We start from the raw sequence: 112951 nt of genomic DNA on the forward strand, positions 1-112951 counted from the left end.
GGGGGAAAACTGTAACCCATGTATCCGGTTCAAAGTGTTACCCATCTATCAACTGGACACCGGCAGGCGGATGAGGGGCAGCGCAAACTTAGACAAGACCCGCCCTACATCCTGCCGTCATTCACTAAACCAGCACCAGGCCTTGCCGCATGGCGATGGCGATGGCGTCGGTGCGGTTGGCCGCACCTAGCTTGATCAGGATCGCCGCGACGTGAAACTTCGCCGTATGCACGGAAATGTTCAGGCGCCGCGCGATCACCTTGTTGGGCGCGCCCTCGGCCAAAAGCGCCAGCACTTCGCTCTCGCGCGGCGACAGCACCGGCCGGCCGGCGCTGTCGCCGACCGGCTCCTCGTCGGAGAGATCGTCGTCATGGAAGGCGAAATCGTCATGTCGATCGGACAAGGGGCGGCCCTCGCCCGAGATCCGATAGCCAGCCGCCGCCAGTCGCGCGGCGGCAGCGATCAGCAGATCGTCCACTGCCGGCGGCAGCACGGCAAACACGGTATCGGCCGGCCGCTGCCGGCTCGCTCGTTGCGACAGGAGCACCCGAGGTATCGCGGGATCGCTGGGCCCGCCTTCCACGCCGCCTCTTTCCAGGTAAACGCCATCGACGATCGCGACATCCGCTCTGTCGGCGCTATTGCTGCTACCGGCCACAATCGGCAGCAGATCGCCGGTCGCGGCAAGAGCGGTGGACAGGTGCTCGGCGCGCACGACGTCATCGAGCGCGATCAGCACCGTCAGCCGCCGCCCCGTGATCCTGTGACTTGCCATCGATCTTCTCAGTTTAGCGGCTTTTCGCCGATGGTCAGCACGACGTCGCGCCGTTCGCCGCCGCGCACCACGCCGAGCGTCACCGACGCGCCGGCGCTGTCCGGCCCGAGCCTGCGGATCAGCTCGCGCGGGCCGTGCACGGCCTCGCCGTTCCACGACGCGATGATGTCGCCAAGATGCAGGCCGGCCGCCTTCGCCGGGCCATTGTCGTCGAGGCTCATCACCATCGCGCCATGCGTGTCGCCGTTGCGGATCGGGTGCAGGCCGGCGCCGAGATAGCCGCGCGCGACATGGCCCTTCTCGCGCAGCGTCGCCACCGCCCGTTCGATCGTCTCGTAAGGCATAACCAGCGCCCGCCGGCGCGGCCCGAACAGCAGCATGCCGATCAGTGCGCCCTTGGCGTCGAGCACCGGGCCGCCCTCGAAACGGCCACCGGCATTGACGGCCAGATTGATGCTCCGGTCGATCGTGCCGCCGCGCATAGAGCGCCAGGCCGGACCGACCTCACCAACCGTTCCGAATGCAGCGAGCGACGCACCGTCGCTATTGCCGACGGCAATGGCCAGATGGCCCGGCCGCGCCGTGCCTGCCTCGGCCAGCGGCGGCACGTCCGGTGCGCCGGTCGGCTTCAGAAGGGCGGTCCCGGTGGATGGATCGCGGCCGACCAGCTCAGCCTTCACCTTGTCGCCCGAAGAAAGCGTCAGCTCGATCTCCTCGCCGGCCTCAACCGCCTCCTCGGCAGCGACAAAATAGCCGTCGCGCCAATGGAAGGCGGTCGCGGTGCGATGCTGATGCGTGGCGAAACTCGCCGTCGCCGGCGCCGCTGCGGCGGCGATATCGGCTATGGCGTCGGAAAATGCGCTCAGATTGAAGTCGCTCATGTCGGTCTCCTGGGTCTTTTTCGCATCGGCCCGAAAATCGGCATCGATTTGTCGGAAAGCACGATGCGAGAACTCAAAGTCTTAGAGCGCACTTTGAGCGTCCAATGGACGCTCATCGCTCTACCCCAGATATCGCTCGGCAGCGCGTTGGCGGGTACTCGCCTGACGGCTAGTTGGGCGTTGGACTGGCCATCTGGTCAGGTCGCGGCCGATCCGGCCGTTCCGCACATATAGGCATCCTTCATCTTGCTCTAAAGACACGGAGCCCTGCCATGTCCCTCCCCGCCCAGCAATTGCAGTTCGACGATGCGCTGCTCGACGATTATTCGGCAACGGTCGCCGATGCCGTGGACCGCATCGGTCCCGCCGTCTGCCGCATCGAGCGCATCGGTGGCGCCGGCGGCCGAGGCTCCGGCTTCGTCATCACGCCGGATGGGCTGGTCGTCACCAATTTCCACGTCGTCGGCGATGCCCGCAGCGTCCGCGTCACCATGCCGGACGGCGTGTCCAGAGAAGGCCGCGTTCTCGGCCGCGACCCCGACACCGACATCGCGCTGGTGCGTGCCGACGGCAGCTTTGGCGATATCGCGCCACTCGGCGATTCCAAGCGCCTGCGGCGCGGCCAGATCGCCATTGCCATCGGCAACCCGCTCGGCTTCGAATGGACCGTCACATCAGGTGTCGTCTCGGCGCTCGGCCGCTCGATGCGTGCTTCCACCGGCCGGCTGATCGACGATGTCATCCAGACCGACGCAGCGCTCAACCCCGGCAATTCCGGCGGACCACTGGTGTCGTCGGCGGGCGAGGTTATCGGCGTCAACACAGCCATGATCCATGGCGCGCAAGGCATTGCCTTCGCGGTTGCCTCCAACACCGCCAATTTCGTCATTTCGGAGATCATCCGCTTCGGCCGCGTCCGCCGCGCCTTCATCGGTGTCTCGGCCGACACGACAACCCTGCCGCGTCGCGCCGCCCTTTTGTCGCAAGTGTCGAGCAGCACGGCGGTGCGCCTGCGCAGTGTCGAGGCGAACAGCCCGGCCGCCAGAGCCGGCCTGAAAGAGGGCGACATCATCGCCGCCATCGACGGCCGCCCGGTCACCGGCGTCGACGATCTGGTGCGCATGCTCGACGCCGAGCGCATCGGCCGCGAAACGCTGTGCACAGTGGTGCGCCGCTCCGGCATTTCTCAGGTCCCGCTGATGCCGGTGGCGCGGACGTAATAACTATCGCGGCGCAAACAGTTGGCCAAGCAGCGAAACCAACAGCACTGCCAACTCGCCGGTCGGATCGAGGTCCGGATCGAAAATCGTCATGTCCATTCCGATACAGCGCGGATCCGCCACCAGCGCCGCGAGGACGGCGATGAGATCGTCGGGATCGATACCGGGGCTGCCTGGTGAATCCACCGCAGGCATCACCGTCTGATCGAGCGCATCGACATCGAAATGCACCCAATAGGGCCAGCCGGTTCGCGCCAGCGTGGTCAAGGTCTTTTCCAGGACCTCTGCCGCGCCGAGCTCCCGCGCGGCAAAGACATCGATCAGCGTCATCGCGGTCGAAGTGATGTCGGGCCAGGCGAAGTCGGGGTTGCGGTTCTCGCGTTCGCCGATCTGAACCACCTGTTCGTCCGCAACAAGTGGGCTCGCGATCTCAGGCCAGTCGGTCAGCAACGGCTCACCACGTCCGGTGGCGAGCGCAAGGTCCATGCCGGCGGCCGAGCCGAGCGAAGCATCGACGTCGTAGTTGCCCGGATGGCGGAAATCGCTATGGCCATCGACATGGACCAGTGCCAGCGGACCGGATCGCCGTGCACCAGCCAGCGCGCCAAGCAGGACCGCGCAGTCGCCGCCGACGACCAGCGGGAACTCGCCTCGTCTCAGCGCGCCGGCAACCACTTCGGCGAGTCCGAGATTGAAGCTGCGTATCGCATTGCCGTTGCGCAGCCGGGTGCCCGGCTGCGGCTCCGTGTTATAGGCGGGCCGATCAAGATCAACCACTTTGAGGGGCGAAAGCGTCTCGATCAGGCCGGCTTCGGTCAACGCCTGCGGCGCACGCCACGTGCCCGGAATATGACCTGGCCTCAGCGGACGCAGGCCAAGGTTGGAGGGTGCGCGGACAAGGCAGATTTCACGCATGGAATGGGCCCAGGCTGATGAGCTCAGCATAGACCGCAAAGACATGACCGGCCACGCGGCTGAAGGCTTCAGCTGATATCTACAGACAATTCCTGCCAGCCCCTGTCTCGCTCAGCCCGCCGCGCCTTCGACAAACTGCTCCAGAAACTCGGCGCTCGGCGGGATCGGCTTGATCACGTCGATCAGCACGCCATTGGGGTCTTTGGTGATGAAATGACGCTGGCCGAAGGCTTCGTCGCGGAGCGTTCGCAGGATCGGCAGGCCGGCGGCGATGACCCGCTCATAGATAGCATCCGGGTTCTTGACTTCGAAATTGATCAGCAGGCCGGAGGTCCGGCCGCGCCCTTCCTCAGGAATGGTTTCATGATCGCCCTGGACGATGCCGAGATTGACGCGGCGATCCTCGGTTGATTGCAGATGCACGTACCAGTCGCTCTCGAACAGCGGCTTGAAGCCGAAGTGCGCGACATAGAAGGCCTTCGTGCCGGCAACGTCGCCGGTCATCAGCACCGGGTAATAGCTTGTCGTCTTCATCTTTCCTTCTCCCGTCAAATAACATACAGTCTGCATGTAAATGCGTATTAACATACAGGCTGCATGTATGCAACAGGAATCCGCGCGCCGCTCCAACCGCGATCGCACCGAAGCGACGCGGGCCGACCTGATCGCTGCGGCGCGAAAACTGTTCACCGAGAAGTCCTATGCGGAGACCGGCACGCCCGAGATCGTGGCTGCGGCCGGCGTCACCCGCGGCGCGCTCTATCATCACTTTGCCGACAAGCAGGCGCTGTTCGCCGCAGTGGTCGAGCAGGAGGCGGCGGCTGTGGCGGAAGAGATCGAGCGCGCCTCGCCGCCCTCGCTGTTTGCCCGCGACGCACTGATCGCCGGCTCGGATGCCTATCTTGCCGCCATGCGCGCACCCGGCCGCACCCGGCTGCTGCTGCTCGACGGGCCGGCCGTGCTCGGCCGCGCCGCCATGGACGAGATCGACAACCGCCACGGCAACCGCTCGTTGCGCGAAGGCCTGGTTGCCGCGATGCGCTCGCAGTCCATGATGAGATTGCCGGTGGAAGCGCTGACCGCGCTGCTTGCCGCCGCCTTCGACCGCGCGGCGCTCGCCATCGAAGCAGGCGCTTCGACCGAGGACTACCGTGCCGTTCTCATGGCGCTGATTGATGGTCTGTCGCCCCAGGCCCCTGGTTCGGCTCGAACTCGTTGAAACAGCCAAGCTGGCGCTTGAACTGGTCGATCAGCCAGGCCGCAGCCGGCTTCGGGCTGCGGTCGGCGCGGTGCATGGCATAAAGCGGCGCGCGGACTTCGCGATACGGCTCCAGATCGAGTTCCACCAGCCGGCCGTTGGCCACATCGTCAGCAATCAACCATCGCGGCAGTCCGCCCCAGCCCAACCCTTCGCGCATCAGCGCATGCTTGGTTCGCATATCCGTAAGTCGCCAGGTGCGGTAGGCATAGACGCCGTAGTCGCGCCCTTTGGTGCGCTCGGACTGGTCGCTGACGACAAGTTGGATGTGTTCGCGCACCTCCTCCAGCGGCACCGGCTTGGGAAGCAGCGCCAGCGGATGGCTTGGCGCGGCCGCCGGCACCATCGACATGAAGCCAATGCGCACAAGATGCGCGTCGACCTCGCCCAGCAGGCCGCCAATACCGAGATCGGCATGTCCATTGACGACATGATCGGGGATCAGCCCGAGCGTGCCGATATGCAGGCGCAGCATCACGGTTGGAAATTGCGCCTCGAACGCCTTCAACACGCGCACCAGCACGGTGGAAGGCAGCGTCGCATCGACTGACAGCGCGACTTCAGCCTCCAGGCCCTGCTTGTGGCTGTCGATGCGAGAGCGGATGCGCTGCAATACGCCGACCATGCGCCGCGCATCTTCCAGCGTCGCCCGGCCGACATCGGTCAGATGCGGCTCGCGCGTGCCCTCGCGCTCGAACAGTTTCAGCCCAAGCTGCGCCTCGAGATTGGCGATGGCGTAGCTGATGACCGACTGCGCTCGGTTGAGCTTGCGGCCGGCGGCGGAGAAGCTGCCGGTGTCGGCGACGGTGACAAGGATCTGAAGCTGATCGAGCGTCGGGTTTGGCTGCATCGTTCTATCCACTATTTGGATGGAACATACATAAAATATACCGGTTTTTCAAATGGGTCAGCTCGCCCATATAGGTCGGGACAGTTCAGCCAACCCTGGAGACCCGCCATGTCCATCCTTCTCGTCACATCCAGTCCGCGCGGCAATGCCTCGCATTCGACCCGCATCGCCACTGAACTTGCGGAAAAGCTGCTCGCCGCCGATCCTTCGGCCAAGCTGGTCGCACGCGATCTCGTGGCAAACCCGCTGCCGCACATCGATCCGGACTATTCGACCGGCATCTATACGCCCGCCGAGGCCCGCACCCAGCGCCAGGCCGAGGTCGTCGGCGTTTCCGACGGCGTGCTCGACGAACTGTTTGCGGCCGACACCATCATCCTCGCCACCGGATTCATCAATTTCGGCATCTCGTCGACGCTGAAATCCTGGGTCGACCACGTCTCCCGCACCGGCAAGACTTTCTCTTATGGCGAGAATGGCCCGAAGGGCCTCGTCACCGGCAAGAAGGTCTACATCGTCCTCGCCTCGGGCGGCATCTATTCGGAAGGCGCTGCCGTGCAGATGGACCACGCCATCCCTTACCTGCGCAGCGTGCTTGGCTTCATCGGCATGACCGACGTCGAAGTCATCCGCATCGAAGGCGTCGGCATGGGGCCGGATGCGGTCACTGCCGCTCTGGCCAAGGCATCAGCCAAGGTGGATGCCTTGGTGACATCGACCGTAAGCAAACAGGCTGCGGCGGCGTAGGCCGCCAGCCGTCGGCAACTTGAAATCAAAGGCAGGCGCCTGACAGGGCGCTTGCCTTGTTCGTTTCAAGATGCGCCGGAGACCGATCGGGTCTCACCCGAACATCTTCTCGCCCTGTTCGTCGACCAGCTGAATGCCCTTTTTGATCGAGATGTCGACAGCGTCGTCGAGCCCGGCAAAACGATCGGCGCGGATGAATTTGTGCTCCTTCATCACGCCGTCGATCTCCTTGGAAACCACGCCGCAGGTCTGGTATTGGCCTTCCGCCTTGTACGGCGTGGCGCTGATCAAAAATCCCTTGTGCTCGATCTGCTTTGCCGGTGCAGCACTCTTTGGCTCGCCCGCGTCGCCGCCGCCGCCGAAAAGACGTTTCAGAAAAGACATGAGCGCGCCCTCCAACGGCAATCATCCTGTATCACATAGCGTGGTGCAGGATGATTTCACTAGCGGTCCTTAGGCAAACGGGCAAGGCCCGCATCCGGCCTGGAAGTCAGTCGCGCGACAGCGCTTCGAGGGCTTCGGCCGCCCCTTTCAATATCGCGATCGCCTCGGCCTGTTTTTCAGCGGGCGCGTCGACAATGTCGCCGAGGGCTGCGCGTAGCCGGTGGCGCACGGCGCGGAATTCGTCGCGCTTTTCCGAACCGCCGCGGCCGCGACGTCCGCTATCCTCGCCATCGTCGTTCCAGCCGAACCAGTCACGCGCCTTTGCCATCTTGCGGCCGAAACGCTCGAGATGATCGAGCACATGGTCGATCATCTCGCGATTGTCATTGAGATGCGCCTGCCCTGCCTCGGTAATCGAAAACACCTTCTTGTTGCCTTCCGCCGACGAGACGGCATAGCCGGCCTCTTCCAGGAAGGTCAGCGTCGGATAGACCACGCCGGGGCTCGGGCTGTAGACGCCGCTGGTGCGTTCCTCCAGCGCCTTGATGATGTCATAGCCGTGGCGCGGCGCCTCGGCCAGCAGCGACAGCGTGATCAGCTTGAGATCGCCGTCGGCCAGCATACGCCCGGCGCGGAACATGTCGCCCGGCCCGCCGCGCCCGCCGCCCCTCATGCCGTGGCCGAATGGGCCGAAGCCGCCGCCACGACCGCCGAACTTGCCGGCCATATGCACGAAAACGCGCTCGGCATGCTCGCCGAAATGATGATGTCCGTGCATTGTCTGCTCCTTGAGTTATGTCTTACGATATATCTCAATTATGCGAATGAGGCCGTTGAGTCAAGATATATCTTACGATGTATCTGAGAACGGTGCCACCAGATTGAGTTCGTCACCGAGCTTGGCTAATATCGGTTACCAGCGGCCCTTGCGCCGGTTCCAGGCATAGAGAAGATCGGCGAAGCGATCATAGGCATAGCGCGTCAGCGGCAGCACGGCGCGATTGCCGAACAGCGCTGCCAGCCAGCCCTCGCCCGGCGTTCTCAGCCAGACGGCAATTGCGACGTCGGCGCCGACCAGCAGCCTGCCGTCCGCATCGGTTGCGTGCAGCCGGCGGCGGATGTCCTCCAGCGACACGCCGTATCCGGCCAGCGCCGCCGGTTCGGCATTGATGTCGCGAAACGCGATCCGCCCGGCCTTGATCGCCTCGACCAGCCGCCGCTTCTGCCTGATGATGCCGGCATCGCAAACCGGACAACGGGTATTGTACCAGACGGTCAGCAGAGGCTTGGGCATGTGTCTCGATACGCGCGTTGAAGTGCTGCGCTGACTATCCAGGAAACACCTTCGCCCCGCAACATTTCGGGCAAGCCACTTCGGCCAGCCACCTTCGAGATTGGCCGGGCGCCGTCAAGCGGCGCCTGACCGGCAGCTTGCGCGGGTCTATAGCCGCGCACGCCTCAGCCGAGCGAGGCGATGATCTCGCGATACGCCAATTCCGGGAAGGCCTTGAGCGTCCGCGTCCTCACATTACCGCCTGTCGCCAGCATCAGCGAGAATCGAGCGAGCACCGCATCGTCGGGCGCTTCGACGACCGCCACCATATCGCATTCGCCCATGGTGAGATAAAACGCCTTGAACGAGCCGCCCATGTCTCCCAGCAGCTTCTTGGCGGCATCGAGCCGCTTCGGCGACTCGCGCACATTTCTGGCGCCCTGCTCAGTCCAGTTGATCAGCACGATATAGGTTGTCATGCACACCTCCCTCCGGAGGCCTCGGAGCGCGGCGTCACCGCCGGGGCGGGCATCGGGGTTTGTCGCCCAGAAAAAGCATCCGACACGCGATTATCCTCCCACAGCCAGTATGCTGCAAGAACAACCGCACCGTCCGGCGAGACAATCCCTGATCGGGTAGGAGGGAGCCTTGCGGCATCCCCCCTCCCACACCACCGTGCGTACGGTCCCGTACACGGCGGTTCGTGTCGCGCTCGGCTTGAGGTCCTCAATGCCCGCCGCCCTATTGGCGCCCAGCCTTATCTTGCGGGTTCCGCCCGCTACTTCCGACTAAGGCCCTCTCGCGAGGTATCTGCCCAAGGCGCTCGGAAATGAAGTCCGACCTCCATCGACACGTTCAGCCCTTCACCGGTTGGTCCGGCTACTACGGCCTCTGCTGACTCCTGCCGACCCTTCCCGGCGCCTCTCGGCGGCGGTAGCACACCCGTTTCCGGGGGCAGGCCGGCAGGCCTCCCAGGGTAAGACGCGTGACCTTCGTGCCAAATACCTGTCGCATCTACGGCCACACCCTCCGGGTGATATCGGGCTTCGGACTTCATTGCTCCCTCGCCCGGATGCGGACGCCTCATATGCGCTTCCTGTTCGTCAGGCCGGCACTTTGCTTGCAGCTTCCTTCAGACCCCGCCTCGCGACGACGCCCTTGCTGTTCGGCTAGCGGTTCCCATCACCAGGGTCCGCAGAGGACTTTCACCTCCAAGTCATCGACCGGATACCACCCCGGCCAAACGGTGCTTGCGCACCACGCGCCATGCCTGGCGCACAACAAAAAGGGCGCCGCAGCGCCCTTTAAATTGTTATTCGTTGCCCGGCATCAGCTGTCGAGGAAGCTCCGCAGCTTGCGCGAGCGGCTCGGGTGCTTGAGCTTGCGCAGCGCCTTGGCTTCGATCTGGCGGATGCGCTCTCGGGTGACCGAGAACTGCTGGCCGACTTCCTCCAGCGTGTGGTCGGTGTTCATGCCGATGCCGAAGCGCATTCTGAGCACGCGCTCTTCACGCGGGGTGAGCGAAGCAAGCACCCGCGTCGTCGTCTCGCGCAGATTGGCCTGGATCGCCGCGTCGATCGGCAGGATCGCCATCTTGTCCTCGATGAAATCGCCGAGATGCGAATCCTCCTCGTCGCCGACCGGCGTTTCGAGCGAGATCGGTTCCTTGGCGATCTTCAGCACCTTGCGCACTTTTTCCAGCGGCATGGCGAGCTTTTCCGCCAGTTCCTCCGGCGTCGGCTCGCGGCCGATCTCGTGCAGCATCTGGCGCGAGGTGCGCACGATCTTGTTGATCGTCTCGATCATATGCACCGGAATGCGGATGGTGCGCGCCTGGTCGGCGATCGAGCGGGTGATCGCTTGCCGGATCCACCACGTAGCATAGGTCGAGAACTTGTAGCCGCGGCGATATTCAAACTTGTCGACCGCCTTCATCAGGCCGATATTGCCTTCCTGGATCAGATCGAGGAACTGCAGGCCGCGATTGGTGTATTTCTTGGCGATGGAAATGACGAGGCGCAGATTGGCCTCGACCATTTCCTTCTTGGCGATCGCGGCTTCGCGCTCGCCCTTCTGCACCTGGTTGACGATCCTGCGGAATTCCAGGATCGAGATCGCCGTTTCGGTGGCGAGGTTCTGGATCTCGGCGCGCAGGTCGCGGATCGCGTCCTTCTCGTTCTTGGTGAATTCCTTCCAGCCGCGCGAGGTCAGATTGCCGATCGAGCGCGTCCAGTTGGGATCGAGTTCCGAGCCCTGATACTCCTTCAGGAATTCCTCGCGGCGCACGCCATAGCTTTCGGCCAGCCGCAACAGCTTGCCTTCGTTCTGCACCAGGCGCTTGTTGATGTCGTAGAGTTGCTCGACCAATGCCTCGATGCGCGCCGTGTTCAGGGATAGCGACTTCACCGCCTTGATCAGCTGGTCCTTCAGCTCCTTCAGCCGGCGGTCCTGGCTGGGCGACAGCGTGCCGGCGGCAGCGAGCCGGTTCTCGACCTGCTGGTCCTGCAGCTTGCGCAACTTCTTGTAGGTGTCGGCGATGACGTCGAGCGTCTCCATCACCTGCGGGCGCAGCTCCGCTTCCATCGCCGCCAGCGACAGGCTGGCTTCGTCCTCGTCTTCCTCGTCGTCATCAGTCAGACCGCGCGTGTCGCCGCCGACATTGGTGATGTCGTCCTCGTCCTCGCGCGAACGGCGCGGCTTGTCGTCGGTCTTGGCTTCCTCGATCCGCTCGACCACCGGCGCCTGCTTGGCCTCCGGTCCGGCATAGGTCGCTTCGAGGTCGATGATCTCACGCAAGAGGATCTTCGATTCGTTGAGCTCGTCACGCCAGATGATGATGGCCTGGAAGGTCAGCGGGCTTTCGCACAGGCCCGCGATCATCGTCTCGCGGCCAGCCTCGATGCGCTTGGCAATCGCGATTTCGCCCTCGCGCGACAGAAGCTCGACCGAGCCCATCTCGCGCAGATACATGCGAACCGGATCGTCGGTGCGATCGGTCGGCTCTTTCTTGGTGGTCGTCGCAGCAACGGCGGTGCCGGTCTGCTCGGCCAGTTCGTTGGCGTCTTCCTCGGCGTCGGCAGCCGCGTCGGCGGCTTCGGGCTCCTCGCCCTGCTCGTCGTCCTCGACCACGTTGATGCCCATGTCGGAGAGCATGGCCATCGTGTCCTCGATCTGCTCGGAGGTGACTTCCTCCGAGGGCAGCACCGAATTCAGTTCGTCCATGGTGACATAGCCGCGCTTCTTGGCGGCCTTGATCATCTTCTTGACAGCATCGTCGGAAAGGTCGAGCAGAGGGCCATCGGTGGCGCCTTCACGTTCGGTCTCGACCTCTTCCTTTTCTTTTGTCGCCATTCTTTATTTTCTCCAAGCGGCCAGGTATCTAGCCGCATAAGTATCAAGCCGCGTAAGCTGCCGTACCGGTTTATCAGATGCGCTCGCGCTAGAACGCGTTTCCCCGGGCCAGTAACTGCATCTCTCGTTAAGTCCAGATTAACCCTGGTATCTGTGGCAGGCTGACTGCCTGTCCAGTGACCGGTACCTCACATCGCTGCATTTCCGTCGACGCCGGCGCGGGTTAACGTTTCGAATCGTCCTGATTCCGTCATTCTGCCAGAAGGTCAAGCGCCTCTCGCATGATTCGCATGAAAAAAGCGAATCAATTACCCGACTTAAAGCGCCGCGGCTGATTCGGCGCACAAGCACGGTCTGCACTTTCACTCTTTCGTAAGCTTCGACCTACACCCGCCCGGCCCTGCCCGAAGACACGCCGAACCCTTCGATCAGCGCCTCCGTTGCCTGCACATCACGAAATTGCGCCTGGATCTCGACGAGATGCCGGTAATTTTCGTCCGTGGGATCGCTGGCGAGCGCCGCTTCTGCCTGTTTCAGCTCCTTATGTAATGTGCGCGCGCTGCGCTGCAAGTGGAGCGCCTGGCTGAAGGCGTCGCGGGCATCGTCAAGTCCGGCTGTTTCCAGCGCCGGCCATTGCCGCGCCCGTTTGATCAGCGCCACCACGCGCGCCCAGATCTCGCCGCAGCCGGCACGTTCGATCGTCGCGATCACCGCGTTGCGGTCGTTGGCCATGTCATGCGCCATCGCATCGAGGATCGCCGCGTGCAATCGCTTCAGATCGGTGTTGGCGAGGTCGAGGAACTCGACATGCGCGAAATTCTCGTCGATCAGCGCCGGATGATTGACAAGAGCTGCGATGATCGTCGCCTCGCGCACCGACATCCCCTCGCTGCCGCGCTTGACCAGCGCCGAGCGGCCAAGGCTTTCGGTGATCGCGGTGCGTCCACCGGCATTGCCGCCGCGTGCGAACTGCCCGCCAGCAGCTGAGCCCTTGCCCTGAAAGCGCCCGCCGGACCGCCCATCTTGGCGCCCCCCTTGATAGGTTTGGCGCGCGCCGCGCTGGGCACCGAAAAAGCTTAGCACTCGCTCGCGCATTTCCTGTTGGTAGTGATAGCGCAAGCTCTCGTCGCGGATGCGGCTGGTCAGTTCGCGCAGCGTTTTTTCCAGTTCCGCCCGTCGTTCCGGCGTGTCGAAGATGCCGCCGGCCGTTTCGCGCATCCACAAAAGGTCGGCCAGCGGCCGCGCCTCGGAAAGCACGGCGCCAAACGCGTCCGGCCCTTCGGCCTTGACCAGATCGTCGGGATCCTTGCCTTCGGGCAGAAGCGCAAAACGCACCGAGCGGCCTGCCTGGACCGCCGGCAGCGCCATGTCGGCGGCGCGCCATGCCGCCTTCAGTCCGGCCTGGTCGCCATCGAAGCACAGCACCGGCTCGCCGGCCATACGCCACAGCAGTTCAAGCTGGTTTTCGGTCAGCGCGGTGCCGAGCGGCGCCACGACATTTTCGAAACCGGCCTGCGCCAGCGCGATCACGTCCATATAGCCCTCGACGGCAATCACCGTGCCGCCCTTGGCCAGCGCCCCCTTTCCCAGCGCTTGGCGCGCTCGGGCGAAATTATAGAGCACGTTGCCCTTGTGGAAGAGCTCGGTGTCGGGCGAATTCATGTATTTGGCGAGCGCATCGGCCGCCAGCGCCCGCCCGCCAAAGGCGATTATCTTGCCTCTGGAGTCCGGGATCGGGAACATGATGCGGTCGCGGAACCAATCGTAGGAAACCGGAACGTCGTCGCCATGGCGCACCAGCCCGCATGCCTCGATATCGGCCTTGGGCACGCCCTTGGCGGCAAGATGCTCCTTCAGCGCATTGCGGCTATCGGGTGCATAGCCGAGCCGGAACGATTGCTGCGTCGCCGGCGTCAGCCCGCGGTCGCGCAGATAGGCGCGGGCTTTTGCGCCTTCCGGCCCCTGCAGCCGCTCCTGGAAGAAGACGGTCGCCATTTCCATGACTTCGGTCAGGCTGGCGCGTTCCTTTTCGCGCCGTTCCTCCTGGGCATCGCGCACCGGCATCGGCACCCCGGCCATGACGGCGATCTTCTCGACCGCTTCGGGAAAGCTCATTCCGTCAAGTTCGGTGAGGAATTTGAAGTGGTCGCCCGAAACCGAGCAGCCGAAGCAATGATAGCGTCCCTTCTTGTCCTCGCAGTGGAAGGACGGGCTCTTCTCGCCATGGAAGGGACAGCACGCCCAATAATCGCCGCGTGGCGCATTGGTCTTCTTCCTGTCCCACGCCACGCGCTGGCCGATCACCGAGGAAATCGGCACGCGGTCGCGTATCTCGTCGAGGAAGGCAGGTGGAAAGCGCATCGGGAACGGCTCGTTTGCCTCCATATAATCACGCCGGCGAAACCCGACGACTCCTAATGCGAACCATACCCGGTTTTCACAGGGCAAAAAGAAGGCGGCCGTTGCAAGCCGCCTTCCTTCCTATCCGGCATTGTGCCGGTCGACGTTTTTGACGGTCAGTGCGCGGCAATCGCGCCGAAGATGATGCCGGAGACGACGCTGACCAAGAGATAGTCGTTGCCGACGCGGATCCATTCCTGGCCACGGCCCGGACGACGCAGGCCATAGTGGCGATAGTCGCGGACCGGCTGGTGGCGCCTCCAACTCGAATATCTCTGGCCGTTGCGCCAATGGTTCCTCTTGACGACGACTTTCTTCTTCACCACGACGCGCGTCTTGACGTGCCTGTCCGGCTTCTTCCAGTCGACCTGGCTGTAGGTCGACTGCGGTGCATTCGGCGCGTTCAGCGGCGCTGCCTGACCCTGCAGGGACGTCGCAGCCAGCATCGATACGGCGACTGCGGAAAGAATGATGCGTTTCATGACGGGGTACTCCTTGGTTGTCGATGCCAAAGCAATAGAGCCCGAAGAATGAACCGAAACTGAACACGCGGATTACGTTTTTGTAATGATTTCATGTATTTATAACATCTAACTCAACACTCGGCTCAAACCTGATCTGAAGCGGTCGTCGGCACTTTAGCGCGCGACCATCAAGAAGCCGGCCGGCGATGCAACCATTTTGCGATCCATCCATTTCCGACACGCCCTGTCGCGCAACAGCCGGCCGAATTGGGCAAAATTTATTATCCGGCTAAAAGTAATCGGAGTAGTATCGACCTTTGCAATGTCCTTGATTCGCCCCCTCTTTTGCGCCTTTGCCATCACGGCTCCCATATTGCTGGTGGCTGTCGGAATGCGAGCCTGACATGAGCGGTTCGGTCGTTTTGCTGCATCTTGCCGGCGCGGTGGCGCTGATGCTGTTTGCCACCCGCTTGGTGAAGACAGGTGTCGAGCGCGCCTATGGCGATGTGCTGCGCCACAAGCTGCGCGCCACCATGCGCAATCCTTTCATGGCGGTTCTGGCCGGCTGCGGCCTGGCGATCGCCCTGCAAAGCTCCACTGCCGTCACCTTGCTGGTCGGGTCCTTCGCCGGCGCCGGCATCGTCAGCGGTATATCGGGCCAGCTTGCCGTGCGCGGCGCCGAGATCGGCTCGGCGCTGGTGGTCAAGCTGCTCACCTTCGACCTGTCGCTGCTGGTGCCGGTCTGTCTTGTCGCCGGCACCGTCATGTTCATGGCCACCGAGCGGCGCGACTGGCGCCAGTTCGGCCGCATCCTGGTCGGCATCGGCCTGCTGGTGTTGTCGCTGGAAATGATCGGCCAGGCCTCGGAGCCGCTGCGCCAGAGCACGCTGATGCCGGTCGTCGTCGATTACTTCTCCGGCGACCCGGTCACCGCCTATCTCCTGGCGGCGCTGGTCACCTGGCTGTTCCATTCCTCGATCGCCGCGGTCCTTTTGATGGTGACGCTCGCCGGCCGCGGCTTCATCCCGCCCGAACTCGGCATCGTGCTGGTGCTCGGCGTCAATCTGGGTTCGTCGATCATCGCGCCGCTGCTCACCCGCAATGCGGAGCCGGGCGTGCGTGTCGTACCGATCGGCAATCTCCTGATGCGCGGCATGGGCTCGCTGGCCATGCTGATCCTGTTCCTGTGGTTGAAGCCGCCGGTCGCCTTTCTCGGCGCCACCGTGCCCGACCAGATCGTCAACGCCCACATCCTCTTCAACATCCTGATCCTGGTTGCCGGCCTGCCGCTGGCCGGCCTTGTCTACCGCGTTTCGGAAAAGATCGTGGCGCTCGGCACCAAACCGGCGCCGGCAGAAGCGCTCGACGTCGTCGAGTTGTCCGCGCTCAACGACAGCGCCCTTGATGTGCCGAGCCAGGCGCTGGCCAACGCCACCCGTGAGGTGGTGCGGGTCTGCGAGACGGTCGAGATCATGCTGAAGCGCATCATCGAGCTCTATGAAAGCGCCGACGCCGACAAGATCAAGGCGCTGGCCGCGCTCGACGACCGCGTCGACAAGAAACATGCGTCGATAAAGCTCTATCTGGCCAAGGTCACCAGGAACCCGCTGAGCGAGGACGAGGCGCTGCGCTGCCAGGAGTTGATCGGCGCCTGCGTCAAGCTCGAACAGGTCGGCGACATCATCGTGCGCAACATGCTGGTGCATGTCAGGAAAAAGCTTGAGCGCGGGCTGGAGTTCACGCCCGAGGGTTGGCGCGAGCTTAGCGGCTTCCACGCTTCGGTGCTCGCCAACGCGCGGCTTGCCTTCAACGTGCTGGTCTCGCGCGATCCGGAGACCGCCCGCCAGCTGGTGCTGGAAAAGGATCGGCTGCGCGACCGCGAGAAGGAGACCAGCGCCAGCCATTTCGTGCGGCTGCGCGACGGCACCGCCAAGAGCGTCGAGACCAGTTCCATCCATCTCGACACTATCCGCGACCTGAAGCAGATCAATTCGCTGCTTGCCTCGATAGCCTACCCCGTGCTCGAGGAACGCGGCCTGCTCACCGGCTCGCGGCTGAAGGCCGGATAAATTGGGCCCAGCGCGGGAATTGCCTGGAGCCGGCGCGCGAAAATTAGTCTTTGCTAACCCTTCCGTCTGTCGGCTAGAGCATTTTTCAGCCAACCGTCTTCGCTTGGCGTCGGACAACACGCGTCAAGCAAAGACCTGGAGCGCGGTTTTGGTTCCACCAGAACGCAAGGCGCTCTAAGGATCGCTTAAAATCCGCCGGGAGAAAGTCTATGGATACCCATTCGCGCAGTTTCGCCAAGGCGCTTTCCTGGCGCGTCACCGGCACGGTCGACACGATAATCATTTCGCTCATCGTGACGGGCAGCATCAAGCTCGCTGCGGCCATCGGCGTGACCGAGGTCATCACCAAATCGCTGCTCTACTATTTTCACGAGCGGGCGTGGTTGAAAATCCCCTACGGAAGGAAGACGACGACCGTCTAGCCTTGTGCGGCCGGAGCTTGGCTGAACCGATGAAGAAAACCTAAAGCGGCGTCGAGAACTTCTGGATTGCCCGCCGCTCTCGTCCGTGATTTGAGCCATCTCGTTCAAGGATCGCCTTCCCGCGCCATGCTTCCCCTCATCGCCCTGTTCATCGCTGCGTTCGCATTCGGCACCACCGAGTTCGTCATCGCCGGCGTGCTGCCGCAGGTGGCGGACGGCCTTGGCGTCTCCATCCCAACCGCCGGCTACCTCGTCTCCGGCTACGCCGGCGGCATCGCGATCGGCGGACCGCTGTTGACGCTCGCCACCAAGACGCTTTCCCGCAAGGCGTTGCTGCTTGGCCTTGCCGCAGCCTTCACCATCGGCCAGGCCGCCTGCGCCCTTGCGCCCGACTTCGCCTCCATGTTGCTGTTGCGGATTGCAGTGGCCGTCGCGCACGGCGCCTACTTCGGCGTCGCGATGGTGGTTGCGGTCGGCTTGGTCCGCCAGGATCAGCGTGGAATGGCCGTGGCGCTCATCCTGTCGGGCCTCACGGTCTCCAATGTCATCGGCGTGCCGGCCGGCACGGCGATCGGCAATATTTGGGGGTGGCGCGCGACGTTCTGGGTGATGTGCGCGCTTGGTGTGGTTTCCATCGCCGCCATGGCCGCCCTCCTACCGCGCCGGACGGGATCGTCGCGCCGGCCCGTCAGTTTCGGCAGCGAGGTCCGCGTGCTCGCACGCCAGCAGGTTTGGACGTCGCTAATCCTCATGCTGATGCTGATGATCGGCCAGTTCGGCCTGTTCACCTACATCACGCCGACGCTGCTTGAAGTCACCGGCCTCGGCGAGGGCCTGGTGCCCTGGGTGCTGCTACTCAACGGTGTCGGCGCGACGATCGGCGTCTTTCTTGGCGGGCGGCTCGCCGACTGGAAACTGATGCCGTCGCTCATCACCATGCTTTTCATGCAGGCGGTGACACTTGCCGTCATTTACGCCGCCAGCCCGTACCCGGTGCCGATGGTCGTTGCGATCACTATCTGGGGTGGTCTCAGCTTTGCCATCGGCACCCCGATCCAGACCCGTATCCTGACCTGGACGGCGGACGCCTCCAATCTCGCCTCATCGCTTATCCCGGCCGGCTTCAATGTCGGCATCGCGCTGGCCGCCTCGCTCGGCGCCGCCATGCTCAATGCCGGTTATGGCTATCGCAGCCTGCCGGTGGTTGGCGCTATGGCCATGCTGGTCGCCGTGGCGGTAGCGCTCGCCTCGCATATCTGGGAGTGGCGCCGAAACACGATGCCGCCGCTGCCGGCCGCTGCCGAATAGTCGGCAGGCGCTACAGGTCGATGCGATAGCGCAGGCTTTCGGCGCCGCCATAGGCAGCGTCCTCGAAGAATCGCCCGACGAGCCGTCCGCCATTGGCCAGGACCACCTTCTGCGAGGCGAGATTACCCGCTTGGCGGTGATCTCGACGAAGGGCAGGCCGAGCGCCCTCGCCTCGCCGAGCATCAGCCTCACTGCCTCTGTCGCATGGCCGCGCCGCCGCTTCCATGGCACTACGGCATAGCCGATGTGGCCGAGCACATGTGGCGGCAGCTCGGCGGTGCCGCGCTGCCAGCGAAGGCCGATCGAGCCGGCGACTTCGCCGTCCCAGATCCAGCGCCGGAATCCCGGCAGGCGCGGCACGTTCGTCCCATCAGGCAAGGTGACCGGACCACCCTTGGCATCGGGGTCGTCGAGATCGGCGAGGAAGGCCGTTGGATTCTTTTCGATGGCCGCAAGCTGCTCGCGCGTCGCCTCCATCAGCCGCACATTGTCCGGCGACCAGCCGCGCTCAAGGGCGGCCTTATACGACGGCAGATGTTCAAGCGCCGGTTTGACGAGTTCAACCATGACGTACGATCGCTCCGCTGCCGCCCTCGGATTCTGAAGTTGATCTTCAGGGGCGGCTTTCTAAAATCAAATGTCATCGATTGGGTCCACCTACTTTGGAGTGAACACAATGCCCGACCACAGGTCCGAGAAGTCGGCGAAGGCCGCCGCCGAGCGGGGCGCGGCAACCAAACCGCGCAAGGCGACGCCGAAGCCGCAGTCCGGCAAGGAAGCGAAGCCGGCACTCCTCGCAGGCGGCAACCCCCAGATCGCCAAGGCCGAAGGCGACGCTCCCGTGCAGGCCTACATCGCGGCCATGCCGGGCTGGAAAAGCGACGTCGGGCGCCGTCTCGACGCAATCATCGCGCGCACCGTCCCCGGCGTGCACAAGGCCGTCAAATGGAACTCGCCGTTTTACGGCATCGAGGGGCAGGGCTGGTTCCTGTCGTTTCATGTCTTCACCCGCTACATCAAAGTGACCTTCTTCCGGGGCACGTCGCTGCGTCCTGTTCCTCCCGGCGAGTCCAGGCACAAGGACGTGCGCTACCTCGACATTTATGAGGACCAGCTCGACGAAGCCCAGTTCGCCGCCTGGGTGAAGCAAGCCAGCCAATTGCCAGGCGAGCGACTGTGAGATGCATCACGAATTAGCCAAATGCGTCTGCAAGCACCTCATTCAGGCGTGCGAACGCGGTGGGCTCGTCTGGCGCATGGGCCGGATTAACTTCTGTGACGGTCAGGCCGCGCCATTGCTGCAGGGCAGTCAACTGCTTTAGCACGAAGGCGGCTTGCTCCAGTTTGAGACCGTCGCAACGGCGCACATTCTCAGCAATCGGGAAATCGATAAAGGAGAGCACATCGGCATCGAAGTGAATAAGCACACAGTCAAAGCGCGCCGCCCATTCGGCCGCGCGCGCCGCCGCCGCCTCGATATCAATCAAAGCTTCCTCACGCGAAATGACCTTGATCGCGTGATCTCTGATCGCGGCGGCTTCAGGCGGAGTGATATTCTCGACGCCGAAATAGAGAAGTTGCTGAGGCACGAGCATCGGACGCGTTGGGCCGAGCCCCGCGAGCGAAGGCTCGCATCCCGGGATGTTGAGCAGATGGGCGACACCAGTCCAGTCCAAGGCGCCGTCGCTCGTGTCAGGTGTGTTGAGATCGGCGTCAAAGTCCATGTAGACGAGTCCGATCCGCGCGCCGGCCGTGTTCGCCCCGGCGACCGTGCCCAACTCCACGGTACAATCGCCGCCCAAAACAAGCACGTCTTCCTGCGCCGAAATCGCCGTCGCCACGTGGCTTGCGACCAAGTCACAGGCCCCGCGCACGGCCTCCAGGTTCATGGCCTGCGGCCGCGAAGAGTCCGGTCGCCACCGGAACGATGCAACATCGCTATGATCCCTGATGGTTCTGCCTCGGCTCGCGAGCGCCTGTGCGAGCCCATGGCGCCGAAACACCGCGGGGGCTTGTTCCTGCCCTGGCGAATAGGCGCCGGCGCTGGTGGCGGCGCCGAAAATGTTCAACAAACGCGCCGCCAAATCGAAGCTCCATTTTTCGTATGATCCTGGTTGCAAAACGGGTCTGGAGCGACGAAGGTTCCTCTTCGACGTCGAGAGTTTGTTGCTCGCGCCTGAACGGAAAACGGCTCGCCGCATGGATGCGTACGCCAGACGCCGGACGTCGAACGTTCACAAAGCCACTGGGACCAATCATGACCAAAGCGACAACAGCCATGAAGAAGGGCGGCTCGACGGAGGGAGCAGGAGGAGACACCCCCTCTCAATTGATAGATGCGAGAATCAAAGAGCTGAGCGATTGGCGGGGCGAGATGCTCGCTCGGATCCGAACCCTCATCAAGCAGGTCGATCCCGAAGTGGTCGAGGAGTGGAAGTGGAGAGGGGTTCCGGTGTGGGAACACGCCGGAATTATCTGCACCGGTGAGACCTACAAGAATGTCGTGAAAATGACTTTCGCCAGGGGCGCCACGCTGGAGGACCCATCTGGCCTCTTCAACTCCAGCCTCGAAGGCAACACCAGGCGCGCCATCGACATCCATGAGGGCGACAAGATCGATGAAGAGGCGTTGAAGGCGCTCATTCGCGCCGCCGTGGCACTGAACCTGTCGGTGCGAGCTGCCGCCCGCCCCGCCCGCTCTCAGAAACCGAAGAGCGCCTGAGAATCAATCATATGCGGCCAGGGCTGGCTCCTCGCTGTCGCCTCCTCCAATGCCTTACGAGCTCGCTGCAGCGGCAAAATCCTACTGCAGCAGTCCCTTGACGATCCCGCTCGCCTTGGAGAAATCCATCTGGCCGGCGTATTTCTCCTTGAGCACGGCCATAACCTTGCCCATGTCCTTGACGCTGCTGGCGCCGGTCTCGGCGATGGCGGCGCGGATCGCCGTTTCGGTCTCTGCCTGGCCCAGTTGCGTCGGCAGGAAATCGCGGATGATGGCCATCTCGTCGCGCTCCTGCGCGGCAAGCTCCGGCCGCTTGCCGTCGTCGAAAGCCTTGGCCGACTCTTCGCGCTGCTTCACCATCTTGGCCAGTATCTGCAGGATCTCGTCGTCGCTGGCCGGCTCCTTGCCGGCGCCGCGATTGGCGATGTCGCGATCGTGAATGGCCGCCTGGATCAGCCGCAATGTCGGCAGCCGGCGCTTGTCCTGCGCCTTCATCGCGCTCTTCAGGGATTCGGCGATTTTGCCGCGCATGATGCTTTCTCCTTCGAATGCGACGGACAATAGCCGTGCCGAAAGCCCAAGGCAAATTCGACGCCGCCCGGCAAACCGCTGATATTGTTCGACGAAATAAATCGCGCCTGCGGGCGTAGCGTCATTGACCGCTCTGGCGCCTTCCCCTATGTACTGGGCCTTGCATGAACTGAGTTTTTGTTGCGCGCGCTGGCTGCGAAATCGCCGCTGCGCGCGGTTTGCTGCGCAGAATGGTTCGCCGGACCGATTGAAGGGCGCAGCCTTTAGGAGTGCCGCCATGGCAACGATGACCGCCGCGTCGACCCCCACTTGGGCCACCGAGAAGCCGACCGCCTCGCTGGTGCTGGCCGACGGCACCGTCATCGAGGGCCGCGGCCTTGGCGCCACTGGCTCCGCCGTCGCCGAAGTCTGCTTCAACACCGCGCTGACAGGCTATCAGGAAATCCTCACCGACCCGTCCTATGCCGGCCAGATCGTCACCTTCACCTTTCCGCATATCGGCAATATCGGCACCAATGACGAGGACATCGAGGATCTCAACCCGGTTGCCCGCGCCGGCGCCGTCGGCGCCGTGTTCAAGGCCGACGTCACCAATCCATCCAGCTATCGCGCCGCTTCTGGTCTTGACCAATGGCTGAAGAAACGCGGCATCGTGGCGCTTTCGGGCATCGACACCCGTGCGCTGACCGCGCTGATCCGCGAAAAGGGCATGCCCAACGCCGTCATCGCGCACGCGCCCGACGGCATTTTTGACATCGACGATCTGAAGCGCCGCGCCGCCGCCTGGTCCGGTCTGATCGGGCTTGACCTGGCCAAGGACGTCACGTCCGGCCAATCCTCGGTCTGGCGCGAGACGCCCTGGGTCTGGGACGAGGGCTTTGGCGAACAGACCGATCCGTCCATGCATGTCGTCGCCATCGACTACGGCGTCAAGCGCAACATACTGCGCCTGCTCGCCGGGTTGGGCGCCAAGGTCACCGTGGTGCCGGCCAACACCGGCGCCGAGGATATCCTCGCCATGCGGCCCGACGGCATCTTTCTCTCCAACGGTCCCGGCGACCCGGAAGCCACTGGCGACTATGCCGTTCCGGTCATCCAGGACTTGCTGAAGACCGACATCCCGGTCTTCGGCATCTGCCTCGGCCACCAGATGCTGGCGCTGGCGCTTGGCGGCAGGACCGCCAAAATGCATCAAGGCCATCACGGCGCCAATCATCCGGTCAAGGATCACACCACCGGCAAGGTTGAGATCGTCTCGATGAACCACGGCTTTGCCGTCGATGCCGGCTCGTTGCCCACGGGCGTCGAAGAAACCCATGTCTCGCTGTTCGACGGCTCGAACTGCGGCATCACCCTGACCGGCAGGCCGGTGTTTTCGGTCCAGCATCATCCCGAAGCCTCGCCGGGCCCGCAGGACTCGCATTATCTGTTCCGCCGCTTCGTCAATCTCATCCGCGAAAAGCGCGGCGAGCCGGCGCTGGCGGAGCGCGCCTGATTCAGGTTCGCACCGTCGCCGTCGTGACGTCCCTCACCGCGCTCGGCTTCTCGACCCTGAGCACAAACGCGATCAGCGACAGAGCGAGAAAGATGCCGCCGAGCACAAAGGGCGCGCCGCCGAACGTCATCGGCGCGCTTGGCCCGGTGAACCAGGCGAAGATTCCCGTATAAAGCAGCGGCGTGATGATGCTGGTGATCGAAAACACGCTCGTCATCGCACCTTGCAATTCGCCTTGCGCGGAGGGCGGCACCTTGGCCGCCGCCAGGCTCCGCAGCGGCGGGTCGGCCAGCGCCTCGAGGCAGGTCGCCACGATCACCGCATAGATCATCCAGCCCTTCCACGCCGCGGCATAGCCGAAGGCGGCGAGCGCGGTAAAAGCAAGACCGATGGCGGCGGTCCGCCATTCGCCGAGCCGTGGGATGACGCGCGGCAGGACAAAACCCATCACCAATGCCCCGCCAAGGCCGAAGACGCCGAGTGAGAAGCCGATCTGCTGCTCGCTCCAGCCGTAGCGGTAACTGCCGACGAACGACCACACGGCAGGGTACATCATGTGACCGAGCGTCATCAGGAAGAACACCAGCCCGATCCAGCCGATCCCTTTGTAATTGCGCATCTGCTTCAGGGCGCCTAGAGGATTGGCGCGGCGCCATTCGAAGCGGCGCCGGTGATGCTGCTCCAGCGTTTCCGGCAGGAAGAACCAGCCGACGATGAAGTTGATCAGAGCAAGCACCGCCGCGCCCCAGAACGGCACGCGCGGCCCGAATTCGCCGAGCAACCCGCCCAGCACCGGACCGATGACGAAACCGACGCCGAAGGCGATGCCAAGCAGGCCGAAATTCTTCGCCCTGTTCTCGTCGGTGCTGACATCGGCGATGAAGGCGGAGGCGGTCGAGTAGCTGGCGCCGCTGATGCCGGCCAGCACCCGGCCGATGAACAGGACCCAATACGACCAGGCCACCGCACAGATCAGATTGTCGACGGCGAAGGTCAGCACCGAGGCCAGCAGGATCGGACGGCGGCCGAAGCGGTCGCTGAGATTGCCGACCAGCGGCGCGAACAGGAACTGCATGGCCGCATAGACGAAGAACAGCCAGCCGCCTTCGATCGCCGCTTCGCTGACCCCGACGCCGGTCAGTTCCTGCAGATAGGCCGGCAGCACCGGCATGATGATGCCGATGCCGGTGATGTCGAGCAGCAGCGTGGTGAAAACAAGCGCAAGGCCCCGCCTGGCGGTTTTGGCTTCGATCATGACGGTATCGACTCCTGGAGCCGCCTCGCAGCGAAGGCGGAAGGGCCTTGTATAGGCGAGTCAGCCACACAGAACAATAAGGGAACAGGCCAGGAATTTTCATCCTGACATCAACTGTCGACATGAGCGCGGCTGCATCGCCGCCGCTTTCAACGCCATTTCAACGAGAGCCCAAACACCTCAGATCGGGGTGTTGAACGTATCGCAGTCCGACAGCTTGCCGCTCTTGTAGCCGCGTGCCAGCCAGGTTTGACGCTGCTGCGAGGTGCCATGGTTGAAGCTTTCCGGCACGACATAGCCCTGCATCTTCTTCTGCATCGTGTCGTCGCCGATCTGCTGGGCGGCGTTCAGCGCCTCGTCCATGTCGCCCTGTTCCAGAATGCCTTTCTGCCCGGTGAAATGCGCCCAGACGCCGGCGAAGCAATCCGCCTGGAGCTCGACCTGCACCGACATGTGGTTGGCCTCGGCCTCGCCCATCTGCTGCCGCATCTGGTTGAACTTGGGCAGGATGCCGGTGAGGTTCTGGACATGGTGGCCGACCTCATGCGCGATCACATAGGCTTGGGCAAAATCGCCCGAAGCGCCGAATTGCTGATCGAGCTGCTGGAAGAAGGTGGTGTCGAGATAGACCTTGCGGTCGCCGGGGCAGTAGAACGGGCCGGCCGCGGACGAGGCGAAGCCGCAAGCCGAACGGATCTGCCCGCTGAACAGGACCAGCTTGGGGTCCTCGTAGGTCAGGCCCTCGGCCCGGAAAATGCCGGTCCAGGTGTCCTCGGTCTCGGCCAGGACAGTCGAAACGAACTGCTTCATCTCGTCGGAGGCGGGTGCCCCGGTGCCACCGCCCTGTTCTCCGCTGTTGTCGGTGATCTGACCGCCGCCACCCGGCACCAAGCCGCCACCGGCCAGGATCTGAAGCGGGTCGATGCCGATGGCCTTCAGCCCGAAATAGAGGACCACGAGAATGATGATGGTCGACAGCGACATTCCGCCGCCGGAGCGGCCGCCGATCGGGATGCGGAGACGGCCGGGGCCGCCGCGCGGCAGGTTGAGCCCGCCGCCCTGGCCGCGTTGGTCCTCGACATTGTCACTTTGACGACGACCTTTCCAGAGCATGGCAACTCCCCGCGATGCACGTATCGGTACCTTGCCGATCTCATGGCCCGATCCGACCCAACAAACAATTATCCCAATGGTTGCGCCAAGTCACAGTATTTTTCGCATGACGGGGCCGCCGGCTCTGGGGTCAGTCCGTGCACGACACCCGCGGCTGAGAGCCCTGCCGGCGCTTTTTTTGGTCTTGGACTTGGTCAGTCACGCTCAGATCTTCTGCTTGGTGCCCGCGCTCTTGCCGTCCGAGCTTTTCGAGCGCTCCTCGAAGCGGGCCCCGCCCTTCTTGAGCGGGCGTCCAGTATCCGCTTCGGTCTTGCGTTCGTCCTTCGCCGCAGCCTGCTTCAATCCCTTGGCCGCTTGCTTGCCCTTCGCTGTCGGTGCCTGTTCAACGCCCATCGTATCCTCCTCGGTCTCGCGCCAATTGCTGGCACGATCTCAAACGCCGCGGCAGCGCGGCGGTTCCGGCAGGACTGTCGGCCGCGTCAGCATCTGGGCCACCGCCGGCTGGGCGACGCCGAGCCGCGCCGCGATGTCGACCGGGCCTCGTTGCCGTTCTCGATCAGGTCGGCGACAAGCTGCATATAATCTTTGAGCAGCGCACGGCGCCGCGCTTCGCCGCGTCGGCTGAGGGTTTTCTCGACCATGCATTGAGTGAGCTCGTGGGGCTGCGCGACAATTCGGTCAATCGCGCTATCTTCTCACGCGACATGACCAGAATTGCCGAAGCCAGAAGATTCTACGCGCGACTGATGGCTGCCAATGCAGGTTCGACCGATCCGCGTCTCGAGGACGTGTTCGCCGCGGTGCCGCGCGAAGCTTTTCTCGGGCCCGGGCCGTGGACGGTCGTCGCCGGCAACGGCAAGGTAGAAACGCCGAGCGCCGATCCTGTTCACATCTATCAGAACGTGCTGGTGTCGCTCGACGCCGAAAAGGGCATCAACAATGGCGAGCCGTTCCTGCATGCCATGTGGATCGGCAAGGTGGCGCCAAAACCCGGCGAGGCCGTCACTCATGTGGGCGCCGGCACCGGCTATTACACAGCTCTGCTGGCAAAACTGGTTTCGCCGGGCGGCGCAGTCACCGCTTTCGAACTGGATTCCAGTCTCGCCGAACGTGCGATCAAGAATCTCGAAGCCTACGGCAATGTGACCGCCATCCATGGCGATGCGGTCGTCGGCGGCCTGCCACCGTCCGACATCATCTATGTCAATGCCGGCGTTGCGGCACCCCCAGCCGAATGGCTGAAGGCGCTGAAGCCCGGCGGCCGCATGGTCTTTCCGTGGCGTCCGGCCGAGCGCATTGGCCTCGCGGTGATGGTGACACGCACGGATAAGGGGTTTGCCTGCGATCCGTTCATGCGATCATGGTTTATCCCTTGCATCGGCGCCTCGGCGGCCTCGACAAAAATCGACCGCGACAAGGCGGCACGCAGCCGAAAGATCTGGCTGACGGCCGACAAGGCACCGGACCGCACCGCCACCGCCGTCATCGGCGACGTCTGGTTCTCGTCGCAAAGTGTTGGCGGCAGGCGGTCGCAATGACGTCGCCGCGTCGAGGCGTCCCGTGCTTGCCGCTCGACATGCGCCGGAGCCCAGAAATTTTCCGGCCCTGTCGGACAGGCGTCCGCTCGCACGTCCTTTGGCCGAAATCCGGCGGCAACGGCTCGGATGATTAAAGGGAGAATCCAATGAGGAAGATCACCACTGCGACATTCGTCAGCCTCGACGGCGTCATGCAGGCGCCCGGTGGGCCGCAAGAAGACCCGGTCGGCGGCTTCGAATTCGGTGGCTGGACGTTCCATTACTGGGACGACGTCGGGGGCGCCTTTATTGGCGAGACCTTCGCAAAACCCTTCGCGCTGCTCCTCGGCCGCAAGACCTACGACATCTTCGCCGCGCATTGGCCGTACCAGAAAGACGATCCGATCGCCGACCGTTTCAACGCCGTCACCAAATATGTGGCCACCCACCGGCCCGACACGCTGTCGTGGCAAAACAGCCAGTCGCTTGGCGACGACGTCGTGGCTACCCTGCTCCAGCTCAAGCAGGAGGACGGGCCGGACCTGCTCATCCAGGGATCGAGCGAACTCGTCCAGACCTTGCTCGCCAACGACCTGATCGACGAGATCAGCCTGCTGACCTTCCCGCTGGTGCTGGGCAAGGGCAAGCGGCTGTTTGGCAGCGGCGCAATCCCGGCGGCTTTCAAGCTGAACCGCTCACAGGCATCGACCACTGGCGTCATCATAGCGAGCTATGAACGCGCCGGTGAGATCAAGACTGGATCCTTCGCCCAGCAACAGCCGTCCGAAGCCGAGATCGAGAGGCGCCGGACCTGGAAGTAGTGTGGGGTTACAGGACCTGAGTTCCTTGCTCGGAACCCAAATTCTGCCCGGCAGCGCGATGAGGACAGCGCCACGCTTCCGCGATCTTCCTTTACTCCGCCGGCATGGCCACCGCCCGGGCGGCCCGGTGGCCGGCCAGCATGACGCCAAGACCCAGGATCGGGAACACCGCTGCGATCAGGCCGAGATCAGCCGGCGCGCCATAGCGCAGCACCGCGCCGCCGACGACGGCGCCCAGCGCCACGCCGAGATAGAGCGCCGAAGCGTTGAGTGACAGCACGATGGGCGCTGCGTCGGGCGCCAGCCTGATGATGCGGCTGGCCTGCGCCGGCGGGAAGGCCCAGCCGACGATGCCCCACGGCACCATCATGGCCATCAGCGCCGGCCCGGCGATGCTGTGCGGCAGGAAGGCCGGGATGACCGAAAGCATCACCAGCATGACCGCACTCAGCGCCAGCGACCAGCTGACGGTGCGCGTCGCACCGAAGCGGTCGGCCGCCTGCCCGCCGGCGATGTTGCCGATGACGGCGCCGACACCGAACGCAAGCAGCATGCCGGGCAGCGCGATCGGGCTCAAGCCGCCGCCTTCGATGGCTAGCGGCGCGACAAAGGCAAAGACCGTGAAAGCGCCGGTGAGCGCCAGCAGCGTGGTCAGCAGGATCGACGGCACGCCGGGGCGAAGCGTTGCGGCCAGCCGCTGCCTGAGCGGCAGCTTGGTGCCGACGATGCCGCGCGGCAGCCGGTACCACAGGATTGCGCCGGCCAGTGCGCCGAGCCCGGCGATGGCAAAGAACGTGCCGCGCCAGCCGGCAACCGTCGCGACAAGCGCGCCGAGCGGCGCGCCGACCGCCACCGCCACCGTAGTGCCGCCGACAACGACGGCAATGGCGCGGGCGCGGTGATGATCATCGACAAGCGCCACGGCCGTACCCTGCGCCGTCGCCGCAAACAGGCCGGACGACAGCGCCATGACGATGCGCGCGATCAGCAGCAGTTCGAAGGAGGAACTCAGCGCCGCCGCCAGATTGCCCAGAACGAAAAACACCAGCGTCCACAAGATGACGCGCCGCCGGTCCCATTCGCCGGTCAGCGTCGCCAGGATCGGCGTGCCGAGGGCATAGGCGAGCGCGAAGGCGGTGATCAGCGTGCCGGCGAGTGGAACGGAGATGCCGGCATCCCCCGCGATGTCGGGCAGCAGGCTGGAGATGACGAAGCCTTCGGTCGCGATCGTGAATGATCCGAGCGCAAGCCAGATGAGGCGCTTGTCCATGAACTCTTCCTTAGTTCAAAAGTTATTGAACAATTGTACATAATGGCACATGTTGTCAATGAGCCGCCCGAGAATAGCCGAACCCTGCTGACAGCTCCATGTCAGGACTAAGGTAGCGGGAGGTGGAAACTGAGGGCATCCACCAGGAGGAGAGGCGTTGAAATCGGCCCTGATTGCGCTTAGTTCTCCGGCATGACGCTGCCCCACCCCACCGCCGACCAGATCAGCCTGCCGAACGTGCTTGCCGTGCTCGGCGATCCCACCCGGCTGGCCATCGTGCGCTATCTCGCCAGCAAGGAGGGCGTGCCGCTGAATTGCAGCCAGTTCCTCGATCTCGGCTCAAAGACCAATCTCAGTTACCACCTGGCCAAATTGCGCGAGGCCGGCGTCACCCGCACCGAGGTCGTCGGCACCAGCCGGCTGATCACGCTGCGCCGCGACGATCTCAATGCCCGCTTTCCCGGCCTGCTCGATAGCGTCATTACCGCAGCCGTCGACGACCCAGCTCTGCCCGCGGTCGGCGCCTCCGAGATCGAAGTCCGCGCCTGAGGCCGTAACTCGCCCCCGTGTAGCAGGCAGGGCAATCGCATTTTGGATTCTTGCGAAGGTGGACCCCCACCCTAACCCTCCCCACAAGGGGGAGGGAACGCCGCGCGGCGGACACGCCAACGTCACCGCTGAATGCCACGCCAAATTTTTGCAGAACTTGACGCACACAACCAACTATCAGCGCCAGCGGAAGTCTCCCTCCCCCTTATGGGGAGGGTTAGGGGTGGGGGTACATCGTAGAGCGAAAGCCTCGGCTATCCAGCTGCGATAGCCCTGGTGTAACAGAGGAGAGCAACCAAAGTCCTGCCAGGTCCGCCCTTCCCGACGTGTCATTCGTCGACCCAACGGAGCTTCCCATGCGCATTGCCGTTCTCGCCGATATCCACGGCAACATCCTCGCCCTGGACGCCGTGCTCGACGATCTGCGGCAGCGCGGTGGTGCTGACCTCATCGTCAATCTCGGCGATTGCGTCTCCGGCCCGCTCTGGCCGCGCGAAACCATGGAACGGCTTGAAGCGCTCGCCCTGCCGACAGTTCGCGGCAACCACGACCGCCGCGTCGCCCGCGATGCCGCGGATGAAGCCATGTGGCCGTCCGACCGCTATGCGCAGGGACGGCTGACATCGGTCCAGCGCGAGGCACTGTTGGCCTTGCCGCTCACGCTGGAGATCGCCCCAGCCGTGACCGCCTTTCATGCCCGACCCGACCATGACGAAAAATACCTGACCGATACGATGGCCGACGGCCGGCTGGTGCGCGCGCCGCTGGCCGCCATCAAGCGGCGGCTGGCCGCGCTCGATCCCGCTTGCCGCATCGTGCTGTGTGGCCACAGCCACCGCAGCGAACTGGTCCGTATCCCTGACGGCCCGGTGGTCTTCAATCCGGGCAGCATCGGCTGCCCCGCTTATGGCGACGACACGCCACCGGCGCATGTCTCCGAGCAAGGCTCTCCGCATGCACGCTACGGCATCGTCGAATTGGGTGGGCCGGGCCGCTCCGACCGCTTCGAAGCCATCGCCGTCGACTATGACCATGAGGCGGCAGCGCGGCAGGCCGAACAGGCGGGACGGCCGGAATGGGCCTACGCGCTGCGCACCGGATTTATGTCCGGCTGAACGCAACGCGTTCATGTCCGGCTGAACGCGGGACGCGTTCATGTCCGGCTGAACGCGGGACGCGTTCATGCCGCTAGGCTGAACGCAACGCGTTCATGCCGCACGCTGAGCTTGCGCATGCCGCGGACCGAACACCATTCCCCGGCCGCATTTTCCGGCTTACATAGCGCCATGTCGTCGCCTATAAAATCGTTCTGGAATGCGGCGGCGATTCTGTGCCCGGCCGCGCCTCGGAAATGCTTCTATCGCCCACGGCCAAAATGATGAGGCGCACAGTTACGCTCCGAACGACGCTGCTGATTGCCGCCCCTCTCCTGCTGACGGCACTGCTGCCGGCCAGGGCCGAGGAGGCGCCTTTCGTCTCCATCGTGACCGACCTCGCTCCGGGCGATCTCCTGAACGTCCGCGCCACGGCATCGGCGATGGGCAAGATCAAGGCTCGGCTGCCGAACGGCACGAGCGTCAACAATCTCGGCTGCAACGACATCAATGGCTATCGTTGGTGCAAGGTCGCAGAAATTGACAACCCGCAACTGGCGGGATGGGCTCCCGCGCGCTACCTGAACCCCGAGAATCCGGCGGCCGTTACGGATGCGGACATCGAAACGACCGGCGAAAGCACGGCCGCTGCAGCCGGCGACTCGAACCCGGCAACTGCAGATCAGCCACCGCCGGACCTGACGGCGCGCCTGGATGCGACCGGTCGCGAACCCACGATGACTGCCGTTGAGGCAATCGGCAGGGTGGCCATCGAGGATGCTTACCGCCTGGCGCTTTTTGCCAGCGAAAATCCTTCGGCCGGCGAGACGCAGGCGCCCGCGGCAGCGGACAAGCCCATCCGCAATCGCGCCGCCAATGCGGCGCCTCCGGCCAACGCGCAAACCGTTGCGCGGCTGCAGCCGCCAGGCAGGCCCGCGCCGGCCCTGGGTGCCCGCAACGAGATTCCTTGCGCGCGCCATGTCGGCCAGCCGATGACCAGTTGCAAGGCAGGCGTTGTCCACACGGGCGACAAAGCCGAGGTCACCGTGACCTGGCCCGATGGCGGCACCCGCGTCATCAGATTCCAGGCCGGTCGGCCCGCCGGCTCGAATGCATCAGGTGAATTCCGCTACACCCGTGAGGGCAGCCTGAACATCATCCGTGTCGGCGTTGCCGAACGCTTCGAGATTACCGACGCCCTGGCGCTGGGGAATGAGTGGCTAAGGGGAATAAGGCAGTAGGGCAGTAGGGCTATATGTTTAAGGGCGCTCGAACCCCTGCCCTACTGCCCTACTGCCCTACTGCCCTACTGCCCTACTGCCCTACTGCCCTACTGCCCTACTGCCCTACNCTGCCCTACTGCCCTACTGCCCTACTGCCCTACTGCCCTACTGCCCTACTGCCCTACTGCCCTACTGCCCTACTCGCATTTTAGGGGGTTACATCCGGCAAAACTCTTCCCTATAAGGCCCTCCTAGCCTGATACCAGAATCGCGAGCACAACCGGCCGGGTCTTCCCGTCCGGTTTTTCGTGCAAGCCGCCTGCCGAACGGACCCTCGATATGCCAAGACGCACCGACATCAAGTCGATCCTGATCATCGGGGCCGGCCCCATTGTCATCGGTCAGGCCTGCGAATTCGACTATTCCGGCACCCAGGCCTGCAAGGCGCTCAAGGAAGAGGGTTTTCGCGTCATCCTGGTCAATTCCAACCCGGCCACCATCATGACCGACCCGGAACTGGCCGACGCCACCTATATCGAGCCGATCACGCCGGAAGTGGTGGCCAAGATCATCGCCAAGGAGCGGCCGGACGCGCTGCTGCCGACCATGGGCGGCCAGACCGCGCTCAACACCGCCCTGTCGCTGCGCCGCATGGGTGTGCTCGAACGCTACAATGTCGAGATGATCGGTGCCGACGCCACGGCAATAGACAAGGCCGAGGACCGGGCGCTGTTTCGCGAGGCGATGAAGAAGATCGGCCTGGAAACGCCGAAATCGATGCTGGCCAACGCCACCGACGTCAAGAATGCCGACCGCAAGACGCACGAGGCCGAACGCGCCGCGCTGAAGGCCGAGAAGCCCGAAAACCTCGACGCCGCGCTCGACGCGCTCGAAACGCGCTGGAACCTCGGCGAGGGCGACCGCAAGCAGCGCTACATCAGCCATGGCATGGCGATCGCCGCACAGGCGCTCGACCATGTCGGCCTGCCCGCCATCATCCGCCCGTCCTTCACCATGGGCGGCACCGGCGGCGGCATCGCTTACAACCGCGCCGAATTCTACGAGATCGTCCAGTCCGGCCTCGACGCCTCGCCGACCACCGAAGTGCTGATCGAGGAAAGCGTGCTCGGCTGGAAGGAGTACGAGATGGAGGTTGTCCGCGACAAGGCCGACAACTGCATCATCGTCTGCTCGATCGAGAACATCGACCCGATGGGCGTGCACACCGGCGACTCGATCACCGTCGCCCCTGCCCTGACCTTGACCGACAAGGAGTACCAGATGATGCGCAACGCCTCGATCGCGGTGCTGCGCGAGATCGGCGTCGAGACCGGCGGTTCCAACGTGCAGTTCGCCGTCAACCCGGCCGACGGCCGCCTGGTGGTGATCGAGATGAACCCGCGCGTCTCGCGCTCGTCGGCTCTCGCCTCCAAGGCGACCGGCTTTCCGATTGCCAAGATCGCGGCAAAGCTCGCCGTCGGCTACACGCTGGACGAGCTGGAGAACGACATCACCGGCGGCGCAACGCCCGCCTCGTTCGAGCCGTCGATCGATTACGTCGTCACAAAAATCCCGCGCTTTGCCTTCGAGAAATTCCCCGGCGCCGAGCCGGTGCTGACCACCGCGATGAAGTCGGTCGGCGAGGTCATGGCCATCGGCCGCACTTTTCAGGAATCGCTGCAGAAGGCGCTGCGCGGACTGGAAACCGGCCTCACCGGCCTCGACGAGATCGAGATCCCCGGCATCGCGCACGGCGCAGCCAGCCACGCCGACGACCGCAACGCCATTCGCGCTGCCCTCGGCACGCCGACGCCCGACCGGCTGCGCATGGTGGCGCAGGCGATCCGCATGGGCACCTCTCTGGAAGACGTGCACGCCATGTGCAAGATCGACCCGTGGTTCCTCGAACAGATCGCCGGCATCCTCAACATGGAAGCCCGCATTCGCGAGCACGGCATTCCCGAAGACGCCGCCAATCTGCGCATGCTGAAGGCGATGGGTTTCTCCGATGCCCGCCTCGCGTCCCTAGTCAGGAAAGACGTCGAAGAGGTTCAAAAGATACGCGAAAAGCTCGACGTTCATCCGGTTTACAAGCGCATCGATACTTGCGCCGCCGAGTTCGCCTCGCCGACCGCCTACATGTACTCGACCTATGAGGTGCCCTTCGCCGGCGCGCTCGCCAACGAGGCGCAAGTCTCGTCGCGAAAAAAAGTCGTCATCCTCGGCGGCGGCCCGAACCGAATCGGCCAGGGCATCGAGTTCGACTATTGCTGCTGCCACGCCGCCTTTGCGCTGCGCGACGCCGGCTTCGAGGCGATCATGGTCAACTGCAACCCGGAGACCGTGTCGACCGACTACGACACCTCGGACCGGCTCTATTTCGAGCCGCTGACGCCGGAGGACGTTTTGGAGATCCTGCGCGCCGAGCAGGCGTCGGGCGAGCTGGTCGGCGTCATCGTCCAATTCGGCGGCCAGACGCCGCTGAAGCTGGCGGATGCGTTGGAGAAGGCCGGCATCCCGATCCTCGGCACTTCGCCCGACATGATCGATCTCGCCGAAGACCGCGACCGCTTCCAGAAGTTGTTGCACAAGCTCGGCCTCAGCCAGCCGAAGAACGGCATCGCCTATTCGGTCGAGCAGGCCCGCCTCGTCGCCGGCGAGCTCGGCTTCCCGCTGGTGGTGCGCCCGTCCTATGTGCTCGGCGGCCGCGCCATGCAGATCATCCACGACGAGAGCATGCTGCAATCCTATCTGCTCGACACCGTGCCCGGCCTGGTGCCGGAGGACATCAAGCAGAAATACCCCAACGACAAGACAGGCCAGATCAACACACTGCTGGGCAAGAACCCGCTGCTGTTCGACACCTATCTCTCGGGCGCCATCGAGGTTGATGTCGACTGCCTGTGCGACGGCAAGTCGACCTTCGTCTCCGGCATATTGGAACACATCGAGGAGGCCGGCATCCATTCGGGCGACAGCGCCTGCTCGCTGCCGGTGCATTCGCTGCCGTCGGAGCTCGTCGACGAATTGGAGCGCCAGACGGCCGCACTTGCCCGCGCGCTCAATGTCGGCGGCCTGATGAACGTGCAGTACGCGATCAAGGACGGCACCGTCTATGTGCTCGAGGTCAACCCGCGCGCGTCGCGCACCGTGCCCTTCGTCGCCAAGACCATCGGCCGGCCCATCGCGAAAATTGCCGCCCGCATCATGGCCGGCGAGAGCCTGGAAGACGCCTTCGCCCATTACGGCGCCATGCCCGACCCCAGAAATCCCGGCCATATCGCGGTCAAGGAAGCAGTGTTCCCCTTCGCCCGCTTCCCCGGCGTCGACATATTGCTCGGCCCGGAAATGCGCTCGACCGGCGAGGTCATGGGCCTCGACCGCGACTTTGCGCTGGCTTTTGCCAAGAGCCAGTTGGGAGCGGGTGTTGATCTCCCCCGCGCCGGCACGCTGTTCGTCTCGGTGCGCGACGAGGACAAGAAAGGCATCCTGCCGGCGGTCAAGCGCCTCGCCGGCCAGGGTTTCAAGGTAATGGCCACCTCGGGCACCGCCCGCTTCCTCGCCGAGAACGGCGTCGCTGCCGAGAAAATAAACAAGGTGCTGGAAGGCCGCCCGCACATCGAGGACGCCATCCGCAACCGCCAGGTGCAGATCGTCTTCAACACCACGGACGGCCAGAAGGCGGTGTCGGATTCAAAATCGCTGCGCCGCGCCACGCTGATGCAGAAGGTGCCGTATTACACGACGCTCTCGGGGGCTGCGGCAGTGGCGGAGGCAATCGCAGCGCTGCGCGCGGGGAGTTTGGAGGTTAGGCCGCTCCAGGAGTATTTTGCCTGAAGCAATTAGCTGATCTCCCCCCAAGTGGGGGAGATGGCCGGCAGGCCAGAGGGGGGCGCGTCCCGCCAACGCTGCGCACCGTGATCCGTCCAAGGCACGCTGTGCCGACGCCGCTCAGTTCAGAAATCCAATAAACCGCCCCGCGAACAGCACCGACGTCCAGAGCACCAGCGACAGCAAAGCCAGGATGGTGACGGTCCCGCCGGCCGGCTCGTCGCCGCCTTTTGCGTGGCGCATGAAAATGAGAAAATTGGTGCCGGCGAGGAGTATGAGCGTCATCTTGGTGAGGAAAATCGGCATCGCCGCATACTCGCTCGCCCTGATTGAAAAGAGCAGCGATCCCGTGATTAGTGCGCCGGCGAACGCGGCCAATGCGGTGCGGCGCAGCAGCGCGATGAACGCCGCCTGCGGCAGCGAGCGGAAGGCGCCCAAGATCCGGAGGTCCATGAGCCAGACGCTGGTCAGCAGCGCGCCGATCGACATGATGTGCAGCGCATTGACTATGGGATAGGCGATGAAGGAGGCCTTCAGCCCCCTTACGATGGCGAGTTGCTCGATGCCGGCGAGGAACTCGTCCATTCAAGCCGGCGGCACGCGGTCGGGATAGACGTCATAAGCCTTGCCGTTGACGATGACGCGGGCTGCTTTCATCCACTTCTCGGTCTCGTCGCGCGAGCGGTGGCCGATCGCGGTCACCTCGTCGCCGACCTTGGCGACCTCCTCGGTGAAGCCGGCGGCCATGGTGCGGGACGGCGGCGCCAAATCCACCCGCCAGGCCTCTCCGTCGGCGTCGACATCCAGTGTGGCGTGCGGATTGCCGATATAAATGGCTGTGATCTTGCCCCGGAGCTCAAAAAACCCATCCTGGGTCCACGACCAGCCGTGATGGGCGTAAGCTGCGGTGCCAGCAGCAAGGATCACTGCCGCTGCCAGCGTGACGCTCCGAATCCCGTTGAAAGGTGACTGCATCGCTCGCCTCCTCGGCTCATCCCGCCAATCGAGAGTAGGTCACGGCGCGGCAACGTCAAATCACATCGGTGCGAAGGCTCTGGGCGAAGCTATCGGTTGTCGATGTCGGCGCCGCCCCTCATCTGCCTGCCGGCATCTTCTCCCCGGCAAGAACGGGGAGAAGGGACCCAGCCGCAACNGTCGGCGCCGCCCCTCATCTGCCTGCCGGCATCTTCTCCCCGGCAAGAACGGGGAGAAGGGACCCAGCCGCAACGCTGGCACCCCCTCTCCCCGTCCTTCACGGGGAGAGGGTGAGGGTGAGGGGCAGCGCCAACCAGAAGCGATTGCCCTGCGGAATGAACGGTCCGGTCTTGCTTATGACATCCATGCACGCCATGTTCGGCCCCTACCGCCGCTCTTCTTCTCCATCGGATGAAGGTCGGAGACTCACACCTGAACGAGGCAAATTATGAGCAGTATGAGAGACCGTCAGGAAGGCTTCGAAAAGAAGTTTGCGATGGACGAGGACACGAAGTTCAGGGCCATGGCGCGCCGCAACAAGCTGCTCGGCCTATGGGCCGCCGAAAAGCTCGGCAAGTCAGGTGAGGACGCCGACGCCTATGCGAAAGAGGTGGTGCGCGCAGACTTCGAAGAGGCCGGGGACGACGACGTGTTGCGCAAAATACGCGCCGATTTCGACGCTGCGGGCGTCGCCCAGTCGGATGTTCAGATTCGCGGCGTCATGAACGACCTGCTGGCGACGGCGGTCGAGCAGATCAAAAACAGCTGAGAGAGCGCCAACTTAAAGCGCGACGCGACGCGCTTTAAGTTCTCTTTTATGCGTTTCCCAAAACCGCTGCGCATCTCGGGTCAGGCCCAGGGTCAGGCCCGAGGGCATGCGTTTGGGTGACACGCTTAGCTGTGGGCTGCCACCAGATCCTTTAGGCGCTCTTCGTGCATCCGCAGCGTCGGTAGTGTCTTCTTGGCGAATTCCTTCAGCGCCGGGTCTTCACCCGACTGCGCATAGGTTGAAAACAGCGCTAGCGCCTGCTTGTGCGCCTCGGTCTGCAGGAGGATGTATTTCGCCTGGAATTCATCGCCATCGAGGTTCTTGAGCTGGTCCAGCATCGCCTGGTCTTTCGGCAGCAAAGCCGGGCCGCTCGCTGTCACCGAGGCCGTGATCTGGCTCTGTTCGAGAGCTGCCTTGAAATCCTCGCCAGCCTTGGTGTGATCCCTGACCATCAGCGAGGCGAAATCCTTCACATCGGCGGCGACATTCTTTTGTTCGGCCAGCTTGCTGCTTTCAATCTCGAACCGGTTGGCGCTGGGGACGGATCTGGAGAAGGTCTCGGTGTCGATCTTGGTTTGGCCGACAGCAGGTATATCGGCCGGCGTGGCGGATTGGGCTAGGGCCGCCGGCGCGCCGGCAAGCATGGCGACCATGGCAAGCGTGAGATTTGTTTTCACAGGAAATCTCCGGGTTTGTGATCCTCGGAGAGTCCAACGCGACACCAGCGGCGAAGTTGCGCGACTGGACAGGAATGAGGTGTCGGCGATCCTGCCAACACCCCCGCTCGGCGCCGATACGCCGGAAATATGCTTGGCAAAGCTCAGTGGCAGCAGGCGCCGGCATATTGCAGCTGTTCATTCCAGTCCGGCCGGCCCTCCGGCGTGAAATCCATCAGGTTCCACAAGGGCTCGCAAGTGCCGATGGCACGCGGGTCCTGACCGGGTTCGGACGGCGCGAAGCCAAGCTCCGAGCTCCAGAAATGCCGGATGCCATCGGCGTCGCGATGGAACACCGACAGCGTCGGCAACTGCGCGCCGTCGTCGGCCTCGGCGTGGTAGTCGCGCTTGAAGCTGTTGCCTGCCGAGGAGAGCAGCCGCATGTTCGTCCAGCCGCGATCGCGGCCAAGCGTGATCAGGTTTTCAAGCGCGGTCTTGCCCACAACCGCGAAATTGAAGCCGGCGGCCTCGAGATGGCCGATGGCGCCGTCGAACTGGTCGAGCAGCGCCGTGCAGGACGGGCATGGCTGGTCGGCCCGCGCGAGCTTGGCCGTGCCGCCGCTTGTCGCCACGTCGCGCGTCTCCTGCGGGTGGCGCGGAAACATCATCGAGTAGACGATCAGCGTGTCCTTGCCGGGTGAAAACAGCTCCGACAGTTTTATGCGGGCCGGCTTGCCGTCGGCGCCAAGCCCGTCGAACACATAATCCTGAGGCACCAGCCCGCCCGGCGGCAGTGCACGGCGGGCGACGGCCACATCCTCCATAGCGCGGCGCAGCTCGATTTCCTTTTGCAGCAGCGTTTCGCGGGCGGCGCGATATTCAGCGGATTCGTTGGGAAAGGTGATCATCGTCATCTCCATCAGCCGTGCTTGTGGCGGCGCGCGCCCTATGCGGCAGCGCACCTTGCCTCTCAAGGACGCATCGCGAAGCAGGGTTCCGACATTTTGCACGCCTAACTCGGCGATAAGGCCTTAACGGCTCCGCCTTAGCCAGCGACAGAGGCTACTGCGGCGGCACTGGGCAGCTCGTATCGCCCTCCTGGCAGTTGAGATAGCCCAGAAAATCCTTCAGCCTGATGTTGGTGAGGCTCGCCTTGCAGCCGGCTATGACCATCGGATACATGCTGCCTGCCATATCGGTCGGGCCGCCCTGGAAAGCGCATTCGGCATCGCGAAAGGCGACCCAGGCGCGCTGCGCGCCGACCAGCAGCTTCTTCGTCGCAGCGTCGTCCTTCAGCCTGCCCTCGATCTGCCTGTAGGCGTGGTTGAGCTTCTTGTCGGCTTCGGTGAACGACTTGCCGGCGCATTCGTTCATGGTCGCCTGGTCCTGTGCGTCGGCGCAATCGTCGGCGCGCGCGACGCCCGCAAGAAGCGGAAGGGCGAGGATCACCAGACCGGTTTTGGCCAGACCCGGTTTGAAAAGTAAAAGCCGCATCGTGTTTCTCCGGTTTCGGTCGAGACCCCGCCCGCGGCACGAAAGCCGCAGGATCGCAGCTTAACTTCTGAACGGTTGCCGGCAAGATGCAGCCTGCCGCCTTGGTGGACACTTCGTTTCCGCACAATGCTCGCTGATCGGCTTCGCCAACCGCAGCTCACCCCGCCCAGTCGACTTCGAACATTCCCAGCCGCTCGTAAAGCCTGACCGCGGCAGCATTCTCAAACGTGTTGGTTTTGAGATCGACATGCGCAGCGCCGCGTGCGTGAAAGGTGGTGAAGACGTGCCACATCAGCGCTTCGGCGATGCCTCGGGCGCGCGCCTCGGGGTGGACGGCAAGGTCTTTGACGAACGCCCTCGTCCAGCACAATCCCGCGCCTGCCAGCCGACCCTTGCTGTCGATGACCAGGAAACACAAGGCAGGGTCGAATTCCGCGTCGCTTGAAATACGCGGCCACCATTCGTCGAACGGCCCGTCGGCGCCATCGTCGAAGACGGTGGTCAGCAGCGTATGCAAAGCCAGCGCGTCGGCGGCCTCAAAACCGCGCATGACGAAACCTTCCGGCCAGCGCGGCGGGGCAAGCGTGTCGTCGAGGATCTTGCGCAGCCTTATGTCGTTCGGCGCCGGCGGGCGCGGCTCAGGCATGGCGTTCAGGCGTCGGGCTGCAGGCGACGCCGACTGCGGTCGCGGCCCAGGCCGGTTTGTTCCAGCATGCCCTTGCGCTTGGCGTCGTAATAATAGCCGCTCTGGTAGAGCCGGTCGGCGCGCTTGGCGTTGCCACCGGCCACCAGCCAGGCGCCACGCAGATATTTCACCGCATATTTCAGATTGGTCTCGGCGTCGAACAACCCGCTCGCCGGCCCGTCATAGCCCATGCCGCGCGCCGTCGCATGCTTGATCTGCATCAGCCCCCAGTGGCCGCGATTGTAGGCCTTGGGATTGAAGGTGCTCTCGCGCTTGACGACGCGGCGCACCAGATCGACCGGAACCTGATAGAGGACGGCATATTTCTCGATCAGCCGCTCGATCTCGCCGCGCGGTCCCGCGGAATACTGTTTGGCAGGGCTGGTCGAAAGCAGGGCGGACGGATTCTCAGGCAGGGTGTAGGCGACCTGCTGGACGCCGGGCATCGTCTTGCCTGTCTCGCCGGTGACCGGCATCGCAACGGCGGCGGTAGCATAGACAGGCGCTGTGCCGGCTGGCGCGGCATCGGCCGTCATGGCTGCAGGCGCAGTTGCGGCCAACGGGGTCGGGCCGGCAAAGGCCGCTGGCTGGACAGGCGTCGCGGCGGGATCGACGGCCAGCGCCGCGGTCTGGACGGGCGTGACGCCGGACGATTCCGGCAGCACCGAAACCGTGTCGGGCAGCGCCAGCGCATAGCCGGCATCGCTACCAGCTGCGGCGGTTTCAGTCAGGGAAGGCACGGCCTTGGTCTGCGCGGTCGAAGTGCAGCCGCTGAGACCGGCCGCAGCGAGGATCACGCCGATCGCGGGAAAGATGATTTTTGCTGGCAAGCCGCGCTCGGGTCCGGTTCGTCTGTTAAGAAGTCCTTACACCACGGCCTTTCCCCCGGCAATCCGCAGCCAGTTGGGATTTCCAATGGTTTTCGGGTGGCAACAGACCCCTGAAAATGCGATATCCGTTCTCGATATGTACTGGATTGCCATTCGTTCCTTCGGAAAGGAGCACATCATGGAAGGCACCTCTCAAGCCATCGCCGGCCACGCGGTCTTCGAAACCGCGATCGGCTTCATCGGCATCGCATGGAGCGAGGCCGGGCTGACGAGGCTTTGCCTGCCCCAGCGCAGCCGCGACGCCGTGGAACGGCGGCTGCTGCGCCATGCCGGCAACGCCGCTTCGAGCGCCCGACCGCAATGGGTTGCCGAGCTGATCGCGTCGATAAAGGCCTATGCCGCCGGCGAGGACGTGGATTTCTCCGGTGTGCCGGTCGATCTCACCGGTGTCGACGATTTCCGCCTCGCCATCTACGACGCGGCGCGCCAGCTCGCCTTCGGCGAGACCACTACCTATGGCGAACTGGCCAAGCGCGCCGGCCATGCCGGGCTGGCGCGAGAGACGGGCGCCGCACTCGGCGCCAACCCGGTGCCGCTGGTCATCCCTTGCCACCGCATTCTTGCCGCCGGCGGCAAGATCGGCGGTTTTTCAGCGCCGGGCGGCTCGACCACCAAGGAGAAGATGCTGGCGATCGAAGGCGTGCGCGTCGGTCCGCCGCCCCCGGCGCAGGTCTCTTTTGGATTTTGAGGCCGGCATTGCTAGTCCGGAAAGATGCGCCGGCGGAAATGCCGGTCTGTTTCCACGCGCTTGCACTTGTAGACGATGCAGGAGTTGGTATCGGCGCTCGGCACCGAAGCGCGTGCCCTGACCTCGCCCATGTTGCAGAAACTCTGGCTCCGCACATAACGGTCGTAGAGCGGCAGCCCCGGCGTGCGCGTCGACTGATAACGCAGGATGACGGCGCCTTCCCGTGCGATTGTCGCGCGCATCGTGCCGCAGGTAATGCGGCTCGGGTCATAGCGCGAGATCGCCTGCGCCTCGGCGGCGACCAGCGTCAGGCAGGCGGCAAACAGGACAGTTTTCATGGTCCTCTCCCCAAACAGAACCGACGCCCGGAGGCGGCACGATCCTTCCCCGCAGCGTGCGCGATAGGCCATGCGACCCGGCGCAACGCCCGACGTTCAACGCTTTCACGCGATTGGGGCGGCCATTGGGCAGCGCCGCATCAGCGCCTTTTTTCGTGCAGTCTTGTTTTTTGCGGAGAAGCGGACTATATGAGGTCCATTGATATTTCGGCCGATCGATCCGGGCCTCGCGATATTCGCGTTTGCTGACGTCTATCTCCAAAATCTCGATACAAACCGGCTGGACTTCGGTTCAGTCAAGCTAAAGCAAACGTATAAGGACTATCGAAATGGCAACAGGTACGGTCAAGTGGTTTAATTCCACCAAGGGTTTCGGCTTCATCCAGCCTGACAGCGGCGGCGCGGACGTTTTCGTCCACATCTCCGCAGTCGAGCGCGCTGGGCTGTCGACCCTGGTCGAAGGCCAGAAGATCAACTTCGAGATCGAGCAGGACCGCCGCACTGGCAAGTCGTCCGCTGGATCTCTGAGCAAGGCAGCCTGATTTTGCGAATGGCGCGCGCCGGGCGATAGCTCGGGGCGCGCGGCAAGTCACGGATGTACTGACGGTCGCGCGAGAAGCGCGCCGGAGCGGAAAGAACCCGACAAGCCGAAGCAGCAGATTGCTGCCGGCCCGGCCAAGGCGCTCCCGATCAGGCTACCAAGCATGGGAAGGCGGGATTTTGTCCCGCCTTTTTGCTGTCCGGATTTCCGGATGAAACAGCTACCTTGGCCTTATTGTGCCAATCATGGTATTTTTAGCCGATGAGCAAGCTTGAACAGATTGAGAAATCCGTCGCCGAACTGAGCCCTGAGGAACTGAAGGCATTTGCCGCCTGGTTCGAGGCACTGAAAGCGGAGATGTGGGATCGGCAGATCGAAGCCGACGCCAAGGCTGGCAGGCTGGATAAACTTGCCGAGCAGGCCTTGGCCGACCATCGCGCCGGCCGGACCCGGTCTTTGTGAATCATGTCGCCACTCCCTTATTCTGGGAGGCTTATGCAAAACTGCCCTCGTCGATCAGAGCAAAGGCGGACAAACGTTTCGCCAAGCTGCGTTCTGATCCGTTTCACCCGTCGCTGCATTTCAAACAGGTCGGACGCTATTGGTCGGCGCGGGTTGATCTCAACTACCGCGCCGTAGCTGTCCGTGACCACGATGACGTTGTCTGGTTTTGGATCGGCACCCACTCCGAATATGACCGCCTCCTGAAGTAGCCGTAGGGACAGAACTACCCCAGCCACTCCATCGGCACATGCCCAGGATCAGTCTCGACCCGTTTCAGCCAGGCCGCCACCGCCGGGTAGGCGTCGAGCTGAAAACCGCCCATCTCGGCCGTATGCGTATAGGCGTAGAGCGCGATGTCGGCGACGCTCAAGGCCTCGCCGGCAAAGAACGCACTGCCCGCCAGATGCTTGTTCATCACGCCGAGCGCCTTGTTGCCGCGCTCCAGCGTCAGCGCCAGCCGTTCCGGTGTCGCGTCCTTGGCCCGTTCGGGAAAGGTCAGCAGCGCCTTGCGCACCGCGACATAGGGTTCGTGGCTGTATTGCTCGAAGAACAGCCATTGGTAGGCCAATGCCCGCTCGTATTTGTCGGCCGGCAGCAACCGCGTGCCTTCGGCGAGATAGAGCAGAATGGCGTTGGATTCGGCAAGCCGCCGGCCGTCGTCGAGCTCGAGCAGCGGCACCATGGCGTTCGGGTTCTTGGCGACATAGTCTGGCTTGCGCGTGTCGCCGGTGTGCGAGCTGACCTCGACATTGGTGAAAGCGATGCCGAGCTTGGCCATCAACAGGCGCGGCTTGTAGCAATTGCCGCTGTCGATCATTCCATAGAGTATGGTCATTCTTGCTCCCATCGCCGCTCCCCTCGGCGGAGCCGCCTTTACCGGCAATTATCCTGGCAGCGACGGCTTCATCCAGTGATTTGTTTTGGCGCAACCATCAGCGCCGGTGATAGATCACCCAAACAACGGCACGACGTTGTTGGCCATGCCAAGCAGCCTGTCGATAGGCAGCGGCTCCTCGTCGAAGACCGTGCCGGCCAGCGCCGGCCGGGCAAGGTAAAATCCTTGCATCAGGTCAACGCCGCCGTCCAGCGCGACGCGCAAATGCGTGGCTTGCTCGATGCCTTCGACCAGCACTTTGGCGCCGCGGTCATGCAGCGCGGAGACCAGCGGCCGGAAAAACCGTTCGGCGGCGGCATGGCGGCAGAATTCCGCGAACCAGGTGCCGTCGATCTTGACGATGTCGGGCTGGACAAGAGCGACCCGTTCTTCCGTCGAATGCCCGGTGCCGAAATCGTCGATGGCGATGCGGATGCCGTCACGCCGCATCTCGCGCGCCAGGCTGACGAGCACCTTGTCTTCAGCCGCCTGCTCGGTGATCTCGCAGACCAGCATGCCGGGGTGCAGGTCGAACTCGGCGAGACGCCTGGTCATCAGCCTGATTTCTGCCAGCGCTCGCCCGGGGTCATCGTTGATCAGCGGATTGTAGTTGAAGAACAGGTCGAGCCCGCCGACGCCGATGTTGCGGAAATTCCGCAGATGCAGTACCCGGCACATCGTCTCGACGAACAGGCGATCCGCCACGGGGATGCCCTCGAAGAATACGCGCGGCGCGACCGGCCTGCCGGCGCGGTGCGGCTCGATCAGGCCTTCGACGGCGACGGCCTTCAAAAACCTGCCGCGCGGCGCAAAGATCGGCTGGTAGGCGCTCCTCAGCCGGAACGCGCCATAGACGCCATATTCGATCCCGACTTCGTCGGCAAAGATTGCCTCGCCGACATTGCGCCGCCTGTCGGGCCGCCTGGTCATGGCACCACCTTGCGCCCGAAAGCCCGTTTCGGCCGTGGCGAAGGCGAGACGGTCGCAGGCGCCGCGCCGGCGTCAGGCGCCGTCACCGGCATCTGCCTTTCCTTGCCGAAGACTTGGCTTTCGTTGCCGAAGACGTGAAAGCTGGTCGGTGCAAGCTCCGGGCGCGCCAGCGCAAATCCCTGCACCATCGAGGCTCCCGATTTCTCGGCCAGTTCAAGCTGCCAGCCCTCCTCGATGCCCTCGAACACGGTGCGGATGCCTTGCTGTTCGAAACTTGCCACCATGGCGGTCAGCAGCGCGAAGCCGGCGCCGGACTCCATCAGTTGCATGATCCAGTTGGCGTCGAATTTGACGATGTCAGGCCTGAGCTCCTTGATCCGGTTGATGTCGGACTCTTCGGCGCCGTAGTCGTCGACCGCGATGCGAAACCCGTTGGCCCTGAGCGCCTCGACGAAATTGTAGAGCGTTTCCTGCGACGCCGACTTTTGCTCGGTCACCTCGCAGACGACGCGGTTCGCATCGATCCCGGCCTCATGCAGCACCAGCCGCATGTCGCGCAGCGCACTGTCGGCGATGCTGCGATCGGTGAACACCGACGGATCGAAGTTGATGAAAATGAATGCCTCCTGCGGCAGGCAGGCGCCGGCGTTCAAAAGGTGCAGCGTCCTTGTCAGCGCCTCGATATGCAGGCGGTCGACCGTCGGACAGGCGTTGAAAAAACTCACCGGCGTCTGCGGCTCGGCGTCGCGGAACGGCCGGATCAGGCCCTCGAATCCGGTGATGGACAATTTGCCGTTGCTGAAGGCAAAAATCGGCTGGAAGGCGCTTTGCAGCGTATAATTGCCCCAGACACCGATGGCGGTGCCGTCATCGTGGCGGACGATATGGGCAAGCCCGATGCTGCGCGACACGGTTCCTCCCGTTGCGAGACTGGTGGAATGGGTCGTGATCCAGCCAACCGGAGTTTTACCGCGTGTAAGTGAATTTATTGTTGCCGGATTTGCCGGGGATTTGAGGTCTGGCTCATCCGACAATGCTTGCGCTTGGCGGGATGATGCGACATGAGAGACGCCGCGGTCGGATGGACCGCCTGGCCCTACAGGAGACAACGCCGTCATGGCCTTTCTTGCCGACGCCCTTTCCCGCGTAAAGCCTTCCGCGACCATCGCAGTGACGCAGAAAGCGCGCGAGCTGAAAAACGCCGGCCGTGACGTGATCGGGCTGGGTGCCGGCGAACCGGACTTCGACACGCCGGACAATATCAAGAACGCTGCGATCGAGGCCATCCGCCGCGGCGAAACGAAATATCCTCCAGTTTCCGGCATCGTGCCGCTGCGCGAGGCAATCGCCCAAAAATTCAAGCGAGAGAACAATCTCGATTACCGGCCGGAGCAGACCATCGTCGGCACCGGCGGCAAGCAGATCCTGTTCAATGCCTTCATGGCGACGCTGAACCCCGGCGACGAGGTCATCATTCCGAGGCCGTACTGGGTCAGCTATCCCGAGATGGTAGCGATCTGCGGCGGCACCCCGGCATTTGCCGACACCTCCATCGACAACGGCTTCAAGCTGACGGCGGCGGCGTTGCAAAAGGCGATCACGCCGCGCACCAAATGGTTGTTGATGAACTCACCGTCGAACCCGTCGGGCGCCGCCTACAGCGAGGCTGAGTTGCGCGCTCTGGCCGACGTGCTGCTCGAACACCCCAATGTCTGGGTGCTGACCGACGACATGTACGAGCATCTGATCTACGGCGATTTCGTCTTCACGACCATCGCCGAGGTCGAGCCGAAGCTTTATGAGCGCACCCTGACCATGAACGGCGTGTCGAAGGCCTATGCGATGACTGGCTGGCGCATCGGCTATGCGGCCGGGCCGGTGGCGCTGATCAAGGCGATGGACATGATCCAGGGCCAGCAGACCTCCGGCGCCTGCACCATTGCCCAGTGGGCATCGGTCGAGGCGCTGAACGGTCCGCAGGATTTCATTGCGAAAAACAAGGCGATTTTCCAGGCTCGGCGCGATCTCGTCGTGTCGATGCTCAATCAGGCGCGCGGCATCACATGTCCGTCTCCCGAAGGGGCTTTCTACGTCTATCCGTCCTGTTCCCAGTTGATCGGCAAGAAGACCAAAGCCGGCAAGCTGATCGACAGCGACGAAGCCTTCTGCTCGGAACTGCTCGAGGCCGAGGGCGTGGCGGTCGTGTTCGGTTCGGCATTCGGCCTCGGCCCGAACTTCCGCATCTCCTATGCCACGTCGGAGGCGTTGCTCGAGGAGGCCTGCGCCCGCATCCAGCGCTTCACCGCCTCGCTGACCTGATCAAGCGCATCTCGAACACCAAAACCCGGCTCGCAATCGGGTTTTGGCGGTCGGCGCCAGCCTCACCCCTGGCGACTGTGATTGGTTTCGCGCGCCGAACGAGCCTCGGCCGGCGCCAGAATGGCGGCCAGAAGCCCGGCCGTGACGAACGAAACGATGGCAGCCGTCAGCATCGCCGCATGGAAGCCCCCGGCATAGGCGGCTGCGAACAGATCGCGCAGGCCGTCCTTGCCCATCGCCGCATCGGCTGCGAAATCGTGCCTTGAAACCGCGGCGCGGGCCACCGCTCCGGCATTGGCGACACCGGCATTTTCAAGACGCGCCGTCAGCAGGGCTGTTGCCCGCATGCTCATCAAGGCGCCGAGCAGGGCGATGCCGATGGCGGTGCCGCCCTGGCGGGTTGCGTTGATCACCGCCGACACCATGCCCGAACGCTCGCGCGGCGCAAACGACATCGCGGCAGCGCTGCCGGTCGGGATGGACAGCGCATTGCCGAGGCCGCCGACGGCAAACAGCAGGCCGATCGTCACATAGGGTGTCGAGGGTCCAACCCAGCACATGCCCAGCATGGAAAGACCGCTCGCAAGATAACCCGATGTCATCAGCGCCGAGTGTCCGTAGCGCTGACTGAGCCTGCCGATCGCCGGCGACACGACCATTTGGACGAGGAACAGCGGTGCCATGCGCAGGCCGGTCTGTGTCGGCGACCAGCCCTGTGCCTGCTGCAGGAACATCGAATAGAGGAAGACGCCGGTGTAGGAGGTGAGGCCGAGCGCGAACGAGGCGACATTGGCGACGGCGAAGCGAACGTCGCGAAACAGGCCAAGCGGCAGCATCGGCCGCGGCGTACGCGCCTCGAAGACAAGGAAGGCTGCCAGGCCGGCGAAGCCGACGACAAGGGCGATAACAGCCTCTCGATCGCCCCAACCTTTTTCGCCTGCCGATATCAGGCCGAAGGTCAAGGCGCCCAGCCACAGAATGCTGAGCGCCAGGCCGACAAGGTCGAGATGGGCATGCTCGGGGTGTGAAGTCTCTACGATCGAAGCCGCACCGAGCGCGATCGTGGCCAGGCCGAGCGGCAGGTTGATCAGGAAAATGCTCTGCCATCCGGCGGTTTCGACCAGGATGCCGCCGACGACCGGGCCAGTGAGCAGCGAGACAGCTGCGAACGACGCCCAGCCTCCGATAACGCCGGCACGCTCGCGACCGTCGGGAAACGCCTGCGTCAGAATCGACAGCGCACCCGGAATGATCAGCGATCCGGCTATCCCTTGCACCACCCGGCCCACCAGCAGCACCGACAGGTTGGGCGCGATTGCACATATGGCAGAGCCAGCCACGAAGATGCCGATGCCTGCCAGCCAAGAGCGCTTGCGCCCGTAGCGGTCGCCGATCAGGCCTGCCGACAGCATGAAGGCCGACAGGCAAAGCGTGTAGGCGTCGATCACCCATTGCAGCCCGGCGAAATCGATGCCGAGCGCAATCTGGATCGTCGGCAGGGCGACGTTGACGATGCTGATGTCGAGCAGTGCGACGAATGTGCCGAGATAGACTGCGGCAACAAGAGGCAAGCGACGGTTCGACATGAAACCCAAACCTGAGCGTGGAAATCACCTACAATGATCAGACGCGACCAATGATCAGACGAGACGCGCTTTTAGGTCCGATCAACGCCGCCATACTGCTCGTCGGTCACCTTCTCCAGCCAGTCGGCATGGACGCCGTCGAGCGCCTCCTGCATGGCGATATGGGCCATCGCCGATTTTGGACCGGCGCCGTGCCAATGCTTTTCGTCAGGCGCAAACGAGATGACGTCGCCGGCCCTGATTGCCTGTATCGGCTCGCCCCAGCTTTGCGCCAGGCCGGCGCCTGACACGACATAGAGCGTCTGGCCCAGCGGATGCGTATGCCAGTGGGTACGCGCGCCGGGCTCGAAACCGACCATGATAGCGCGTAGCCGCGCCGGCGCTTCCTTCTCGATGATCGGCGTCTGCCACACGCGGCCGGTGAAGTACTTTTCCGGCGCAATGACGGTCGGCACGCTGCCGCAAGCAATGATCTTCATCGTCGCAAAGTCCTCAAGCTGATGGCGGATCGGTCGGCGACGATCCGCTCCTTTTTGTCGCAGGGAGCGGCACTTTCATCCGATAACCATCATGGCGCAACCGCTTTTGCTGCCGTTCGGCGACGGACCCTGTCACGGCATTGACGGAAAGGCCAGGCCCGCATTCGACGGCTTCGCCGATCATGGCTCAACATCCGCGACATCAGGCGATCCCCCGATTCTCAAATCACCCGATTCTCAAATCACTTGCCCTCCCGCCTAACCCGTGGGACGATGCCTTTGGGTAGGCGGCAAACTGAAAAAAGCCCCGCCCGCGACGGTCGACAGGCCGGCCGCCGCTCCCAGGGAAACGCCTGAGTGGAGGTCAGTCATGGGAACTCGCGCCGGAGGACGACGCACGGGACCGAAATGCATTGCCATCGTCGGTCCCTTTGCAAGCGGTAAGACGACACTTCTCGAAGCCATATTGGCCCGCACGGGCGCCATCCCCCGCCAGAATCCGGTCTCCTTGGGAAACACAGTTTCCGATCATTCGCCCGAGGCACGCGCCCACGCCATGAGCGTTGAGGCGACGTTTGCCACCACCGATTTCATGGGCGAGCAACTCACCTTCGTCGATTGTCCCGGCTCCATCGAATTCTCCTTCGAGGCAGAGCCGGTTCTGGCCGCCTGCGACATCGCCGTGGTCGTCGCCGAAGCCGATGCGAAGAAGATTCCTGCCCTGCAGCTGATCATGCGCAAGCTCGACGATCTCGGCGTGCCGCGCATCATGTTCCTCAACAAGGTCGACAAGGCGATATCAGGCGTGCGCGACACGCTGAAGATGCTGCAGCCGGCGAGCTCGGTGCCTTTGCTGCTGCGCCAGATTCCGCTGCGCAAGGACGGCGTGGTGATCGGCTCGATCGATCTGGCGCTGGAGCGCGCCTACATCTATCGCGAATATGCCGAAAGCGAGGTCGCCCAGATTCCCAGCGACGACAAGGCGCGCGAGCTCGAAGCGCGCTTTTCCATGCTGGAGACGCTCGCCGACCATGATGATCAACTGATGGAGCAGTTGCTCGACGAAATCGAGCCGCCCAAGGACGCCATCTTCGACGACCTGGCCGCCGATTTGCGCGATGGTGCCGTGACGCCGGTGCTGATCGGCACCGCCGAGAAGGGCAATGGTGTGCTGCGGCTGCTAAAGACGATCCGCCACGACGCGCCTGATGTTGAAGCAACACGCAAGCGCATCGGCGCACCTGACGGCAATGCGACCGTGGTCCAGGTGATGAAGACCATCCACACCGCGCATGGCGGCAAGCTGTCGATCTCGCGCATCCTGTCCGGCCAGCTTGCCGACGCTTCCGAACTGTTCCTTTCGAACGGCGCGACGGCCAAGGTCTCCGGCATCTACAGAATGCTCGGCAAGGACCAGACCAAGCTCACCTCGGCTCCGGCTGGCGACACGGTCGCGCTCGGCAAGATGGACGAGGTCACGACCGGTCAGACCTTGAGCTCGATCAAGGGCGGTATCAATCCCTTGGTCACGCTGACGCCGCCGCAACCGGTCTTTGCTTTTGCGTTGCGACCGAAGGAACGCAAGGACGAGGTCAAGATGTCGGCGGCCATCCAGCGCCTTGCCGAAGAAGATCCCTCGCTCAGTGTGCGCCACAATCAGGATTCGGCTGAAACCGTGCTGTCGGGCCATGGCGAAATGCATCTGCGTGTCGTGCGCGAGCGGCTGGAGGGCAAGAACCAGATTCCGGTCGAAGGCCATCCGCCGGCCGTGCCTTACCGCGAGACGATCCGCAAAGCGGCGCAGCAGCGTGGCCGTCACAAGAAGCAGTCGGGCGGCCATGGCCAGTTCGGCGACGTGGTGATCGAGATCAAGCCGCTGCCGCGCGGCTCCGGTTTCCAGTTCACCGACACCATCACCGGCGGTGCCGTGCCGAAAACCTATATCCAGTCGGTCGAGGCCGGCGTGCGCGATTATCTGAAATCGGGCCCGCTCGGCTTTCCAGTGGTCGACGTCGCCGTCAACCTGTCCGACGGCTCCTATCATTCTGTCGATTCGTCGGACATGGCCTTCCAGATGGCAGCAAAGCTGGCGATGAAGGAAGGCATGGCCGCCTGCTCACCGGTGCTGCTTGAACCGATCATGAAGGTGGAAATCGTCACGCCGTCCGACGCGACATCGAAAATCATCGCCCTGATCCCGCAGCGGCGTGGCCAAATCCTCGGCTACGATGCGCGGCCCGGCTGGCCGGGATGGGACGTCGTCGAGGCGACCATGCCGCAGGCCGAGATCGGCGATCTGATCATCGAGCTGCGTTCGGCCACCGCGGGCGTGGCCAGCTACCGTGCCAGCTTCGACCATATGGCCGAACTCACCGGCCGCCTGGCCGACGAGGCGTTGAACGCCAATGGCAAGGCCGCCTGACACTGGAACCTGGCGACAGTCAGGCTGCAGAACACAAGGAAACGGCGTCCGGAATGATCCGGACGCCGTTCTCTTGCGGACCGTCTTCGTGGGAGGCGAAATGCCAGGTCCGCCGCACATGCCGCCAACGCTTGACAGCCTCAGCGGAAGAATAGTTCGGACGCGGTAGCCGCCTGAGCCCGGATCGTCCGAGTGATGCCCCCATCTCCCGCACGAACCACACCGCGTCCTATGATCTGCTTAGTCGATGCTGCGCGCCTGCGACATGTTACCTGAGGTTACATGTCACTGTTACATGACAATTTCGGTCGGCTTTGCGTCAGCGCCGGCAGGGGTTCGGGATACAAAAAAGCCGGATCAACGAAGATCCGGCTGAGTTTGATTGGAAGTGCCTGTTAAGGCTAACCTCCAGAGGGGAACACTCGAGGGCGCTAATGGGAGGAGAACGCGCCCAGGAGATGATCCATATATGTGCTCATCATGCCCAAGAAACAAGCATCTATTTTGCAACACTCGCATGCAAAATGACACAGGCTGTGGTCTAACCCGTTGCTTGGCCTCGTAGGACCAGAAGAATCGCGAAATGCGGTGCGCAGCCAGTCAAGAATCACTGCCAAATAGCGAACCAGCGCCGATTTTCGGTCCAGAACGCAGAAAACAACGAATGATGGCGAATCAGGCAGCGCGCGTTTATTTTTGCGGCAGCCATGCATCGGCCCGAAAATCGCGACCAAGGAAGCCCCGATGAGGACCCGTCAGGCGATCGCCGGCAGCGCGCTGTTCTTCATCGCAGCGCCCGGTGTGGTCGCGGGATTGCTGCCCTGGCTGTTGACCGATCGCTATCGTCTGCCATGGTCGACCCTGCCCGGCCTGGTCCCGGTCGGCTGGGTCCTGATTGTCGTCGCAACGGCCTTGCTGCTTCATGCCTTCGCCCGTTTTGCTCTCGAGGGCCTCGGCACGCCGGCTCCGGTCGCCCCAACCGAGCGACTGGTTGTCGGCGGCATCTACCGCCATGTCCGCAACCCGATGTATGTGGCCGTGCTGGCGATCATCCTTGGCCAGGCGCTGCTGTTTTCGAGCGCGGCTCTCGTCGCCTATGCCGCTATCGCCGCCGTCGCCATGGTCTCGTTCGTGAAGTTCCATGAGGAACCGACGCTTGCCCGCCGCTATGGCGCCGAGTACGAGGCCTACCGCCATGCCGTTCCAGGCTGGCTCCCCCGCCTGACGCCATGGCGCGTCCAGTAGGAGAGGATCGTCCGCAATGCATGGTGGTAAGGGATGTGCAGAGGTTTAGAATGACCAACTACGCGCCTTGGCGATGATGAAATCGCGGAAGACGTGCAGCTTCGCCTGGTTCTTCATCGCATCGGGATAGGCGAAATAGGTGTCGAAGGACGGCACTTCGGTCTCCGGCAGCAACTGCACCAGCCCTGAGTCCTTGCTGACCACATAGTCGGGCAGCATGGCGATGCCGGCGCCACCCTGGACCGCGCGCTTGATCGACAATATGTCGTTGATCTGCAGCGTCGGCACCCTTTGCCCGCCTTCGAAATCGCCGACCGTTTCCAGCCAGTTCAATTCCGACAGATGCGCCGGCACCGGCACGCCGAAGGTGACGATGCGATGGCTCTTCAGCTCGGCGATCGACGCCGGCTTGCCATATTTGTTGACGTAAGAGGGGGCGGCGTAGAGATGGAAATGCACCGTGAACAGGCGGCGCTGGATGAGATCGGGCTGCTGCGGCTGGCGCAGCCGGATCGCGCAGTCCGCCCGCCGCATGGTGAGGTCGAGTTCCTCGTTCGCCAGGATCAGCTGCAGGCTGATCTCGGGATAGAGCTCGATGAATTCCTGCACGCGCTCGGTCAGCCAGCCGGCACCGAGCCCCACCGTGGTCGTCACCCTGAGCACGCCGGAAGGCCGATCCTTGGCCTCGGTCAGCCGCGACTTGATCGTCTCCAGCTTCATCAGCACGTCATGCGCCGTGCGGAACAGCATCTCACCCTGCTCGGTCAGCACCAGGCCGCGGGCATGGCGATTGAACAGCGGCACGCCGACATCATGTTCGAGCGCGCTGACCTGCCGCGAGATCGCCGATTGCGACAGATGCAGTGTCTCGGCGGCATGGGTGAACGACCCAGCTTCCGCCGCAGCGTGAAACACGCGTAGCTTGTCCCAGTCCAACGCCATGATGCCCCCGTTCTGTTTTCTGGCGTCTGAATGAAAAATCAGGCTTTTGCGCGGCTTTTCTCGGCCGCTTGTCTACTCCGCAGCTTCGCGGTGAACTTCGATCCCGGCGAGGTACTTTTCCGCCTCGAGCGCGGCCATGCAGCCGAGCCCCGCCGCCGTCACCGCCTGGCGGTAGATGTCGTCGGTCACGTCGCCGGCGGCGAACACGCCCGGCACGTCGGTGCAGGTCGAATCCGGCGCCGTCCACAGATAGCCGTTCGGCTTCTGCTTCAGCTTGCCGGCGAACAGCTCGACCGCCGGCGCATGGCCGATCGCCACGAACACACCGTCGACCGTCAGATGCATCTCCTGGCCGGTCACCAGATTGCGCAGCTTCAGTCCTTCCACCGACGGCGGCAGCGGCATCTTGCCGGACTGACCGGTGATCTCGTCGACGACGGTGTCCCAGATGACGCGGACATTGTCCTTCTTGAAAAGCCGCTCGCTGAGGATGCGCTCGGCGCGGAAGTCGCTGCGCCGGTGGACGACCGTCACGCTCTTGGCCAGGTTGGAAAGGTAGAGCGCCTCCTCCACCGCCGAATTGCCGCCGCCGATCACCGCGACATCCTTGCCGCGATAGAAGAAGCCGTCGCAGGTGGCGCAGGCCGATACGCCGAAGCCCATAAAAGTCTGTTCGCTCGGGATGCCCAGCCATTTCGCCTGCGCACCGGTGGCGATAATCAGCGCGTCGGCGGTATAGGTAGCACCGGAATCGCCCTTGGCACGGAACGGCCGCACGTTGAGATCGACCTCGGTGATGATGTCGTTGATGACGTCGGTGCCGACATGCTCGGCCTGTTTCAGCATTTGCTCCATAAGCCACGGACCCTGGATCGGATCGGCGAAGCCGGGATAGTTTTCAACATCGGTGGTGATCATCAACTGGCCGCCCTGCTGCAGGCCGGCGACCAGCATCGGCTTCAGCATGGCGCGGGCGGCGTAGATTGCCGCCGTATAGCCGGCGGGACCGGAGCCGATGATGAGAACGGGTGCGTGCTTGGACGTCATGTCAGGGCTTTCACAACAACCGGACGCGAATGAAGCGTCCGGCACAGGGATCGATTTCGGCCCTAATCTAGGTGTTGCAGGCGACGCCAGCAAGACGACCTGGCCTTCGTCCCCGGAAAGCTTCCCCGCAAACAGACGATCCATGAACATCTTGCGCGGGCGACTGTCCCAAAATCAGCGACTGAAGGGATGGAATGGACACCGAAGTCGTTTAATTACAAAATCACGAAAGATTCTTGCGCGAAGCGCCGAAGGTATCCATGACGCTGAAAGCCGATCTCGACGCCATCGACTGGAAAATCCTGCGCGAGCTTCAGCACGACGGGCGCATGACCAATGTCGAATTGTCCGGCCGCGTCGGCATTTCGGCGCCGCCATGCCTGCGTCGCGTCAGGCGGCTGGAAGAGACCGGCATCATCCGCGGCTATCGCGCCTTGCTCAATGCGCCGGCGCTCGGCCTGGACGTCGTCGCCTTTTGCCTCATCGGCCTGCATCACCAGGCCGATGCGGAGCTGAAAAGCTTCGCCGAACGCACCCGCGGCTGGCCGATCGTTCGCGACGCCTGGATGGTGTCGGGCGAATCCGACTTTTTGCTGCATTGCGTGGCGAGCGACCTCGGCGCCTTTCAGACCTTCGTCATCGAGGAACTGGCCTCGGCGCCGAATGTCGACACGGTGCGGACGGCACTGACCATCCGTCGCGTCAAGGACGAGGGCTTGGTGGCCTTCCCGGCTTGAACTGGGGTGGCAGGGCAATCGCCAATCTCGGCGGCCGCCCCTCATCCGCCTGCAGTCTCGACGCCAATTTTGCAGCGTTGCTGATTGGCGAAACCGTTGATGACAGCATCTTTCCCCCCGTCACTATACGGGGAGAAATGTCCGGCAGGACAATGAGGGGCGGCGCCGAGACCGGCAATTGGCCTGAAGCGACTACCCTGACCTGGACGGATTAAGGCCAAAGCGCCTCGACCGCCGCCAGCAGCACCCTCAGGTCGCTATGGTCGCGCAGCGGCAGAACCGAAAATCCTCGCTCGCTGGACGCCTCGCCGTCGATCAGCCAGCCGCGCGACAGGCCGGCGCGTCGCCCCGCCTCCATGTCGGGCGGCTTGTCGCCGACGATGAGTGAACGCTGGAGATCGAGGCGGAGGCGCCCGGCCGCCTCGATCAGCATGCCCGGATTGGGCTTGCGCATCGGATGCTCGGCAATGGCAAGCGGCCCACTGCCTGCCTCGTGATACGCGCAGGCAAGCACCATGTCCACGAACGCGCCGTGATCGCGCAGCAGTTCCAAAACCCGGCCGTTCACGTTGGCGAAAACACTCCAGTCAAAATACCCGCGCGCGATGCCGGACTGGTTGGTCACCACGACGACAGGGATTCCGGCCCGGTTGGCGGCAGCGATCACTGGCGCGATATCTTCGCGAAGCACGATGTCAGCCGGATCGCTGGGGTAGTCGGTGTCGACATTGATGGTGCCGTCGCGGTCGAGGAACAGCGCCGGCATACACTCGGGAAAAACCTGATCGCCGATCCTCTCCACCCACAGACCCGGCTCCACCAGCGGGTGCGGATTCACCGCCCTGTCAGCCATCACAGAGGCGCGCTTCGACCATTTCGCACAGATGATGATAGAGGCACAGATGCCCCTGCTGGATGATCGGCGTCGAGGTCGAGGGCACGTTGAGCAGGATATCGGAGAGCGGCTTGAGCTTGCCGCCGCTGTCGCCGGTCAGGCTGATCACCGTCATGTCCATCATGCGCGCCTGTTCGGCGGCGGCGAGGATGCTGGGCGAGTTGCCGCTGGTCGAGATGGCGAGCAGCACGGCGCCCGCGGCGCCATGCGCCTCGACCTGGCGTGAAAACACCGTGTCGAAGCCGTAATCATTGCCCCAGGCGGTCAGCACCGCCGCATTGGCCGGCAGCGCGATGACGTTGTAGGCCTTGCGCTCCTTCAGGAAGCGGCCGACCAGTTCGCCGGCGATGTGAATGGCGTCGCTGGCCGAGCCGCCATTGCCGCAGATCAGCAGCGCCTTGCCCTGCGAAAGCGCGGTGACGACGGCGGCAACCGCCCGCTCCATCTCGCTGGTGAGGTCGCGCTCGACCATCGCGGTGATCGCGGCCGCCGAGCGGACCAGATAGTCGTTCAGTTCGGACATGAAAACCTCAGTTTGTGCTGCCGGAGCGCAACTTGCCGATGGTGCCGGTGGTGCTCTTGCCGGCGACGAGATCGACCAGCACGACGCGGCCGCCCGCCTTTTGCACGATTTCGGCGCCGACCACCTGATCGATCGTATAGTCGGCGCCCTTGACCAGTATGTCGGGCTTCAGCGCCTCGATCAGCGCGAGCGGCGTGTCGTCCTCGAAGACGACGACGGCATCGACCGAGGCAAGCGCCGCCAGCACGCAGGCGCGATCATGCTCGTCGTTGACCGGGCGCCCCGGCCCTTTCAGCCGGCGCACCGAGGCATCGCTGTTGAGGCCGAGAACCAGCCGGTCGCACTGGCTGCGCGCCGCGTGCAAAAGGCTGACATGGCCGGCATGAAGGATATCGAAGCAGCCATTGGTGAAGCCGACGCTCAGGCCTTCGTCCTTCCACGTCGCCACCAGCCGTGCGGCGGCAGTGGCATCGAGAATTGCATCCTTGTGGGCAACCGGTCCATGCGAGCGAAACAGCGCGCCGGTGAGTTCCTCGACAGTCAGCCGTGCGGTGCCGCGTTTTCCCACCACCACGCCAGCCGCCGCGTTGGCGATGGCCGCGGCAATGACGCGGTCGGCGCCCGCAGCCAGAGCCAACGCAAACGTAGCGATGACAGTGTCGCCGGCGCCGGAAACGTCGAACACCTCCCGCGCCTGCGTGGCAATGTGGCGGGCATCGTCCGCGTCGACGACGCTCATGCCTTTTTCGCTGCGAGTCGCGACGACGAAATCGAAGCCATGTGCCGAGATCAGCTCACGCGCCGCGGCGACGATCTCGTCATCGGCAAACACCGCGCGTCCGACCGCCTCGCCAAGTTCCTTGCGATTGGGCGTGATCGCCGTCGCCCCGGAATAGCAAGCATAGTCGCGGCCCTTGGGATCGACCAGCACCGGCTTTCCCGCCTCGCGGCAGATCGAGATCAGCTCGCCGGCGACGCCGTCGAGCAACATGCCCTTGCCGTAGTCGGACAGGATGACGATGTCGGCTTGCGCGAGCCCGGCCCGGAACAGCCGGATCAGCGTTGCCCGCTCCGCGTCGCCCAGCGGCTTGATTTCCTCTTCGTCGAAGCGCAGCACCTGCTGGTTGAGCGCGCTGAAGCGGCTTTTCGACGAGGTCATCCGGTTGGCGTCCTGCGCGAGACCGCCAGTGTCGACGCCAAGCTCGGTGAGCATGCGCATGAGATTGTCGCTGGCCGGATCGGCGCCGAGCACCGAAACCGGTATCGCGGCGGCGCCGAGCGAGACGATGTTGGCGACGACATTGCCGGCGCCGCCCATTGCCGAGGTTTCGCCACGCCCGCGCAGCACTGGAATGGGCGCTTCAGGCGAAATCCGCTCGATGATGCCGTTGACGAAACGGTCGAGGATGAAGTCGCCGACCACCAGCACGGTGATGTTGCCGAACCGCGAGATGGCGCGGTGAAGCGGTTCGGAAGAAGGCAGGTATTGCTCGCTCATGTCATCCGCGACGTGCAATGAGAGCCGGTCCCGATGCTGTGAAAACGCTGGACTGGCAGGGGCTGGTCGTTCATGGCGAAGCCGATATACCGCAATTCGGCTCAGCGCAACGGCAGGCACCGAACGGCCCACAGCCAAAGCCGGTCGACGGATCAGCTTTTCTGCAAAGCCACATGGACACCCAATCCGACGAGCACCGCACCGCCCGCACGCCGCATCAGGCGTTGCGCGTGGATCGAGCGTCGCAGCCTGGTGATCAGCGCACCCGCCAGCACCACGCACATGACATCCGCCGAGGAGAACATCAGATTGACGATCGTCCCGAGGACGAGGAATTGCAGCCAGACGGGAAACGTCGCCGATGCGTCGATGAATTGCGGCAGGAACGCCATGAAGAAGATTGCGGTTTTTGGATTGAGCACCTCGACGGTGATGCTCTCGAAAAAGGCGCGGCGGGCGGATTTCGGCTCGATGCCTGAGATAACAGCATCGTCTTGCGCCCTGGCGCGGAACAGCGACACACCCAGCCAGATCAGATAGAGCGCGCCGGCCAGCTTGACCGCCATGTAGAGCGTCGGCACGGCATGGAAAAGCACGGACAGTCCTGCGGCGGCAGCGACGACGTGCACATAGCCGCCAAGATGGATACCCAACGCCGCCGTCAGGCCGGACCAGCGGCCGCGCGCCATGGTTTGCGCAGCAGCGTAAAGCATCGCCGGACCGGGGATGTAGGCAAAGATCGCCGTGGTGGCGAAAAAGGCGATAAGCAGTTTGGTCGACGGCATTACCCTTGCTCCTGTCGTGCTTCGCCGGTGGATCGCCGACTGAAGCGAAAGCTGTGCGGCGGCACTGAGGTCTGCAGCCAACCGCCGGATTGCGACCTGCTTTATCGACAGCCCCGCAAGCCTCCCCTATAAGGGCGGAATCGGCACAAGATACCAGAGGCTTTCATGATCATCGTCACGGGCGGCGCCGGCATGATCGGCTCAAACATCGTCGCCGCGCTCAATGCCGAAGGGATCAGCGACATTCTCGTCGTTGACGACCTGACCGACGGCCACAAGATCGCCAATCTTGCCGACCTGCAGATCGCCGATTATCTCGACAGGGACGATTTCCTGCCGCGGATGGAGGCCGGCGACCTCGGCCGCATCGAGGCCGTCTTCCACCAGGGCGCCTGCTCGACCACCACCGAGTGGAACGGCAAGTTCATGATGGAGGTGAACTACGCCTATTCGAAGCGGCTGCTGCATGCCTGCCTGGCGCTGCGGCTGCCTTTCCTCTATGCCTCCTCGGCTTCCGTCTATGGCGGCGGCGCCGAGTTTCGCGAGGAGCCGGACTGCGAGCGCCCGCTCAATGTCTATGCCTATTCAAAGAAGCTGTTCGACGACTATGTCCGCCGCACCGTCTTCGAAACCGACCATTCGCCGGTGGCAGGCCTGCGTTACTTCAACGTCTATGGGCCACGCGAGGCGCACAAGGGCGCCATGGCCTCGGTCGCCTACCATCTGTTCAACCAGGTCGAGCAAGGCCACAACCCAAAGCTGTTCGGCGCCTATGACGGTTTCGGACCTGGCGAGCAGAGCCGCGACTTCATCCATGTCGGCGACGTTGCCGATATCAATCTATGGTTGTGGAAACGCGGATCGAGCGGCATCTTCAACTGCGGCACCGGCCGAGCCCAGCCGTTCCGCGCCATTGCCGAAACGGTGATCGGCGCGCTCGGCAAAGGCGAGATCGAGTTCATCGACTTCCCCGATCACCTGAAGGGCAGCTACCAGAGTTTTACGCAAGCTGATATGTCCCGGTTGCGCGCCGCCGGTTACAATGGTCAGTTTCGCACAGTGGAAACCGGCGTCAGAGACTATGTCGAATGGCTGAAAGCCCAACGATCCTCGTGATCGGCCCACGCTGGGTGGGCGACATGGTGATGGCGCAGTGCCTGTTCTCGGCGCTGGGAGAGCTTCACCCGAACGCGGCGATCGACGTGCTGGCGCCGGCATGGGCGGCGCCACTGGTCAAGCGGATGCCCGAAATACGCCGGCAGGTCGATCTGCCGCTGAAATCCGGAGCGCTGGAATTCCGCATGCGAAGGCGCTTCGGCCGCCTGCTGCGCGGCCACTACGACATCGCCTATGTGATGCCTGGAAGCTGGAAGTCGGCGCTGGTCCCGTTCTTTGCCCGCATTCCGCGCCGTGTCGGCTACCTCAAGGAAATGCGCTATGGGCTGCTGACCGATATCGTAGCCTTGCCCGACGATGTGAAACGGCGCACGGCGCAGGCCTATTTCGGCCTCGCGCAAGGCGGCACGTTCCGTGCCCCCAAGCTCGCCGTCGACACGAAAAACCAGGCGGCATTGCTGGGCCGCTTCGGGCTGGAGGCGAAAAAATTCGTCGCGCTGATGCCGGGCGCCGAGTTCGGGCCGGCCAAACGCTGGCCGAGCGAACGCTATGCCGGCCTCGCCCGCGACATGATGGCCAAAGGTTTTGCGGTCGCGCTGTTCGGGTCGAAGAACGACGCCGACGTAACGACGGAAATCGCCACGCTTGCACCTGATGTTGTCGACCTCGCCGGCCAGACGCGGCTGGAGGACGCCATCGACCTGATCGCCGCAGCCAGGCTTGCGGTGTCGAACGACAGTGGACTGATGCATGTCGCCGCCGCGGTCGGCACGCCGATCGTGGCCGTCTACGGCTCGACCTCGCCGCACAATACGCCGCCGCTCGCCGAGCAGCGCGAACTGGTCTGGCTCGGCCTGTCCTGTTCGCCCTGCCACCGGAAAATCTGCCCGCTCGGCCATCTCAACTGCCTGAACACGCTCGAGGTGGCGCAGGTCGCGGCAGCGGCGGAACGGCTGCTGGAAATGCCGGCCGCCGCATGAGGGTGCTCATCGTCAAGACATCTTCGATGGGTGACGTCATCCACAGCTTTCCAGCCGTCGAGGATGCGCGCCGCAAGCTGCCGGACGTGTCGTTCGACTGGTGTGTGGAAGAGGCTTTTGCCGGCATCGTGGCGCTGCATCCGGCGATCGCAACCATCCACACCGTGGCGATCCGGCGCTGGCGCACAAGCCCGCTCGGCCCCAGCACATGGCGCGAGGCGGCGGGATTGCGCCGCGCCTTGCGGGATTGCCGCTACGATCTCGTCATCGACGCGCAAGGATTGCTGAAGTCGGCGGTGGTGGCGAAACAGGCCGCGGCGCCGATCGCCGGCTTCGACCGGTCGAGCGCTCGCGAGCCTTCGGCGACCGTGTTCTACGACCGCCGCTACGCTGTGCCGCGCGATCTGCACGCCATCGAACGCACAAGGCGGCTGTTCGGGCTGGCGCTCGGCTATGAACCGGATTTTTCCGGGCTCCAGTCCGGCATCGTGCTGCCGGCCGTCGGGTCGACCTTTGTCGGCGGAAAAACCGCCTTCCTGCTGCACGGCACCAGCCGCGAGGACAAGAAATGGCCGGTCGGCAACTGGATCGAGACTGCCCGGCTTCTCTTGGAAAGAGGAATGACGCCGGTCACCACCTGGTCGAACGACAGGGAAAAGACGGTTGCCGAGGCGATCGCCCAAGCCGTTCCACAGACCGTGCTGGTGCCGAAATCACCGCTTGCCGAGATCGCCGCGATCATCGGCCGGTCGGTGCTGATCATCGGCGCCGATACCGGCCTTACCCACCTCGCCAGCGCCTTCGGCCTGCCGACCGTCGCGGTGTTTGTGGCGACAGAACCCGGCCTGACCGGCCCGCGCGGGCCGTTCTCGTCAACGCTGCTGGCCGCGCCCGGCGCTCGTGTCGCGCCTGAGGAGGTGTTGGCTGAGGCAGAGAAGTTGCTGGAGCGCCAAGCGCTTGGTCGGGCCGGCGCCAGCAAGAATTGATTTGTGCAAATCAATTCAATCGGAAAGGTCGGCGCCGCCCTCTTCCCTTCTCCCCTTGTGGGAGAAGGTGGATTGGCGCGCAGCGCCAAGACGGTTGAGGGGTGCTGGCCGGAGTGCTGTTGGTGCCAAGCTGGAACACCCCTCATCCGACCTCGCTTCGCGAGGCCACCTTCTCCCACAAGGGGAGAAGGNGGTGCCAAGCTGGAACACCCCTCATCCGACCTCGCTTCGCGAGGCCACCTTCTCCCACAAGGGGAGAAGGCAGAGCAGCATCAATCCCTCAGATGAACTGCACCTGGACGATCTCATAGCCCCGCGCGCCGCCTGGCGCGTTGACCTCGATGGCATCGCCGACTTCCTTGCCGATCAGCGCCCGCGCGATCGGCGAGGAGATCGAGATGCGGCCGGACTTCACGTCCGCTTCCTGGTCGCCGACGATCTGGTAGGTCTTCTTCTCTTCCGTGTCCTCGTCGACCAGCACCACGGTCGCGCCGAACTTGACCTTTTCGCCGCTGAGCTTGGTGATGTCGATCACTTCGGCGCGGGCGATAAAATCCTCGAGCTCGTTGACGCGGCCTTCATTGAGACTCTGCGCCTCTTTCGCCGCGTGGTATTCCGCGTTTTCAGAAAGATCGCCGTGCGAGCGCGCTTCGGAGATTGCTTCGATGATGCGCGGCCGCTCTTCCTGCTGGCGCCAGCGCAGTTCTTCCTTCAATGACGCGAACCCCTCGCCTGTCATCGGGACCTTGTTCATAATGCCTGACCTTTCCTGCCGCCGCCCCCGCATTCCGGGAGCGACCTTGTCGATGGGTACAAAAAGAAAACGGTCCGGCAGCCTCGGGCTAACGGAACCGTGTCACCGCAATTTCCTCCAATATAGCAATCTTCGCGGGTTTTTCACGCCAAAAAATCGGTTTTGAAAAATTCGCCCGCCATTTGCGGAAATGCCGTCATGGCAGCCCGGCTGGCCGAGCGAGCGGCAATAAAAACCGGCTGCGATTGCTCACAGCCGGTGGTGAGGAAAAGTTCGGGCTTCTATTCAGCTCTTCATGAAACGGTCTATCTGCTCGGACAGCATGCCGTATTCACGCGATCCCTTGCCGATGCGTTTCTCGATCTCGCGGAGCTGTTCCCGGGCGCCGGCGAGATCGCCGATCTGCAGATGCGCCTCGCCGAGATATTCGCGTACCAGCGTATAGTTCGGATCGATGCGCAGCGCTTCCTCATAATAGCCGAGACCGACGGTGACGCGTCCGGAATGGCGGTGCGAGTAGCCGAGGTAGTTGAGGATGCGAGGGTCTTTCTTGTCCGCAGCCAGGCTGAGCACGGCGATCGCCTCGTCATAACGTCCTGCCATCGCCAGCGCGCGGCCGGCCTCATAGATGTTGTCGTCGTCCAGCATGCCGTGCTTGGGCGCGACGCACTTCTTCAGCTTCTTGTCCCAGACCTTGCCTTTCTTGCACTGTGTCGTCTGGCTGCCATCGCCACCGCCTCCACCTTCACCGGCCGAAAACGCCGGAACAGCAAACAGCGGCAGGGCGGCAACCGCCAGAACCTGGATCAGCAATCGTCTGCGCATCGAACTCTCCCTGAAGCATGACAATGCAAGACTAACGCCGGGCAAAAGCGGTTTCATCCCGGAAAAAAGCCACGGCCAGTGAAAGCCTTTTCAACGGCCCGCGCCAGTCGGAAAATGGAAGCGCCGAACAAAACGTGACGAGCGCTGCAAATCCGCTATCATCCAGCAAACGCCAACGGAGTATGCGGAGACGGCAAGTGCAGCGGCGCCTTGAAAAAGAATGGGAGCTTTCGATCGGTCCCGACACGGTGCGCCTGTTCATCCTCAAGGCGAAGGCGTTGAGCGCCGCCGTCAACGAAGACTATGCCGATGGCGCCGAGCACGAGGTAGAACTCGATAGCGAGGCGCATGACAACCATCATCATGACGGTCTCGTCGAGGAGCGTTCCGAGGACCTCACCGAAGAAGAGCTGCGCGAACTGATCAACGATCTCAATGTCGACGAGGCGGCCGAACTCGTCGCCCTCGCCTGGGTTGGACGCGGCGACTATGACGCCTCGGAATGGGCGGACGCGCTGACGGCCGCGCGCGAGCGCGCCAACAAGCGCACGGCGAAATATCTGCTCGGCATGCCGCTGTTGGCCGACTGGCTGGAGGAAGGGCTGGAAGCGATCGGTGCGTAACACCGCGGTCACTGTTTGTGATCGGCCCATGCCCTCGTTCAGGCAACTTCCGCATTCCCCCGCCGTTAAGGGCGAATGGCGGTGGTGATCTCTCCTACATCGATCAGAATGGCCGGATTGATCAGATTGGCGCTGCCTTTGGCGGCGGCGATGCTGTCCGCAGGAGCGGCCCTGGCCCAAGCTCCGGAACTGCCCGATAAGGTGCCCGTCCCGGAGCTCAATCAGTCGCAATCAGCGCAAGAAGCCGCGCCTGCCGACGTGCCGATCCCCGAGCCGCGCCCTGGGGATGCGCCAAAGCCTGATCAACCGGCGACCGACAAAATGGACCAGCAGAAGTCGGACCAGCATCAGCAAGCCCGGCCGCAGCCGCCGGCAGTCGCTCCGACGCCGACCGAAAACCCCGCCGAGGCAAAACCACCGGCCGCCGCGCCAAAACCACCGGATAAGCCGGCGCAGGCGCCGGAGAGAAAAATTCCTCCCGACCCGCGCTCGGCCGCTATGCCGCAGGAGAAAATGCCGGACGAGGAACTGGCCTGCCGCAGGCGGCTGAAGTCGATGGGCGTCGACTTCGAGGAACGCAAAGCCGAGCACGATGCGGCGGTCGGCTGCTCTGTCCCCTATCCGATCGCACTGAAGACGCTGGGCAAGTCATTGGATATCAACCCCGAATCCGAGTTGAACTGCCGGATGGCCGAGGCCGCCGCGCGCTTCGCCGCCGATATCGTCCAGCCGGCGGCCAAGGCCGAGCTCGGCGCCGAACTCAAGTCGGTCGGCCAGGCATCCGCCTTCGTCTGCCGCCACCGCAATGGCGGCGGGAAATTGTCGGAGCACGCCTTCGGCAACGCGCTCGACATCGCCAGCTTCACGCTTTCGGACGGCAGGAGGATCGACATCCGCCCGGCGCCGCCGGAAAAGGAGGCGAAATTCCTGAACGCAATACGCAAGGCAGCCTGCGGACCGTTCAAGACCGTGCTTGGCCCGGGCAGCGATGCCGATCATTCGCTGCATCTCCATCTCGATCTTGCACCGCGCCGCAACGGCGGCACCTTCTGCCAGTGATATGGTTGCGGACCGACGCGCCGCAATTTGGCCGCAGCCGTAAACGCAGCCGCTGATTTTTCCTTTACTGTTGGCGGGTAAGCTCCGTTTCATCTGATCATGACCCCGAAAAGTGGGATCCGGTTTTCGGAGAAAGATCATGATCAAACGATGACATGGAGCCTGATCGGCTCGGGGACCGGGAACCTGCCAATGGCCGGGATATTTCGCGCCGCGTCTGTAGCCGTGCGGCAAGTGAGACGCGCGCGCATGATTGCCGGCGGGCTTGCCATCGCAGCGGTCTCGGCCTGCACCACCGGCAGCGTGCTTTCCCTGGAACCGGCCGTCGATGTCGGCAGCCAGACATCAGCTGTCCCAGAATACGCTGGCCAGAAATACGCTGGAATGCAGCGCCTCGTCCCGTCCAACCCCTACATGACCGCCGCCTATCCGCGCATGGACGAGCCGATGGCGCCGACCGAACAGATGCCGGCCAGCGAGGTCGAGTGCCGCAGGGATTTGAAGCGCCTGGGCGTCGTCTACAGCGACCTTGCGCCGATCCGCGAAGGCCAGTGCGGCATCGACTACCCGGTCAAGATCTCGGCCATCGGCCGCATCGGGATGAAGCCGGCCGCGACGCTGACCTGCGACATGGCCGCCACCTTCGCCGGCTGGGCCAGGAATGAACTGATCCCGTCCGCCCGCTGGCGTTATTTCTCCGGCGTCAGGACCATTCGCCAGGGCTCGAGCTATTCCTGCCGCAGGATCGCCGGCGAAGGCACGCTGTCGGAGCACGGCAAGGGCAACGCGCTCGACGTCATGAGCATCGAGCTTAGCAATGGCAAGGAGATCGACGTGCGCAAGCCCGGCCTGTTCGCCTTCCGCACCCGCGGCTTCCTCAACACTGTGCGCGCCGACGGCTGCCAGTATTTCACCACCGTGCTCGGTCCCGGCTACAATTACGACCACCGCAACCATTTCCATTTCGACATCAAGAACCGCAAGAACGGCTACCGCGCCTGCCGCTGAGCCCGAGCGCGTGCCCACTGCCCAAGGTGTGCGCCGCCGCGTAGAATGACGTCACATAAGGTGATGTCATATCACCACGGTGGTGTCGCATGAGCCGACGAAGCCTTCGACGACGCGCAACGATCTGGCTGGTGGCGTTCTGTGCCGGCTATCTCGTGCTCGCCTATTTCGCCGCGCCGGAATTCTGGACCCTGCGCGACCGCAATTTCCGCACGCAGCGCTTCGAGATGGTGACGCACACGCCGCAAGGCATCGCGGGCGATCCGATCAATGTCGGCCTCGTCGGCACCAAAAAAGAGCTGGTCCACGCCTTCGCCGTCGCCGGATGGGACACCGCCGACGCTCTCACGCTGGAGACGGCGATCGAGATCGGCGAAAGCGTGCTGTTCGATCGGCCCTATCCCGACGCGCCGGTCAGCCGGCTGTTGTTCGAAGGCCGTGCACAGGATCTGGCCTTCGAGAAGCCGGTCGGCGACAGTGCCGACCGGCGCCATCACGTCCGCTTCTGGCAGACCGATGCGACTGGAGACGATGGCCGGCCGCTCTGGCTGGGTGCGGCAAGCTACGATCGCGGCGTCGGCCTCAGCCACGACACCGGCCAGATCACCCACCATATCGGTCCCGACATCGACGCCGAGCGCGACTTCCTGATCCGCGACCTGTCTGCCGCTGGCATGCTGATCTCGACCAGCGAGATATCGGGCATCGGTGCGACAAAGACCGGGCGCAATGGCGGCGGCGATCCCTATTTCACCGATGGCAAGGCGGTGGTTGGCCTGCTGCGGCAGCTGCCGTAGGCACAAGACGAAGAGACGGTCCTGTCGGACTGTCTCCTCGAAGACGTCGTCATGCACGCCATCTGGCCGGTGACGCGCAGCCTGACGCCAAAAGTCCGTGTCGTCGTCGACGCCCTGATCGAGCATTTTTCGTCGCCGCCATGGGATGCCGCATGAGATGGTTGCGCCCGCCGGCATGAAAAATGACGGCCGTCTATTTTCGAAGACCGCGCCGCAATGCTATTGACCGCGCATGCTTTACGCTGAAATCGCTATCGTGGTCGTCCTCATCTGCGTGAACGGCCTTTTGGCAATGTCCGAGCTTGCCATCGTCTCGTCACGGCCGGCCCGCCTCAAGGCGATGATCGACCGCAACGTCACCGGCGCCGGACGCGCCTTGGCGCTCGGCTCCAATCCAGGCAAATTCCTGTCGTCGGTGCAGATCGGCATCACCCTGGTCGGTGTTTTGTCCGGCGCCTTTTCCGGCGCCACGCTCGGCGAGCGGCTGTCCGTGTTCCTGGCATCGACCGGCATCCGCGAAAGCCTTGCCGACCCGATCGGAGTCGGCATTGTCGTCGCCCTCATCACCTACTTCTCGCTGATCATCGGCGAACTGGTACCCAAGCAGATCGCGCTGCGCGATCCCGAACGCGTCGCCGCCAGGGTTGCTCCGGCGATGACCATCCTCGCCACCGTTTCGGCGCCGCTGGTGTTCCTGCTCGACATCTCCGGCCGCGCCATGCTGTGGCTGCTCGGCCAGCGCGGTGAAAGCGAGGAGAAGGTCACCGACGAGGAGATCAAGATGCTGGTCGCCGAGGCCGAGCATCACGGCACCATCGAATCGGACGAGCGGCGCATGATCGCCGGCGTCATGCGGCTCGGCGACCGCGCCGTCCGCGCGGTGATGACGCCGCGCACCGAGGTCGACTGGATCAACCTGCAGTCCGACGACGCGGCGACCCGCAAGCTCTTGATGGAGACCCAGCATTCGCGCCTGCCAGCCGGCGATGGCGGCGTCGACGCCATGATCGGCGTCGTCCAGACCCGCGACGTGTTGGCCGCGATGCTCGGCGGTCGCGCGCTCGACCCGCGCCGGCATGTGCGCACCGCTCCCATCGTCCATGACCAGGCCGACGCGCTGGATGTCCTTTCGACGCTCAAGGAATCCAACGTGCCGATGGCACTGGTCCATGACGAATACGGCCATTTCGAAGGCATCGTCACCCCGGCTGACATACTGGAAGCCATCACCGGCGTGTTCCGGGCGGACCTCGACGCCGGCGACGAGGAAAACGCCGTCAAGCGTGACGACGGCTCATGGCTGCTCGCCGGCTACATGCAGGCCGACGAGATGGCGGACGTGCTCGGCATCGACCTGCCCGAGAACCGCGACTACGAGACTGTCGCCGGTTACGTGCTGGCACATCTGCACCATCTGCCGACGACCGGCGAATGCGTCGATGCGCAGGGCTGGCGCTTCGAGGTCGTCGACCTCGACGGCCGCCGCATCGACAAGCTCATCGCCACTCGCCTGCCCGGCGGCCATCGCGAAATCGTACGGTAGCAGTCAACGCGATGGGTAGGCAAAGTCGGTCCTGGATCGCGGAAGGGCATGGTGGATTCTGATCGGATCGACAAGCTGATCGCAGCGGTGCCGCCCGCCTTGGCGCTTCGCGCCGGGCTGGACCTTGGCATCTTCACCCGGCTCGGTGGCAGCGCGATGACTGCCTATAGCCTTGGGGTCGCGCTCAAAATCGAGCCCGATCGTCTGTCGCGGCTCCTCTACGCGCTTGCCAGCATCGGTCTCCTCGAAGTCAAGCATGGTCAATTTCGCAACGGAGCCGAAGCGGCGGCCTTCCTCGACGCGTCCAAGCCGGCCTATCGCGGCGGCGATCATGCGCTCCTGCGCGAGCTCTGGGGAGCCGACCTTCTGACCGCAGAGTCGCTGCGACAGAACCGGCCGGCTGCGCTGCACGACTTTTCCGAAGCCGGGCCCGAGGCCGCGGCGGCCTTCAGCCGCATGCTCGCACCGGGCGGGGTAATTTTCGGCCGATATATGGCCCAGGAGATGGACCTCTCGGCGATCGGCTCGGTCATCGACATCGGCGGCGGCCCCGGGACCATTCTCGTCGGACTTCGCGAGCGGCGTCCGCAGATTGCGGCGACGCTGATGGAACTCCCAACGGTCGCAGCGGTCGCGAAAGATATCCTGTCAGAATACGGTGCCGACGACGTGATTGTCGAAGAGGGGGACATAATCGTCGCGCCATCGATCGGTCGGCACGATCTGGCGATCCTGAAGGCCGTCGTCCAGGTCCTTCCGCCGGACCAGGCGCGCAGTTCGATCCTGAACGCGGCGCGTTGCCTCACACCCGGAGGCGAGATCGCAATTGCGGGGTGGGGTGTCGTCGATGACGACCGCCTCGGCCCGCCTGAGGGTGTGTTTCTGAATCTCACCTTCTTGAACCTCTATCGCCACGGCGAATCGTACACTGAAGGTCAGTATCGCGCGTGGATGACCGAGGCTGGATTCCGGGATATCTCCAGGTCGCGCCTGCCGGACGGCTCCACCTTGTTTCGTGCGCGCCTCACGGGCTGATCGTGGCTGAACGGCCAAGCGCAATCTGCGTTCGCTCAATAAAGTCAGTCATCAACGCGGCTGCCGCCTCGGCGTGGGTTTCGAGCAGGAAGTGGCCGCCGTCGAAGATGTGCGCTTCCATACGTGGAAGGTCTTGCATCCACGACAGTGTTTCGGCGATGTCGAAGAACGGGTCGTGGCGGCCCCACAGCATGAGCGCCGGCGGCTGCCGCGTTTCGATATAGTCGGCGATGAGACTGAAGCGAGCGGCATGGTTGGCGTAGTCGGCGAGGAGCGCGCGTTGTGTCTCCATGCCGCCGGGCTGATTCATCACCCTCCAGTCCTCGATCCAGGGTTCGCCTTTGATCCGGGCGGCGACATCCTCCGGCAAGCCGCCCAAATATTGCTCGCGGGTGCCTTCCAAAGTCAAAAACGCGGTAGCCTCCCTTTCGTTCTCTTCTGTGGGGTTTGACCAGAACTCGAATGTCGCTTGCCATTGCGGTCCGAACCCTGTGCGGTGTGCGTTGGCGCTCTGAATGATGAGGCCGCAGACGAGGTCGGGGAATTGCATGGCGACCTGGAGACCTGCAGCCGCGCCCCAATCGTGCAGGTAGATGAAGCGCCGATCGATCGCGAGATGAGTTAAGAGCTCCTGGATTGCGCCGCTGAACGTTTCGAACGACGGCGCGGGCAACGGCGCCGATTGGCCGTAGCCAGGCAAGTCGGGGGCGATGACGAAGGCGACCCGCGAAAGGCCGGGAATGATGCCCTGGAAAGTACGCGACGAGCTCGGGAATCCGTGCAGGAGCAGCAGCGCGGGATTGGACGCATCACCCGCGGTGATGAAGCAAAGCTCGGTCCCGCCGGACAGGCGCAGCCGCTGTTGCGTGGGGGATGTCATGCCTGCACTCCTCGCACTGGTCCGGGATGGGCTGGGCGCCGGTGTATCTTCTGTGTTCGCTTGATGAATTCGATCGTCAGGCAGAGTGCTGGTTCGGCGTGCGTCTCAAGCAGGAAGTGCCCGCCGTCGAAAACATGCGCTTCCATCCGCGGCAGATCCTGCATCCAGGACAGCGTTTCGGCGATATCGAAATAGGGGTCGTGACGGCCCCACAGCATGAGCGCCGGCGGTTGCCATTGCTTCAAATAGGCGGCGATCGTATCGAAACGCGCGGCATGGCTTTTGTAGTCGCCGATGAGCGCGCGGTGGGTCTCCATGCGGCCGGGAAGGTTCATCACCCTCCAGTCCTCGACCCAGGGGTCGCCCCTGATCGTGGCGGCGACATCCTCCGGCAGGCCGCCGGTATATTGCTCGCGCGTGAATTCGAAGGTCAGGTCGGGGGTCGCGGCCGCTTCGTTCTCTTTTGTCGGTTCTGACCAGAATTTCAACACGGCGTCCCAGACGGGACCGAAGCCGGTTCGATGCGCGTTTGCGTTCTGGATGATGAGACCCGAAACCAGCTCGGGCGCTTGCGTGGCGATCTGCAGACCCACGGCGGCGCCCCAGTCATGAATGTGGATGAAGCGGCGCCCGATCGCGAGGTGGGTCAGCAGTTCGGAAATCGCCTCGCTGATCGCGGCGAAGGAGGGTATCGGCGGGACATCGGACTGGCCATGGCCCGGGAGGTCGGGCGCGATCACATAGGCTGCGCCCGCCAATCCGGGAATCACATCGCGGAATGCATTTGCGGAGCTGGGAAACCCATGCAGGAGGAGCAAAGCCGGGTTGGATGGATCGCCCGCAGTGACGTAGGCAAGCTCGGTTCCGCCGGAGAGACGCATTTGGCGTGGGGCAGGCAGTCTCATGTTCAGGATTCCCTTTTTGCCGTCCGGAATAGAGTTAAGTCCAAACGAGTGGCGCGAGTTCCGCACGTCGCCGACAGCGTTGGTCGGCGAGACGCGGGGGTATTGCGGCCGAAAACCTTCCCTGCAAGTGGCTGGAAGCCCGTGATCCGTTTCGGCCGTCGCTACTCGGCCGAGGATCAGCGGCCGGCTGGTGTTGCGACAACGCGCTCTATCGCCGTCGCCAGGAAGGTCGTGCCGCGCCGGTGCTCGCTGCTGTCCTGGCGCATGAACAGGCCGTTGGCGATTCCCTCATACATACCGAGCAATGCATCTGCCACCTCGCCCGGCACGCCTTCCTCGGCAAGCAGCGCGGCACGCTCCTCCGGCGCAACAAGCACAGGCGTCACCGGCCGGCCGAGAACGTCCGCGAAGGCCGATGCCACGTCGCCGGCGCTCCAGTCTTCCGGTCCGCCCAGCTCCACGACCCGCTTTCCGGTCCACTCCTCGCACAGCACGGTCGCTGCCGCGCGCCCGACATCGATCGTGCTCACCATCGGGATTTTCTGCGACGGCTCGATAAAGGTCGGCAGTATGCTTTGCGACAGGACCGGTTGCGCCACCTCGCTCCAGGTTTCGACAAAATACCCCGACCGCAGGAAGGCGGTGGCCGGCGCCACGCCGTCGAGCAGCGCCTCGAAGCGGTTGAGGGTGGCGATGACGCCGGTGCGGGAGGCATGCTGCGCGCCAATGGACGACAGGACGACGGCCTTTGGCAGACCCGCACGCCGTGCCGCATCGGCAAGCGCGGCGCCGATTTCTTCCGTGCGCTGATAGGGATCACCGCTCACCGGCGGCGGGTTGAGCAGGAACGCGGCCCGCGCGCCGGTCAGGGCAGCGGCCATGGCGCCGACGTCCTCCATGCTTGCGACGGCTACCTCCGCGCCGAGGGCTGTCCATTTTTCGCCCCGTTCCTTGCGACGCAGCACGACCCGCACGGCTTCGCCGCCTGCGATCAGGGCGCGCGCGACCTCGCCGCCGGCCCGTCCGTTTGCTCCAAGCACGACATACATCACTTCTTCTCCTTCTGCTCGCCTGACCTTTATCCGGCCTGACCTTTCATCTCGATTGACCTTCATCTCGCTTGACGGGGGAACGATAGGCGCAGGCATTTCATGCGTCCAATGCATGGTGTATATAGTCGTCATGCGCGAAGTGGATTTACGCCGGATCGACCTGAACCTGCTGGTGGCGCTCGAAGCGCTGCTGGACGAGAAGAACGTCACCCGTGCCGCAAGCCGGCTCGGCATGAGCCAGCCCGCCGCGAGCCGAGCGCTCGGTCGATTGCGCGCGCTGTTTTCGGATGCGCTGCTGGTCGATGGACCGGGCGGCTACGTCCTCAGCGCCCGTGCGGAAGAGGTGCGCCCGGTGCTGCGCGGCATCTTGGCGGGTGTGCGAGAGATGGTCGAGGCCAACGCGTTCGATCCCGCCACCGCCACCGGCCGGATCCGGCTGCTGATGCCCGATCTCCAGGCCGCCGTGCTGGCGCCGCATCTGCTCGCCCGCCTTGGACGCGAGGCGCCGTCCCTCGATCTCGATATCGTCGCGCTGGGCACGGACGCAGTCGAAGCGCTGCAGCAGGGTATCGCGGATGCGATGGTGGCGCTGGTCGACGAAGCCCCGGCCGGCATCCGTCGGCGCGGCCTCTATGACGAGACGCTCGTGACGCTGATGCGCGCGGAGCACCCGGCGCTCGCCCGAAAGCTGACGCTCGAGCGTTTCCTGGCGCTTGAGCATATCGTGGTGAGCGTCACCGGCGTCGGGCCTGCGCCTGTCGACGAGGTGCTTGCCCGCATCGGGCGAACGCGGCGGGTGAAGCTGCGCGTGCCGAATTTCTTCGCGGCGCTCGAGATCGCCGCCCGCTCCGACCTCATCATGACGCTGCCTTCGAGCCTGGCGCGAGCGGCCGCCAACATGAAGCGCTTCGTATCGTTGCCGCCGCCCCTCGATCTTGGCAGCTTCACGATGAGCCTTGTCTGGCACGCGCGCCAGCAGGACGCGCCCAGGCACATATGGTTGAGACGTGCCATTGTCGCGGCGGCGGCGGACATGTCGTCGGCGATCGACGTTGGAAACTGAGGCCGCAAGGCGGCTCTCTGGAGCACAACGCCTCGAGCCGACCCGCGTTCAGGAAAGATGCTCTAGAAGGATCTCAACCGAAGCCCAGGTTCGGCGCTTGCGTTTCCGCCTGCTCGGGTGCCTTTAGTCACGGTCGGCCCCCTCCGCCTGCCAGAGCTGGATCGGGTTGCCCTCCGGATCTGCAAGCCGGGCGAACCAACCATTAGGGTAATGTTCGGTGTCGACCTCAACCGCAATTCCGGCTGCCGTGAGCTGTGCGACCATGGCCTGGAGGTCGCGCACGCGGAAATTGATCATCCACGGCTGGTCGGCGCGACCGAAATAGTCACTATCCGCAGCAAACGGTGCGAAGACGGTTGCGCCCTGCTGTTGCTCCCACGAGCGTTGATCGTAGCTTTCTGGCGGCAGCGCCACGCCGAGATGGTCGGCATACCATCGAGCGAGCGCATAGGGCTCCTTCGCTCTGAAGAAGAAGCCACCGATGCCGAGCACCTTTTCCATTGTATCTCCTTACCGACTCGATCGCGGTGATGACCGGCCCAATCCATATACGAGATGTCAGGCGCTGCAGGGCTTCTTGGTTCAAAACGACTGACAATGCCGCTCTTTGGAGTCCTGAAGGCGCCTGTCTGCACTGTGCAACCGCTCGTGTTTGTTGGCGAACCATTCTGGAGGTCGCGGTGCGGACCAAGCAGACATCAGCTCGGCGCGGAATTTAGCTGTCTCCAGTGGTGATTTGACCCACGTTCGACTGTAGCGGAGATGACCGCCATTGGAAGGTCAGCAATCACACCAATGGCAGGAAGATGTCGGTGATGGCTTCGTGCTCGGCAACCATCGGAACAAAACTCACCCGCTGACAGTAGAGGGGAAAATCCCGAAGGGCCTCACCGCTTGCCGGCAACCAGTCGCGATACAAAAATTCGATCGCCGGCTCGACATTTTCTGCGCCGATTGCGCGAAGCACGGCACATCGTCCGGCCGGAAGAACACCGGCTTCCACGCCCTGGTCGTTCATCTCGATTTTCCGATCGGTCGCTGCACAGATGTCGAGGCGAAATTCGTCCGGCGGCGTTATGTCGGAATCCGAATGAAACACAGTGTAGGTTGCACTGGACGCCGCGCTCAAACCTGCAGCCCTTCGCCAGCCGATGAATTTCTGGATAGTCTCGGCGACCAGGGCCGGATTGCCTCGGTGCTGCAGGACGGCAACGGGTGTTTCCGGCACGTCGATGATGTTGACGTCAGCCAATGAATACGCCGTTTTCATGAGCTTGCTCCTCGCGTTGGTCAATGGCCACAGGCTGGCAAACCACACCTCCCAGTCGGGCGTGTCCCGAAATGCGGAAGGCAATTGCCCAAAGCTTTTCCGAAACGCGCGGGCGAAGGCGTCGGGCGCATCGTAACCGACGTCCAGCGCGGTTTCGGTCACGCTCGCCTCGTCCTTGAAGGCAAGCACCTGTCCCGCCCGTTTCATGCGAACGAGTTGGACGTAGCGATGCACTGATATGCCGAAATATCCTCTGAATTGGCGGTGGAAATGGTACTTGGACAAGGCCGCAACGGCACTAAGCGTGTCCAGGCCAAGATCATCGTCAAGATGCCGGTCGATGTAGCTCAACACCCGTTTCATGCGCGTGGTAGGGATCTTGCCGCGTCGTCATCATGCTCTCCTGTGTGAGAGCAATCTGCCAGCTTGCGAGACAGCGCGCTCGACTGTTCTTGCTGAACACCCCTGTTCACTTCGATGCGAAGCCGTTGGCGGTGGAGCACTGCTAACCGGGTTCAGACCGGCAGGCGGAACTGTTTGCGCAAGCTCTTGTCGAACATCTCTGCGGGGGCAAAGCGGCGCAGAATGCTGACCTGGCGCGCTGCCTTGCCGGCGGTATAGCGACGCCGCGGGCGGACATCGGTCGCCGCCTTGACCACCACATCCGCCACCACTTCCGGCGGATCGGCTTTGGGCATCACATCGCCCAGCAGCGCCTTGAGCCCGGCGCGCGCCCGATCGTATTCTTTCAACACCGAATCCGGCTCGATCCCGTTCTGGTCGAAGACGGTACGCACGAATGCCGGCTCGATGACCGAGACGCGAATATCGAAAGCACGAACCTCGTGATCGAGCGATTCCGAATAGCCTTCAAGCGCGTGCTTGACCGCAGAGTAATGAGCTGAGTATGGCGCCGGTACCAATCCCAGAATCGAGCCAATATTGATGATGCGCCCTTCGCCGCGCTGCCGCATCGACGGCAACACCGCATTGATCATGCGGATGACGCCGAACAGATTGACGTCGAACAGGGCCTGCACCTGTGCGACCGAGGATTCCTCGGCACCGCCAAGCAAACCGACGCCGGCATTGTTGACAAGGAGATCGATCCGCCCGGTCTGCGCCAGCACGGTTGAAACGAGGGCGCTGACAGAAGCGCCATCGGTCACGTCGCAAACCAGCATGGTCACTCCGTCCGGGCCTTTGCCGACAGGGCGGCGACTTGTCCCGAAGACGGTGAATCCTGCCCGCGCAAGCGCCTCGGCGCTGGCGTGGCCGATCCCCGAGGACGCTCCGGTCACAACAGCGGTTTTTTCGGAATTCGCATTCATTTCGTGCTCCAAATCGTGATGGCCAGACTTTTCTCGCCGGTTGAATTATGGTCATAATAGCATATTATGATCATAATGCAATGCCGAAAGGGAATGGCAGTCATGCGCTACGAAAAGGGGCCGAAAGAACGCGTCGCGCGGCCGGATCATGGAAGTTGCTGACCCAGCTGCGTCAGACGAAACGGCGTCCTGACGTGCAGGGAGCGGGCTGTCTGCCAGGGGTAGCTTTGCCGTGGATTGCAGGGCGAGCGATCAGCCCGCCGGCTGGCCGCCGGTCGTCGAAGGGATGCGGGCGACGACCTTGATCTCGAAGTCGAAGCCGGCAAGCCAATTGACGCCCACTGCCGTCCAGTTCGGATAGGGCGGTCCGCCGATCTCATCCGCTCGGACGGCCAGCACCGTTTCGATCTGTTGGTCCGGGTTGGTGTGGAAGGTGGTGACGTCGACAACGTCGTCGAAGCTGCACCCCGCGGCGGCCAGGACCGCGCGCAGATTGGCAAAGGCCCGCCGAACCTGATCCTCGAATGCGGGCTCGGGCGAGCCGTCCTCACGGCTGCCGACCTGACCCGAGACGAAGAGAAGATCGCCGGAGCGAATGGCCGCGGAATATTGATGGATATCGTATAACGCGTGGCGTTTGGCCGGATAGATGGCGTCACGTGCAGGCATTTCGTATTTCCTTTCTGTCTTGATGACGGGAGCGGACCGCCCGGAGCCGCCGAGTTGATACAGGCAGGAGATAGGGCAATCGCATTACGCGCATTAGCCGTTGAAATCGGCATGAGCTGATGCAAAATTACCATCAATGTCCCGCCCGTCCCTCAACGATCTCACCGCCTTCGTCGCCGTTGCCACGCACCGCAGCTTCCGCCGCGCAGCCGACGAGATCGGCACGGCGCCTTCCACATTGAGCCACGCCATGCGTGCACTCGAGGAGCGCATGGGCGTGCGCCTGCTCAACCGCACCACACGCAGCGTCTCGCCGACGGAAGCCGGTTTCCGGTTGCTCGATCGCCTTCAGCCGGCGCTCGCCTCGCTGGACGAGGCGCTCGACAGCGTCGCCGGGTTCCGCGGCAATGTCGCGGGCACCGTCCGCATCAACGCACCGCGATTGGTGGCCGGGCTTCTCGTTCGCGGGGTTCTTCCGCGGATGGCGGAGCGCCATCCGGCCGTGAGCGTGGACATCGTCGTCGAGGGGCGGCTCATCGACATCGTGTCCAGCGGCTTCGATGCCGGCGTGCGCCTCCTCGGATCGGTCCCCCAGGACATGATCGCCGTGCCGCTTGCACGCCGGTTGAGGTTCATCTGTGTCGCGTCGCCCGCCTACCTCGATCGCTTCGGCGACCCGGGAACCCCCGAGGAATTGCAACGCCACCATTGCATCGGCCACCGCATGCCCAGCGGCAAGCTTTACCGATGGGAGTTCGAACGCGCCGGCCAGGAACTCGTGATCGAGGCAAACGGCCCCGTCGTCCTCGACGACGAAGAACTGATGGTCGAAGCCGCAATTGAGGATCTGGGGGTCGCCTACGTGGCCGATTGGGCCGCCGAAGCGGCCTTGTCCGATGGCCGCCTGCGCAAGGTCCTGACCGCGTGGATGCCCGCTCCGGAAGAAGTTGCGGTCTACTACCCCGGGCATCGAGCCGTGCCGCCCGCACTGCGGGCCTTTCTCGACGTCGTCAAAGACCTGCGGAAGAAAGAACCTTAGCGACGAGCAGCCGCGCCATGACCGGTCGTTGGCCCGGGGGAGTGCTCAGTTCGTTGCTATTGCGCCAACGCATCAGTGTTCTGCCTCAGTGCGGACGAATCCTGCATTGGGCCGACGACCAGTTCGATCGGTCGGGCTGAAGCAGGCGATGACGCAAGTGGGGCCGAGGGGGACCGGCAGCTTGTAGTTTGATATGTAGGTGAGCAGACATACAGCTCGGCGCAGGAATCCCCCATCTTTTGCTATCAGATAGCCGACATTCGCGACAACCTGCGCTGATGTTCCGTTGCGGACTTCCCATATCGCACGAAAGAGCCGGACTTGATCGGAACTCTATCGTCGAGCAGATCAGCCACACGACGTAGTCTGCCAAACACCGACATTGCGCCGTCGCCTCGGTATGGGAACGCGCGAGCCGAGAAAATTCGGTAGTCGCGCAGCCGCCATCATGCAGACCTATTAGATTTAGGACCTAGAGGATCGATCCGTAGCATATTCTGCCCACCAAGAGATAACGGGATGGATAAAGTATGCAAAGGTTCGAGGCAAAGGAATGCATATGGACGATCCGCTTAGATCCATGAATCGGCCCGGTCTTGGACGTGCAACGATGGGCTACCAGCCGGCCGAGAATGATTTGTTGAGCGAGGTGCTGCGCGACCTGCGCCTTGCCCATGCGAGATATGGCCGCAGCGAATTAACGGCGCCCTGGGGCATCGCCGTGCCGTTCAGGGAGGGCGTACGATTTCATGCGATGCTCGAGGGTCAGTGCTGGATACAAGCCAAGAGCTTGCCACCGCTGCTGCTGGAATGTGGCGATGTGCTTCTTCTTCCCCACGGAACAGAGCACACCATGTCCGACCGGCCCAAAGGGAGAGCCTTGCCACTGGACGATATCAAACCGGCGTTGATCGGGAATGGAACCTACGAATTGAAGTCTGGCGGCGGCGGTCCGCGATCGCTGATCGCATGCTGTACGATCGGCTTTGAGGGGCCGACGGCAAATCCGCTCCTGGAACTGCTGCCTCCGGTGATGCATATCCGCTATGCAGAGCACAGCGATACTGTCCTGCCAAACCTCCTTTCTATGATGGCGCGGGAGGCTGATGGGCAAAGAATCGGATCGGCAACGGTAATGGCGCGCCTTGCTGATATTATCATGACGCAAGTAATCAGATCCTGGGTCGAGACGTGTTCCGACAATCTGACTGGTTGGCTGGCGGCCGTGCGGGATCCGCAAATCGGGTCTGCGCTTGCAAGAATCCATCGCTCCCCCGGCGAAGACTGGCCAGTCGATCGCCTGGCGGCATTGTCTGGGCTGTCGCGATCGAGGTTTTCGCAGCGATTCAAGGGTCTGTTGTCGGTATCTCCCGCCCGCTATCTCCTGCAATGGAGGCTTAGGCTGGCCGAATCCTGGTTGCGGAACGGATATATGTCGCTGTCACAGGTCGCGTCTGAGTTGGGATATGAGTCCGATGCATCCTTCAGCAGGGCATTCAAACGCTTCATAGGCGTCTCGCCAGGCGCGGTCCGAGATTCCGGGCGCGGGTGAGCAAAACAGAGACGGGATCGGTCCTGCATATCGCCTGATGCGATCCACGGCTAATGTAATCAGTGCGACAAACGGTCAGACATTCAAGCGTTTCTGCCATAGCGGCGCCGCGCCAGGATCTGCAAATTCTCAAATGCCGTAACCACTTCGACCGATTCGCGAGTCAAAGCAGCGACTGCATCGCGGCGGATTATCGAAGGAGCAATAGCCGGGATTTCGCATGCGCCATGAACGCATGACGTGTGAATGCAGAATACCTCCTAGGCCGCTACCAGAAGGAGACTCATATGGCGTTGGTGTTGCCTGATCTTCCCCCACCAGCCACTGGCGAACACACGCCCTATTGCATTATCGCCAAGCATCGCGCCGCTCCTGGTCAAGGCGAAGCGCTCGTTACCCGGATGCTTGAGGATCTCGAAGCGACGAGATCAGAAACGGGCTGTCTACAATTCCACATCCATCGTGATCGATCCGACCCCGATCTCATCGTCATCTACGAAGTCTGGCGCAGTGTCGATGCAGTCAAGAGCCACTTCAGCGAAGCCTATGTCCAGAGGTTCGTCGTAGATGGTGGTGAGCTCGAACCGGGCGACATGGAGACGCAGTGGCTTGAGATGCTGAGCCCATATGCCAGCGGCAGAGATCCGCGATGACCGGTGACGAGCAGTCTCTTCTGAATCAGCGAGTCGTGATCGTTGGCGGGACAAGCGGCATGGGCATGGGGGCGGCTCTTGCGGCCTCGCGCGCAGGCGCCGAGGTCATCGCGCTCGGGCGGCGGCCGCCGGCGAAATTGGCTGCAGCACAAAGCGCCCACGGTTCAATCACCTTCCAGTCGCTGGACATGACCGACGATGCGGCGGTCGAGCAAGTATTCGAAACGCTGGGGGCGCTCGACCACCTTCTCATCACCGCAACTCCACCAAGTCCTGGAGGAACCTTCCTCTCCCAAACGCTGGCCGACGCGCAGCCCGTTCTGTATGGCAAGCTCCTGGGCAGTTGGTCTTGCGCGCGGCACGCGGCGCCAAGATGCGGAAAGGCGGTTCGATCACATTCACTACTGGAGGCTTGGTGACCAAGCCTCGCATGGGCGCTTCGATGATGATGGTCGCGTTCGCTGGTCTGGAGGCGCTGACACGAGCCCTTGCGCTCGAACTCGGTCCGATCCGCGTCAACACAATCCGTCCAGGCGTCATAGACAGCGAAATGTGGGCCGGCATGCCGCAAACCAAGCGGGAGGCGTTTTTCGCGCTGGTGCGCGAGAGTTTCCCAGCAGGTCGCGTTGGAAAAGTCGACGATATCGGCAAGGCCGCACTTTTCCTGATGACTAATGATTTCGTGACCGGCGCTATTCTAGAAGTTTCAGGAGGTGAAACGCTGGTCAGCATCGAATGATCTAACAGATAGACCCTCAAGGGTTAAGAGATCAGTATCCATCCGGTTCACGCGGAAAGTTCACAACGGTGACCCTCAACCAAGCGCGTTACAGCAATTTCCAATAAACAATGGACCGCAGATGAAAAGAATCATTGAGACACTACACGTTGCCCTAATTGTCGTTGCGTTCGCCCTCCCCGTTCCTTCCGGCGCATTGGCTCAAGATGGCTCGGCCGCGGCCGCGCCCCCGACGCAGTCCGAGTTACCCAAATGGCTTAGTCGCGGCTTGCCGGGTCAGGCGCATGAGGTTCTGGCGCCACTAGTTGGCACCTGGCGGGTCCAGTTGAGCTTCTACGGCACGCTCGGCCGCAGCCCCGATCAGCCGCCGCTCGTGACGGACGACCTCATTAGCCGTCGGCAGTGGTTGGCAGGCGGCCGTTACATCGAAGACACGATGGAGGGGACGCTGGATGGAGCGCCGATCTGGCGCAAAGGCTGGCTCGGCTATAGTATCATGGACGACCGATACGAGTGGATTACGATCGATCCTGTCAACACAACCATGATGTACTACGAAGGCATCCCTGGACCCGGAAATCAAAGGCCCATCAGCATGTCCGGGGCCTTCACCGACCAGGGTGTGGCTGGCGAAGACACGGTCGGCAAGTCGATCGGCATGCGCACAGTAATCAAAATCGAGAACAACGATCGCCATGTCTTTGAGCTCTATTTCACGCGTCCCGGACAGCAAGAGACGTTGGCCACACGCGGCCTCTATACACGGCTGAAAGAGTGAGCGTCCGCTCGAGGACGGCCCGGCGTCTCATTAGCTCGCTCGGTGCTTGGCAATGGCGCAACCGCGACCTCCAGCACTGTCTACTTTCAGGAAGCCGCAAAGCTGATCTTTACGGCCGACATGAGGCGCAAAGCAGCCCTGCCGCCGTCGCGTGTGAGACTCTGCTTCGGGTCACAAGCAGAACAGCGGCCCCCTACGGCTCGTCCCTCTCATCGCGCAAATTAGACACAACGCGGCGGTTCTGCGACCTGCAGGCGGTGTCGGGGCAGTCGCGGACGAGCCTGTCCTTGCCGTAGCCCTTGGCCCACATGCGGTTGCGGCCTATGCCGCCGGCGGCGAGGTAGTCCATCACCGCATCGGCGCGCTGCTGCGACAGCGCCGTTTCACTTGCGCCGGGATCGTCGGCGAAACCCTGCAGCTTGAGCAGCCAGCGCGGATGCTTTGCTAACCAGGCGATCTGGGTGTCGAGGGTGGCCTTGGCGACAGAATCGAGCGCGGCCGAACCTTGCATGAAATAGGTGCGGCGGCCGACATTGAGGATAAAATCCTCCTCGCTGCCCGGCTGCACGTTCTGGAAGCCGGCAACCTCGGTGTTGGTGATGTCGGGCGTGGAAGGGGCCAGCGTGTTGCTGGTCGAGCAGGATGCGGCCAGCACCAGCAGGCCGGCGGCGAGCAGCCGGCGCGTGTTTTCAATCATGCGGTTCATGAGGCGCCAGTCATTCGACAGGGGTGGAAGCGGGCGCCTGGTCGGCGATGTGCGGCAGGACCTGCACCGCGGTGCCGATCGGGCAGCGCTGGTAGAGGTCGATGATGTCTTCCGGGAACATGCGGATGCAGCCGCTGGAAGCATCGGTGCCGATGCTCCATGGCTCTAGCGTGCCATGCAGGCGGTAGCCGGTGTCGGCGCCGTTGCGGTGCAGATAGAGCGCGCGCGGCCCGAGCGGATTGTTGGACGCGCCGCCTGCGACCATGTGCGGTAGGTCCGGCTTGCGCTTACGCATTTCGGGGGGCGGGACCCATTGCGGCCACAGCGCGCGGCGGTCGATCGTCGCGCGGCCGTACCATTTGAAGCCGTCCTTGCCGACGCCGACGCCGTAGCGGATGGCGGTCTTGTTTTCCATGATGACATAGAGGAAGTGGTGGCGGGTATCGACCACGACGGTGCCGACCGGCTCGCTGCTGAAATACTTGACGATCTGGCGATGCCATCTCTTGTCGATCTTGGCGAAGTTGGTCTTGCGATAGACAAAATTGTTGTCGCTGGCGGTACCGGCGAAAAAGGATTTTGCCGCCGCGGCTTGAGCAATATTGCTGGTTGCACCCACCGCCACCAGCGCCAGGCCGCCGAGCACGACACCCCTGCGTGATAAAACCATCGGCAATATTCCCCCCCATACCAAAAGCTTGGCGGACCATAGTTGAGAATTACTTCGCCTCAAAGTGGAAAATTCTGCGTTGCTTCAGTCCGCCGTGTCCGGACATTCGGCAATTTGGCGGCGAGTGACCGAATTGTGACAATCTTGCCGAGGACGAACGTCTAACCTAAACCCCATCCAGGACCTTAACCAAATTGGCGCGACTGTTTGGGACCGAGCGTAGTTGCGACATTGCCCTATCCGGACGTGTGAGCAATGCCCACCAGCAGATTCAAAATCTTGCGGAAACCGTGCGCCTCATAGATGCCGATCCAAACCAGGGCGTTGCTACTGCCGCGGCCGCGCTGGGGCTGTCCTATTCTTCGCTCTATCGACTGTTCCGAAACCTCGTGGGCCTTTCACCAAAACGATACGCGGGCGTCATGCGCTATTATCGACTAGTTGGGGCTCTGCTGGCCGACGCGCCCGCCGGCGGACTGGCGCAATTGGCCGCCATACAAGGCTATTTCGATCAAGCCCATGCGAGCCGCGATTTCCGGCGTTATACAGGCATCGGGCAAGCCGAATTCCGGCGCCATTTAAACGGAATTGCCAAGTTGATGAACACTCTTTGAACATCTGCACAATCGCGTAGGCGCATGCAGCCTGTGTCGACGGCTCTGTCGCTCAGGATGCGCCAGCGGCGGCATGCTCACCACAGGAGATATAAAATGGCCGACATGACAACATCCCACACCGCGCTTCTCGCGGCCCTCACGACAGAGCATTTCGTGCAGCAATCGGCGATCAGCGCAACCATCAGCGAAATGGCGTCGCGAACGACCATCTACATCATGTCTCTATCGAGCGCTCTAGTGGCGACGGGCTTTGTCGCGCAGTCGCCTGAATTCCTTCAGCCGTTTCTCCTAGCCGTGCTGCCATCGCTCTTTTTGCTGGGTAGCTTCACCGTCTTAAGGTTGATCGATATAGCCGCCGAGAACATGCAGGCCCATATCGGCATCGCCCGGATCAGGGCCTACTACCGAACGCTGGGGGAGGATGCTGCTTTTCAGTTTTCTAAAGAGTTCGGCCGTTGGCCAGAAAACGACGCCGAACCGTCGCTGCGTGCCGGGCCGCTCCTGGCGCATCTGACCACAGCCGCGACGATGATCGCTTTCGTAAATGCCATTGTCGCGGCGGCGGGCGTGACCCTTCTAGCACTATATGTCGGATCAGCGTTGGCGCCTGCACTGTGCCTTGGTGCCGGCACGACAACCGGCTTGATGATACTATTCTATTGGTACCAACGCCTTCGAACGAAAGGCATGGTCCGTCTCGCCAAAGCTTATGGCCCTGAAAAGAGCGTTCTTTGAGCGGGAGGTCAATGCAGTCGGGGTGATACAGCGCATCCGGGCTTTGTCGCCTATCGCAGGCCACTTCAACTGGCCGGCAACACAATGACCGCTTTGAAAGCCGGGCCCGTCTATTGGCGAAGCGATGTGGTTGGTAGAGCCGACGGATAGTCGCCGGCTTCACATCACGTCTTTTGGCAAGAACGCCTAGCCCGAATTCATGTCGGGACGAACGCGTACCCGTAACTCCTAGCGCCAGGCCGCGCCTGACAGAAGACGCCATAAGAGAAGGTCACGGAGCCGACAACCTCGCCAGGCTTATCGAAGTCATAAGAAAAAGGGACTGAGAAAGCGGATGTGGAGCGTTCACGGGAACGCAGCGCCCCTTTCGGGGCGAACCAGTGGGCGGACACCTCCCAATCACGGAGGAGCGGCGATCTGAGCGGACCGGCAGCTTTTGTGCACTGGCGAGAGATTGCTCAACGGCCGGAGTTAGGCGCAAAGCTGTCATTCGTGGCCGACCGCTTTGATCTTCGGACTTGTCGATTGGTTGCACTGGCGCTTCCGTCGGACGAAGATTGACGGCGGGATGACGTCATCCTGCAGGGCGAGCTAACCAGCGGACCGGGCCACGGTGTAGATAGCGAAACTATGCACTCGTCTGCATCGAGCTCAGTAGGCGTCGCTCACCTTCGACAATATAATCGCGGATGATCGGGACATCGTCACGGCGAGCCGAGATCAGTATCTGGAAGACAAAATTTGAACCGTTTAGGAAGCCGAGTTCGGCCGACGCCAGATAGAAATCCCACATACGGCAGAATCGTTCGCCCATCATGGCGACTGCCTCCTCGCGCCGGGCCTCATAACCGAGACGCCAATCGTGGATCGTCCAGTAATAGTGCAGCCGCAAATTTTCGCAGTCGGCGCACCAGATCCCCGTGCGCTCCAACGAGGCAAACACCTCTGACAAAGCCGGCACATACCCACCTGGAAAGATATACTTGCGGATGAACGGCGCCGTCGTACCAGGCGGTGACATGCGTCCGATCGCATGAACCAATGCGAAGCCGCCCTCCTTCAACAATCTACCAATGGTCGTGAAATAGCTGTCGAAATGAACGACGCCCACGTGCTCCATCATTCCGATCGAGACAACACGGTCGAACTGTCCGCTGACCTCGCGATAGTCGACCTCGCGAAAATCGATCTGATGAGCGACCCCGGCCTCGATCGCTCGAAGCCGAGACGCCGCCAATTGCTCCGTCGAAACGTTGATCGCCGTGACCTTCACGTCGCAATACTTGGCAAGATAGATGGCGAGAGCGCCCCAGCCTGAGCCGATTTCCATCACATGCATGCCTGGCTCTAGCTTGAGCTTCGCGGCAATGTGGCGATGCTTGTCCGTCTGCGCTTGCTGCAGACCGCTGTCCGGTGCCGTGTAATAGGCGCACGAATAGGTCATTGTCTCGTCGAGCCATAGCTCATAAAATTTCGTCGGGATGTCGTAGTGATGCTGAACGTTTTTGGCGGCGAGACCCAGCTTGTTGTTCTGCTGGCGTCGGCGGAACGCACGCCAGACTTTCCGCAACGCCTTCTGAACGGGGTGGGCTGCCAACCCAGTGCGGTTGACAGAAAAAAGTGACAAGAGGTCAAATGCTTTGCCACCGTTCTCGATCACCAAGCGGCCATCCATGTAGGCTTCGGCCGCCTTCAGTTCCGGATTGAAGAAGATCTCGCGTTCGACCGCTTTGTCGGTTAGGCGGATCGTCACGTCGGGCCCATCCTGTCCACTGCCGAAGGCTTGCCTGAAACCGTCCTCGAATATGACAGTCAGGCGCCCGTTTTTTACAAAACGGGAGAGCAGATTTGGCAGCAGACGCATTGTGGCTCGTTTCTCGTCACTTGCCCCGTAAGTATGACTGCCCGGTGTCGGTACATCAATACCGATCTGGGGCGGAGAGGGGTCGGGCTTCAGAAGTCTCCTCCCAATGCCGAAGTAGCGACCCATCCGGGGCCGCCTGCCCCGCGATCGGAAATGTCTGCCCTGGCGCAATAAGATGTCCAAGGTGGTCGCCGGCAGCGTCTGCTATCCGGCAATCGCAAAGATCGCCTCAAGGGCGGACATGCGGCGCAAAGCAGCCATGCCGCCGTCGCGTGTGAGACTCTGCTTCGGGTCGGAGAACGAACCCGCTAGGCGGGAGGGCGCCTGCGGTTGAGGTAGAGATCAGGGACCGGTCGTCGCGCCCGCATTGAGCGTCATTCGGCGGCGGCAGAGCATGACGGGCTTCTTCAACAAGGAGCCTGACCATGACCCATCCCGCTCTCGATGCACACCCATCAGCCCTTTGCGCCAGCGGTTGATCGGCGACATGAACATGTGGCGTTTCTCACGGGAGACGCAGCGCAACTATCTCCGACCCATTCGGATTTGCGTAGCGGCGCGAGCCAGGCGGCGAAGGTGTCAGCCTAGTGCAAGGCCGGCCAGGTCACGGTAGAAGGCCAGATCGCCTGATCGATGCTTGGAGGTTTTCCAACGCGGGCCGATGTCTGCGTTGCGCGCCCGCATCGAAAAACCTTCACCGAGTCGGTCATCTGATGGAGGCGCCAGAGCCTCCAAAGGCGGACGATCGACAGCTTTTTGAGGTGAGCGTAACGAGATTCGTCAACGGGCGGATCCCCAAAAACGGCACCGACCCGAGAACAGTGGCTTTATCATTTTTTTGAGTCCTGCGCGGTAAGGTTCCGCGCATGTGGTTGAAGACTTACTTGATCATCACCGGCATCGGCGCGTTCGCGGCGCTGACAATGCCATGGCTGGTCATAATCGGCAGTTTCCTGATTATCCCGGGGCTCATCCTCGCGTCGATGCCAACGGCCTTCATGTATGGCGTCGCCTTCGCGTTGTTCCGCTTGCTGCTCGGGCTTTTCCTTTCAGGCGTTCCTCTGAACGTCATGTCGGGCGCCGCGACGCTGGCACTGTTCTGGACCATCCCCCAGCCAGGCCTCACCTGGGCGAGGGACATGCTGGTCAGCCTGAAGGAGCCGGACATTCAGTCGAGCGCACCGATTGCGCTCAACGGCGACATTCTCCTCGCCCGCCCGTTCGAGGGCCGTTGCGACGCATTGTGCGCGGCCTTGCTCAAGACCCCGGGCGTCACTTCAGTCCGCGTCCAGACCCTTCGCGGTCATTCCAATACCTATCGCATCGTGCCGGACTCGACGCCCGGCAAACGAAGCACCGTCATCGGGCATGGCCTGCTGGAAGAGCGGCGCTACGATGCCTCCGATCCGCTCGCTCCTCAGCGCGCGCTGGAAGCCGAATGGCACCTGATGATGTCAGAGGGCAAGGCGCTGCTGCAAAGCGACGACGCCCCCGAACCCGACCTCACTATCGCGATCGAGGACGGCCCCGCCGTGCCCGATGCCAAGCCCCGATCGGGACGGGTGGATTGGTCGCTCGAACCCTCCGCACCCCACCGCAAGGCGCTCACCATCACCGACGCCGGTGAACAGGTGCTGCTGCGGCAGTCGATCCTGTCGATCTTTGCCCCGGCGGCGCCGTTGCTGATCGGGACCTCGGGCGGGATCGAGAACTTCCGGTTCGGCTGGGCGCGTCGGCGGCTCGGTGACGGAAGGATGTACGCCGAGGTTCCGGCCAACCGGCTGCTACTCGATCACACCAGCGTTTCGCGCGGCGTGAATATGGAAGCGGCGAAAACGAGAACGCGCGAGGAACTTGCCAGAGCGCTCGACGATCCGCGTAAGCCGGTGAGGAATCCCGCCTTCGCGCTCGCCAATCAGTGGATGGACTCGTTCCGCGCGAACGACCAGCCGCTCGGCGAGAGCGACCGGCGTCTGCTGGTTCGCATCTTGGAGGACCCGCGGGTGCGATCCTCAGACGGGCTGTGGGCGATCATCAAACAGGTCGATGGCGACTCCGCCGATCTGCGGCGGCTCGCCGCCCGCCGCTACCTCGCGGCCACCGACAAGAAGGAGGCGCGCCACTGGATCAATGCCCTGGCCGGCCTCCCTGTAGGTGCATACGCCGATCCTCTGCCGGAAGAGCGCGCAATTCTCGCCGATCCGGCGGTCAGCCGCTTTGCCACCGGCCTGATCAAGCGCCAGGGCGAGCGCGGCGTCGATGCCGTGCCCGACCTGTTGCGGCTGCTGCGTGAGTACTCCGTCTACGATCCGGGCAAGTATGGCTTCAGCGACCTGACCGCGGCTACCGATGCCGTGCGAAGCGGCTTTCGCCGCATTGGCCCTGCGGCCTCTTTCGCGCGGTTTGAGATCGAGCAACTCCTGGCTTCGCCGGGTCTGGAGTACCGCTACAAGACGCTCGGCCAGGAAGAATGGGACACGCTGCTGGTCGTCCTCGGGAAGCCTGTCGAAACGTTTACCAAGCCGGAAAACCGAAGTGGTACCGACGCGAGGTACCGCGAGCGCGTCGCTCAACGGGCCGCCAGACCTTACGATCCGCGCCGGGATTGATCGACGACACGGGACGAGAACCTCGCCAATTTATTGCATGCGGATTCCGCTGTTTCGGCCTAATCGTTCAAGCGATTGATCGTGCTTCGAAACATCCTGCTTTTTGGAAGAGTGTGCCGCCGCTCAGAGGCAGAATCTCAGCGCAGAGTAACGTCAATGGTTTGAATCAGCCCTTGTCCGCGATGGCGGGATCGTTGGTTACTGGCGCAACCATGATCTCCAGCGTGGTCGTTGGCTATGTCTGCTTTCAGGAAACGGGCAAAACTGATCTCAACGACCTGAACGAGGCGCAGGGCCGACCGACACAAGGTGTAGGGTGTCGGAGGCTTGTGAGAACGCTGATCGGTGGACTCGAACCCTTTCTGAGGTGCTAACTGCAACGATTGCGGGTAGGATGCGCCGCGGTGATAGGTTCGGCGGTCGCTTGCGACGAGGGGGCTCATATGTCCGACTTGCTATTGAAGCAACTCGCCTCCATCGGGTGTCGCGGACCTGTGATCACGCCCGGCAGCGCGGATTATGATCGAGCCCGGCAGGTATGGAACGGTGTCTCCGATCGCAGGCCGGCCGCGGTATTGCGTGCGGCGGATGTCGATGACGTGCGGAAGGCGATCGACGTAGCGGCCAATTGCAATGCGGTCCTGGCGATCCGAGGCGGCGGACACAGCCTGCCCGGCCTTTCGACGTGCGACGGCGGACTTTTGCTCGATCTCTCGCAGCTCAATTCAGCCGGGCTGGACATCTCCGCCGGAACCGTGGAAGCCGGCGGCGGCGCGCTTCTTCGCGATCTGGATGCAGCGACGGTTCCAAGCGGGTTCGTGGTTCCGGCGGGCGTCGTTTCTCACACCGGCGTTGCCGGTCTCACTCTCGGCGGTGGCATGGGCCGCGTCAGCCGCGCCTACGGGCTGACGATCGACAGCTTGATCGGGGTCGAGATCGTGACGGCCGACGGCAGCGTGAACTGGATCGATGCAGCAATCGATCCGGAGCTTTTTTGGGGCATTCGCGGTGGCGGTGGGAATTTCGGTGTCATAACCCGCTTCAGGTTCCGGCTGCATCAACTTGGCCCGGTGGCTGCCGGCCATTGGACGTACCCGATGGCCGACGCACAACGCGCAATCACCGGCCTCGGGGATTTGGCTCGACAACGCCCGCGAGAATTCTCCGTCGCTTTTACTCTCGCGCGAGGAGGCTTGAGCGTGACTGCGGTGTGGGTGGGCGACAGCAGGCGGGCGGATCAGATGCTCTCGCCCTTCGGCGACCTTGCAGGTGTCGGTGAAGGAGAGATGGGCGCCATGCCGTTTCTTCACCTGCAAAGTCGCAACGACGCTCATTTCGCCTGGTCACGCCGGTATTACGCGAAAGGTGGTTTCTGGTCGGATATCACCGGTGACGTAGTGGATGCTATGCTGCAGCAGATTGCCTCGGCACCAACCAAGGATTGCGAGTTCTACATAACGCAGCTTGGAGGCGCTGTTGCCGACGTGCGGGACGAAGACACCGCCTATTCCGGAAGGCAGGCCGGCTATTACTGGATTGCGGAGCCCGTATGGGACGATCCGGCAGACGACGAGCGTTGCATCGAATGGGGCAGGTTCGCAGCAGGGCGCGTGGCCGATCGGTCCATAGCCGCCAACTATGTCAACGAGCAATCCGATACTGCCATTGCTTCGGGTGCCTATGGAGCCATCAAGTATGATCGGCTCAGACACTTGAAAACTCGGCTCGATCCCTCCAACCTGTTCCGCCTCAATCAGAATATCTTGCCGTTCGCGGCCACGCCGGAGTGATCTGGGCACCGCATAGGCCGGCTCGGCCTGCCGAGCACCGGCTGCGCGCTACAGCTGACCCTAAACGGCTTAAGCCGGACCGTCGCAATCTTGCGGCCATCAAGTGGAAGCGTACGAGCGGCGCTGCAAGCGCAAACCATTCTGCATCGGAGTGTCTTGCGAAGACTCCCAGCGCGACAGTACCAGCAAGGTGCTACGGTGGGCGGTCCACCTGGCGCAAGGGCTGCCTGCGCCGCTGCAGTAGCCACGTCCGCTTTTGGCGAATGGGCTGGACGACAGAAATGACTGCCATGCGGCGCAAAGCGGACGCGTTCCACGATTGGCCGGTGCGCAGTCAATCGACGCCACCAGACTCCGGCCTGTCGCGTGACCTTGCGTCGCGCTATCATGGCGCCGTGAAGCTTAGTCAAAGCATACGGTTCTGTACCTCTGCAGACGGCACACGCATCGCCACGGCGTCATGCGGCGAGGGGCCGGTTATCTTGCGGACAGCGCATTGGCTAAGCCATGTCGACTATGATCTTGAAAGTCCAGTGTGGCGGCCGTGGCTCAGCGAACTGTCAGCGCGCAATTGTTTCATGCGCTACGATCCGCGCGGTTGTGGGCTGTCGGAGCGGCACGTCGCAGACCTGTCCGTCGACGCGTGGCACGCGGACCTGGAGGCCGTGGCCGCATCAATCAAGGAGCCGCGCTTTGTCCTGCTCGGCCTGTCGCAAGGCGGTGCGTTGGCCATTGCCTACGCCCTGAAGCATCCCGAGCGCGTATCGCATCTGGTGCTCATGAACGCATACGGTCTGGGCGCGCGGGCTCGCGCCCAAACCGACACCGATCGTCTGGAGGCCGAGACACTGGTCAATTTCATCCGCATCGGCTGGGGGCGTGACAATCCTGCGTTCTGCCAGTTCTTCACGAACCTCTTCATTCCGGACGGGAAGCCGGAGCAGCACCGCTGGTGGGGTGATCTGGAGCGGGAGACGGCGACAGCCGAGGTCGCCGCGCAACTGCTATGGCAGATGCAGGGGATCGACGTGATGGACCTTGCCGCCGCCCTGCGTGTCCCAACCTTGATAGCACACAGCCGTGGCGATATGCGTGTTCCATTCGACGAAGGCTGCAGGCTTGCTGCCACGATTCCTGGCGCCCGCTTCGTTCCGCTGGAAAGCAAGAACCACGTGCTGTTGCCGGACGAACCTGCCTGGCCCGTCTTCTACTCTGAACTCGGCAGGTTCCTCGGGCAGGATCGGGCCGCGCAACCCAGCGGCGCTGTCCGCGATGCCGGCCTGACGCCCGCCGAAACTACGATTCTGAACCTCGTCGCGGAGGGGCTGGACAACCGTTCGATAGCTGAGCGGCTCGGCAAGAGCACAAAGACGATCCGCAACCAGTTGTCGGTGATCTTCAACAAGCTGGGCGTGCGCAGCCGCTCACAGGCGATCGTCAAGTCGCTGTCCCGCTAGATCGCCTCACATGGGCCGGTGCGGGACAGATGTCCCGCGACGAATGCCGGATTTCGGCTGCCGTGAGGGACAGTTGCCTCATGCCAGCAGGCAAACTTGGCTTCATCCTCGAACTGGCTGGCGCGGGATGCTGCTGGCGGCGAGGAGAAATCGACATGACACAGGTTGACGAAACGAAGCTGAATGAGCTGGTCGGGCGCGTGCTTGGAGACCTTGGCGGCGCTGTGAGCGTGCCGTTGGTGCGGATCGGCGATTCCCTTGGGTTATACGAAACCTTGAAGCGGATCGGACCGCTACGGCCGAAGAACTCGCATCAGCGGCAGATTGCTTCCCCCGCTATGTCAGCGAATGGCTCGCTGCGCAGGCGGCCTCCGGCTACGTCCAGCACGAGGGCGGAAGTTTCTGGCTGACAGCTGAGCAGGCGTTCGTGTTCGCGGAACCGAATAGTCCTGTCAACATGATCGGCGCTTTCGACACCGCCGCCGCGATGGTCGAGAACCAGCCGAAGGTGCAGGCGGCATTCAAGACTGGCAGGGGTGTCGCCTGGGGCGACCACGCCGGCTGCATGTTCTGTGCCGTGGCGCGGCTATTCCGACCGGGCTATGTTAATGCGCTGGTGCAGGAGTGGCTCCCGGCCCTCGATGGCGTTGCCGACAAGCTGAAGGTCGGAGCTGATGTAGCCGGTGTGGGATGCGGGCACGGTCTGTCGACCATCCTGATGGCGCAGGCGTTTCCCAGGTCTCGTTTCACCGGATACGACTTCCACTCCGCCTCGATTGGCGCCGCGACCGCGCACGCAAAGGCACATGCTGTAACGAATGTGAGCTTTGAGGTCGGCCGGGCGCAGGACTTCGCCGGCCGCGACTTCGACCTGATCACCTGCTTCGACTGCCTGCACGACATGGGCGATCCGAAGACCGCCGCTGTGCACATCCGCAAAGCGCTCAATGAGGGAGGCACGTGGATGGTGGTCGAACCGATGGCCGGCGATACGCTGGAAGACAACATCAACTCGATCGGCAGAATGTACTATTCCGCCTCCACGATGATCTGTGTGCCAACCTGGCTGGCGCAGGAGGCTGGGCTGGCGCTTGGCGCCCAGGCGGGCGAGAAACGATTGACCGAAGTCATCCGCTCCGGCGGCTTCACCAAGGTCCGCAGGGCCGCGCAGACTCCGCTCAACATGGTTCTCGAAGCGACCTGAACAGATAGCAAAGCGACGAACACCGAAAAACCTTCACCGGTATCCCGTTAAATCGTGTAGTATGTACGTTTTCCGGAGACGGCATGTCCGAGGAGCGGGTTGAGCGCCGTCTGGCGGCGATCCTGGCTGCCGACGTGGTAGGCTACAGTCGCCTGATGGAAGCAAATGAAGAGCGAACGCTCGGCGCGCTTCGCCAGCATCGCCGCGAGTTCTTCGATCCCACTGTAGCCAAGCATGGCGGGCGCATCTTCAAGGTGATGGGCGACGGCTTACTTGTCGAGTTCGGCAGCGTTCTCAATGCAGCCCGTTGTGCCGTAGAAATCCAGCGCGGGATGGTAGAGCGCAACGCCGGGATCCCGGAAGGCCGCCATTTCAAGTTTCGGATGGGGATCAATCTCGGCGATCTTATCGTCGACGGCGACGATTTTTACGGCGACGGCGTGAACATGGCAGTCCGGTTGCAAGGTCTCGCCGTACCCGGCGGCATTGCCTGTTCGGAGGCGGTGCGCCACGAGGTCGGCAACAAACTCGACCTGGACTTCGCCGATCAGGGTGCCAGGACGGTGAAGAACATGTCCCATCCGGTGCATTTCTATTTCGCCAATTGGGGGAATGTCGCCTCGCGCAGCGAAATGCGGACCGGCGAGATTGGGACGCGCCCCGACAAGCCTTCGGTGGCCGTCCTGCCCTTCGCCAATATGAGCAACGATCCCGACCAGGAGTTCTTCAGCGACGGCATCACCGAGGACATCATCACGGACCTGTCCAACGTTTCTGGCCTCTTCGTGCTCAGCCGCAACACCGTCTTTGCCTGCAAGCGCCGCGCCCTGAACCTGGAACACATCGCCAGTGAACTCGGTGTCGCCTATGTGGTCGAGGGAAGCGTCCGCAAAGCCGGGAACCGCGTCAGGATCAATGCCGAACTGACCGAAGGGGCGAGCGACGGCCACATCTGGGCTGCCCGCTACGACCGCGACCTCACCGATATCTTCGCCGTGCAGGACGAGATCGCCAAGGCAGTCGTCGAGCAGCTCAAGGTCAAACTCCTTCCCGAGGAGAAGAAGGCGATCGAGCAAGCGCCGACCGAAAATGTCGAAGCCTATACGCATTATCTGAGAGGCCGCGAGTATTACCACATCGCGTCGAAGGCAAACCACCTGATGGCCAGGCAAAGTTTCGCCAGGGCTATCGAACTCGACCCGAGCTATGCTCGAGCCTATGCCGGCATCGCGGTCTGCAACACACGGCTCCGCTCGCAATTTGGCTTCGACATTCAGGTCGAGGATATTCTGGCAACCACAGCAAAGGCGTTGGCTATCGACCCCAATCTGTCAGAAGCGTATGCGGCCATGGGGCACGCCCTTTCGGGCGCTGGTCGCCGCGCCGAGGCGGTTGCCGCCTTCGAGCGGGCTTTGGCCATCGATCCTAACTGCCATGAGGCCAATCGGTACTATGCCGAGTTCTGCGTGACCCGGGGTCAGTTCGAACTGGCAGCGACGTATTTCCTGAGGGCAATGGAGATCAAGCCGACGGACTATGGTGCGCCGGTTATGCTCGTGAACGTCTTCCGCTCGCTCGGGCAGAACGATCAAGCCGAAAACTATGCGCGGATCGCGATAGAGAAGGCCGAGGAGGAGCTAAGGCACCACCCGGAGAATGCCAATGTCGGATGCCTTGGCGCGATCATGCTCGCCTTCCTCGGTGAGCACGATCGAGCATTGGCATGGCTCGAGCGCTCCCTTGCGACCGAAACCGGCGACATAAACATCCAGTACAATGCCGCCTGCACCTATGCGCTGCTGGGCGAGAGCGACCGGTCGATCGACCTGCTGGAGGCCTGGTTGCCTCAGGTCGGCACGGAAATGAAGCTGTGGTTCAAGAACGACTCCGATTTCGAGCCCATTCGCGGCCACCCGCGCTATCCCAGGCTGATAGAACTCACGGAATAGGGCGGGGCCGGGGCGCGTTCGCAGACCCGACAGACAAAAGGCTTGCGTTGCTTACGAAGTTCTCGCCAAGCAACGAATCTTAATTTATGCTAAGCTAATATAGGTCGTGGGGGAATGGGATGGCGACCCGGTTCAGGCTCTTTGTCCAGCCTCCGTTCGAGGACGCTCGAGCGTGCCCTGAAATCGTCACGGTTTCATCGCCTCTAGGAAGCGTCGGTGTCGGCCCGTCGGACGATCGAATGTATGTCGTGGAGCCGGTCGGCAAGACCATGCCCTATGGCGTGAACCGCGCGCCCTTGGGAACGCCGTTCATCTATCTGCCGCCCTGGACAGGAAATATCCTCGCGCCGGCAGTGCCCGACGAGCGCGGCAATTTCGATCACTACCAGCCATCGATGCCCGGCTTCGAGGCCGCGCATCTCTTCGGCTCCGTGCGGTTCACGCTCGATGTGTGGGAACGCTATCTCGGCCAGTCGGTTGCATGGCATTTCCGCGATCACCATGAGCGTCTGGAAATCTCGATTCTGCCGACGTGGAACAATGCGCAGTTCGGCTACGGCTATCTCGAAGTGGGCAGCCAGTTCGAGACGGACGGAAGCATTCTCCCTTTCAGCCTCGACTTCGACATCATCGCTCACGAGGTCGGCCACGCTATAGCCTTCGCCGTGCTGGGCGTGCCGGGCCTGGGCAAAGAGTTCCCCGAATATGTCGGCTTCCAGGAAGCCTTCTCCGACTGCGTGTCGCTGATCGCCGCCATGCATTTCCCGTCGGTGATCAGCAATGTGCTGGACGAGACGCGCGGCAACCTCTATCTCGCCAACCGTCTCGCGCGCTTTTCGGAATTTTCGCCGCATAGTCAGATAAGGTTGGCGAACAACCAACGGACGATGGCCGAATTCGTTCACGGTTGGAAGAACGAGCATGACCTGTCGGAGCCGCTCACCGGCGCGATATTCGACATCCTGGTCGATATCTTTCACGAGAGCCTGGTGGCACGAGGCCTGATCTCGCCCGAGGTCGAGAATCTCGCCGATGTCGCCGAAGCCGATCCGGTGGCCCGGGCGCCGCTGCAGGACGCCTTCGACCGCGCTTTCGCCCGCCGGACTGACGGCTTCCGCGAGGCGCTGCTCGATGCGCGCGACGTCGTCGGGATGTATCTCGCCGAAACCCTATGGGCTCTGGGGCCCGATTTTCTGGACTATGGAGATGTCGCGAGGGCGATGCTCGCCGTCGACGAGGTGGAAACGGGGGGTGAGTTCGCAAGGCTCATCGATCGCAATTTCAGGCGTCGGGGCATCGGCGAGCTGCACGCTGGCAGGCGGATCAACAATAGGCCGCGCCGCGGCCATTCCCATTCGGCGCGCACCTTGCTGCCGAGAGATATATCTAATTTTCCGAAGATGAGTTATCGAGAAAGAGTTCTGTTAGCGAGGTCGATGTCTAGCTAGATAATAATGAGTGGAGAGGAAGATGTCAGATAATGAAACACTACTTGGCGTATCGTCTGTATATCTGTTTGGTCGGCTGCTTGAAGACGTGATTTTGAAAGGAGGCGGCATATACGGTAACTTGCAGGTACCAAGCCTAGGAAACAACAATTTTCTGCGACGCCAGCTCGAACATGTTGCTGATCCCGATGGGAAGGAACACCCTGACGCGCGTTTGGCACGGATTTTTTCTTTTTCCTTTGAAGGAGCATTTTATGAACTGGCTCCGCCAGCGATTTTTCTCGTCCATGGGGCTGGCCTCGACCCCGACGACCCTCCCCCGACCGATGCCGACAACGAAGTTGCGTACAAAAGACTGTCCCGAGTTCCCGGCTCCAGTGCGCGAACGGGTCTCGGCTTTCAGATTGGGGCTTTCTCCAAGGACATGAAAGTATGGATTTACGACAAGAGTGACCATTCGCTCAGGTTGGACGCAGAGACGGGGTCACTCGAGCAAATCCTGTTATCTGGAGAGGCCCATGGCGGAGGCATGGGCAGGTCGGGCGGCGGCATGGGTAGATCGGGCGGCGTCATGGGCAGATCCGGTGGCAGCATGGGTAGATCGGGCGGCGTGGTGGCAAGATCAAGCGGATGGACGCCACGAAAAGCAGGCGATCTAGATTGATCTCGTCGAACATGAGGCAGGAACAAGGGAGGAACTTCATATGGCTGTAGATATAGATTATCTGGAAGTAAGCCCTGTTAAAATCGTCAAGGGGGCATTGGATACTTTGACATTGTTGGCGATGAGCGGACAACGATGCGAATAAGGTACGCTGGGTTGTGATCAAATTGAATGGCAATATAGAGGACGCCGCACAAGGTTTAATAGTCATTTAGAAGGGCCTTCACCGCCTGCAATCCGGCCCGCCAGAAGTCGGCTCCTGGCGCTGTTCCCACGATTTGAGCACACGCATTGCACGGAGCCTGTGCGCAGTTAATCGACCACCACTCAAGGTATCAGCACGACCTTGCCGGTCGAGCGGCGCTCCTCCAGCAGGCGGTGCGCTTCGTTGGCCCGGTCGAGCGGATAGCGGCCGCCTTGCGTCACGGCAAGCTGGCCGCCGGCGGCCAGTTGGAAAAGCTCCGACAGGCTGGCCCTGAGGCCGTCGGCGGAGAGCAGCGGAAGCAGGGCAAAACCTCGCAGGGACTGATTCCGGGTGATCATCGCTTCCAGTTGCGCAGCGCCGATTGCGTATCTGCCCAGCGCCGCAAAGACCAGCTCTCCACCTGGCGCGAGAACCTCCAGCGATGCCGCCGTCATCGCGCCGCCGACAATGTCGTAGACGACATCGACGCCGGCGCCGCCAGCCGCCTCCCGCACTCGCGCGGGCCAATCCGACGTGCTGTAATCGACCGCGGCATCGGCGCCAAGTGACAGGGCAAGGTCGAGCTTGACCCTGCTGCCGGCGACCGCGATCACGTTGCTGGCGGCCTGGCGTTTGGCGAGTTGGACCAGCAGGGAGCCAACACCGCCTGCAGCTGCAGTGACCAGCACCGATTTGCCGGCTGGCGGGCTTTGCCGCAGCAGATGAAAAGCCGTCAGTCCCTGCACCATCAAAGCCGTCGCGTCTTCGAATGGAAGCGCATCGGGCAAAGGCACGGCCAACTTTGCATCGATCGTCACATAGTCGGCATAGCCGCCAAACGGGCGCTTCGAAGCGAACAGCGGCGCAGCTATACGTGTCCCGGTCAGCGAGATGTCGACCCCGTGACCAAGCGCCTCCACGGTGCCGGCAGCCTCGACGCCGAGAACCATCGGCAATTGCGGCGTCACCGCGTAGCGATCCCCGCGCATCAACACTTCGAAGAAATTCACGCCGGCCGCATGAACGCGGATCAGCACCTCGCCTGTTTGCGGCTCTGGCTTCGGCATCTCGACGACGTCCAGGACGTCGGGACCGCCGAAACGGTTCAGTTGAATGGCTCTCATGGCATGCATCCATCGCTATGGCATCGGCTGCTGTTTGCCACTATCTGCCTGATCGCGACTACACACTCATTTGTCCCCTGCTGACCAGGAGGTGACCATGGCCATGCCGACCAAAACGGGGCAGACCAAAAGGCTGCCGACCAAAAGGCTGCCAACCAAGAGACTGCCGCTGCTGCCGGCGGAACGCGCGCTGAAGGTGATCTCGGGCCGATGGAAGGCTGTCATTCTCTACCATCTCTTCGACGGCCCCCGGCGGCTGTCGGCGCTGAAGACGCTGGTGCCTGATATCACCCAGAAAGTGCTGATCCAGCAGCTTCGCGAAATGGAGGAACACGGCCTTGTCAGACGCGAGATCTTTGCCGAGATCCCCTCACGCGTCGAATATTCGGCGACGCGCCTCGGCCTCAGCCTCGAGCCTATCCTTCTGACGCTCTGTGAGTGGGGCCAGCACCATGCGGATGAGTTGAACGAGATGGACCGCCTCGCCGACTGTATCATCAGGCCTCGGCAGGCGCGGCAGCCAGCCATCGCCTGAATACCAGCTATCGCCTGAATCAAAAGGGGCGACGCAAGCGCCGCCCCGGGAACCCTTGGGAGGATTGTCCTGGTCTGCGGTTCAGGCCGCCTTGACTTCCTCGGCCACCGCGTCGGCCTGGCGCGCCGCCTTCAGCACTTTGGCCCACCATGCAACGTCGTTGACCAGCGTGGTCGCCGCCTGGTTCAGGTGCTCGAGCTCCTCGAGCTTCTTTTCACCTTGCCGGACGGCAAGGAAATCGCCCCAGGCAATATGGACTGCCGACTTGACCGGCGCCATCTGCAGCTCGACCGCATGCAGCCTCAGCTGCTCGACGGCACGCGCGCCGCCGACGCTGCCATAGCCGACGAAGCCGGCCGGCTTCTTGTTCCATTCATTGGCGGCGTAGTCGATCGCGTTCTTCAGCACGGCGGTCGGGCCATGGTTGTATTCGGCGGCGGTGAAGATGAAGCCATCGAATTCGGCGACCTTCTTCTGCCAGCGCTTTGCCACTTCATTCTGCGACGGCGCCCAGGCGGACGAAGCGACCTCGTCGAAGAACGGCAGCGGGAAGTCGCGCAGGTCGACCACCTCCACGTCGATGTCGGCATGCGACTTGGCGATCTTGGCGATCCACTGGGTCGGAACGTCGGCGAAGCGTGCGGCGCGGGTCGAACCAACGACAATGGCGATTTTGGGTTTGGACATAGAGGGGCTCTCCTTCAGGCGAATTTCTGGTATCGTTTAGATACCTGAGCTATATGAGTGACTGCGCCGACGAGGCGCAAGGAGGCACCTTTTTGATACCAAGGCACCCGCACCGCACCGAGGACTGCCGCGCCATCTCGGAAATCCTGCAGCGCGTCGGCGACAAATGGACGGTGCTCGTCGTCGGCAAGCTCGGTGACGGGCCGCTGCGCTTCAACGAATTGCGCAGCGCCGTCGGCGGCATTTCGCAAAAGATGCTGACCACCACGTTGCGCGGGCTGGAGCGCGACGGCTTCGTCACCCGCACCGTGTTTCCGACCATTCCGCCACGCGTCGACTATGAGCTGACCGACCTTGGCTACGAGCTGCTTGTGCCGGTCGGCGCGCTCGGCGAATGGGCGCGCAAGAACACCGAGCGGGTCAAGGCCGCTCGCGCGAGGTTCGATGGGCTTCATGCCTGAAACTCTTGCGCTGCAAGGGTTTGCAGCAGCGAGCCGCTTGTCTCGCCGTCCCTTCTCCCCTTGTGGGAGAAGGGAAGTCAGCTTTCCGCCGGAACGGCCTTCGGCTTTCCTTCGCCGTCCAGCGCCACCATGACGAAGTCGGCGTGGGTGACCTTCTCCATCAGGTCGGAGAGGTAGCGCTGCGCCCATGCCTCGACCTTGAGCGTCATCGAGGTGCGGCCGACGCGCTCGACATGCGTATAGATGCACAGCGTGTCGCCGATCTTCATCGCCTTGGCGAACGACATTTCCTTCACCGCTGCCGTCACCACGCGGCCCTTGGCGCGCTCGGCGGCGCGGATGCCGCAGGCCAGGTCCATTTGCGCCATCACCCAGCCGCCAAAAATGTCGCCCGCCGCATTGGCGTCCGAAGGCATGGCCAAGGTCCTGAGCGTCAGATCGCCAATCGGCCGCCCGTTCGCGTAATGCACCATGCGCCAAATCCCCTCGATATCGATCTTCTCCCGTATCGGGATGGCACCGATGCGTCAACGCGCTGCCAGGTGCTAGACTGCGCACAGCGAGTTGAGAAAGGCAGCTGACATGAAACTTACCTCTCGCCCTCTGACATCAGATCTATGGCCCGCGCTCGAGGAGCTGTTCGGTGAGAGCGCCGTCTGCAGTCGCTGTTGGTGTATGTACGGGCGGATCGGCAGTTCTTATCGAAAGCGACCAGGCGAGGAAAACAAGGCTGCGTTCCGACAAGCCGTCGAGCATGGTCCGCCTCCAGGCGTACTCGCTTTCGACGGCGCTACTGCTGTCGGCTGGTGTCAGGTGACGCCCAGAGATGCCGTGCCCTGGCTCGATCGGCTGTGGCAGCTCAAGCGAGTGGATGATGCGCCGGTCTGGTCCTTGTCCTGCCTCTACGTGCGAAAAAAATACCGCCTGCAAGGCATCACGTCTCACCTGATCGCAGCGGCGCTGCAAGCTGCAAGGCGCGCAAACGCCCCTGCACTCGAGGCCTATCCTTTTGATGCCGGCGTATCGCCGAGCGCTTCCGGCAGCGGATACGCCTCCACCTTCGCTCGCGCCGGGTTCAGGGTCGTCGCCCGCAGGGTGCCAGCCCGCCCGATCATGCGTTATGATTTCACGCAAAATGCTGATGATGGCGTGTAATGCTGGACCGCTTGGCCACGCGGCAAAGGCAAAGGCCGCTTCGGGCAGGACACCAACTGCAAATGAAGTGCCGGTCGCTTTTTTCACAGGCGATGCCGGAAGCTCCGGTGATCGCGGCGGCTTGCGGCGTCTAGGTTGAGCGAGAATTCGGAGCCGGCCGCAGCCATCATGCAGACCTATGATTTCATCATCGTTGGCTCCGGCTCGGCCGGCTCGGTCGTGGCCGAAAGACTGTCGGCTTCCGGCCGCTTCTCGGTTCTGGTGCTCGAGGCCGGCGGCAGCGACCGGCGTTTCTACGTCCAGATGCCGCTCGGCTACGGCAAGACCTTCTTCGACCCTGCGGTCAACTGGAACTACAAGACCGAGCCGGACCCCGGCCTCGCCGGCAGTGTCGACCATTGGCCGCGCGGCAGGTTGCTCGGCGGCTCGAGCTCGATCAACGCCATGGTCTGGATCCGCGGCGCGCGCGAGGATTTCGACGCTTGGGCAGCGGCCGGCAATCCCGGCTGGGCCTTCGACGACCTGCTGCCCGTCTTCAAGGCGCTGGAGGACAATCAGGCCGGCGCCGATCAATGGCGCGGGGTTGGCGGTCCGCTGCATATCACCGACTGCTCGACCGCAGTCCATCCGCTGACCAAGCGCTATCTGGCGGCCGCCAATCAGGCCGGCCTGCCGTTCAATCCGGATTTCAACGGCGCCGCCCAGGAGGGCGCCGGCATCTATCAGATCACCACCAAGAACGGCCGCCGCATGTCGGCCGCCCGCGCCTTCCTGCGCCCGGCGATGAAGCGCAAAAACCTCCGCGTCGAGATCAATGCGCTGGCGACCAGGATCCTGTTCGAGGGCAAGCGCGCCGTTGGCATCGAGTACCTGCAGAACGGTGAGACGAAAACCGCCCGCGCCGGCCGCGAGGTCATCCTGTCGGGCGGCTCGATCAATTCGCCGCAATTGCTGCAGCTTTCCGGGATCGGTCCCTCGGCGATCCTTGGCGCCCTCGGCATTGCCGTCGTCCACGCCAACGAGAATGTCGGCGCGAACCTGCAGGACCATGTCGGCATCAACTACACCTTCAGGGGCAGGCTGCCGACGCTCAACCAGATCCTGCGCCCGTGGTGGGGCAAGCTCATGGTCGGCATGCAATACATGCTGATGCGCTCCGGCCCGCTGTCGCTGTCGATGAACAATGCCGGCGGCTTCTTCCGCACCGATCCGGCGACGGCACGGCCCAACATGCAGCTCTATTTCCAGGCATTCTCGACCGTCATTCCGAAGAGCGGCGAGCGCCCGATCCTGACGCCCGATCCGTGGCCGGGCTTTTCCATCGGCCTGTCCAACTGCCGTCCATCGAGCCGTGGCGAGATCATGATCCGCTCCGCCAATCCGCGCGACTATCCGAAGATCGTCGCCAACGCCTTTTCGACCGAGGCTGATGTCGCCGAGATGCTGGCGGCGGTGAAGTTCATCCGGAAGATCGCCGCCATGCCGGCAATGGCCGAGATCATCGAGGAAGAGGTGTTGCCGGGCCCGTCAATCACCTCCGACGCGGATATCATCCAGGATTTCAGAAAGCGCTCGGGCACTGTCTACCACCCGGTCTCGACCTGCCGCATGGGGCCGGACGCCACCGCCGCTGTCGTCGACCCGCGCCTGCGGGTTCACGGCCTCGCCGGCTTGCGGGTTATCGACGCCTCGATCTTTCCCGATAACATCACCGGCAACACCAACGCCGCCGCGATCATGACCGGATGGAAGGGCGCCGAACTGGTTCTGGAGGATCAAAAATGAAAATCACCGACGTCAAAACCTGGGTTGTCGGCAATCCGCCGCCCGGCATCGGCGGCAAGTATTTCATCTTCGTCAAGCTCACCACCGACGGCGGCGTCGTCGGCTATGGCGAGGCCTACAACGCCACCTTCTCGGCCCATGTCACCGCAAGAATGATCGAGGACATGGCCGAGCGCTATCTCATCGGCCGCGATCCGCACGACATCGAGAACTTCTTCCGCCGCGCCTATTCGTCGGGCTTCACCCAGCGCCCCGACGTGTCAGGCATGGGCTGTTTTTCGGCGCTCGAAATCGCCTGCTGGGACATCATCGGCAAGGAGGCCGGCAGGCCGGTCTACAAGCTGCTCGGCGGCCAGGTGAACGAAACGCTGCGTTCCTATACCTACCTCTATCCACACAGCGGCAGCGTCCATTCGGAAGATGCCCGCGGCAACAACGTCTACAACGACCCCGACCTGGCGGCCGAATGCGCGCTCGAATATGTCGAGCAGGGTTTTAATGCCGTCAAGCTCGATCCGGCCGGCCCCTACACCGCCTTTGACGGTCACCAGCCGCGCCTCGTCGACATCGATCTCTCCGCCCGCATGATCAAGGCGATCCGCGAGGCGGTCGGCACAAGGGCCGACATCCTGTTCGGCACGCATGGCCAGTTCACCGCATCGGGCGCGCTGCGCATGGCCCGCGCCATCGAACCTTACGACCCGCTGTGGTTCGAGGAGCCGGTGCCGCCCGACATGCCCGAAGTGATGGCGCAGGTGGCGCGCGGCACGTCGATCCCGATCGCCACCGGCGAACGGCTGACGACCAAGTTCGAGTTTGCCCGCGTCATCGAGAACCGCGCCGCGACCATTCTGCAGCCCGACCTCGGCCGCTCCGGCGGCATTCTCGAAACCAAGAAGATCGCCGCCATGGCCGAGGCCTATCACATCCAGGTCGCCCCGCACTGCTATTGCGGGCCGATCGTCGGCGCGGCCAACATCCAGCTTGCCGTGACCTTGCCCAATTTCCTCATCCTGGAATCGCTGAAGCAGTGGGACGGTTTTCACGAAAAACTGCTGAAGAAGAAGATCGAGTGGCAGGACGGCAACGTCGTTCCGTCGAAGGAGCCGGGCCTTGGCGTCGAGCTCGACGAAGCCGTCTGCGAAGCGCATCCCTGGACCGGCACGGACCTGCATCTGCAGATGATGCAGACGCCGTTGACGCCGTGAGCGCGCGCAAGAGTCACGCGTTCATCGGCCAGCGGGGTCCCAGGCCAAGCTCCGATCTCAGCCGTCATGTAATTGTCAAGCGATTCCAGCATGTTGTCCTGGTCGACTAAATCACGATCGAAGCGACCGGAACCAAGGTCTCAACCAGCTTGATTCAATACCTCAGCGTCAGCGCGCCGGGCAGGATTTCAAAGGTCGCCGGTATGCGCCCCGGCGACTCGCCGTCTATGTCGACCAGAGCGCCGTTCTTTTGCACATCGCCGAGTGGTTCGACAACGACTTTCCTGCCGCGCAAAATGGTGATTGCCGGATGGTTGCGATGCCGGCCGCCATAGAGCAGACGGATGTCCCAGATCAGCTTCAGCTTGCCAGCCGCGCGCAGGATGACGATGTCGAACTGGCCGTCGTCCAGTTCGGCATCCGGCGCGATCATCATGCCGGCGCCGAAGAATTTTCCGTTGGCCACCGCCACTAGCGCGACGCGCGCCTCGACCGGGACGCCGTCGTCGACGGTGATCACGACGTCCTGGAACCGGTAGCGCATGAATTCCCACACGGTGCGCCAGTAGAACAGCGCCTTGGCCGACACATTGCCCTTGCGCTTGTCGGCGTTGACCGCGCGGTCGGTGGCGCCCGAGAGACCGAGGCTGGCGATGTTGATGAAATGGCGGCTGGCCAGCGCGCCATGGTCGTCGACATAGGAGATGCGGCCGGCATCGACCCGGCGGGCCTTGGCCTCGGCGATGCGCTTCAGCGTCAGGTCGACCTCGTCCGAAAGGCCGAGCCCGCGGGCGAAATCGATGCCGGCGCCGCAAGGCAGCAGGCCGAGTTCGGCCGTCCGGCCGCTTTCCGCAAACGCCTGCAGCAGCCCGTCGGCGACTTCGCTGGCGGTGCCGTCGCCGCCCGCCGCGATCACCAGGTCGCAGCCGCTGGCGGCAAGGACCAACGCCAGCCTTTCGCCGTCGCCGGTCGCCTGCGTCTCGCGCAGCTCGAAATCGCCGAAATGTTTCCTGAGCGAAGCGCTGACCTCGGGCCAATGCCGCTTGAGCCAGCCGCCACCGGCAATCGGATTGAGAACCACCCCGACCTTCAAGAATGTCCTCCCAAGGACAGCAACGACACTGCCGTCCTAAAATCCTTCGCCGGCATTGAAGCCCGCGCCGCAGTGTGGGGCAAGGGCAGAATCCTGCAGCTCGCCGCAGGATGGGCGTGTCCCGCCCCGCATCTCGGCAAAATAAACGCGCCGATGCAGGCGCTGATCCCCGGTAATCCCGCAATCCACAGGCTCGCAGCCGTTTCGCCGAACGCTTATCTCCCGTACATTAAACCCATCTCAGGCGGCTACCGATTGCCAAGTCGAAAGGCGAAGCGAAACGGAAGATTTCCTGAGGCCCGTACGGCCCCGAACGCAGGCTTGCCTGTTTTGAGGACCGAGACTACGGGGCCGCGGAAAGCGTGCGAACGCCTACGGCGGACCGATGCTGCCATGAAGGAAGGCAAAAACCTTCGATGGCGCGCTGGACGAAGCTTGCAAGGGTGGAGACTGGCGAGGTCCCGAACGGACGCTGCCCTCGGGCAGTGGCTGGCAGGACCGTCAACATCAAGGCCGGCATGGCGCGACGTCTTTACGGAAGTTGCTGCCGCGACCGTGTCCTGATCTGACAGGGAGGCGCTGGGAGAAATCCCGGCGCCGACTGTTTTTTGGGCTTCTCTCGCGATTTGACTGCCTGTCTCACGCGGTTCGACCGGAGCGAAGCTTCCTGGTGTTGATTCAGAAGCTGGCAGCAGACCTCAAGTTCGGGCTAACCCGCCGCCGCGTCCGTTGCGCCGATCTTGCGCACCAGCGCCGCCGTCGCCAGCATCGCCCCAATGTCGGCAATGATAGGCGCGACGTGCTTGGCGTAGTCGAGCGGCACCGAGATATCAGGCAGCTCGAAAAAATTCCTCGTCTGCGGCAGGAGTAAAAAGCCGTCGCTGCCATTGAGCGCGACCCGCGCCGGATCATCAGGCCATGTCTCCTTGAGCCATGTCAGTGCCTGCGCCAGCCGGCCGCTCACCAGCGGCTGCGCCGCTTCGACATTGTCGGTGCGGAAGTCGTAGGCAGCATCGAGCTCGGGCACCCCGCATGACAATTCCTGCATCTTGCTGGCGAACATGCCGCGGAAGAACCCGACAGCCAACTCAGTCCGGCGCGCCGCCACCAATATGCCGGGGAACGGCACCATGGTCTCGAACGCAACGACGATCCCCTTGAATGCTATCGTGCCCGTGCCTTGCCGGAGATCGGCTTCGTAAAGCACGAACGGAAATCCCTCGTAGCGGCCGGATACGATGTCGTCGAAGCGCTTGGTGTTGAACGTGCCGATCGTCTCGCGCGGTAGCCGGTCGAACGAATTCGGCGTCACCTCATGCTGGTAGCGCATGTCCCTGATGAAGCCGAAGATGATCGGCAGCAGTGTCTTGCGGTGCTGCAACCTGCTCGCCGGCTTGATCGCCTGGAAATAGAGCAGGATCGCCGCCACCAGCCCTACGACATAGAGCAACACATGCGGCGTCGAGAGCCATTGCTCGTAGGGATCGGCGATCCTGTTGAAAAGCCAGGCGACAAGCGCCACGAACACCAGCACCAGTCCGATGAACAGCGGCACCCGCCAGCGGACTTGCCGGTAGGCCGAAGCCCTTTCGGCCTCGTAGGCCGCCAGATTGCTCTTGATGCCGGCGATGTCAGCTTCATCAGGCATGAAATCCGCTGCTTCCATCGCCATCCCACGCCTCCTAACAAACTCATGATAGCCGATTTTATCGACATCTCGACTACAGCACTGAGAGGCAGCGCTTCTCAAGCAGATGTTTGCGCTGCCCCTCAGCCGCCTGCCGGCACCTTCTCCCCGTGAACGGGAGAAGCCCGCTGTCGCTGCGCTGGCGCTCGTTCGGCGAGGCGGTGATTCGCGAAGTCATCAAATGACGGCGCCTTTCTCCCCGTTTACGGGGAGAAATGTCCGGCAGGACAATGAGGGGCAGCGCCATACTTGTGCGATAAGCAACGTGCGACTAGTCGTCACTTACGGCACTACGGAAAAATCGCAGTCAACCGGCCTTCGACTTTGCTGCGCATTCGGTCCTCCAGCGCCTCAACCGGAAGCAGCCGCTCATGGTCGCCGGCGCGCAGCCGCATGAACGGATGCAGCCGGTAGGCGGCAATGGCGCCACGCTTGCCGGCGTCGGCGCTGATATCGACGGTCAGGATGCTACCAATGCGGCCGGGCCATGGCTGCCGCGCAAAGGCGGTGCCGAGGAAATCGCCGAGGCCATAGGCGACGAGCGCCTTGCCGATCCGCTCCACCGGCTGCACGACATGGGCATGATGGCCAGCGATCAGCCCGACGCCCTGCGCGGCCAAACGCCGGGCCAGCACGCGCGTTTCAGCCTGCGGAAAATGCCGGAACTCCCAATCCCAATGTGGCACGGCGCAGGTAAGGTCGACGGCGTCGCGGCGCGGCCATCGTGCCGGCTCGCCTTGCATCGACACTCGGCCGGCGAACGCCGCCGCGCCGGCGTTGCGCCACAGCGTGAAGGCGGCGAAGCCTATTGTCAGCGGCCCGACTGCGACGCGTTCGACCGGACCGGCGGCCGCGGTACCGATGCTGCGGATGCCAAGCCGTTCCAGCGCTGCCACGGTCTCGTCAAAACCCTCGACGCCTTGGTCGAGCGCATGGTTGTTGGCGAGCGACAACACCAGCCTATCGCGCGAGATGCCCACGGCGGCCAGCGCCTCGGCAAGAAACCGCTCGGTCATGGCATGACGGGTGCCAAGCTTCGTGCCCATCGCCGCGCTCGGTCGCTCCACCACAGGGCTTTCGCAATTGCCGATCACCAGATCGGCGGAGCCGAGCAGCGTGGCGATCGCCGGGTCGCATTGCGGCGCGCTACGATTGGCCACCGCCGAGATATCGCCGACAAAGGCGAGCCGCACCGTCCGCGCCGGTGGCGGCTCGATCATGTTTCCTGCCGCTGGCGCAAAGCCTTGGCGATCGCCGCTGAGCGAAGGCTTCAAGAAGCGTGGCAGCCAGGACAATTTGTAGGAAAGCGGATAGTTCGACACGCGCAGCCCTGCACCGGGATGAACGGCCACGGTAGACGATGCGCCCGATATAGCGAAGCGCCTCCGTTCGCAATCGTGCGGCCAGATGCCCAGCAGTAGGCGCAACACACAAGATGCGTATATTGTTGCCGCCGAACAGCATACAGGAAGACCAAGATGACGCGATTTTCGAGCCTGCTGGCATCCGCCCTTCTTCTGCTGCTGCCGGTTGATTCCGCCGGTGCCGCGGCCCCCGAACCGGCCGCCCTGTTCGAGGCAAAAACCGTAGCCGACCGCGACAGCACGCTTGCTGCGCTGGAAGCCGCTGCGCCCACTGATCCTGCGTCGGCCTACGCCACCGGCGCCGGCCAGTTCTTCACCGCGCTGGAGATCCTGGCCGGCGGCCTGCACCGCCACGGTTTCGAAAGCCCGCAATCGTTCATGCTGCCGCTGATGCGGCTGCCGGTGCCGGACAATCCCAATCCCGCGCCACTGACCTACGACGGCTTCCGCGCCATCCTGGTCGCCTTCCGCGATCGGCTGGAAAAGTCCGCAGCCACGCTTGGATCCGTGCCTGCCGATGCCGACATCGGCATCGAGGTCGACCTCACCCGTCTCGGCATCGACCTCAACGAGGACGGCCAGATCGCGCCGGACGAAAGTGCCGCCGCGATCATGGCGTCCCTGTCACGCGGCGGCGGTGCGCCAGACCCGGCCGCACCCGCCCTCACCTTCCGCTTCGACCGCGCCGATGGCTACTGGCTGCAGGGCTATGCCGAATTCCTGATGGCGCAGGCGGATTTCTGGCTGGCGCATGACTTCAGCAACGCCTTCGACGGCTCGTTCCACATGCTGTTTCCGCGCGCAAAACTGCCGCTGCAGGACACGCTCGTGCCGCCGGACGGCGGCATGAGCGGCGGCATGTTGTCGGCCGAGTGGCGCATCGCCGACTTCATCTCGCTGGTTCATCTGGTCAATTGGCCGGTGGTCGAGCCGGAGCGCCGCCACGCGGCGCGCCGCCATCTCATGGAAATGATCCGGCTGTCCCGCGAAGACTGGAAGGCGATCCGCGCCGAGACCGACAACGACCGTGAATGGCTGCCCGGCCCGCAACAGAAAGGCGCCAGCCCGCTCACCGGCCTGGAGGTCGGCGAGGAGCAGGTCCAGGCCTGGCACGCCGCGCTTGATATGGCCGAGGACCTGCTCGAAGGCCGCACCTTGCTGCCGCATTTCCGCTTCGCCGACAAAGGCATCAACATGAAGCGCTTCTTCGACGAGCCAAAGCCCTTCGACCTGGTGCTGTCGATCACCGGCCCAGCCATCGCGCCCTATCTCGACAGCGGAAAGATTCTCACCAGCGAAGAGTTCGACCAGATCCGGCGCCAGTTCGACGGCGCCGGGTTTTTGACCTTTGCGCTGTGGTTCAACTGAGGGCGCGTTCGACATCGCTCCTGACACCCTTGTGTCAGCAGCCTGGTTTCCTCTCGCGCCCCTGGCCACTCCGCTCTTTCCATTTTGGCCGATACCTCCCATATTCGGGGCATGGCCAAACTTCCTGACAAAAAGACGCCGCCGCCGGCGCGTGACGATCGTGCTTCGCCGCCCAAGCGGCGCAGCCCGTTGACCGATTTCCTCGATGCGTCGGAGCCATTGCACAAGGGCGGCTTTGCCGAGGCGCCGCAGACCGAATTCTCAGGCACGCCGCTGACCGGCTCGATCGCCGATTGGGCCGAGCAGATCGAGCAGGAAGCCGAAAAGGAAGGGCGCCAAGTCTCCCCCCTCGAGGGGGAGATGTCGCCGAAGGCGACAGAGGGGGTCGGCAAAGGAGGCGCTCAACATGAGGGCACGTCGAGCCCGGCCGCACCGACCCCACCCGGCGGCTCCGCCGCCACCCTCCCCTCAAGGGGAAGGGAAGTCGCCAAGGCGAAAAAGATCCCTGAACGCTCCTCTTCCCCTGGCCGCACGGCGCGCGGCACCTCCATGGGCGGCGCGGCTTCGGCGCGGGAGCGAACCGCGGCCGGCCTCAATCCGGTTGCCGGCCTCGATGTTTCGCTGGAGGAAGCCGAGACCATGGCCTCCGGCGGCGTCACCGCCACCGTGGCGGCGCTGTCGGCGCTGATCGAGTCCGGCAACCCGCTGCACAAGGACGGCGTGCTGTGGACGCCGCATCGCCCAGCCCGGCCCGAAAAATCCGAAGGCGGCATTGCCATCAAGATGGTGTCGGATTTCGAGCCGGCCGGCGACCAGCCGACGGCGATCAAGGACCTTGTCGAGGGCGTCAACGACATCGACCGCACCCAGGTGCTGCTCGGCGTCACCGGCTCGGGAAAAACCTTTACCATGGCCAAGGTGATCGAGGAGACGCAGCGCCCTGCCTTGATCCTCGCCCCCAACAAGACGCTGGCCGCGCAGCTTTATTCCGAGTTCAAGAAATTCTTCCCGGAGAATGCCGTCGAGTATTTCGTCTCCTATTACGACTACTACCAGCCGGAAGCCTATGTGCCCCGGACGGATACCTTCATCGAAAAGGAATCCTCGATCAACGAACAGATCGATCGCATGCGCCATTCGGCGACGCGCTCGCTGCTGGAGCGCGACGACGTCATCATCGTCGCCTCGGTGTCCTGCATCTACGGTATCGGCTCGGTCGAGACCTACACGGCGATGACCTTCCAGATGCAGATCGGCGACCGGCTCGACCAGCGCGCGCTGCTCGCCGATCTCGTCGCCCAGCAATACAAGCGGCAGGACATCAACTTTGTCCGCGGCTCGTTCCGCGTGCGCGGCGACACGATCGAGATTTTTCCGGCCCACCTTGAGGACCGCGCCTGGCGTATTTCGCTGTTCGGCGACGAGATCGAGGCGATCACCGAATTCGACCCGCTGACCGGCCAGAAGACCGGCGAATTGAAGAGCGTCAAGATCTACGCCAATTCGCACTATGTGACGCCGCGCCCGACCTTGAATCAGGCTATCAAGTCGATCAAGGAAGAGCTCAAGCAGCGGCTGGTCGAACTCGAGCGCGCCGGACGCCTGCTCGAGGCGCAGCGGCTGGAGCAGCGCAGCCGCTTCGACCTCGAGATGCTGGAAGCCACCGGCTCCTGCGCCGGCATCGAGAACTATTCGCGCTATCTCACCGGCCGCCAGCCGGGCGATCCGCCGCCGACCCTGTTCGAGTACATCCCCGACAATGCGCTGGTCTTCATCGACGAAAGCCACGTCACCATCCCGCAGATCGGCGGCATGTATCGCGGCGACTTTCGCCGCAAGGCGACGCTGGCCGAGTACGGTTTCCGTCTGCCGTCCTGCATGGACAACCGGCCGTTGCGTTTCGAGGAATGGGACGCCATGCGCCCACTTTCGGTCGCGGTTTCGGCGACGCCCGGCGCCTGGGAGATGGAGCAGTCCGGCGGCGTCTTTGCCGAGCAGGTCATCCGCCCGACCGGCCTGATCGACCCACCGGTCGAGGTGCGCCCGGCCAAGACCCAGGTCGACGACGTCGTCGGCGAAATCCGCGAAACGACAAAAGCCGGCTACCGCACGCTGGTCACCGTGCTGACCAAGCGCATGGCCGAGGACCTGACCGAATATCTGCACGAGCAGGGCATTAGCGTCCGCTACATGCACTCCGACATCGACACGCTGGAGCGCATCGAGATCCTGCGCGACCTGCGCCTCGGCGCCTTCGACGTGCTGGTCGGCATCAATCTTTTGCGCGAAGGCCTCGACATCCCCGAATGCGGCTTCGTCGCCATTCTCGATGCCGACAAGGAGGGTTTTTTGCGCTCCGAAACCTCGCTG

At 63.1% G+C, this 112951-nt stretch carries 108 protein-coding genes and 4 pseudogenes (1 of these 112 cut by a window edge); 55 read left to right on the forward strand and 57 right to left on the reverse strand.

Translation table 11 applies throughout. The features are described 5' to 3' along the window. Nucleotides 1-124: 124 nt before the first annotated feature. Together X738_RS60210 and X738_RS60215 are read right to left on the reverse strand one after the other, a co-directional pair. A complete protein-coding gene (locus X738_RS60210) occupies nt 125-775 on the reverse strand; it encodes a helix-turn-helix transcriptional regulator (protein WP_023799737.1) in 651 nt (216 codons plus the stop codon). A gap of 8 nt (nt 776-783) precedes the next feature. After that, the gene (locus X738_RS60215) at nt 784-1656 is read right to left on the reverse strand and encodes a S1C family serine protease (protein ID WP_023799738.1); all 873 of its coding nucleotides are present in this window, start codon (nt 1654-1656) and stop codon (nt 784-786) included. A gap of 272 nt (nt 1657-1928) precedes the next feature. On the opposite strand from X738_RS60215, the gene X738_RS60220 reads away from it, so the two are divergent. After that, the gene (locus X738_RS60220) at nt 1929-2876 is read left to right on the forward strand and encodes a S1C family serine protease (protein ID WP_023799740.1); all 948 of its coding nucleotides are present in this window, start codon (nt 1929-1931) and stop codon (nt 2874-2876) included. Between the two features lie 3 nt (nt 2877-2879). On the opposite strand, the gene X738_RS60225 is transcribed toward X738_RS60220, so the two are convergent. Together X738_RS60225 and X738_RS60230 are read right to left on the reverse strand one after the other, a co-directional pair. Continuing rightward, on the reverse strand, nt 2880-3791 hold the full coding sequence (locus X738_RS60225; RefSeq protein WP_023799741.1) for an arginase family protein: 912 nt from the start codon (nt 3789-3791) through the stop codon (nt 2880-2882). A gap of 111 nt (nt 3792-3902) precedes the next feature. Next, nucleotides 3903-4325, reverse strand: a complete 423-nt coding sequence (locus tag X738_RS60230) for a VOC family protein (protein WP_023799742.1) — start codon at nt 4323-4325, stop codon at nt 3903-3905. 67 nt (nt 4326-4392) lie between these two features. Between X738_RS60230 and X738_RS60235 the strand changes: the two genes are divergently transcribed. Then, nucleotides 4393-5010, forward strand: coding sequence for a TetR/AcrR family transcriptional regulator (locus X738_RS60235; RefSeq protein WP_023799743.1), 618 nt, complete (start codon nt 4393-4395; stop codon nt 5008-5010). Here the strand turns inward: X738_RS60235 and X738_RS60240 are convergent. Further along, a complete protein-coding gene (locus X738_RS60240; protein WP_023799744.1) occupies nt 4952-5899 on the reverse strand; it encodes a LysR family transcriptional regulator in 948 nt (315 codons plus the stop codon). The two genes, X738_RS60235 and X738_RS60240, sit on opposite strands and share 59 nt — an antisense overlap. Nucleotides 5900-6007: 108 nt before the next feature. On the opposite strand from X738_RS60240, the gene X738_RS60245 reads away from it, so the two are divergent. Next, nucleotides 6008-6646, forward strand: a complete 639-nt coding sequence (locus X738_RS60245; RefSeq protein ID WP_023799745.1) for an FMN-dependent NADH-azoreductase — start codon at nt 6008-6010, stop codon at nt 6644-6646. 93 nt (nt 6647-6739) lie between these two features. On the opposite strand, the gene X738_RS60250 is transcribed toward X738_RS60245, so the two are convergent. The 7 genes from X738_RS60250 to X738_RS60280 form a co-directional block, all read right to left on the reverse strand. After that, complete coding sequence (locus tag X738_RS60250) at nt 6740-7030, reverse strand: HlyU family transcriptional regulator (RefSeq protein WP_023799746.1); 291 nt, start codon at nt 7028-7030, stop codon at nt 6740-6742. Between the two features lie 106 nt (nt 7031-7136). Further along, nucleotides 7137-7808: a PadR family transcriptional regulator gene (locus X738_RS60255; protein ID WP_023799747.1), complete on the reverse strand. Its 672-nt coding sequence runs from the start codon at nt 7806-7808 to the stop codon at nt 7137-7139. Nucleotides 7809-7943: 135 nt separating this feature from the next. Continuing rightward, nucleotides 7944-8324: a thiol-disulfide oxidoreductase DCC family protein gene (locus X738_RS60260; RefSeq protein WP_023799748.1), complete on the reverse strand. Its 381-nt coding sequence runs from the start codon at nt 8322-8324 to the stop codon at nt 7944-7946. Between the two features lie 164 nt (nt 8325-8488). Further along, entirely contained in the window at nt 8489-8782 is a 294-nt protein-coding gene (locus tag X738_RS60265; RefSeq protein WP_023799749.1) for a GYD domain-containing protein, read from the reverse strand. An 850-nt stretch (nt 8783-9632) separates the two neighbouring features. After that, nucleotides 9633-11654 carry an RNA polymerase sigma factor RpoD gene (rpoD, locus tag X738_RS60270; RefSeq protein WP_023799750.1) on the reverse strand — a complete coding sequence of 674 codons (2022 nt, stop codon included), beginning with the start codon at nt 11652-11654 and terminating at the stop codon, nt 9633-9635. A gap of 384 nt (nt 11655-12038) precedes the next feature. Then, nucleotides 12039-14015, reverse strand: coding sequence for a DNA primase (gene dnaG, locus X738_RS60275; RefSeq protein ID WP_031255173.1), 1977 nt, complete (start codon nt 14013-14015; stop codon nt 12039-12041). A 155-nt stretch (nt 14016-14170) separates the two neighbouring features. Further along, nucleotides 14171-14536: an RcnB family protein gene (locus X738_RS60280; protein ID WP_023799752.1), complete on the reverse strand. Its 366-nt coding sequence runs from the start codon at nt 14534-14536 to the stop codon at nt 14171-14173. A gap of 386 nt (nt 14537-14922) precedes the next feature. Here X738_RS60280 and X738_RS60290 point away from each other — a divergent pair, with 386 nt between their 5' ends. From X738_RS60290 to X738_RS60300, 3 genes are all read left to right on the forward strand, one after another. Next, nucleotides 14923-16587 (forward strand): Na/Pi cotransporter family protein, encoded by a 1665-nt coding sequence (locus X738_RS60290; RefSeq protein WP_023799754.1) that lies wholly within the window; start codon nt 14923-14925, stop codon nt 16585-16587. Between the two features lie 209 nt (nt 16588-16796). Beyond that, nucleotides 16797-17009 (forward strand): DUF2061 domain-containing protein, encoded by a 213-nt coding sequence (locus X738_RS60295; RefSeq protein WP_023799755.1) that lies wholly within the window; start codon nt 16797-16799, stop codon nt 17007-17009. 126 nt (nt 17010-17135) lie between these two features. Continuing rightward, nucleotides 17136-18317, forward strand: coding sequence for an MFS transporter (locus X738_RS60300; RefSeq protein WP_023799756.1), 1182 nt, complete (start codon nt 17136-17138; stop codon nt 18315-18317). A gap of 10 nt (nt 18318-18327) precedes the next feature. On the opposite strand, the pseudogene X738_RS60305 reads toward X738_RS60300, so the two are convergent. Further along, nucleotides 18328-18884 (reverse strand): annotated as a pseudogene (locus tag X738_RS60305) (GNAT family N-acetyltransferase). A gap of 109 nt (nt 18885-18993) precedes the next feature. Between X738_RS60305 and X738_RS60310 the strand changes: the two are divergent. Further along, nucleotides 18994-19497 carry a DUF1801 domain-containing protein gene (locus X738_RS60310; protein ID WP_023799758.1) on the forward strand — a complete coding sequence of 168 codons (504 nt, stop codon included), beginning with the start codon at nt 18994-18996 and terminating at the stop codon, nt 19495-19497. Nucleotides 19498-19510: 13 nt separating this feature from the next. On the opposite strand, the gene X738_RS60315 is transcribed toward X738_RS60310, so the two are convergent. After that, complete coding sequence (locus tag X738_RS60315; RefSeq protein WP_023799759.1) at nt 19511-20401, reverse strand: arginase family protein; 891 nt, start codon at nt 20399-20401, stop codon at nt 19511-19513. 173 nt (nt 20402-20574) lie between these two features. On the opposite strand from X738_RS60315, the gene X738_RS60320 reads away from it, so the two are divergent. Beyond that, complete coding sequence (locus X738_RS60320; protein ID WP_031255178.1) at nt 20575-21039, forward strand: DUF1801 domain-containing protein; 465 nt, start codon at nt 20575-20577, stop codon at nt 21037-21039. A gap of 81 nt (nt 21040-21120) precedes the next feature. Here X738_RS60320 and X738_RS0141825 read toward each other — a convergent pair whose 3' ends face one another. Beyond that, nucleotides 21121-21570, reverse strand: a complete 450-nt coding sequence (locus tag X738_RS0141825) for a GatB/YqeY domain-containing protein (protein WP_031255180.1) — start codon at nt 21568-21570, stop codon at nt 21121-21123. Nucleotides 21571-21847: 277 nt separating this feature from the next. On the opposite strand from X738_RS0141825, the gene carA reads away from it, so the two are divergent. Continuing rightward, a complete protein-coding gene (gene carA / locus X738_RS60325; protein WP_023799762.1) occupies nt 21848-23065 on the forward strand; it encodes a glutamine-hydrolyzing carbamoyl-phosphate synthase small subunit in 1218 nt (405 codons plus the stop codon). Between the two features lies 1 nt (nt 23066). On the opposite strand, the gene X738_RS60330 is transcribed toward carA, so the two are convergent. The 4 genes and pseudogenes from X738_RS60330 to X738_RS84815 all read right to left on the reverse strand — a co-directional run. Beyond that, complete coding sequence (locus X738_RS60330; RefSeq protein WP_023799763.1) at nt 23067-24320, reverse strand: TCR/Tet family MFS transporter; 1254 nt, start codon at nt 24318-24320, stop codon at nt 23067-23069. Nucleotides 24321-24500: 180 nt separating this feature from the next. After that, nucleotides 24501-25433, reverse strand: coding sequence for a KPN_02809 family neutral zinc metallopeptidase (gene ypfJ / locus X738_RS60335; protein WP_023799764.1), 933 nt, complete (start codon nt 25431-25433; stop codon nt 24501-24503). Nucleotides 25434-25637: 204 nt separating this feature from the next. Continuing rightward, nucleotides 25638-25826, reverse strand: a complete 189-nt coding sequence (locus X738_RS60340) for a hypothetical protein (RefSeq protein ID WP_023799765.1) — start codon at nt 25824-25826, stop codon at nt 25638-25640. 81 nt (nt 25827-25907) lie between these two features. Continuing rightward, nucleotides 25908-26044 (reverse strand): annotated as a pseudogene (locus X738_RS84815) (manganese-binding transcriptional regulator MntR); the annotation flags it as partial. A gap of 93 nt (nt 26045-26137) precedes the next feature. On the opposite strand from X738_RS84815, the gene X738_RS60345 reads away from it, so the two are divergent. After that, nucleotides 26138-26971, forward strand: coding sequence for a protein-L-isoaspartate O-methyltransferase family protein (locus X738_RS60345; RefSeq protein WP_031255184.1), 834 nt, complete (start codon nt 26138-26140; stop codon nt 26969-26971). A 146-nt stretch (nt 26972-27117) separates the two neighbouring features. Next, nucleotides 27118-27771: a dihydrofolate reductase family protein gene (locus X738_RS60350; protein WP_023799768.1), complete on the forward strand. Its 654-nt coding sequence runs from the start codon at nt 27118-27120 to the stop codon at nt 27769-27771. A 91-nt stretch (nt 27772-27862) separates the two neighbouring features. Here the strand turns inward: X738_RS60350 and X738_RS60355 are convergent, their stop codons facing one another. Further along, on the reverse strand, nt 27863-29041 hold the full coding sequence (locus X738_RS60355; RefSeq protein WP_023799769.1) for an MFS transporter: 1179 nt from the start codon (nt 29039-29041) through the stop codon (nt 27863-27865). Between the two features lie 192 nt (nt 29042-29233). On the opposite strand from X738_RS60355, the gene X738_RS60360 reads away from it, so the two are divergent. The 4 genes from X738_RS60360 to carB all read left to right on the forward strand — a co-directional run bounded on the left by X738_RS60360 (nt 29234) and on the right by carB (nt 35744). Further along, nucleotides 29234-29590, forward strand: a complete 357-nt coding sequence (locus X738_RS60360) for an ArsR/SmtB family transcription factor (protein WP_023799770.1) — start codon at nt 29234-29236, stop codon at nt 29588-29590. A 356-nt stretch (nt 29591-29946) separates the two neighbouring features. Beyond that, complete coding sequence (locus tag X738_RS60365; RefSeq protein WP_023799771.1) at nt 29947-30705, forward strand: metallophosphoesterase family protein; 759 nt, start codon at nt 29947-29949, stop codon at nt 30703-30705. Nucleotides 30706-30968: 263 nt separating this feature from the next. Beyond that, nucleotides 30969-31925, forward strand: coding sequence for an SH3 domain-containing protein (locus X738_RS60370; RefSeq protein ID WP_031255186.1), 957 nt, complete (start codon nt 30969-30971; stop codon nt 31923-31925). A 321-nt stretch (nt 31926-32246) separates the two neighbouring features. Further along, nucleotides 32247-35744: a carbamoyl-phosphate synthase large subunit gene (carB, locus tag X738_RS60375; RefSeq protein ID WP_023799773.1), complete on the forward strand. Its 3498-nt coding sequence runs from the start codon at nt 32247-32249 to the stop codon at nt 35742-35744. Between the two features lie 114 nt (nt 35745-35858). Here carB and X738_RS60380 read toward each other — a convergent pair whose 3' ends face one another. Further along, nucleotides 35859-36323: a hypothetical protein gene (locus X738_RS60380; RefSeq protein WP_023799774.1), complete on the reverse strand. Its 465-nt coding sequence runs from the start codon at nt 36321-36323 to the stop codon at nt 35859-35861. After that, nucleotides 36324-36713 carry a DUF6152 family protein gene (locus tag X738_RS60385; RefSeq protein ID WP_023799775.1) on the reverse strand — a complete coding sequence of 130 codons (390 nt, stop codon included), beginning with the start codon at nt 36711-36713 and terminating at the stop codon, nt 36324-36326. A 448-nt stretch (nt 36714-37161) separates the two neighbouring features. Here X738_RS60385 and X738_RS60390 point away from each other — a divergent pair, with 448 nt between their 5' ends. Continuing rightward, nucleotides 37162-37482, forward strand: a complete 321-nt coding sequence (locus X738_RS60390) for a DUF1476 domain-containing protein (protein WP_031255188.1) — start codon at nt 37162-37164, stop codon at nt 37480-37482. A gap of 125 nt (nt 37483-37607) precedes the next feature. On the opposite strand, the gene X738_RS60395 is transcribed toward X738_RS60390, so the two are convergent. The 5 genes from X738_RS60395 to X738_RS60415 form a co-directional block, all read right to left on the reverse strand. Continuing rightward, nucleotides 37608-38159, reverse strand: a complete 552-nt coding sequence (locus X738_RS60395; RefSeq protein ID WP_023799778.1) for a DUF4142 domain-containing protein — start codon at nt 38157-38159, stop codon at nt 37608-37610. 143 nt (nt 38160-38302) lie between these two features. Then, nucleotides 38303-39046: a DUF899 family protein gene (locus X738_RS60400; RefSeq protein ID WP_023799779.1), complete on the reverse strand. Its 744-nt coding sequence runs from the start codon at nt 39044-39046 to the stop codon at nt 38303-38305. 154 nt (nt 39047-39200) lie between these two features. Further along, a complete protein-coding gene (locus X738_RS60405) occupies nt 39201-39632 on the reverse strand; it encodes a lysozyme inhibitor LprI family protein (protein ID WP_023799780.1) in 432 nt (143 codons plus the stop codon). A 157-nt stretch (nt 39633-39789) separates the two neighbouring features. Then, complete coding sequence (locus tag X738_RS60410) at nt 39790-40278, reverse strand: GNAT family N-acetyltransferase (RefSeq protein WP_023799781.1); 489 nt, start codon at nt 40276-40278, stop codon at nt 39790-39792. Nucleotides 40279-40283: 5 nt separating this feature from the next. After that, the gene (locus X738_RS60415) at nt 40284-41147 is read right to left on the reverse strand and encodes a lytic transglycosylase domain-containing protein (protein ID WP_023799782.1); all 864 of its coding nucleotides are present in this window, start codon (nt 41145-41147) and stop codon (nt 40284-40286) included. A 178-nt stretch (nt 41148-41325) separates the two neighbouring features. Here X738_RS60415 and X738_RS60420 point away from each other — a divergent pair, with 178 nt between their 5' ends. Next, entirely contained in the window at nt 41326-41895 is a 570-nt protein-coding gene (locus X738_RS60420; protein WP_031255190.1) for a methylated-DNA--[protein]-cysteine S-methyltransferase, read from the forward strand. Between the two features lie 11 nt (nt 41896-41906). Here X738_RS60420 and X738_RS60425 read toward each other — a convergent pair whose 3' ends face one another. After that, entirely contained in the window at nt 41907-42233 is a 327-nt protein-coding gene (locus X738_RS60425) for a hypothetical protein (RefSeq protein WP_023799784.1), read from the reverse strand. A gap of 329 nt (nt 42234-42562) precedes the next feature. Here X738_RS60425 and X738_RS60430 point away from each other — a divergent pair, with 329 nt between their 5' ends. The 3 genes from X738_RS60430 to X738_RS60440 all read left to right on the forward strand — a co-directional run bounded on the left by X738_RS60430 (nt 42563) and on the right by X738_RS60440 (nt 43487). Further along, entirely contained in the window at nt 42563-42775 is a 213-nt protein-coding gene (locus X738_RS60430) for a cold-shock protein (RefSeq protein ID WP_023678332.1), read from the forward strand. A 260-nt stretch (nt 42776-43035) separates the two neighbouring features. Continuing rightward, the gene (locus tag X738_RS60435; protein ID WP_023799785.1) at nt 43036-43236 is read left to right on the forward strand and encodes a hypothetical protein; all 201 of its coding nucleotides are present in this window, start codon (nt 43036-43038) and stop codon (nt 43234-43236) included. After that, nucleotides 43233-43487 (forward strand): type II toxin-antitoxin system RelE family toxin, encoded by a 255-nt coding sequence (locus X738_RS60440; RefSeq protein ID WP_023799786.1) that lies wholly within the window; start codon nt 43233-43235, stop codon nt 43485-43487. The genes X738_RS60435 and X738_RS60440 overlap by 4 nt, the downstream gene beginning before the upstream one ends. Before the next feature lie 14 nt (nt 43488-43501). On the opposite strand, the gene X738_RS60445 is transcribed toward X738_RS60440, so the two are convergent. The 3 genes from X738_RS60445 to X738_RS60455 all read right to left on the reverse strand — a co-directional run bounded on the left by X738_RS60445 (nt 43502) and on the right by X738_RS60455 (nt 45993). Next, entirely contained in the window at nt 43502-44113 is a 612-nt protein-coding gene (locus X738_RS60445; RefSeq protein WP_023799787.1) for a glutathione S-transferase family protein, read from the reverse strand. 114 nt (nt 44114-44227) lie between these two features. After that, entirely contained in the window at nt 44228-45082 is an 855-nt protein-coding gene (locus X738_RS60450; protein ID WP_023799788.1) for an EAL domain-containing protein, read from the reverse strand. Next, nucleotides 45079-45993, reverse strand: coding sequence for an EAL domain-containing protein (locus tag X738_RS60455; RefSeq protein WP_023799789.1), 915 nt, complete (start codon nt 45991-45993; stop codon nt 45079-45081). The genes X738_RS60450 and X738_RS60455 overlap by 4 nt, the downstream gene beginning before the upstream one ends. 205 nt (nt 45994-46198) lie before the next feature. Here X738_RS60455 and X738_RS60460 point away from each other — a divergent pair, with 205 nt between their 5' ends. After that, a complete protein-coding gene (locus tag X738_RS60460; RefSeq protein ID WP_023799790.1) occupies nt 46199-47401 on the forward strand; it encodes a pyridoxal phosphate-dependent aminotransferase in 1203 nt (400 codons plus the stop codon). Between the two features lie 62 nt (nt 47402-47463). Here X738_RS60460 and X738_RS60465 read toward each other — a convergent pair whose 3' ends face one another. Both X738_RS60465 and X738_RS60470 read right to left on the reverse strand, forming a co-directional pair. Further along, on the reverse strand, nt 47464-48987 hold the full coding sequence (locus X738_RS60465; RefSeq protein WP_023799791.1) for a DHA2 family efflux MFS transporter permease subunit: 1524 nt from the start codon (nt 48985-48987) through the stop codon (nt 47464-47466). Nucleotides 48988-49058: 71 nt separating this feature from the next. Continuing rightward, complete coding sequence (locus tag X738_RS60470) at nt 49059-49466, reverse strand: (R)-mandelonitrile lyase (protein WP_023799792.1); 408 nt, start codon at nt 49464-49466, stop codon at nt 49059-49061. Nucleotides 49467-49836: 370 nt separating this feature from the next. On the opposite strand from X738_RS60470, the gene X738_RS60475 reads away from it, so the two are divergent. Together X738_RS60475 and X738_RS60480 are read left to right on the forward strand one after the other, a co-directional pair. After that, nucleotides 49837-51888 carry an elongation factor G gene (locus X738_RS60475; RefSeq protein ID WP_023799794.1) on the forward strand — a complete coding sequence of 684 codons (2052 nt, stop codon included), beginning with the start codon at nt 49837-49839 and terminating at the stop codon, nt 51886-51888. Nucleotides 51889-52632: 744 nt separating this feature from the next. Next, a complete protein-coding gene (locus tag X738_RS60480) occupies nt 52633-53133 on the forward strand; it encodes a methyltransferase family protein (protein ID WP_031255194.1) in 501 nt (166 codons plus the stop codon). Between the two features lie 45 nt (nt 53134-53178). Here X738_RS60480 and X738_RS60485 read toward each other — a convergent pair whose 3' ends face one another. Both X738_RS60485 and trxB read right to left on the reverse strand, forming a co-directional pair. Next, complete coding sequence (locus X738_RS60485) at nt 53179-54075, reverse strand: LysR family transcriptional regulator (protein WP_023799796.1); 897 nt, start codon at nt 54073-54075, stop codon at nt 53179-53181. A gap of 72 nt (nt 54076-54147) precedes the next feature. Then, nucleotides 54148-55122, reverse strand: coding sequence for a thioredoxin-disulfide reductase (gene trxB / locus X738_RS60490; RefSeq protein WP_023799797.1), 975 nt, complete (start codon nt 55120-55122; stop codon nt 54148-54150). A 260-nt stretch (nt 55123-55382) separates the two neighbouring features. On the opposite strand from trxB, the gene X738_RS60495 reads away from it, so the two are divergent. Further along, nucleotides 55383-55859, forward strand: coding sequence for an Lrp/AsnC family transcriptional regulator (locus tag X738_RS60495; protein ID WP_031255196.1), 477 nt, complete (start codon nt 55383-55385; stop codon nt 55857-55859). Nucleotides 55860-56070: 211 nt separating this feature from the next. Here the strand turns inward: X738_RS60495 and X738_RS60500 are convergent, their stop codons facing one another. From X738_RS60500 to X738_RS60515, 4 genes are all read right to left on the reverse strand, one after another. After that, on the reverse strand, nt 56071-56712 hold the full coding sequence (locus X738_RS60500) for a D-glycero-alpha-D-manno-heptose-1,7-bisphosphate 7-phosphatase (protein ID WP_023799799.1): 642 nt from the start codon (nt 56710-56712) through the stop codon (nt 56071-56073). Further along, on the reverse strand, nt 56705-57277 hold the full coding sequence (locus X738_RS60505) for a D-sedoheptulose-7-phosphate isomerase (RefSeq protein WP_023799800.1): 573 nt from the start codon (nt 57275-57277) through the stop codon (nt 56705-56707). The genes X738_RS60500 and X738_RS60505 overlap by 8 nt, the downstream gene beginning before the upstream one ends. 7 nt (nt 57278-57284) lie before the next feature. After that, the gene (gene rfaE1, locus X738_RS60510; protein ID WP_023799801.1) at nt 57285-58775 is read right to left on the reverse strand and encodes a D-glycero-beta-D-manno-heptose-7-phosphate kinase; all 1491 of its coding nucleotides are present in this window, start codon (nt 58773-58775) and stop codon (nt 57285-57287) included. 152 nt (nt 58776-58927) lie between these two features. After that, the gene (locus tag X738_RS60515; RefSeq protein ID WP_023799802.1) at nt 58928-59560 is read right to left on the reverse strand and encodes a LysE family translocator; all 633 of its coding nucleotides are present in this window, start codon (nt 59558-59560) and stop codon (nt 58928-58930) included. A 165-nt stretch (nt 59561-59725) separates the two neighbouring features. Here X738_RS60515 and rfaD point away from each other — a divergent pair, with 165 nt between their 5' ends. Genes rfaD through waaC form a run of 3 tightly spaced genes read left to right on the forward strand, consistent with a single transcriptional unit; the run spans nt 59726 to nt 62642 of the window. Further along, entirely contained in the window at nt 59726-60676 is a 951-nt protein-coding gene (gene rfaD, locus X738_RS60520; RefSeq protein WP_023799803.1) for an ADP-glyceromanno-heptose 6-epimerase, read from the forward strand. Further along, nucleotides 60649-61656: a lipopolysaccharide heptosyltransferase II gene (waaF, locus tag X738_RS60525; protein ID WP_023799804.1), complete on the forward strand. Its 1008-nt coding sequence runs from the start codon at nt 60649-60651 to the stop codon at nt 61654-61656. Before rfaD ends, waaF begins: the two co-directional genes overlap by 28 nt. Continuing rightward, on the forward strand, nt 61653-62642 hold the full coding sequence (waaC, locus tag X738_RS60530; RefSeq protein ID WP_023799805.1) for a lipopolysaccharide heptosyltransferase I: 990 nt from the start codon (nt 61653-61655) through the stop codon (nt 62640-62642). Before waaF ends, waaC begins: the two co-directional genes overlap by 4 nt. A 280-nt stretch (nt 62643-62922) precedes the next feature. Here the strand turns inward: waaC and greA are convergent, their stop codons facing one another. Together greA and X738_RS60540 are read right to left on the reverse strand one after the other, a co-directional pair. Next, nucleotides 62923-63396: a transcription elongation factor GreA gene (gene greA / locus X738_RS60535; RefSeq protein ID WP_023799806.1), complete on the reverse strand. Its 474-nt coding sequence runs from the start codon at nt 63394-63396 to the stop codon at nt 62923-62925. A gap of 285 nt (nt 63397-63681) precedes the next feature. Continuing rightward, nucleotides 63682-64221, reverse strand: coding sequence for a tetratricopeptide repeat protein (locus tag X738_RS60540; RefSeq protein WP_023799807.1), 540 nt, complete (start codon nt 64219-64221; stop codon nt 63682-63684). A 197-nt stretch (nt 64222-64418) separates the two neighbouring features. Between X738_RS60540 and X738_RS60545 the strand changes: the two genes are divergently transcribed. The 6 genes from X738_RS60545 to X738_RS60570 all read left to right on the forward strand — a co-directional run bounded on the left by X738_RS60545 (nt 64419) and on the right by X738_RS60570 (nt 70286). Further along, entirely contained in the window at nt 64419-64844 is a 426-nt protein-coding gene (locus tag X738_RS60545; RefSeq protein ID WP_023799808.1) for a DUF3775 domain-containing protein, read from the forward strand. A 150-nt stretch (nt 64845-64994) separates the two neighbouring features. Further along, nucleotides 64995-65903 carry an extensin family protein gene (locus tag X738_RS60550; RefSeq protein WP_441295549.1) on the forward strand — a complete coding sequence of 303 codons (909 nt, stop codon included), beginning with the start codon at nt 64995-64997 and terminating at the stop codon, nt 65901-65903. Between the two features lie 192 nt (nt 65904-66095). Next, on the forward strand, nt 66096-66911 hold the full coding sequence (locus X738_RS60555; protein WP_031255200.1) for an extensin-like domain-containing protein: 816 nt from the start codon (nt 66096-66098) through the stop codon (nt 66909-66911). Nucleotides 66912-67000: 89 nt separating this feature from the next. Further along, nucleotides 67001-67708, forward strand: coding sequence for an LssY C-terminal domain-containing protein (locus X738_RS60560; protein ID WP_031255203.1), 708 nt, complete (start codon nt 67001-67003; stop codon nt 67706-67708). A gap of 232 nt (nt 67709-67940) precedes the next feature. Beyond that, on the forward strand, nt 67941-69251 hold the full coding sequence (locus X738_RS60565) for a hemolysin family protein (protein WP_023799813.1): 1311 nt from the start codon (nt 67941-67943) through the stop codon (nt 69249-69251). Between the two features lie 99 nt (nt 69252-69350). After that, nucleotides 69351-70286: a methyltransferase gene (locus X738_RS60570; protein ID WP_245277691.1), complete on the forward strand. Its 936-nt coding sequence runs from the start codon at nt 69351-69353 to the stop codon at nt 70284-70286. Here X738_RS60570 and X738_RS60575 read toward each other — a convergent pair. The 3 genes from X738_RS60575 to X738_RS60585 form a co-directional block, all read right to left on the reverse strand. Then, entirely contained in the window at nt 70276-71166 is an 891-nt protein-coding gene (locus X738_RS60575; RefSeq protein WP_023799815.1) for an alpha/beta fold hydrolase, read from the reverse strand. The two genes, X738_RS60570 and X738_RS60575, sit on opposite strands and share 11 nt — an antisense overlap. Beyond that, nucleotides 71163-72071 carry an alpha/beta fold hydrolase gene (locus X738_RS60580; protein WP_051407845.1) on the reverse strand — a complete coding sequence of 303 codons (909 nt, stop codon included), beginning with the start codon at nt 72069-72071 and terminating at the stop codon, nt 71163-71165. The genes X738_RS60575 and X738_RS60580 overlap by 4 nt, the downstream gene beginning before the upstream one ends. 176 nt (nt 72072-72247) lie before the next feature. Beyond that, nucleotides 72248-73120, reverse strand: a complete 873-nt coding sequence (locus tag X738_RS60585) for an NmrA family NAD(P)-binding protein (RefSeq protein ID WP_023799817.1) — start codon at nt 73118-73120, stop codon at nt 72248-72250. A 133-nt stretch (nt 73121-73253) separates the two neighbouring features. Here X738_RS60585 and X738_RS60590 point away from each other — a divergent pair, with 133 nt between their 5' ends. Then, nucleotides 73254-74186 (forward strand): LysR family transcriptional regulator, encoded by a 933-nt coding sequence (locus tag X738_RS60590; protein ID WP_031255208.1) that lies wholly within the window; start codon nt 73254-73256, stop codon nt 74184-74186. Nucleotides 74187-74309: 123 nt separating this feature from the next. On the opposite strand, the gene X738_RS60595 is transcribed toward X738_RS60590, so the two are convergent. From X738_RS60595 to X738_RS60610, 4 genes are all read right to left on the reverse strand, one after another. Next, nucleotides 74310-74687, reverse strand: coding sequence for a VOC family protein (locus X738_RS60595; protein WP_023799819.1), 378 nt, complete (start codon nt 74685-74687; stop codon nt 74310-74312). A 286-nt stretch (nt 74688-74973) separates the two neighbouring features. Beyond that, nucleotides 74974-75819: an AraC family transcriptional regulator gene (locus X738_RS60600; protein ID WP_023799820.1), complete on the reverse strand. Its 846-nt coding sequence runs from the start codon at nt 75817-75819 to the stop codon at nt 74974-74976. Between the two features lie 152 nt (nt 75820-75971). After that, entirely contained in the window at nt 75972-76787 is an 816-nt protein-coding gene (locus tag X738_RS60605; protein ID WP_023799821.1) for an oxidoreductase, read from the reverse strand. Nucleotides 76788-77039: 252 nt separating this feature from the next. Then, nucleotides 77040-77456 (reverse strand): RidA family protein, encoded by a 417-nt coding sequence (locus tag X738_RS60610; protein WP_023799822.1) that lies wholly within the window; start codon nt 77454-77456, stop codon nt 77040-77042. Between the two features lie 136 nt (nt 77457-77592). On the opposite strand from X738_RS60610, the gene X738_RS60615 reads away from it, so the two are divergent. The 5 genes and pseudogenes from X738_RS60615 (at nt 77593) to X738_RS0141855 (ending at nt 82217) form a co-directional block, all read left to right on the forward strand. Continuing rightward, nucleotides 77593-78495 carry a LysR family transcriptional regulator gene (locus tag X738_RS60615; protein ID WP_023799823.1) on the forward strand — a complete coding sequence of 301 codons (903 nt, stop codon included), beginning with the start codon at nt 77593-77595 and terminating at the stop codon, nt 78493-78495. A 559-nt stretch (nt 78496-79054) separates the two neighbouring features. Next, a complete protein-coding gene (locus X738_RS60620; RefSeq protein ID WP_023799824.1) occupies nt 79055-80047 on the forward strand; it encodes an AraC family transcriptional regulator in 993 nt (330 codons plus the stop codon). Nucleotides 80048-80334: 287 nt separating this feature from the next. Next, entirely contained in the window at nt 80335-80700 is a 366-nt protein-coding gene (locus tag X738_RS80900) for a putative quinol monooxygenase (protein WP_023799825.1), read from the forward strand. A 44-nt stretch (nt 80701-80744) separates the two neighbouring features. Beyond that, a pseudogene (locus X738_RS89070) lies at nt 80745-81439 on the forward strand (SDR family oxidoreductase); the annotation flags it as partial. A gap of 121 nt (nt 81440-81560) precedes the next feature. Next, nucleotides 81561-82217, forward strand: coding sequence for a DUF1579 family protein (locus X738_RS0141855; RefSeq protein ID WP_051407847.1), 657 nt, complete (start codon nt 81561-81563; stop codon nt 82215-82217). 193 nt (nt 82218-82410) lie between these two features. On the opposite strand, the gene X738_RS60630 is transcribed toward X738_RS0141855, so the two are convergent. Further along, nucleotides 82411-82923 (reverse strand): OmpA family protein, encoded by a 513-nt coding sequence (locus X738_RS60630; RefSeq protein ID WP_023799829.1) that lies wholly within the window; start codon nt 82921-82923, stop codon nt 82411-82413. Between the two features lie 10 nt (nt 82924-82933). Continuing rightward, nucleotides 82934-83593 (reverse strand): L,D-transpeptidase, encoded by a 660-nt coding sequence (locus X738_RS60635; RefSeq protein WP_027155109.1) that lies wholly within the window; start codon nt 83591-83593, stop codon nt 82934-82936. Nucleotides 83594-83787: 194 nt separating this feature from the next. On the opposite strand from X738_RS60635, the gene X738_RS60640 reads away from it, so the two are divergent. Beyond that, nucleotides 83788-84207 carry a helix-turn-helix domain-containing protein gene (locus tag X738_RS60640; RefSeq protein ID WP_084833745.1) on the forward strand — a complete coding sequence of 140 codons (420 nt, stop codon included), beginning with the start codon at nt 83788-83790 and terminating at the stop codon, nt 84205-84207. A 96-nt stretch (nt 84208-84303) separates the two neighbouring features. Further along, nucleotides 84304-84945, forward strand: coding sequence for a hypothetical protein (locus tag X738_RS80915; RefSeq protein ID WP_023799832.1), 642 nt, complete (start codon nt 84304-84306; stop codon nt 84943-84945). A gap of 628 nt (nt 84946-85573) precedes the next feature. Here the strand turns inward: X738_RS80915 and X738_RS60645 are convergent. Then, nucleotides 85574-86809: an SAM-dependent methyltransferase gene (locus tag X738_RS60645; protein ID WP_023799833.1), complete on the reverse strand. Its 1236-nt coding sequence runs from the start codon at nt 86807-86809 to the stop codon at nt 85574-85576. Between the two features lie 884 nt (nt 86810-87693). Here X738_RS60645 and X738_RS60650 point away from each other — a divergent pair. From X738_RS60650 to X738_RS82730, 7 genes and pseudogenes are all read left to right on the forward strand, one after another. Further along, the gene (locus X738_RS60650) at nt 87694-89418 is read left to right on the forward strand and encodes a hypothetical protein (RefSeq protein WP_023799837.1); all 1725 of its coding nucleotides are present in this window, start codon (nt 87694-87696) and stop codon (nt 89416-89418) included. 443 nt (nt 89419-89861) lie between these two features. Next, nucleotides 89862-91208, forward strand: a complete 1347-nt coding sequence (locus X738_RS60655) for an FAD-binding oxidoreductase (RefSeq protein ID WP_031255224.1) — start codon at nt 89862-89864, stop codon at nt 91206-91208. A 395-nt stretch (nt 91209-91603) separates the two neighbouring features. Further along, nucleotides 91604-92665, forward strand: coding sequence for an alpha/beta fold hydrolase (locus tag X738_RS60660; protein WP_031255226.1), 1062 nt, complete (start codon nt 91604-91606; stop codon nt 92663-92665). Nucleotides 92666-92820: 155 nt separating this feature from the next. Beyond that, nucleotides 92821-93869, forward strand: a pseudogene (locus tag X738_RS60665) (class I SAM-dependent methyltransferase). Nucleotides 93870-93952: 83 nt separating this feature from the next. Next, nucleotides 93953-95818, forward strand: coding sequence for an adenylate/guanylate cyclase domain-containing protein (locus X738_RS60670; RefSeq protein WP_023799842.1), 1866 nt, complete (start codon nt 93953-93955; stop codon nt 95816-95818). Between the two features lie 119 nt (nt 95819-95937). Further along, nucleotides 95938-97266, forward strand: coding sequence for a hypothetical protein (locus X738_RS60675; protein ID WP_031255228.1), 1329 nt, complete (start codon nt 95938-95940; stop codon nt 97264-97266). A gap of 22 nt (nt 97267-97288) precedes the next feature. Further along, nucleotides 97289-97930: a hypothetical protein gene (locus X738_RS82730; RefSeq protein ID WP_084833746.1), complete on the forward strand. Its 642-nt coding sequence runs from the start codon at nt 97289-97291 to the stop codon at nt 97928-97930. Between the two features lie 327 nt (nt 97931-98257). Here X738_RS82730 and X738_RS60680 read toward each other — a convergent pair whose 3' ends face one another. After that, nucleotides 98258-99238, reverse strand: coding sequence for a quinone oxidoreductase family protein (locus X738_RS60680; RefSeq protein ID WP_031255230.1), 981 nt, complete (start codon nt 99236-99238; stop codon nt 98258-98260). Between the two features lie 97 nt (nt 99239-99335). Here X738_RS60680 and X738_RS60685 point away from each other — a divergent pair, with 97 nt between their 5' ends. Further along, nucleotides 99336-99773 carry a winged helix-turn-helix transcriptional regulator gene (locus X738_RS60685; protein WP_023799846.1) on the forward strand — a complete coding sequence of 146 codons (438 nt, stop codon included), beginning with the start codon at nt 99336-99338 and terminating at the stop codon, nt 99771-99773. 81 nt (nt 99774-99854) lie between these two features. On the opposite strand, the gene X738_RS60690 is transcribed toward X738_RS60685, so the two are convergent. Then, nucleotides 99855-100460, reverse strand: coding sequence for an NADPH-dependent FMN reductase (locus X738_RS60690; RefSeq protein WP_023799847.1), 606 nt, complete (start codon nt 100458-100460; stop codon nt 99855-99857). Nucleotides 100461-100552: 92 nt separating this feature from the next. Between X738_RS60690 and X738_RS60695 the strand changes: the two genes are divergently transcribed. Continuing rightward, the gene (locus tag X738_RS60695) at nt 100553-100921 is read left to right on the forward strand and encodes a winged helix-turn-helix transcriptional regulator (RefSeq protein ID WP_031255233.1); all 369 of its coding nucleotides are present in this window, start codon (nt 100553-100555) and stop codon (nt 100919-100921) included. Between the two features lie 77 nt (nt 100922-100998). Here X738_RS60695 and X738_RS60700 read toward each other — a convergent pair whose 3' ends face one another. Next, nucleotides 100999-101394 (reverse strand): acyl-CoA thioesterase, encoded by a 396-nt coding sequence (locus tag X738_RS60700; RefSeq protein WP_023799849.1) that lies wholly within the window; start codon nt 101392-101394, stop codon nt 100999-101001. A 202-nt stretch (nt 101395-101596) separates the two neighbouring features. On the opposite strand from X738_RS60700, the gene X738_RS0141870 reads away from it, so the two are divergent. From X738_RS0141870 to X738_RS60710, 3 genes are all read left to right on the forward strand, one after another. Further along, nucleotides 101597-102076: a GNAT family N-acetyltransferase gene (locus X738_RS0141870; protein WP_023799850.1), complete on the forward strand. Its 480-nt coding sequence runs from the start codon at nt 101597-101599 to the stop codon at nt 102074-102076. A gap of 168 nt (nt 102077-102244) precedes the next feature. Then, nucleotides 102245-103861, forward strand: coding sequence for a GMC family oxidoreductase (locus X738_RS60705; protein WP_031255237.1), 1617 nt, complete (start codon nt 102245-102247; stop codon nt 103859-103861). Continuing rightward, nucleotides 103858-105069 carry a mandelate racemase/muconate lactonizing enzyme family protein gene (locus tag X738_RS60710; protein ID WP_023799852.1) on the forward strand — a complete coding sequence of 404 codons (1212 nt, stop codon included), beginning with the start codon at nt 103858-103860 and terminating at the stop codon, nt 105067-105069. Before X738_RS60705 ends, X738_RS60710 begins: the two co-directional genes overlap by 4 nt. A gap of 154 nt (nt 105070-105223) precedes the next feature. Here the strand turns inward: X738_RS60710 and X738_RS60715 are convergent, their stop codons facing one another. From X738_RS60715 to X738_RS60725, 3 genes are all read right to left on the reverse strand, one after another. After that, nucleotides 105224-106162, reverse strand: coding sequence for a diacylglycerol/lipid kinase family protein (locus X738_RS60715; protein ID WP_023799853.1), 939 nt, complete (start codon nt 106160-106162; stop codon nt 105224-105226). Nucleotides 106163-106871: 709 nt separating this feature from the next. Further along, nucleotides 106872-107828 (reverse strand): DUF3137 domain-containing protein, encoded by a 957-nt coding sequence (locus X738_RS60720; protein ID WP_036269880.1) that lies wholly within the window; start codon nt 107826-107828, stop codon nt 106872-106874. Nucleotides 107829-108139: 311 nt separating this feature from the next. After that, complete coding sequence (locus X738_RS60725; protein WP_031255239.1) at nt 108140-109171, reverse strand: CapA family protein; 1032 nt, start codon at nt 109169-109171, stop codon at nt 108140-108142. Nucleotides 109172-109327: 156 nt separating this feature from the next. On the opposite strand from X738_RS60725, the gene X738_RS60730 reads away from it, so the two are divergent. Together X738_RS60730 and uvrB are read left to right on the forward strand one after the other, a co-directional pair. Then, nucleotides 109328-110581 carry a hypothetical protein gene (locus tag X738_RS60730; protein WP_023799857.1) on the forward strand — a complete coding sequence of 418 codons (1254 nt, stop codon included), beginning with the start codon at nt 109328-109330 and terminating at the stop codon, nt 110579-110581. Between the two features lie 111 nt (nt 110582-110692). Further along, nucleotides 110693-112951: the 5' portion of an excinuclease ABC subunit UvrB gene (gene uvrB / locus X738_RS60735; RefSeq protein WP_023799858.1), read on the forward strand. Its footprint extends 954 nt past the window's final position; 2259 of the gene's 3213 nt are visible here — the first part of the coding sequence; the start codon lies at nt 110693-110695; its stop codon lies off the right edge, out of view.

It is taken from the genome of Mesorhizobium sp. L48C026A00 (genome assembly GCF_000502375.1).
Taxonomy (GTDB): domain Bacteria; phylum Pseudomonadota; class Alphaproteobacteria; order Rhizobiales; family Rhizobiaceae; genus Mesorhizobium; species Mesorhizobium muleiense.

Bases quoted from the DNA above. Each gene is read 5' to 3' on its own strand.
- X738_RS60260 (WP_023799748.1), bottom strand. From the start codon at position 8,324: ATGCCCAAGCCTCTGCTGACCGTCTGGTACAATACCCGTTGTCCGGTT.
- X738_RS60550 (WP_441295549.1), top strand. From the start codon at position 64,995: ATGCTGTCCGCAGGAGCGGCCCTGGCCCAAGCTCCGGAACTGCCCGAT.
- X738_RS60610 (WP_023799822.1), bottom strand. From the start codon at position 77,456: ATGCCTGCACGTGACGCCATCTATCCGGCCAAACGCCACGCGTTATAC.
- X738_RS60690 (WP_023799847.1), bottom strand. From the start codon at position 100,460: ATGTCCAAACCCAAAATCGCCATTGTCGTTGGTTCGACCCGCGCCGCA.
- X738_RS60365 (WP_023799771.1), top strand. From the start codon at position 29,947: ATGCGCATTGCCGTTCTCGCCGATATCCACGGCAACATCCTCGCCCTG.
- X738_RS0141870 (WP_023799850.1), top strand. From the start codon at position 101,597: ATGTACGGGCGGATCGGCAGTTCTTATCGAAAGCGACCAGGCGAGGAA.
- X738_RS60465 (WP_023799791.1), bottom strand. From the start codon at position 48,987: ATGTCGAACCGTCGCTTGCCTCTTGTTGCCGCAGTCTATCTCGGCACA.
- X738_RS60685 (WP_023799846.1), top strand. From the start codon at position 99,336: ATGGCCATGCCGACCAAAACGGGGCAGACCAAAAGGCTGCCGACCAAA.
- X738_RS60425 (WP_023799784.1), bottom strand. From the start codon at position 42,233: ATGAAAACTGTCCTGTTTGCCGCCTGCCTGACGCTGGTCGCCGCCGAG.
- waaF (WP_023799804.1), top strand. From the start codon at position 60,649: ATGGCTGAAAGCCCAACGATCCTCGTGATCGGCCCACGCTGGGTGGGC.
- X738_RS60500 (WP_023799799.1), bottom strand. From the start codon at position 56,712: ATGGCTGACAGGGCGGTGAATCCGCACCCGCTGGTGGAGCCGGGTCTG.
- X738_RS60240 (WP_023799744.1), bottom strand. From the start codon at position 5,899: ATGCAGCCAAACCCGACGCTCGATCAGCTTCAGATCCTTGTCACCGTC.
- X738_RS80915 (WP_023799832.1), top strand. From the start codon at position 84,304: ATGGCCGACATGACAACATCCCACACCGCGCTTCTCGCGGCCCTCACG.
- X738_RS60505 (WP_023799800.1), bottom strand. From the start codon at position 57,277: ATGTCCGAACTGAACGACTATCTGGTCCGCTCGGCGGCCGCGATCACC.
- X738_RS60295 (WP_023799755.1), top strand. From the start codon at position 16,797: ATGGATACCCATTCGCGCAGTTTCGCCAAGGCGCTTTCCTGGCGCGTC.
- X738_RS60210 (WP_023799737.1), bottom strand. From the start codon at position 775: ATGGCAAGTCACAGGATCACGGGGCGGCGGCTGACGGTGCTGATCGCG.
- X738_RS60245 (WP_023799745.1), top strand. From the start codon at position 6,008: ATGTCCATCCTTCTCGTCACATCCAGTCCGCGCGGCAATGCCTCGCAT.
- X738_RS60470 (WP_023799792.1), bottom strand. From the start codon at position 49,466: ATGAAGATCATTGCTTGCGGCAGCGTGCCGACCGTCATTGCGCCGGAA.
- X738_RS60590 (WP_031255208.1), top strand. From the start codon at position 73,254: ATGCGCGAAGTGGATTTACGCCGGATCGACCTGAACCTGCTGGTGGCG.
- X738_RS0141825 (WP_031255180.1), bottom strand. From the start codon at position 21,570: ATGCGCGGCAAAATCGCCGAATCCCTGAAGAGCGCGATGAAGGCGCAG.
- X738_RS60540 (WP_023799807.1), bottom strand. From the start codon at position 64,221: ATGCGCAGACGATTGCTGATCCAGGTTCTGGCGGTTGCCGCCCTGCCG.
- X738_RS60235 (WP_023799743.1), top strand. From the start codon at position 4,393: ATGCAACAGGAATCCGCGCGCCGCTCCAACCGCGATCGCACCGAAGCG.
- trxB (WP_023799797.1), bottom strand. From the start codon at position 55,122: ATGACGTCCAAGCACGCACCCGTTCTCATCATCGGCTCCGGTCCCGCC.
- X738_RS80900 (WP_023799825.1), top strand. From the start codon at position 80,335: ATGGCGTTGGTGTTGCCTGATCTTCCCCCACCAGCCACTGGCGAACAC.
- X738_RS60635 (WP_027155109.1), bottom strand. From the start codon at position 83,593: ATGGTTTTATCACGCAGGGGTGTCGTGCTCGGCGGCCTGGCGCTGGTG.
- waaC (WP_023799805.1), top strand. From the start codon at position 61,653: ATGAGGGTGCTCATCGTCAAGACATCTTCGATGGGTGACGTCATCCAC.
- X738_RS60460 (WP_023799790.1), top strand. From the start codon at position 46,199: ATGGCCTTTCTTGCCGACGCCCTTTCCCGCGTAAAGCCTTCCGCGACC.
- X738_RS60445 (WP_023799787.1), bottom strand. From the start codon at position 44,113: ATGACCATACTCTATGGAATGATCGACAGCGGCAATTGCTACAAGCCG.
- X738_RS60380 (WP_023799774.1), bottom strand. From the start codon at position 36,323: ATGGACGAGTTCCTCGCCGGCATCGAGCAACTCGCCATCGTAAGGGGG.
- X738_RS60330 (WP_023799763.1), bottom strand. From the start codon at position 24,320: ATGATCGAAGCCAAAACCGCCAGGCGGGGCCTTGCGCTTGTTTTCACC.
- X738_RS60485 (WP_023799796.1), bottom strand. From the start codon at position 54,075: ATGGCGTTGGACTGGGACAAGCTACGCGTGTTTCACGCTGCGGCGGAA.
- X738_RS60230 (WP_023799742.1), bottom strand. From the start codon at position 4,325: ATGAAGACGACAAGCTATTACCCGGTGCTGATGACCGGCGACGTTGCC.
- X738_RS60515 (WP_023799802.1), bottom strand. From the start codon at position 59,560: ATGCCGTCGACCAAACTGCTTATCGCCTTTTTCGCCACCACGGCGATC.
- X738_RS60675 (WP_031255228.1), top strand. From the start codon at position 95,938: ATGGCGACCCGGTTCAGGCTCTTTGTCCAGCCTCCGTTCGAGGACGCT.
- X738_RS60400 (WP_023799779.1), bottom strand. From the start codon at position 39,046: ATGATCACCTTTCCCAACGAATCCGCTGAATATCGCGCCGCCCGCGAA.
- X738_RS60360 (WP_023799770.1), top strand. From the start codon at position 29,234: ATGACGCTGCCCCACCCCACCGCCGACCAGATCAGCCTGCCGAACGTG.
- X738_RS60225 (WP_023799741.1), bottom strand. From the start codon at position 3,791: ATGCGTGAAATCTGCCTTGTCCGCGCACCCTCCAACCTTGGCCTGCGT.
- X738_RS60620 (WP_023799824.1), top strand. From the start codon at position 79,055: ATGGACGATCCGCTTAGATCCATGAATCGGCCCGGTCTTGGACGTGCA.
- X738_RS60585 (WP_023799817.1), bottom strand. From the start codon at position 73,120: ATGTATGTCGTGCTTGGAGCAAACGGACGGGCCGGCGGCGAGGTCGCG.
- X738_RS60555 (WP_031255200.1), top strand. From the start codon at position 66,096: ATGGCCGGGATATTTCGCGCCGCGTCTGTAGCCGTGCGGCAAGTGAGA.
- X738_RS60450 (WP_023799788.1), bottom strand. From the start codon at position 45,082: ATGACCAGGCGGCCCGACAGGCGGCGCAATGTCGGCGAGGCAATCTTT.
- X738_RS60300 (WP_023799756.1), top strand. From the start codon at position 17,136: ATGCTTCCCCTCATCGCCCTGTTCATCGCTGCGTTCGCATTCGGCACC.
- X738_RS60655 (WP_031255224.1), top strand. From the start codon at position 89,862: ATGTCCGACTTGCTATTGAAGCAACTCGCCTCCATCGGGTGTCGCGGA.
- X738_RS60700 (WP_023799849.1), bottom strand. From the start codon at position 101,394: ATGGTGCATTACGCGAACGGGCGGCCGATTGGCGATCTGACGCTCAGG.
- carB (WP_023799773.1), top strand. From the start codon at position 32,247: ATGCCAAGACGCACCGACATCAAGTCGATCCTGATCATCGGGGCCGGC.
- X738_RS60385 (WP_023799775.1), bottom strand. From the start codon at position 36,713: ATGCAGTCACCTTTCAACGGGATTCGGAGCGTCACGCTGGCAGCGGCA.
- X738_RS60565 (WP_023799813.1), top strand. From the start codon at position 67,941: ATGCTTTACGCTGAAATCGCTATCGTGGTCGTCCTCATCTGCGTGAAC.
- X738_RS0141855 (WP_051407847.1), top strand. From the start codon at position 81,561: ATGAAAAGAATCATTGAGACACTACACGTTGCCCTAATTGTCGTTGCG.
- X738_RS60340 (WP_023799765.1), bottom strand. From the start codon at position 25,826: ATGGGCGTTGAACAGGCACCGACAGCGAAGGGCAAGCAAGCGGCCAAG.
- X738_RS60710 (WP_023799852.1), top strand. From the start codon at position 103,858: ATGAAAATCACCGACGTCAAAACCTGGGTTGTCGGCAATCCGCCGCCC.
- X738_RS60255 (WP_023799747.1), bottom strand. From the start codon at position 7,808: ATGCACGGACATCATCATTTCGGCGAGCATGCCGAGCGCGTTTTCGTG.
- X738_RS60600 (WP_023799820.1), bottom strand. From the start codon at position 75,819: ATGAAACGGGTGTTGAGCTACATCGACCGGCATCTTGACGATGATCTT.
- ypfJ (WP_023799764.1), bottom strand. From the start codon at position 25,433: ATGCTCTGGAAAGGTCGTCGTCAAAGTGACAATGTCGAGGACCAACGC.
- X738_RS60265 (WP_023799749.1), bottom strand. From the start codon at position 8,782: ATGACAACCTATATCGTGCTGATCAACTGGACTGAGCAGGGCGCCAGA.
- X738_RS60605 (WP_023799821.1), bottom strand. From the start codon at position 76,787: ATGAATGCGAATTCCGAAAAAACCGCTGTTGTGACCGGAGCGTCCTCG.
- X738_RS60250 (WP_023799746.1), bottom strand. From the start codon at position 7,030: ATGTCTTTTCTGAAACGTCTTTTCGGCGGCGGCGGCGACGCGGGCGAG.
- X738_RS60310 (WP_023799758.1), top strand. From the start codon at position 18,994: ATGCCCGACCACAGGTCCGAGAAGTCGGCGAAGGCCGCCGCCGAGCGG.
- X738_RS60580 (WP_051407845.1), bottom strand. From the start codon at position 72,071: ATGAGACTGCCTGCCCCACGCCAAATGCGTCTCTCCGGCGGAACCGAG.
- X738_RS60430 (WP_023678332.1), top strand. From the start codon at position 42,563: ATGGCAACAGGTACGGTCAAGTGGTTTAATTCCACCAAGGGTTTCGGC.
- X738_RS60370 (WP_031255186.1), top strand. From the start codon at position 30,969: ATGAGGCGCACAGTTACGCTCCGAACGACGCTGCTGATTGCCGCCCCT.
- X738_RS60560 (WP_031255203.1), top strand. From the start codon at position 67,001: ATGAGCCGACGAAGCCTTCGACGACGCGCAACGATCTGGCTGGTGGCG.
- X738_RS60720 (WP_036269880.1), bottom strand. From the start codon at position 107,828: ATGGAAGCAGCGGATTTCATGCCTGATGAAGCTGACATCGCCGGCATC.
- carA (WP_023799762.1), top strand. From the start codon at position 21,848: ATGGCAACGATGACCGCCGCGTCGACCCCCACTTGGGCCACCGAGAAG.
- X738_RS60280 (WP_023799752.1), bottom strand. From the start codon at position 14,536: ATGAAACGCATCATTCTTTCCGCAGTCGCCGTATCGATGCTGGCTGCG.
- X738_RS60670 (WP_023799842.1), top strand. From the start codon at position 93,953: ATGTCCGAGGAGCGGGTTGAGCGCCGTCTGGCGGCGATCCTGGCTGCC.
- rfaD (WP_023799803.1), top strand. From the start codon at position 59,726: ATGATCATCGTCACGGGCGGCGCCGGCATGATCGGCTCAAACATCGTC.
- X738_RS60680 (WP_031255230.1), bottom strand. From the start codon at position 99,238: ATGAGAGCCATTCAACTGAACCGTTTCGGCGGTCCCGACGTCCTGGAC.
- X738_RS60390 (WP_031255188.1), top strand. From the start codon at position 37,162: ATGAGCAGTATGAGAGACCGTCAGGAAGGCTTCGAAAAGAAGTTTGCG.
- greA (WP_023799806.1), bottom strand. From the start codon at position 63,396: ATGAACAAGGTCCCGATGACAGGCGAGGGGTTCGCGTCATTGAAGGAA.
- X738_RS60435 (WP_023799785.1), top strand. From the start codon at position 43,036: ATGAGCAAGCTTGAACAGATTGAGAAATCCGTCGCCGAACTGAGCCCT.
- X738_RS60290 (WP_023799754.1), top strand. From the start codon at position 14,923: ATGAGCGGTTCGGTCGTTTTGCTGCATCTTGCCGGCGCGGTGGCGCTG.
- X738_RS60495 (WP_031255196.1), top strand. From the start codon at position 55,383: ATGACGCTGAAAGCCGATCTCGACGCCATCGACTGGAAAATCCTGCGC.
- X738_RS60645 (WP_023799833.1), bottom strand. From the start codon at position 86,809: ATGCGTCTGCTGCCAAATCTGCTCTCCCGTTTTGTAAAAAACGGGCGC.
- rfaE1 (WP_023799801.1), bottom strand. From the start codon at position 58,775: ATGAGCGAGCAATACCTGCCTTCTTCCGAACCGCTTCACCGCGCCATC.
- X738_RS60705 (WP_031255237.1), top strand. From the start codon at position 102,245: ATGCAGACCTATGATTTCATCATCGTTGGCTCCGGCTCGGCCGGCTCG.
- X738_RS60220 (WP_023799740.1), top strand. From the start codon at position 1,929: ATGTCCCTCCCCGCCCAGCAATTGCAGTTCGACGATGCGCTGCTCGAC.
- X738_RS60615 (WP_023799823.1), top strand. From the start codon at position 77,593: ATGTCCCGCCCGTCCCTCAACGATCTCACCGCCTTCGTCGCCGTTGCC.
- X738_RS60355 (WP_023799769.1), bottom strand. From the start codon at position 29,041: ATGGACAAGCGCCTCATCTGGCTTGCGCTCGGATCATTCACGATCGCG.
- X738_RS60320 (WP_031255178.1), top strand. From the start codon at position 20,575: ATGACCAAAGCGACAACAGCCATGAAGAAGGGCGGCTCGACGGAGGGA.
- X738_RS60410 (WP_023799781.1), bottom strand. From the start codon at position 40,278: ATGCCTGAGCCGCGCCCGCCGGCGCCGAACGACATAAGGCTGCGCAAG.
- X738_RS60475 (WP_023799794.1), top strand. From the start codon at position 49,837: ATGGGAACTCGCGCCGGAGGACGACGCACGGGACCGAAATGCATTGCC.
- X738_RS60595 (WP_023799819.1), bottom strand. From the start codon at position 74,687: ATGGAAAAGGTGCTCGGCATCGGTGGCTTCTTCTTCAGAGCGAAGGAG.
- X738_RS60345 (WP_031255184.1), top strand. From the start codon at position 26,138: ATGACCAGAATTGCCGAAGCCAGAAGATTCTACGCGCGACTGATGGCT.
- dnaG (WP_031255173.1), bottom strand. From the start codon at position 14,015: ATGCGCTTTCCACCTGCCTTCCTCGACGAGATACGCGACCGCGTGCCG.
- X738_RS60480 (WP_031255194.1), top strand. From the start codon at position 52,633: ATGAGGACCCGTCAGGCGATCGCCGGCAGCGCGCTGTTCTTCATCGCA.
- X738_RS60630 (WP_023799829.1), bottom strand. From the start codon at position 82,923: ATGAACCGCATGATTGAAAACACGCGCCGGCTGCTCGCCGCCGGCCTG.
- X738_RS60575 (WP_023799815.1), bottom strand. From the start codon at position 71,166: ATGACATCCCCCACGCAACAGCGGCTGCGCCTGTCCGGCGGGACCGAG.
- X738_RS60420 (WP_031255190.1), top strand. From the start codon at position 41,326: ATGGAAGGCACCTCTCAAGCCATCGCCGGCCACGCGGTCTTCGAAACC.
- rpoD (WP_023799750.1), bottom strand. From the start codon at position 11,654: ATGGCGACAAAAGAAAAGGAAGAGGTCGAGACCGAACGTGAAGGCGCC.
- X738_RS60215 (WP_023799738.1), bottom strand. From the start codon at position 1,656: ATGAGCGACTTCAATCTGAGCGCATTTTCCGACGCCATAGCCGATATC.
- X738_RS60405 (WP_023799780.1), bottom strand. From the start codon at position 39,632: ATGCGGCTTTTACTTTTCAAACCGGGTCTGGCCAAAACCGGTCTGGTG.
- X738_RS60730 (WP_023799857.1), top strand. From the start codon at position 109,328: ATGACGCGATTTTCGAGCCTGCTGGCATCCGCCCTTCTTCTGCTGCTG.
- X738_RS82730 (WP_084833746.1), top strand. From the start codon at position 97,289: ATGTCAGATAATGAAACACTACTTGGCGTATCGTCTGTATATCTGTTT.
- X738_RS60350 (WP_023799768.1), top strand. From the start codon at position 27,118: ATGAGGAAGATCACCACTGCGACATTCGTCAGCCTCGACGGCGTCATG.